121 protein-coding genes, 1 tRNA gene and 1 other RNA gene (1 of these 123 cut by a window edge) are annotated in these 109,474 nt (G+C 63.3%); 58 read left to right on the top strand and 65 right to left on the bottom strand.

Going from position 1 to position 109,474, the window contains the following annotated elements; all coding sequences use genetic code 11:
* The 4 genes from ENE74_RS00595 to ENE74_RS00580 form a co-directional block, all read right to left on the bottom strand.
* A protein-coding gene (locus ENE74_RS00595; protein ID WP_127688709.1) for a DUF6481 family protein crosses the window boundary here: on the bottom strand, window positions 1-156 show its 5' end (the start). It extends 189 nt beyond the left edge of the window; only the first 156 of its 345 coding nucleotides appear in the window; its start codon is at window positions 154-156; its stop codon lies off the left edge, out of view.
* Between the two features lie 77 nt (window positions 157-233).
* On the bottom strand, window positions 234-1,505 hold the full coding sequence (locus ENE74_RS00590) for a dipeptidase (RefSeq protein ID WP_127688708.1): 1,272 nt from the start codon (window positions 1,503-1,505) through the stop codon (window positions 234-236).
* Between the two features lie 52 nt (window positions 1,506-1,557).
* Window positions 1,558-2,289 (bottom strand): metallophosphoesterase family protein, encoded by a 732-nt coding sequence (locus ENE74_RS00585; protein WP_127688707.1) that lies wholly within the window; start codon window positions 2,287-2,289, stop codon window positions 1,558-1,560.
* 9 nt (window positions 2,290-2,298) lie between these two features.
* On the bottom strand, window positions 2,299-3,123 hold the full coding sequence (locus tag ENE74_RS00580; RefSeq protein ID WP_164847337.1) for a diacylglycerol/lipid kinase family protein: 825 nt from the start codon (window positions 3,121-3,123) through the stop codon (window positions 2,299-2,301).
* 58 nt (window positions 3,124-3,181) lie between these two features.
* Between ENE74_RS00580 and mobA the strand changes: the two genes are divergently transcribed.
* A complete protein-coding gene (gene mobA / locus ENE74_RS00575) occupies window positions 3,182-4,000 on the top strand; it encodes a molybdenum cofactor guanylyltransferase (protein WP_241241761.1) in 819 nt (272 codons plus the stop codon).
* On the opposite strand, the gene ENE74_RS00570 is transcribed toward mobA, so the two are convergent.
* Complete coding sequence (locus ENE74_RS00570; protein ID WP_420902549.1) at window positions 3,997-5,346, bottom strand: lipopolysaccharide biosynthesis protein; 1,350 nt, start codon at window positions 5,344-5,346, stop codon at window positions 3,997-3,999. The two genes, mobA and ENE74_RS00570, sit on opposite strands and share 4 nt — an antisense overlap.
* Before the next feature lie 88 nt (window positions 5,347-5,434).
* Here ENE74_RS00570 and ENE74_RS00565 point away from each other — a divergent pair, with 88 nt between their 5' ends.
* A complete protein-coding gene (locus ENE74_RS00565) occupies window positions 5,435-6,196 on the top strand; it encodes a phosphocholine cytidylyltransferase family protein (RefSeq protein ID WP_127688704.1) in 762 nt (253 codons plus the stop codon).
* 30 nt (window positions 6,197-6,226) lie between these two features.
* Here the strand turns inward: ENE74_RS00565 and otsA are convergent, their stop codons facing one another.
* From otsA to ENE74_RS18095, 4 genes are all read right to left on the bottom strand, one after another.
* The gene (otsA, locus tag ENE74_RS00560; protein ID WP_127688703.1) at window positions 6,227-7,618 is read right to left on the bottom strand and encodes an alpha,alpha-trehalose-phosphate synthase (UDP-forming); all 1,392 of its coding nucleotides are present in this window, start codon (window positions 7,616-7,618) and stop codon (window positions 6,227-6,229) included.
* Complete coding sequence (locus ENE74_RS00555) at window positions 7,615-9,429, bottom strand: glycoside hydrolase family 15 protein (RefSeq protein ID WP_127688702.1); 1,815 nt, start codon at window positions 9,427-9,429, stop codon at window positions 7,615-7,617. Before ENE74_RS00555 ends, otsA begins: the two co-directional genes overlap by 4 nt.
* 64 nt (window positions 9,430-9,493) lie before the next feature.
* Complete coding sequence (otsB, locus tag ENE74_RS00550; protein ID WP_127688701.1) at window positions 9,494-10,255, bottom strand: trehalose-phosphatase; 762 nt, start codon at window positions 10,253-10,255, stop codon at window positions 9,494-9,496.
* A gap of 60 nt (window positions 10,256-10,315) precedes the next feature.
* A complete protein-coding gene (locus ENE74_RS18095; RefSeq protein ID WP_164847336.1) occupies window positions 10,316-10,465 on the bottom strand; it encodes a hypothetical protein in 150 nt (49 codons plus the stop codon).
* Window positions 10,466-10,572: 107 nt separating this feature from the next.
* Between ENE74_RS18095 and ENE74_RS00545 the strand changes: the two genes are divergently transcribed.
* On the top strand, window positions 10,573-11,478 hold the full coding sequence (locus ENE74_RS00545; RefSeq protein ID WP_127688700.1) for a LysR substrate-binding domain-containing protein: 906 nt from the start codon (window positions 10,573-10,575) through the stop codon (window positions 11,476-11,478).
* 50 nt (window positions 11,479-11,528) lie between these two features.
* On the top strand, window positions 11,529-12,845 hold the full coding sequence (locus ENE74_RS00540; protein ID WP_127688699.1) for an amidohydrolase: 1,317 nt from the start codon (window positions 11,529-11,531) through the stop codon (window positions 12,843-12,845).
* A gap of 61 nt (window positions 12,846-12,906) precedes the next feature.
* Here the strand turns inward: ENE74_RS00540 and ENE74_RS00535 are convergent, their stop codons facing one another.
* Both ENE74_RS00535 and ENE74_RS18090 read right to left on the bottom strand, forming a co-directional pair.
* On the bottom strand, window positions 12,907-13,269 hold the full coding sequence (locus ENE74_RS00535) for a hypothetical protein (RefSeq protein WP_127688698.1): 363 nt from the start codon (window positions 13,267-13,269) through the stop codon (window positions 12,907-12,909).
* 163 nt (window positions 13,270-13,432) lie between these two features.
* On the bottom strand, window positions 13,433-13,585 hold the full coding sequence (locus tag ENE74_RS18090; protein WP_164847335.1) for a hypothetical protein: 153 nt from the start codon (window positions 13,583-13,585) through the stop codon (window positions 13,433-13,435).
* A 176-nt stretch (window positions 13,586-13,761) separates the two neighbouring features.
* On the opposite strand from ENE74_RS18090, the gene ENE74_RS00530 reads away from it, so the two are divergent.
* The 7 genes from ENE74_RS00530 (at window position 13,762) to ENE74_RS00500 (ending at window position 24,301) form a co-directional block, all read left to right on the top strand.
* The gene (locus ENE74_RS00530; protein WP_127688697.1) at window positions 13,762-15,153 is read left to right on the top strand and encodes a helix-turn-helix domain-containing protein; all 1,392 of its coding nucleotides are present in this window, start codon (window positions 13,762-13,764) and stop codon (window positions 15,151-15,153) included.
* A gap of 212 nt (window positions 15,154-15,365) precedes the next feature.
* Window positions 15,366-15,450: transfer RNA gene (locus ENE74_RS00525), tRNA-Leu, on the top strand.
* 66 nt (window positions 15,451-15,516) lie between these two features.
* Window positions 15,517-17,103, top strand: coding sequence for a trigger factor (gene tig / locus ENE74_RS00520; protein WP_127688696.1), 1,587 nt, complete (start codon window positions 15,517-15,519; stop codon window positions 17,101-17,103).
* Between the two features lie 197 nt (window positions 17,104-17,300).
* Window positions 17,301-18,260, top strand: a complete 960-nt coding sequence (locus tag ENE74_RS00515) for a glycosyltransferase family 2 protein (RefSeq protein WP_127688695.1) — start codon at window positions 17,301-17,303, stop codon at window positions 18,258-18,260.
* Window positions 18,261-18,361: 101 nt separating this feature from the next.
* Window positions 18,362-18,994, top strand: coding sequence for an ATP-dependent Clp endopeptidase proteolytic subunit ClpP (gene clpP, locus ENE74_RS00510; RefSeq protein WP_127688694.1), 633 nt, complete (start codon window positions 18,362-18,364; stop codon window positions 18,992-18,994).
* Window positions 18,995-19,165: 171 nt separating this feature from the next.
* Window positions 19,166-20,437 (top strand): ATP-dependent Clp protease ATP-binding subunit ClpX, encoded by a 1,272-nt coding sequence (gene clpX, locus ENE74_RS00505; RefSeq protein WP_127688693.1) that lies wholly within the window; start codon window positions 19,166-19,168, stop codon window positions 20,435-20,437.
* A gap of 543 nt (window positions 20,438-20,980) precedes the next feature.
* Window positions 20,981-24,301, top strand: coding sequence for a TonB-dependent receptor (locus ENE74_RS00500; protein WP_127688692.1), 3,321 nt, complete (start codon window positions 20,981-20,983; stop codon window positions 24,299-24,301).
* Between the two features lie 137 nt (window positions 24,302-24,438).
* Here the strand turns inward: ENE74_RS00500 and mtgA are convergent, their stop codons facing one another.
* The 4 genes from mtgA to ENE74_RS00480 form a co-directional block, all read right to left on the bottom strand.
* Window positions 24,439-25,161, bottom strand: a complete 723-nt coding sequence (gene mtgA, locus ENE74_RS00495) for a monofunctional biosynthetic peptidoglycan transglycosylase (protein ID WP_127688691.1) — start codon at window positions 25,159-25,161, stop codon at window positions 24,439-24,441.
* A gap of 55 nt (window positions 25,162-25,216) precedes the next feature.
* Window positions 25,217-26,521 carry an MFS transporter gene (locus ENE74_RS00490; protein WP_127689494.1) on the bottom strand — a complete coding sequence of 435 codons (1,305 nt, stop codon included), beginning with the start codon at window positions 26,519-26,521 and terminating at the stop codon, window positions 25,217-25,219.
* A 139-nt stretch (window positions 26,522-26,660) separates the two neighbouring features.
* The gene (rpoH, locus tag ENE74_RS00485) at window positions 26,661-27,566 is read right to left on the bottom strand and encodes an RNA polymerase sigma factor RpoH (protein ID WP_127688690.1); all 906 of its coding nucleotides are present in this window, start codon (window positions 27,564-27,566) and stop codon (window positions 26,661-26,663) included.
* A 68-nt stretch (window positions 27,567-27,634) separates the two neighbouring features.
* Entirely contained in the window at window positions 27,635-28,594 is a 960-nt protein-coding gene (locus ENE74_RS00480) for an RluA family pseudouridine synthase (RefSeq protein ID WP_127688689.1), read from the bottom strand.
* A 17-nt stretch (window positions 28,595-28,611) separates the two neighbouring features.
* On the opposite strand from ENE74_RS00480, the gene ENE74_RS00475 reads away from it, so the two are divergent.
* The 12 genes from ENE74_RS00475 (at window position 28,612) to ENE74_RS00420 (ending at window position 38,205) form a co-directional block, all read left to right on the top strand.
* Window positions 28,612-29,031 (top strand): M67 family metallopeptidase, encoded by a 420-nt coding sequence (locus tag ENE74_RS00475; RefSeq protein ID WP_127688688.1) that lies wholly within the window; start codon window positions 28,612-28,614, stop codon window positions 29,029-29,031.
* 96 nt (window positions 29,032-29,127) lie between these two features.
* Entirely contained in the window at window positions 29,128-29,781 is a 654-nt protein-coding gene (locus ENE74_RS00470) for a histidine phosphotransferase family protein (RefSeq protein WP_127688687.1), read from the top strand.
* A 98-nt stretch (window positions 29,782-29,879) separates the two neighbouring features.
* Entirely contained in the window at window positions 29,880-32,252 is a 2,373-nt protein-coding gene (locus tag ENE74_RS00465; protein WP_127688686.1) for a chemotaxis protein CheA, read from the top strand.
* The gene (locus ENE74_RS00460; protein WP_127688685.1) at window positions 32,249-32,689 is read left to right on the top strand and encodes a chemotaxis protein CheW; all 441 of its coding nucleotides are present in this window, start codon (window positions 32,249-32,251) and stop codon (window positions 32,687-32,689) included. The genes ENE74_RS00465 and ENE74_RS00460 overlap by 4 nt, the downstream gene beginning before the upstream one ends.
* Before the next feature lie 89 nt (window positions 32,690-32,778).
* Window positions 32,779-33,144 carry a response regulator gene (locus tag ENE74_RS00455; protein WP_127688684.1) on the top strand — a complete coding sequence of 122 codons (366 nt, stop codon included), beginning with the start codon at window positions 32,779-32,781 and terminating at the stop codon, window positions 33,142-33,144.
* A 69-nt stretch (window positions 33,145-33,213) separates the two neighbouring features.
* Window positions 33,214-34,290 (top strand): chemotaxis protein CheB, encoded by a 1,077-nt coding sequence (locus ENE74_RS00450; protein WP_127688683.1) that lies wholly within the window; start codon window positions 33,214-33,216, stop codon window positions 34,288-34,290.
* Window positions 34,287-35,186: a CheR family methyltransferase gene (locus tag ENE74_RS00445; protein WP_127688682.1), complete on the top strand. Its 900-nt coding sequence runs from the start codon at window positions 34,287-34,289 to the stop codon at window positions 35,184-35,186. The genes ENE74_RS00450 and ENE74_RS00445 overlap by 4 nt, the downstream gene beginning before the upstream one ends.
* Window positions 35,187-35,320: 134 nt before the next feature.
* Window positions 35,321-36,166 (top strand): DMT family transporter, encoded by an 846-nt coding sequence (locus tag ENE74_RS00440; RefSeq protein ID WP_241241760.1) that lies wholly within the window; start codon window positions 35,321-35,323, stop codon window positions 36,164-36,166.
* Complete coding sequence (locus ENE74_RS00435; protein ID WP_127688680.1) at window positions 36,166-36,861, top strand: N-acetylmuramoyl-L-alanine amidase; 696 nt, start codon at window positions 36,166-36,168, stop codon at window positions 36,859-36,861. Before ENE74_RS00440 ends, ENE74_RS00435 begins: the two co-directional genes overlap by 1 nt.
* Before the next feature lie 28 nt (window positions 36,862-36,889).
* Window positions 36,890-37,285, top strand: an RNA gene (gene rnpB / locus ENE74_RS00430) — RNase P RNA component class A.
* Window positions 37,286-37,342: 57 nt separating this feature from the next.
* Window positions 37,343-37,900 (top strand): J domain-containing protein, encoded by a 558-nt coding sequence (locus ENE74_RS00425; protein ID WP_127688679.1) that lies wholly within the window; start codon window positions 37,343-37,345, stop codon window positions 37,898-37,900.
* Window positions 37,897-38,205, top strand: coding sequence for a (2Fe-2S) ferredoxin domain-containing protein (locus ENE74_RS00420; RefSeq protein WP_127688678.1), 309 nt, complete (start codon window positions 37,897-37,899; stop codon window positions 38,203-38,205). Before ENE74_RS00425 ends, ENE74_RS00420 begins: the two co-directional genes overlap by 4 nt.
* Before the next feature lie 3 nt (window positions 38,206-38,208).
* Here ENE74_RS00420 and ENE74_RS00415 read toward each other — a convergent pair whose 3' ends face one another.
* From ENE74_RS00415 to ENE74_RS00390, 6 genes are all read right to left on the bottom strand, one after another.
* Entirely contained in the window at window positions 38,209-39,051 is an 843-nt protein-coding gene (locus ENE74_RS00415) for an AAA family ATPase (protein ID WP_127688677.1), read from the bottom strand.
* Window positions 39,052-39,132: 81 nt separating this feature from the next.
* Complete coding sequence (locus tag ENE74_RS00410) at window positions 39,133-39,801, bottom strand: DUF6975 family protein (protein WP_127688676.1); 669 nt, start codon at window positions 39,799-39,801, stop codon at window positions 39,133-39,135.
* Window positions 39,802-39,964: 163 nt separating this feature from the next.
* Complete coding sequence (rpoD, locus tag ENE74_RS00405) at window positions 39,965-42,013, bottom strand: RNA polymerase sigma factor RpoD (protein WP_127688675.1); 2,049 nt, start codon at window positions 42,011-42,013, stop codon at window positions 39,965-39,967.
* 34 nt (window positions 42,014-42,047) lie between these two features.
* On the bottom strand, window positions 42,048-43,949 hold the full coding sequence (gene dnaG / locus ENE74_RS00400) for a DNA primase (protein ID WP_127688674.1): 1,902 nt from the start codon (window positions 43,947-43,949) through the stop codon (window positions 42,048-42,050).
* Window positions 43,940-44,299, bottom strand: a complete 360-nt coding sequence (locus tag ENE74_RS00395; RefSeq protein ID WP_127688673.1) for a GIY-YIG nuclease family protein — start codon at window positions 44,297-44,299, stop codon at window positions 43,940-43,942. Before ENE74_RS00395 ends, dnaG begins: the two co-directional genes overlap by 10 nt.
* Window positions 44,300-44,403: 104 nt before the next feature.
* Window positions 44,404-44,856, bottom strand: a complete 453-nt coding sequence (locus tag ENE74_RS00390) for a GatB/YqeY domain-containing protein (protein ID WP_127688672.1) — start codon at window positions 44,854-44,856, stop codon at window positions 44,404-44,406.
* Window positions 44,857-45,014: 158 nt separating this feature from the next.
* On the opposite strand from ENE74_RS00390, the gene carA reads away from it, so the two are divergent.
* The 6 genes from carA (at window position 45,015) to ENE74_RS00360 (ending at window position 51,582) form a co-directional block, all read left to right on the top strand.
* Window positions 45,015-46,205, top strand: a complete 1,191-nt coding sequence (gene carA, locus ENE74_RS00385; protein WP_127688671.1) for a glutamine-hydrolyzing carbamoyl-phosphate synthase small subunit — start codon at window positions 45,015-45,017, stop codon at window positions 46,203-46,205.
* Window positions 46,202-46,573, top strand: coding sequence for a ribonuclease E inhibitor RraB (locus ENE74_RS00380; protein ID WP_127688670.1), 372 nt, complete (start codon window positions 46,202-46,204; stop codon window positions 46,571-46,573). The genes carA and ENE74_RS00380 overlap by 4 nt, the downstream gene beginning before the upstream one ends.
* Before the next feature lie 32 nt (window positions 46,574-46,605).
* On the top strand, window positions 46,606-46,959 hold the full coding sequence (locus ENE74_RS00375; RefSeq protein WP_164847334.1) for a hypothetical protein: 354 nt from the start codon (window positions 46,606-46,608) through the stop codon (window positions 46,957-46,959).
* Window positions 46,959-50,297: a carbamoyl-phosphate synthase large subunit gene (carB, locus tag ENE74_RS00370; RefSeq protein WP_127688668.1), complete on the top strand. Its 3,339-nt coding sequence runs from the start codon at window positions 46,959-46,961 to the stop codon at window positions 50,295-50,297. Before ENE74_RS00375 ends, carB begins: the two co-directional genes overlap by 1 nt.
* A 79-nt stretch (window positions 50,298-50,376) precedes the next feature.
* The gene (greA, locus tag ENE74_RS00365) at window positions 50,377-50,853 is read left to right on the top strand and encodes a transcription elongation factor GreA (RefSeq protein ID WP_127688667.1); all 477 of its coding nucleotides are present in this window, start codon (window positions 50,377-50,379) and stop codon (window positions 50,851-50,853) included.
* A gap of 48 nt (window positions 50,854-50,901) precedes the next feature.
* Window positions 50,902-51,582 carry a rhomboid family intramembrane serine protease gene (locus ENE74_RS00360; RefSeq protein WP_127688666.1) on the top strand — a complete coding sequence of 227 codons (681 nt, stop codon included), beginning with the start codon at window positions 50,902-50,904 and terminating at the stop codon, window positions 51,580-51,582.
* 34 nt (window positions 51,583-51,616) lie between these two features.
* Here ENE74_RS00360 and ENE74_RS00355 read toward each other — a convergent pair whose 3' ends face one another.
* The 5 genes from ENE74_RS00355 to ENE74_RS00340 form a co-directional block, all read right to left on the bottom strand.
* Window positions 51,617-51,835 (bottom strand): DUF4170 domain-containing protein, encoded by a 219-nt coding sequence (locus ENE74_RS00355; RefSeq protein WP_127688665.1) that lies wholly within the window; start codon window positions 51,833-51,835, stop codon window positions 51,617-51,619.
* Between the two features lie 134 nt (window positions 51,836-51,969).
* On the bottom strand, window positions 51,970-52,527 hold the full coding sequence (locus ENE74_RS18085) for a DUF883 family protein (protein ID WP_164847333.1): 558 nt from the start codon (window positions 52,525-52,527) through the stop codon (window positions 51,970-51,972).
* Complete coding sequence (locus tag ENE74_RS18080; RefSeq protein WP_164847332.1) at window positions 52,517-52,957, bottom strand: hypothetical protein; 441 nt, start codon at window positions 52,955-52,957, stop codon at window positions 52,517-52,519. Before ENE74_RS18080 ends, ENE74_RS18085 begins: the two co-directional genes overlap by 11 nt.
* Window positions 52,954-53,376, bottom strand: a complete 423-nt coding sequence (locus tag ENE74_RS00345) for a hypothetical protein (protein WP_127688663.1) — start codon at window positions 53,374-53,376, stop codon at window positions 52,954-52,956. Before ENE74_RS00345 ends, ENE74_RS18080 begins: the two co-directional genes overlap by 4 nt.
* Window positions 53,377-53,438: 62 nt before the next feature.
* Window positions 53,439-54,041: a hypothetical protein gene (locus ENE74_RS00340; protein ID WP_127688662.1), complete on the bottom strand. Its 603-nt coding sequence runs from the start codon at window positions 54,039-54,041 to the stop codon at window positions 53,439-53,441.
* 264 nt (window positions 54,042-54,305) lie between these two features.
* On the opposite strand from ENE74_RS00340, the gene eno reads away from it, so the two are divergent.
* From eno to ENE74_RS00320, 4 genes are all read left to right on the top strand, one after another.
* A complete protein-coding gene (eno, locus tag ENE74_RS00335; RefSeq protein WP_127688661.1) occupies window positions 54,306-55,580 on the top strand; it encodes a phosphopyruvate hydratase in 1,275 nt (424 codons plus the stop codon).
* Window positions 55,581-55,668: 88 nt separating this feature from the next.
* On the top strand, window positions 55,669-55,980 hold the full coding sequence (locus tag ENE74_RS00330) for an FtsB family cell division protein (protein WP_127688660.1): 312 nt from the start codon (window positions 55,669-55,671) through the stop codon (window positions 55,978-55,980).
* 151 nt (window positions 55,981-56,131) lie between these two features.
* Entirely contained in the window at window positions 56,132-57,199 is a 1,068-nt protein-coding gene (pdhA, locus tag ENE74_RS00325) for a pyruvate dehydrogenase (acetyl-transferring) E1 component subunit alpha (protein ID WP_127688659.1), read from the top strand.
* Complete coding sequence (locus ENE74_RS00320; protein WP_127688658.1) at window positions 57,199-58,578, top strand: pyruvate dehydrogenase complex E1 component subunit beta; 1,380 nt, start codon at window positions 57,199-57,201, stop codon at window positions 58,576-58,578. The genes pdhA and ENE74_RS00320 overlap by 1 nt, the downstream gene beginning before the upstream one ends.
* Before the next feature lie 39 nt (window positions 58,579-58,617).
* Here ENE74_RS00320 and ENE74_RS00315 read toward each other — a convergent pair whose 3' ends face one another.
* From ENE74_RS00315 to ENE74_RS00305, 3 genes are read right to left on the bottom strand one after another with little or no spacing between them, the layout of a single operon-like run.
* Window positions 58,618-59,313 (bottom strand): TadE/TadG family type IV pilus assembly protein, encoded by a 696-nt coding sequence (locus tag ENE74_RS00315; RefSeq protein ID WP_127688657.1) that lies wholly within the window; start codon window positions 59,311-59,313, stop codon window positions 58,618-58,620.
* On the bottom strand, window positions 59,310-59,936 hold the full coding sequence (locus tag ENE74_RS00310; protein ID WP_127688656.1) for a TadE/TadG family type IV pilus assembly protein: 627 nt from the start codon (window positions 59,934-59,936) through the stop codon (window positions 59,310-59,312). The genes ENE74_RS00315 and ENE74_RS00310 overlap by 4 nt, the downstream gene beginning before the upstream one ends.
* Complete coding sequence (locus ENE74_RS00305) at window positions 59,936-61,957, bottom strand: Tad domain-containing protein (RefSeq protein WP_127688655.1); 2,022 nt, start codon at window positions 61,955-61,957, stop codon at window positions 59,936-59,938. Before ENE74_RS00305 ends, ENE74_RS00310 begins: the two co-directional genes overlap by 1 nt.
* Window positions 61,958-62,049: 92 nt before the next feature.
* Here ENE74_RS00305 and ENE74_RS00300 point away from each other — a divergent pair, with 92 nt between their 5' ends.
* Together ENE74_RS00300 and ENE74_RS00295 are read left to right on the top strand one after the other, a co-directional pair.
* Window positions 62,050-62,685 carry a squalene/phytoene synthase family protein gene (locus ENE74_RS00300; RefSeq protein ID WP_127688654.1) on the top strand — a complete coding sequence of 212 codons (636 nt, stop codon included), beginning with the start codon at window positions 62,050-62,052 and terminating at the stop codon, window positions 62,683-62,685.
* Window positions 62,686-62,727: 42 nt separating this feature from the next.
* Window positions 62,728-63,195, top strand: coding sequence for an EF-hand domain-containing protein (locus tag ENE74_RS00295; protein ID WP_127688653.1), 468 nt, complete (start codon window positions 62,728-62,730; stop codon window positions 63,193-63,195).
* Window positions 63,196-63,244: 49 nt separating this feature from the next.
* On the opposite strand, the gene trmFO is transcribed toward ENE74_RS00295, so the two are convergent.
* The 8 genes from trmFO to ENE74_RS00255 all read right to left on the bottom strand — a co-directional run bounded on the left by trmFO (window position 63,245) and on the right by ENE74_RS00255 (window position 69,957).
* On the bottom strand, window positions 63,245-64,606 hold the full coding sequence (gene trmFO, locus ENE74_RS00290) for a methylenetetrahydrofolate--tRNA-(uracil(54)-C(5))-methyltransferase (FADH(2)-oxidizing) TrmFO (protein WP_127688652.1): 1,362 nt from the start codon (window positions 64,604-64,606) through the stop codon (window positions 63,245-63,247).
* 179 nt (window positions 64,607-64,785) lie between these two features.
* Window positions 64,786-65,133: a DUF952 domain-containing protein gene (locus tag ENE74_RS00285; protein WP_127688651.1), complete on the bottom strand. Its 348-nt coding sequence runs from the start codon at window positions 65,131-65,133 to the stop codon at window positions 64,786-64,788.
* A gap of 99 nt (window positions 65,134-65,232) precedes the next feature.
* Window positions 65,233-66,051, bottom strand: coding sequence for an arginyltransferase (locus ENE74_RS00280; RefSeq protein WP_127688650.1), 819 nt, complete (start codon window positions 66,049-66,051; stop codon window positions 65,233-65,235).
* Between the two features lie 156 nt (window positions 66,052-66,207).
* Window positions 66,208-66,567 carry a hypothetical protein gene (locus ENE74_RS00275; protein WP_164847331.1) on the bottom strand — a complete coding sequence of 120 codons (360 nt, stop codon included), beginning with the start codon at window positions 66,565-66,567 and terminating at the stop codon, window positions 66,208-66,210.
* A gap of 139 nt (window positions 66,568-66,706) precedes the next feature.
* Window positions 66,707-67,777 (bottom strand): RcnB family protein, encoded by a 1,071-nt coding sequence (locus tag ENE74_RS00270; protein WP_127688648.1) that lies wholly within the window; start codon window positions 67,775-67,777, stop codon window positions 66,707-66,709.
* 201 nt (window positions 67,778-67,978) lie between these two features.
* Window positions 67,979-68,464 (bottom strand): GAF domain-containing protein, encoded by a 486-nt coding sequence (locus tag ENE74_RS00265; RefSeq protein WP_127688647.1) that lies wholly within the window; start codon window positions 68,462-68,464, stop codon window positions 67,979-67,981.
* A gap of 400 nt (window positions 68,465-68,864) precedes the next feature.
* Window positions 68,865-69,272, bottom strand: a complete 408-nt coding sequence (gene arfB, locus ENE74_RS00260) for an alternative ribosome rescue aminoacyl-tRNA hydrolase ArfB (RefSeq protein WP_127688646.1) — start codon at window positions 69,270-69,272, stop codon at window positions 68,865-68,867.
* A gap of 1 nt (window position 69,273) precedes the next feature.
* Window positions 69,274-69,957 (bottom strand): RluA family pseudouridine synthase, encoded by a 684-nt coding sequence (locus tag ENE74_RS00255; protein ID WP_127688645.1) that lies wholly within the window; start codon window positions 69,955-69,957, stop codon window positions 69,274-69,276.
* A 67-nt stretch (window positions 69,958-70,024) separates the two neighbouring features.
* Between ENE74_RS00255 and ENE74_RS00250 the strand changes: the two genes are divergently transcribed.
* Window positions 70,025-71,011 carry an acyltransferase family protein gene (locus tag ENE74_RS00250; protein ID WP_127688644.1) on the top strand — a complete coding sequence of 329 codons (987 nt, stop codon included), beginning with the start codon at window positions 70,025-70,027 and terminating at the stop codon, window positions 71,009-71,011.
* A gap of 77 nt (window positions 71,012-71,088) precedes the next feature.
* On the opposite strand, the gene wrbA is transcribed toward ENE74_RS00250, so the two are convergent.
* Both wrbA and ENE74_RS00240 read right to left on the bottom strand, forming a co-directional pair.
* Complete coding sequence (gene wrbA, locus ENE74_RS00245) at window positions 71,089-71,688, bottom strand: NAD(P)H:quinone oxidoreductase (RefSeq protein ID WP_127688643.1); 600 nt, start codon at window positions 71,686-71,688, stop codon at window positions 71,089-71,091.
* 110 nt (window positions 71,689-71,798) lie between these two features.
* Window positions 71,799-72,542 (bottom strand): pirin family protein, encoded by a 744-nt coding sequence (locus tag ENE74_RS00240; RefSeq protein WP_127688642.1) that lies wholly within the window; start codon window positions 72,540-72,542, stop codon window positions 71,799-71,801.
* 87 nt (window positions 72,543-72,629) lie between these two features.
* Here ENE74_RS00240 and ENE74_RS00235 point away from each other — a divergent pair, with 87 nt between their 5' ends.
* The 3 genes from ENE74_RS00235 to ENE74_RS00225 all read left to right on the top strand — a co-directional run bounded on the left by ENE74_RS00235 (window position 72,630) and on the right by ENE74_RS00225 (window position 75,161).
* Window positions 72,630-73,523 carry a LysR family transcriptional regulator gene (locus ENE74_RS00235; RefSeq protein WP_127689493.1) on the top strand — a complete coding sequence of 298 codons (894 nt, stop codon included), beginning with the start codon at window positions 72,630-72,632 and terminating at the stop codon, window positions 73,521-73,523.
* Between the two features lie 155 nt (window positions 73,524-73,678).
* The gene (gene ctrA, locus ENE74_RS00230; protein WP_127688641.1) at window positions 73,679-74,386 is read left to right on the top strand and encodes a response regulator transcription factor CtrA; all 708 of its coding nucleotides are present in this window, start codon (window positions 73,679-73,681) and stop codon (window positions 74,384-74,386) included.
* Between the two features lie 139 nt (window positions 74,387-74,525).
* A complete protein-coding gene (locus tag ENE74_RS00225) occupies window positions 74,526-75,161 on the top strand; it encodes a peptidylprolyl isomerase (protein ID WP_127688640.1) in 636 nt (211 codons plus the stop codon).
* Here the strand turns inward: ENE74_RS00225 and ENE74_RS00220 are convergent.
* From ENE74_RS00220 to tyrS, 3 genes are all read right to left on the bottom strand, one after another.
* A complete protein-coding gene (locus ENE74_RS00220; RefSeq protein WP_127688639.1) occupies window positions 75,158-75,505 on the bottom strand; it encodes a hypothetical protein in 348 nt (115 codons plus the stop codon). The two genes, ENE74_RS00225 and ENE74_RS00220, sit on opposite strands and share 4 nt — an antisense overlap.
* A gap of 60 nt (window positions 75,506-75,565) precedes the next feature.
* The gene (locus ENE74_RS00215; protein WP_127688638.1) at window positions 75,566-75,904 is read right to left on the bottom strand and encodes a PilZ domain-containing protein; all 339 of its coding nucleotides are present in this window, start codon (window positions 75,902-75,904) and stop codon (window positions 75,566-75,568) included.
* Window positions 75,905-76,026: 122 nt separating this feature from the next.
* Window positions 76,027-77,244: a tyrosine--tRNA ligase gene (tyrS, locus tag ENE74_RS00210; protein WP_127688637.1), complete on the bottom strand. Its 1,218-nt coding sequence runs from the start codon at window positions 77,242-77,244 to the stop codon at window positions 76,027-76,029.
* 40 nt (window positions 77,245-77,284) lie between these two features.
* On the opposite strand from tyrS, the gene ENE74_RS00205 reads away from it, so the two are divergent.
* A complete protein-coding gene (locus tag ENE74_RS00205) occupies window positions 77,285-78,373 on the top strand; it encodes an anhydro-N-acetylmuramic acid kinase (protein WP_127689492.1) in 1,089 nt (362 codons plus the stop codon).
* Here ENE74_RS00205 and ENE74_RS00200 read toward each other — a convergent pair.
* The 13 genes from ENE74_RS00200 to ENE74_RS18075 form a co-directional block, all read right to left on the bottom strand.
* Entirely contained in the window at window positions 78,306-78,695 is a 390-nt protein-coding gene (locus ENE74_RS00200) for a hypothetical protein (RefSeq protein ID WP_127688636.1), read from the bottom strand. The two genes, ENE74_RS00205 and ENE74_RS00200, sit on opposite strands and share 68 nt — an antisense overlap.
* A gap of 97 nt (window positions 78,696-78,792) precedes the next feature.
* Window positions 78,793-79,971 carry a vWA domain-containing protein gene (locus tag ENE74_RS00195; RefSeq protein ID WP_127688635.1) on the bottom strand — a complete coding sequence of 393 codons (1,179 nt, stop codon included), beginning with the start codon at window positions 79,969-79,971 and terminating at the stop codon, window positions 78,793-78,795.
* The gene (locus ENE74_RS00190) at window positions 79,971-80,849 is read right to left on the bottom strand and encodes a DUF817 domain-containing protein (protein WP_127689491.1); all 879 of its coding nucleotides are present in this window, start codon (window positions 80,847-80,849) and stop codon (window positions 79,971-79,973) included. Before ENE74_RS00190 ends, ENE74_RS00195 begins: the two co-directional genes overlap by 1 nt.
* A gap of 128 nt (window positions 80,850-80,977) precedes the next feature.
* A complete protein-coding gene (locus ENE74_RS00185) occupies window positions 80,978-81,916 on the bottom strand; it encodes a hypothetical protein (protein ID WP_127688634.1) in 939 nt (312 codons plus the stop codon).
* 120 nt (window positions 81,917-82,036) lie between these two features.
* Window positions 82,037-82,459 carry a SufE family protein gene (locus tag ENE74_RS00180; RefSeq protein WP_127688633.1) on the bottom strand — a complete coding sequence of 141 codons (423 nt, stop codon included), beginning with the start codon at window positions 82,457-82,459 and terminating at the stop codon, window positions 82,037-82,039.
* A gap of 63 nt (window positions 82,460-82,522) precedes the next feature.
* Complete coding sequence (locus tag ENE74_RS00175; protein ID WP_127688632.1) at window positions 82,523-82,756, bottom strand: hypothetical protein; 234 nt, start codon at window positions 82,754-82,756, stop codon at window positions 82,523-82,525.
* Between the two features lie 72 nt (window positions 82,757-82,828).
* The gene (locus tag ENE74_RS00170; protein WP_127688631.1) at window positions 82,829-83,080 is read right to left on the bottom strand and encodes a hypothetical protein; all 252 of its coding nucleotides are present in this window, start codon (window positions 83,078-83,080) and stop codon (window positions 82,829-82,831) included.
* Between the two features lie 30 nt (window positions 83,081-83,110).
* The gene (locus ENE74_RS00165) at window positions 83,111-83,422 is read right to left on the bottom strand and encodes a hypothetical protein (RefSeq protein ID WP_127688630.1); all 312 of its coding nucleotides are present in this window, start codon (window positions 83,420-83,422) and stop codon (window positions 83,111-83,113) included.
* 23 nt (window positions 83,423-83,445) lie between these two features.
* Window positions 83,446-83,703, bottom strand: a complete 258-nt coding sequence (locus ENE74_RS00160) for a hypothetical protein (RefSeq protein WP_241241759.1) — start codon at window positions 83,701-83,703, stop codon at window positions 83,446-83,448.
* A 61-nt stretch (window positions 83,704-83,764) separates the two neighbouring features.
* The gene (gene pspC, locus ENE74_RS00155; protein ID WP_127688628.1) at window positions 83,765-84,145 is read right to left on the bottom strand and encodes an envelope stress response membrane protein PspC; all 381 of its coding nucleotides are present in this window, start codon (window positions 84,143-84,145) and stop codon (window positions 83,765-83,767) included.
* A 1-nt stretch (window position 84,146) separates the two neighbouring features.
* Entirely contained in the window at window positions 84,147-84,416 is a 270-nt protein-coding gene (pspB, locus tag ENE74_RS00150) for an envelope stress response membrane protein PspB (RefSeq protein WP_127688627.1), read from the bottom strand.
* Between the two features lie 4 nt (window positions 84,417-84,420).
* Entirely contained in the window at window positions 84,421-85,092 is a 672-nt protein-coding gene (gene pspA, locus ENE74_RS00145) for a phage shock protein PspA (protein WP_127688626.1), read from the bottom strand.
* An 85-nt stretch (window positions 85,093-85,177) separates the two neighbouring features.
* The gene (locus tag ENE74_RS18075; RefSeq protein WP_164847330.1) at window positions 85,178-85,351 is read right to left on the bottom strand and encodes a hypothetical protein; all 174 of its coding nucleotides are present in this window, start codon (window positions 85,349-85,351) and stop codon (window positions 85,178-85,180) included.
* A 188-nt stretch (window positions 85,352-85,539) separates the two neighbouring features.
* Here ENE74_RS18075 and pspF point away from each other — a divergent pair, with 188 nt between their 5' ends.
* From pspF to ENE74_RS00130, 3 genes are all read left to right on the top strand, one after another.
* The gene (gene pspF, locus ENE74_RS00140; protein WP_127688625.1) at window positions 85,540-86,601 is read left to right on the top strand and encodes a phage shock protein operon transcriptional activator; all 1,062 of its coding nucleotides are present in this window, start codon (window positions 85,540-85,542) and stop codon (window positions 86,599-86,601) included.
* A 174-nt stretch (window positions 86,602-86,775) separates the two neighbouring features.
* Window positions 86,776-87,387 carry a superoxide dismutase gene (locus ENE74_RS00135; protein WP_127688624.1) on the top strand — a complete coding sequence of 204 codons (612 nt, stop codon included), beginning with the start codon at window positions 86,776-86,778 and terminating at the stop codon, window positions 87,385-87,387.
* 142 nt (window positions 87,388-87,529) lie between these two features.
* Window positions 87,530-87,973 carry a hemerythrin domain-containing protein gene (locus ENE74_RS00130; RefSeq protein WP_127688623.1) on the top strand — a complete coding sequence of 148 codons (444 nt, stop codon included), beginning with the start codon at window positions 87,530-87,532 and terminating at the stop codon, window positions 87,971-87,973.
* Between the two features lie 15 nt (window positions 87,974-87,988).
* Here ENE74_RS00130 and ispZ read toward each other — a convergent pair whose 3' ends face one another.
* The 5 genes from ispZ to ENE74_RS00105 form a co-directional block, all read right to left on the bottom strand.
* The gene (gene ispZ, locus ENE74_RS00125; RefSeq protein WP_127688622.1) at window positions 87,989-88,663 is read right to left on the bottom strand and encodes a septation protein IspZ; all 675 of its coding nucleotides are present in this window, start codon (window positions 88,661-88,663) and stop codon (window positions 87,989-87,991) included.
* 128 nt (window positions 88,664-88,791) lie between these two features.
* Window positions 88,792-89,724, bottom strand: coding sequence for a signal recognition particle-docking protein FtsY (gene ftsY / locus ENE74_RS00120; protein ID WP_127688621.1), 933 nt, complete (start codon window positions 89,722-89,724; stop codon window positions 88,792-88,794).
* On the bottom strand, window positions 89,717-91,075 hold the full coding sequence (gene mtaB, locus ENE74_RS00115; protein ID WP_127688620.1) for a tRNA (N(6)-L-threonylcarbamoyladenosine(37)-C(2))-methylthiotransferase MtaB: 1,359 nt from the start codon (window positions 91,073-91,075) through the stop codon (window positions 89,717-89,719). The genes ftsY and mtaB overlap by 8 nt, the downstream gene beginning before the upstream one ends.
* A gap of 11 nt (window positions 91,076-91,086) precedes the next feature.
* Window positions 91,087-91,890, bottom strand: a complete 804-nt coding sequence (gene dapF / locus ENE74_RS00110; RefSeq protein WP_127688619.1) for a diaminopimelate epimerase — start codon at window positions 91,888-91,890, stop codon at window positions 91,087-91,089.
* Between the two features lie 70 nt (window positions 91,891-91,960).
* The gene (locus tag ENE74_RS00105; protein WP_127688618.1) at window positions 91,961-93,634 is read right to left on the bottom strand and encodes a putative bifunctional diguanylate cyclase/phosphodiesterase; all 1,674 of its coding nucleotides are present in this window, start codon (window positions 93,632-93,634) and stop codon (window positions 91,961-91,963) included.
* Window positions 93,635-93,888: 254 nt separating this feature from the next.
* Between ENE74_RS00105 and ffh the strand changes: the two genes are divergently transcribed.
* The 9 genes from ffh (at window position 93,889) to ENE74_RS00060 (ending at window position 99,309) form a co-directional block, all read left to right on the top strand.
* Window positions 93,889-95,364, top strand: a complete 1,476-nt coding sequence (gene ffh, locus ENE74_RS00100; RefSeq protein WP_127688617.1) for a signal recognition particle protein — start codon at window positions 93,889-93,891, stop codon at window positions 95,362-95,364.
* A gap of 44 nt (window positions 95,365-95,408) precedes the next feature.
* Window positions 95,409-95,900 (top strand): 30S ribosomal protein S16, encoded by a 492-nt coding sequence (gene rpsP, locus ENE74_RS00095; protein ID WP_127688616.1) that lies wholly within the window; start codon window positions 95,409-95,411, stop codon window positions 95,898-95,900.
* Between the two features lie 3 nt (window positions 95,901-95,903).
* A complete protein-coding gene (gene rimM, locus ENE74_RS00090; protein ID WP_127688615.1) occupies window positions 95,904-96,401 on the top strand; it encodes a ribosome maturation factor RimM in 498 nt (165 codons plus the stop codon).
* 30 nt (window positions 96,402-96,431) lie between these two features.
* Window positions 96,432-96,728: an antitoxin gene (locus ENE74_RS00085; protein WP_241241758.1), complete on the top strand. Its 297-nt coding sequence runs from the start codon at window positions 96,432-96,434 to the stop codon at window positions 96,726-96,728.
* Between the two features lie 3 nt (window positions 96,729-96,731).
* On the top strand, window positions 96,732-97,121 hold the full coding sequence (locus ENE74_RS00080) for a type II toxin-antitoxin system VapC family toxin (RefSeq protein ID WP_127688614.1): 390 nt from the start codon (window positions 96,732-96,734) through the stop codon (window positions 97,119-97,121).
* On the top strand, window positions 97,118-97,405 hold the full coding sequence (locus tag ENE74_RS00075; RefSeq protein WP_127688613.1) for a hypothetical protein: 288 nt from the start codon (window positions 97,118-97,120) through the stop codon (window positions 97,403-97,405). The genes ENE74_RS00080 and ENE74_RS00075 overlap by 4 nt, the downstream gene beginning before the upstream one ends.
* Window positions 97,402-98,148 carry a tRNA (guanosine(37)-N1)-methyltransferase TrmD gene (gene trmD, locus ENE74_RS00070; RefSeq protein WP_127689489.1) on the top strand — a complete coding sequence of 249 codons (747 nt, stop codon included), beginning with the start codon at window positions 97,402-97,404 and terminating at the stop codon, window positions 98,146-98,148. The genes ENE74_RS00075 and trmD overlap by 4 nt, the downstream gene beginning before the upstream one ends.
* Entirely contained in the window at window positions 98,145-98,513 is a 369-nt protein-coding gene (gene rplS, locus ENE74_RS00065; protein WP_127688612.1) for a 50S ribosomal protein L19, read from the top strand. The genes trmD and rplS overlap by 4 nt, the downstream gene beginning before the upstream one ends.
* A gap of 130 nt (window positions 98,514-98,643) precedes the next feature.
* Window positions 98,644-99,309, top strand: coding sequence for an MBL fold metallo-hydrolase (locus ENE74_RS00060; protein WP_127688611.1), 666 nt, complete (start codon window positions 98,644-98,646; stop codon window positions 99,307-99,309).
* Window positions 99,310-99,371: 62 nt separating this feature from the next.
* Here the strand turns inward: ENE74_RS00060 and ENE74_RS00055 are convergent, their stop codons facing one another.
* Window positions 99,372-99,794: an MAPEG family protein gene (locus tag ENE74_RS00055; protein ID WP_127688610.1), complete on the bottom strand. Its 423-nt coding sequence runs from the start codon at window positions 99,792-99,794 to the stop codon at window positions 99,372-99,374.
* A 232-nt stretch (window positions 99,795-100,026) separates the two neighbouring features.
* On the opposite strand from ENE74_RS00055, the gene rpmF reads away from it, so the two are divergent.
* The 5 genes from rpmF to ENE74_RS00030 all read left to right on the top strand — a co-directional run bounded on the left by rpmF (window position 100,027) and on the right by ENE74_RS00030 (window position 103,165).
* Window positions 100,027-100,206, top strand: coding sequence for a 50S ribosomal protein L32 (gene rpmF, locus ENE74_RS00050; protein ID WP_127688609.1), 180 nt, complete (start codon window positions 100,027-100,029; stop codon window positions 100,204-100,206).
* A gap of 33 nt (window positions 100,207-100,239) precedes the next feature.
* Window positions 100,240-101,325: a phosphate acyltransferase PlsX gene (plsX, locus tag ENE74_RS00045; protein ID WP_127688608.1), complete on the top strand. Its 1,086-nt coding sequence runs from the start codon at window positions 100,240-100,242 to the stop codon at window positions 101,323-101,325.
* Window positions 101,322-102,290 (top strand): beta-ketoacyl-ACP synthase III, encoded by a 969-nt coding sequence (locus tag ENE74_RS00040; protein ID WP_127688607.1) that lies wholly within the window; start codon window positions 101,322-101,324, stop codon window positions 102,288-102,290. The genes plsX and ENE74_RS00040 overlap by 4 nt, the downstream gene beginning before the upstream one ends.
* Window positions 102,291-102,449: 159 nt before the next feature.
* A complete protein-coding gene (locus tag ENE74_RS00035) occupies window positions 102,450-102,746 on the top strand; it encodes an integration host factor subunit alpha (RefSeq protein ID WP_127688606.1) in 297 nt (98 codons plus the stop codon).
* A 56-nt stretch (window positions 102,747-102,802) separates the two neighbouring features.
* Window positions 102,803-103,165 (top strand): MerR family transcriptional regulator, encoded by a 363-nt coding sequence (locus ENE74_RS00030; protein WP_127688605.1) that lies wholly within the window; start codon window positions 102,803-102,805, stop codon window positions 103,163-103,165.
* 96 nt (window positions 103,166-103,261) lie between these two features.
* Here ENE74_RS00030 and ENE74_RS00025 read toward each other — a convergent pair whose 3' ends face one another.
* From ENE74_RS00025 to ENE74_RS00010, 4 genes are all read right to left on the bottom strand, one after another.
* Complete coding sequence (locus tag ENE74_RS00025) at window positions 103,262-103,804, bottom strand: SixA phosphatase family protein (protein ID WP_127688604.1); 543 nt, start codon at window positions 103,802-103,804, stop codon at window positions 103,262-103,264.
* A 17-nt stretch (window positions 103,805-103,821) separates the two neighbouring features.
* The gene (locus ENE74_RS00020) at window positions 103,822-106,587 is read right to left on the bottom strand and encodes an ATP-dependent DNA helicase (RefSeq protein ID WP_241241757.1); all 2,766 of its coding nucleotides are present in this window, start codon (window positions 106,585-106,587) and stop codon (window positions 103,822-103,824) included.
* Between the two features lie 93 nt (window positions 106,588-106,680).
* Window positions 106,681-107,040 (bottom strand): PilZ domain-containing protein, encoded by a 360-nt coding sequence (locus tag ENE74_RS00015; protein ID WP_164847329.1) that lies wholly within the window; start codon window positions 107,038-107,040, stop codon window positions 106,681-106,683.
* Between the two features lie 73 nt (window positions 107,041-107,113).
* On the bottom strand, window positions 107,114-107,695 hold the full coding sequence (locus tag ENE74_RS00010; protein WP_127688602.1) for a hypothetical protein: 582 nt from the start codon (window positions 107,693-107,695) through the stop codon (window positions 107,114-107,116).
* An 84-nt stretch (window positions 107,696-107,779) separates the two neighbouring features.
* On the opposite strand from ENE74_RS00010, the gene ENE74_RS00005 reads away from it, so the two are divergent.
* Window positions 107,780-109,393, top strand: coding sequence for a lysine--tRNA ligase (locus ENE74_RS00005; RefSeq protein WP_127688601.1), 1,614 nt, complete (start codon window positions 107,780-107,782; stop codon window positions 109,391-109,393).
* Window positions 109,394-109,474: the final 81 nt, after the last annotated feature.

Genomic DNA, 109,474 nt, shown 5'->3' with positions numbered 1-109,474 from the left:
TTGCGCCGCGGCCTTGGCTTCGGCGGCGGCCTTGCGCTCGGCAAGCACTGCGGGATCGACAGGCGCCTTGGCCTTCAGCTTGTCGAGTGCCTTCTGCTTCGCCTGCGCGGCCAGCGCCAGCCGGTCCTGAAAAGCGGGGTCTCGATAGGTCGCCATGAGTCTGAATGCCTGTCCTGTGCGATGGGGGAGGGCAGCGCCTGCGCGCATTTCCCCGATCTTGCAAGACCAAAGGCCTATTTTTTGACGTCGATCGTAGCGATTGTGCCGCTGGCAGGGGGCTGATCCGCCATCGTGACCGCGACTTTTTCGGCGGCTTCCATCACGCGCAGGATGTTGCCGCCCGCCAGCTTGGCGACATCCGCATCCGACCAGCCGCGGCGCATTAATTCCGCCAGCAGCCGGGGATAGCTTTCCACCCCGTCCATATCCTTGGGCAGCGCGGGCAGGCCGTCATAATCGCCACCCAGCCCGACATGATCGACGCCTGCAACCTTGGCGATATGCTCGATATGATCGGCGACCTGCGCAATGGTGACGACCGGTTCGGGATTGGCCTTGTCCCAGTCCGCCAGCGCCGCTTTCGCCTTGTCAGGCTGGCCGATGTAGAGACCACCGAACGGCGGCGCATTATAGCGTGCCTGTTCCGCGCCGCGCGCCGCGCCCCACACCCTGCGCTCTTCCGAAATATAGTTTGGCGCGAACGCGACCATCACGATGCCGCCATTAGCCGCAACCTGTTTCAACACGGCGTCCGAAACGTTGCGCGGATGGTCGCACAGTGCCCGCGCGCTGGAATGGGAGAAGATGACCGGTGCCTTCGTCACGCGCAGCGCATCCAGCATCGTATCCTCGCTCACATGGCTGAGATCGACAAGCATGCCGAGGCGATTAAGCTCGCCCACAACAGCCTCTCCGAACGGCGTCAGGCCGCCATGCTGCGGATTGTCGGTCGCGCTGTCGGCCCAGGCGATAGTGCGCGAATGAGTAAGCGTCAGATAGCCCGCGCCAAGGCTCTTGTACGTGCGCAGCACGGCAAAGCTGCCGTCGATCTGTCCGCCGCCCTCGACCCCGATCATCGATGCGATGCGGCCTGCCTTGAATGCCGCGCGCGCCTGTGCCGCCGTCGTCGCCAGCCGGAAGGTGTCGGGATAGCGTTCGGCAAAATGGTGCACCATCGCAATCTGCGCGAGCGTCGCCTTCACTTGCTCCAATTCCGGCAGATTGGCGGAGACATAGACCGACCAGAATTGTCCGCCGACCTTCCCCTGCCGCAACCGCTCGATATCGGTATCGTAGTTTTTCACAGGCAGGCGATTGAGGTCCATCGTCCAGCGGCTTTCGCCCGCATTGTCGAGCAGCGCCTCCGGCCAGTCGTTATGGCCGTCGATAAGCGGCGTTTGCGCCAGCACTTTGGCGATCCGCGCCGCATAGGGATCGGCGGGGGACGTCGCGGCGAGGGCCGGGGTGGAAAGGAGCGCGAGCGAGAGGGCGAGGTGATGCTTCATGTTGCGTCAGCGTAAGGACCGCTGGCGTCGTGTCAATCGGCGCGCGTGACAATCAGGACAGCGTGACCGGGTCCACTGTCATCGCCTGCGTGACGGGATCGATATGGATGGCGTTATATCCGGGGCGGCTGTCGCGCAACCGCTCGGACAAGGTGCCAGCCCCGATCAGCCTTATGGCGCGGCCGTCGATCATCTCAACATGGTCGAACGGATCGTGGACATGGCCGGAAAGTACGGCGGTCGCGCCACGGGTCGCCAGCGCCCGCAGCGCCCGCCGCCCGCCCCGCGTCGCGGCGGTGCCGCTGGTTCCCGCCTCAATCAGCGGATGATGGCAGGCAATCAGCCGGTGCGGCGTCTGCGCGCCGGCCAGCACGTCCAGCGTTTCCGCCAGTCGATCGGCAGTGACAATGCCTTTCGACCAGTTGAGCCGCCATTGCGCGCGCGCCGTGGTGCGCAGCGGCACAATGCTGACATGGCGCAGCGCGAGTGGGCGCTCGATCATCCGCTCCAGCTGGTCATAACGTTTGTAGGGGCGAAAGAAGCGGGCGAGCAGATCGAAGTAGGGCAGGTCATGGTTGCCGACTTCAACGGATACGGGGGCAGGCAGCCGCTCCAGCCAGCGGCATGCCGCGCGGAACTCGCTGTGGCGCGCGCGCATCGTCAGGTCGCCGGTAATGACGATCGCATCGGGGCGCGCCCGTTCCGCTTCGCTCACGAACCAGGCCAGTGCGGCGCCGTCCTCCCGCCCGAAATGCAGGTCGCTGGCGTGGAACAGCAGCGTCATGGATGCGCGTCAGCCCGGCAGCGTCTTGATGAAGCGCAGGCGGCTCTTGCCCGCTTCGAACGTGCAGGGATGTGCGCCTTCGCGCTTTTCGCCGTCGACCAGCAGCCCGATGTCGCTGTCGCATTCGACCGTCACCACCGGACCGGTGGCGAGCACTTCGGCCGGACCCTTGCGAAAATCCCCGGAAAGCCAGGCGATGCCATGCTGCACCAGCTCCGCCGCATTCTGCGCGCGAATGCCGATCGCTTCGAGCATGTCGCCGACCGGCTGGATGTAGATCGCCTGATAGTCTTCGCTCTGTCCGGCCAGCCGCACCATATCGCCCCGGAATGTCTGGGCAATGGCGCCGGGTACGGTCGCGGCCAGGCTGAAAATGTCGAGCGCGCGCATGTCCTCGCGCACATCGACCCAAGCGGCGGTCGGGCCGGCGATCACGCCGACCAGCGCGCGATGGCCGCAGCCTTCGACGACCGGCAGCGCCGTGTCATGCGCGTGGTTGTTCAGCGTGCGTTCGACGATCAGCGGCGCTACTTCATCGCCGTGCAGCGCCTTGGACAGCAGGTTCATGGTGCCGCCGGGCAGGATGAGTACCTGCCCGCCCCAGCCTTCCAGCCGGTTCACCATCGCGTTGATCGTCCCGTCGCCGGTCAGGATCGCCAATATGTCCACGCCTGCCGCCTCGATCTCCGCCCGGTCGGGTAGGTCGTCGTCAGGCAGGGTGATGCTGCGGTCGAATGCCGCGCCATTGGCCGCAACGGTATCGCCAATGCGCGCACATAACGCCGCATCATAGCTGCCGCTGTTGCTGTTCGAGAGGAGCCAGAGCTTTTTCATTACGCCTCCGAACGCGCCGAATCGCATTTCTTTCCCTGCCCATATGGGCGCGCGGCGAATGTTTCGCTACAGGCGCGCCATGTTCGACGCGCAAAGCCCCCCCGGGGTGACGGCCATCATCCTGGCGGGCAGCCGCCCCGGCCCCGATCCGCTGCTGGATGGCAGCGGTGTTTCGACCAAGGCGTTGCTGCCAGTCGGCGGGCGTCCGATGCTCGCGCATGTGCTGGACACGCTCTCGCGCCACGCCGCTATCGGTGCCATCGTCATACTGGCGCAGAACGTCGCCGGGCTGAGGGCGGACCCGGAGCTTGCGGTGTGGATCGACGATCCGGCGATCCGGTTCATGGAAAGCGGCGCAGGCATCAGCCGCTCGGTCCTCGCCGCGATCGATGGCCCGGCGGCGTTGCCGGTGCTGCTGACGACGGCGGATAATGTGCTGCTGTCCGCCGCGATGATCGACAGCATGATTGCGGGAGCGGCTGGTTGTGACATCGCCGTTGCCATGGTGGAACGGCGGATATTGCTCGCCCGCTATCCGCAAAGCCGCCGCACCTGGCTCAAGTTCCGCAACGGCTGGTGGTCGGGGGCCAATCTTTTCTGGATCGGCAGCGATCGCGCACGGCCGATGCTGGAGCGGTGGCAATCGGTCGAGCAGGACCGCAAGAAAGGCATGAAGATCGTCGGTGCCTTCGGCCCGTGGCTGCTCGGCGGGGCGCTGTTGCGCATCCTGACGATCCAGGGGGCGGCCGCGCGCCTCGGCAAGAGGTTCGGCGCGCAGGCGCGCATCGTGGCGATGCCGCAGGCTGAAGCCTGCATCGACGTGGACAAGCCCGAGGATCTCGTGCTGGTCGAGCAGATATTGGCGATGCGCGCCTAGCGTCTGATCGCCGCGCGGCTGGCCCAGCCCAGCAGCGCAAGGCCGACGATCGCCGCCAGGACGTTGGCATAGGCGGCACCGATCGGGCCGTGTATCGGCAACAACAGGGTTTGCGCGGTCAGGAGCAGAGCAGTGGTGGCGAGGCTGATCTGGAGCGCGCGGCTCGTCCGGCCGGTCGCCATGAGAAGGGGGCCAAAGCCCAGGCCGACGACCTCTATGGCTGCTGCAATGCCGAGCACCAGCAGGATGGGATAGGCCCCATCGAAAGAGGGGCCCGCAATCAGCCGCAGCAACGGTTGCCCCGTCAGCAGTACCAGCACCACGATTGCTGCGCCTGATACCAGCGCCAGCCGGTTCGTCCGGCGCAGCAGCGCGCGCAGATCATCCATATTGTTGCACGCGCTGGCCCGCGATAGTTCGGCGAACACGGTGCGGGATAGCAGTTGCGAGATTTTCGCCAATGCCTGGTTGAGCTGATAGGCCAGACGATAAAGACCCGCGCCGACCGGCCCGGTAAACAGGCCGACGATCAGCACCGCGACCTGCTTGCCCGCCGACGAAAAGGTGGTCGACAGGTTGGTCGCTGTCAGAAATCCGACGAGACCGGGGTTTTCGTCCCGCGCCGCCCATATCTGCCCCGATCGCCACGACCCGATCCGCCCGCGCACGGTACGCAGCGCCAGCACCCAGTAGGCCCCGGCGCACAGCAGTTCCGCCGCGCCCCAGACCATCAGGAAGCGCGTCACTGAAGGACCGGACGCAAGCACGACCAGTGCGCCCACCATTCGCACGACCGGCACCACCGTTTCAGCCAGGGTGCCGGTGTCGAAGCGGTCGAACAGCCGCAGCATGCCCATCGGCGTCGATCGGATGCCGATCAGCATGACCGCGCAGAACAGCAGCGCATGCGCCGACAGATCGTCCGACAGACCCAGCCACGGCCCGAGCAGAATGACGATGCCCGCCGCGATCGCGCATCCCGCCAGCGCGGACGCCATGTCGATCAATATGCAGAACCGGATCAGACGGTTGAGCGCATGCGGCGCGCCGCCTTGCAGATGGGTCTGGCCGAAGCGCACCACTATCTGCCAGGATTCGAAAGTCACAAGAACGCTGATCGCCTGCGCCGTGCTGGTGATGAGCGCAAAGCGGCCGAAGTCGGCCACGCCCAGCGTGCGGGTGATGATGGCGAGATAGAACAGGCTCAGCACTGCGCCGACGCCCTTGCCCCCCAGCAACCAGGCCGTGTTGGCAAGGATGCGGCCGAAGGCAGCGTCGCTGCCGTCCGCCGCGCGCCCGGCACTAGCCTCGCGCTTGCGCCATCCCCTTATCTTGAAGCCCGCCAATGGATCAGAACCTGCTTTCCCGTTGCCCCGCATCTACGGCGTGTGCCGGTCATTGTCGATGGCGGGGGAATTGGCTAGGGCAGGGCGCATGAGCATCACCAAAGCCATCATATTGTCCGCCGGGCAAGGTTCCCGCCTGTTGCCGCTGACCCGCGACGTGCCCAAATGCATGATCGACTTCAACGGCCGCAGCCTGATCGGCTGGCAGGTTGCGGCGCTCGTCGCCAATGGCGTGACCGACATCGTGGTCGTCACCGGCTTTCGCACCGAACGGGTCGAGGATCATGCGCTGCAACTCTATCGCGACACCGGCGCGCGGATCAGGACTTTGTTCAATCCCTTTTTTCAGGTTGCCGACAATCTGGGCACTTGCTGGATCGCGCGCGAGGAAATGGACCGCGATTTCATCATCCTGAATGGCGATACCATCGTCTCGCCGGAGATCGTCGCCAGGCTGATTGCCGGGGCCAGCGCGCCCATTACCGTCACCGTCGATGTCAAGGCGGACTATGACGATGATGACATGAAAGTGAACCGGGATGCGACCGGACGCCTCCACGCCATCGGCAAGCGCCTTTTGCCGCCGGATACCAATGCCGAGTCGATCGGTATGCTGGCCTTTCGCGGCGAAGGTCCGGCGATTTTCCGCAATCAGGTGGACCAGATGATGCGAACGCCCGAAGGCGTCGAACGCTGGTATCTGCGCGCCATCGACATCATTGCGAAGGGGCATGCCGTCGGCACTGTCTCGATCGAGGGACTGCCCTGGCAGGAAGTCGATTTCCCCCAGGATGTCGAGGCCGCCACGGTGCTGACGGCGCAATGGGTGGAGGCGGCGAACAAGGTCTAGCGTCACCGCTACGGCCCGATCGCGACTCCGTCAGGCTTCCTGCGGCTCTCTCACCTTGTGCGCGTCCTCCAGTCGCATCGCGAAGGCCGATCGCCACCAGGACACGTCCTGTTCCTCGATAATCTGCATCATCGCCTGCCAGCGCCGCTTGCGCTCCTCCAGCGGCATGCGCAGCGCCTTGCCGATGGCATCGGACATTTCCTCGGGGCTGTAGGGATTGATGAGCAGCGCATCCTTGAGCTGCGTCGCGGCGCCTGCGAAGCGGGAGAGGATGAGGACGCCGGGGTCTTCGGGGTCCTGCGCGGCGACATATTCCTTGGCGACCAGGTTCATCCCGTCGCGCAGCGGCGTCACCAGACCGATCCGCGCCGCGCGATAGATGCCCGCGAGCTGGTCGCGCGGATAGCCCTGATTGACGTAGCGGATGGGTGTCCAGTCGACATCGCTATATTCGCCGTTGATCCGCCCTGCCAGTGCGTCCAGCGTAGCGCGGATTTCCTGATAGCTTTCCACTTCGCCGCGTGAAGGCGGCGCAATCTGCACCAGCACCACTTGGCGATGGATATCGGGATTGTCCTTCAGAAAGCGGGCATAGCCGTTGAACCGTTCCTCCAGCCCCTTGCTGTAATCGAGCCGATCAACCCCGACGATCATCGCCCGGTCCTGTAGCGACTTGCGCACCTGCTCCTGCATTTTGGCCGCTGCTTCGCCCTTGCTGGCAGCGATGAACTCGGGCGCGTCGATGCCGATCGGGCAGGCGATTGCCTGGATCGTGCGGCCGCCCAGCGTCACATGGTCGCCATCCACGCTGCCGCCCATTTCCTTCTCGACATAATGGCGGAAGGATTCGAGCCATTCCTCGGTATGGAATCCCACGACATCGTAGGCGAACAGCGTTTCCACCAGCTTGCTGTGATGGGGCAGCGATACCAGCAGACGTGTGGGCGGCCAGGGAATGTGCAGGAAAAAGCCTATGCGGTTGCGATGCCCTTTCCTGCGGAGCATCTGGCCCAGCGGGATCATGTGATAATCATGCACCCACAGCACATCGTCCGGCTCCACCAGGGGGCTTACGGTATCGGCGAAACGCTGGTTCACACGGTTGTAGCCGCCTTCGAAGTCCCGCGCATATTCGGCAATGTCTATGCGAAAATGGAACAGCGGCCACAGCGTCTTGTTGGCATAGCCGTTATAATATTCATCGACGTCCTGTTCCTCCAGGTCGATCGTCGCGGTCTTTACGCCGTCGTCCTCATTGAACGCGATCTGCCCGGTGAACTTTTCGGTCACGTTGCCCGACCAGCCGACCCATATGCCCCGGCTCTGACGCAGCGCCGCGGCGAGCGCCACGGCCAGGCCGCCCTGTTCGCCGCCCTTGCTCGGGCGGCTGACCCGGTTGGAAATCACGATCAGGCGGCTCATCGGCACTCACTCCAGGGTTTGCTGAGCAACACGGCACAGTTGATGATTCCCACCAGCGAATAGGTTTGCGGATAATTGCCCCACAGCTCGCCGCTTTCCGGGTCGATATCTTCCGACAGCAGGCCCGCGGGCGTGCAGCGGGTCAGCATCTCCTCGAACAGCGCGCGGGCCTCCTCGCGCCGCCCGGTGCGGTGCAGCGCCTCGATCAGCCAGAATGTGCAGACGTTGAACGCCGTCACCGGCGCGCCGAAATCGTCGGGCGCGCTGTAGCGCAGCATGTTCGAGCCGCGCCGGAGATCGGTTTCGAGCGCCGCCAGCGTGCCAAGAAATTGCGGATCGTCGGCCGCGAGAAAGCGCAGGTCCAGCAGTTGCAGCAGCGATGCGTCGCGCGCGTCATCCTCGAAATTGGCGGACAGAGCGTTGCTCTCAGGGCGCCACGCGGATTGCAGAATGTCCTTGCGCATGGCCGTTGCACGCTCTGTCCAATAGGCTTCGCGGGCCGCCAGACCCAAGGCACCGGCGGCATGCGCGAGCCGATCGCAGGCCGCCCAGCACATGACGGCGCTGTAGCTGTGAACATGGGTCCGGTTGCGCAATTCCCAAAGGCCCGCGTCAGGCTTGTCATGCACGGCCCAGGCGCGTTCGCCGACGGCCTCCAGCGCCTCGAAATCCGCCTGACCCGCCATGCGGAGCAGCCGGTGGTCGATGAACCCCTGCACGGAGGACAATACGATCTGGCCGTAGGCGTCATGCTGCACCTGTTCATAGGCCGCATTGCCGACACGCACCGGCCCCATGCCGCGATAGCCGGGCAGCGCTTCTGCTTCCCATTCGTCCAGCCGTGCATTGCCGCGCACATCATAGAGCGGCTGAATATGCCCACCCTTGGCACCATCCACGATGTTGCGCAGATAGACCAGATAGCTTTCCAGCACGTCGAGCGCGCCCAGGCGGTTCAGCGCCTCGACCGTGTAATAGGCGTCGCGCACCCAGCAATAGCGATAGTCCCAGTTTCGCCCGCTGTCGGCATGTTCGGGAATGGATGTCGTCAGCGCCGCGACGATCGCCCCGGTCTCCTCATGCTGGCACAGCTTGAGCGTGATGGCCGACCGGATGACCGCTTCCTGCCATTCGGGCGGTATCGCGAGACCGCGCACCCACAAACGCCATTCCAGGATGGTGTCGTCCATCATGCGCTGGACCGCCGGACGTAGCGCATCGGAAAAGCTCTCGTCCGGCCCCAGAAAGAAATGGGCGTCCTGTTCCAGGCGGAACCAGCTTTCCTGGTTGATGAGGCCGATCGGCGCGTCGGTCGTCAGCCGCATCGCCATGTAGGACAGGACCATGCGGATATGGTTCGACCCGTAGCTGACCGGCACTGCCTCGCTGTTCCATGCGGTCGTCGGGCGCAGGCGCACGCGGATGCGCGGACTGCCAGAGACCGGCCGGACGACGCGCGCAAACGCGACCGGGCGATACATCCGGCCCTTGTGCCGAAAACGTGGACAGAAATCATAGGTTTCGATGGCGTTGCCTGCTGCGTCGCTCTGCCGCGTCAGCAGGATGGGCGTATTGCGCAGATAGCGTTGCTCGACGGTGGTGCAGCCTTCCAGCTCTATCACCCAGAAGCCTGTCGCCTCCGGCGCGTCCCAAGCCGCGTCGTCGAGCAGGGCGGAAAAAACGGGATCGCCGTCCACACGCGGAACACAGGCCCAGACGAACCGCCCGGCACTGTCGATCAGGGCCGACGCCTGACAATTGCCGATCGGCCAGAGATTGAGGTCGCGTGAATTGCGGTCGTGATCGTGCATGGTTCCCCTGACATCGGGAAAGCGCCGCACAGGTCGCGCCGGAACGGCACGTGTGGAAAAGCCCCTAACTGCTGAGGTAGGCGACGCTCTCGGTGAGATAATGCTTGACCGCGCCAACATGTTCCAATCGCCACTGCGCAAAAGTGGCGCGTGGCGGCCCGACCAATATGCCCTGGCCGCCCAGCGCGATCGCCTCGGCAAAGCCGTCTTCGTCGGTTACATCGTCGCCGATAAACAGCGGCTTTCCAATGTTCAAAGGGCTTTGGCCCATCATCGCGCGGATCGCGCTGCCTTTGTCCGCGCCGCCGGGCCGCAGTTCGAAAAGCATCTTGCCGGTCTGGAGGAACAGCCCCGTTTCCGCGACGATCCGTTCGACGAGCGTCCGGCAGGCCGCTTCCTGATCGGGCGCCAGCCGGAAATGCAGTGCGACGCTCAGCGTCTTGCGCTCGACCAGCAAGCCTGGCCTGTCCGCTACGAAGGCTTCAAGCGCCGCCTGCGCAGCATCGACAGCCGCCAGTCGTGCAGGCGCGCGGGGGGCCTGCCCCGGATCGGCAAGCTCCAGACCATGGCTGCCCGCCAGCCGAAACCCGCCCAGACCGAACAGGTCGCGCAGCACTGCAATCGATCGTCCGCTCACGATCGCCAGCCGTCCCTCGAGCACCCGATGCAATTGTTCAAGCAGCGCGAGCAGCGCGGGGTCAACCGTCACACCCTCGGGCACGTCGGTCAGCGGGACCAGCGTGCCATCGAAATCGAGGAACAGGCTGGCGCGGTCCATCAACGCCGGTGACGGGGCGGGCAGGGGGGGCATGTCTATGTCGGCCATCGCCCCATAATGGGGCGCGCTTCGCCCGACGCAACCCCGCAACTGCCCGCTTCCGCACAATCAGCATCGTCCGTTGCGCCACGGCGCGGACCATTCGATGCGGTGGAGCACTTCGAATGCCTGCATGATCCGGCCGATCAGCGCATCGATGGCATCGCCTATAGCTGCCCGATGCGCCTCCAGCATCCGCATATCATTTTCATCGCGCATAACGTCCTCCTGTGTCGTCGCTTTGCCTCTCTCCATTGCCCGGAAACCTAAGGGAAAGGCCAACAAAAGGATGGACGGCTATATCAGCACAGCTTATGTATTGCGTCATGCAGACACTCCCCCCGCTTGCCGCCGTCCGCGTGTTCGAGGCCGCCGCCCGGCTCGAAAACTTCACGGCCGCCGCGCAGGAACTTGGCATGACGCAGGCCGCGGTCAGCTATCAGATCAAGGCGCTGGAAGACCGGCTGGGGGTGTCGCTTTTCCAGCGGACGGGTCGCCGCATCGCCCTCACCGACAAGGGGCAGGCGCTGTCCCCCGTCATCAGCCGTGCTTTTGACGATATGCGCAGCGGCTTTGCCGCGCTCGCGGGGGAGGACGCCTCTGTCCTGACGATCAGCACGACCAACAGCTTTGCAACCCTGTGGCTTGCTCCGCGGATTGGCGCTTTCCAGATGCGTCATCCCGATCTGGCGGTGCGCCTGCATATGTCGGACAGCTGGGTGGATTTCGCCCGCGACGGTGTCGATATCGCCATTCGCGGGGGCCGGGCAGGAAGCTGGCCGGACCTCGACTGCCGGGAGATCATGGTCAACCGGATCGCCCCGATGTGCAGCCCCGCCTTTCTGGCGCAGCACGGCCCGTTCAGCAGCGCGGCGGAACTCCATCATCAGCCGCGCATGACGCCCGACGACATATGGTGGCACGACTGGTTCACGCAGATGGGTGCGCCGCTGTCGGGCGATGTGCCGCGCGGGGGCATTTCCCTTGATTCGCAAGCGATGGAAGGGCGGCTCGCGATCGCGGGACAGGGGATCGCGATCCTGAGCGTGCGCCTGTGGCAGGCGGAGATACGGGCCGGGCTGCTGGTGGAGGCCATGCCTTCGCAGGTCCTCCACCCGATGCGCTACTGGATCGTCCATCCCCCGCACAACCGCAACGTGCCGAAGGTCAAGGCCTTCAGGGACTGGCTCGCGACCACCTTCGCCAGCGAAGAGGCCGCACACGCCCTCTAGTCGCGCCTGATTTTCCGCTTATGCTGCCACCCAGCAAGGGAGAACCATCGATGCGCATCACACCGGCCGTTCTGGCCGCAATCCCGCTTATCCTCGCCACGCCCGCCGTCGCGCAGGACATATCCGCCACGATCAAGGCGGATACCCCCGCAATGATGGCGCTCTATCGTGACCTTCATGCCAGCCCCGAACTGTCGGGCCAGGAAGTGCAGACCGCCGCCAAGCTCGCCGCGCGCGTCAAGGCGATGGGTTTTACGGTGACCGAGAAAGTCGGCGGCACCGGCGTGGTCGCGGTGATGAAGAACGGCCCCGGTCCGGTGCTGATGATCCGTGCCGACATGGATGGCCTGCCGGTGGTCGAGCAGACCGGCCTGGCTTTCGCATCGAAAGTGCGGGCGACGACCGGCGACGGCATCGAAAGCGGCGTCATGCACGCCTGCGGACATGATACGCATATGGCCGCCTGGGTCGAAACCGCCAAGCTGCTGTCGGCGAACAAGACCGGCTGGTCTGGAACGCTCGTCATGATCCTTCAGCCTGCCGAGGAAACGGGGAAGGGCGCGCGGATGATGCTGGAGGATGGCCTCTACACCCGCTTCCCCAAACCGACCCATGCCATAGCCTTTCACGATGCCGCCAATTTCGCGGCCGGGCAGATCGCCTGGACGCCGGGTTTCGCACTGGCCAATGTCGATAGTGTGGACATCGTCGTGAAGGGGGTCGGCGGCCATGGTGCCTATCCGCAAACAACGCGCGACCCGATCGTACTGGGCGCGAAAATCGTCACATCGCTGCAAACGCTGATCAGCCGCGAACGATCGCCGCAGGACCCCGCCGTCGTTACCGTCGGCAGCTTCCGTGCCGGTGCCAAGCACAACATCATCCCGGACGAGGCGACTCTGCTGCTCACCGTGCGTAGCTATTCGGATGAAACCCGCGCCGCATTGATCGAGGGCATCAAGCGGATCGCCCGGGGGGAAGCGATCGCCTCCGGCCTGCCTGAGGACAAGATGCCGGTGGTGGAGGTGAAGGATGAGTTCACCCCCGCAGCCTATAATCCGCCGGCTTTTGCGGAAAAAATGGCGGCGCTGTTTGCGGCGCATTTTGGCAAGGATCGCGTCGTTCAGGCGCCTGCCGCGATGGGCGGCGAAGATTTCAGCCGCTTCTATCGCGCGGACAAGTCGATCAACAGCTTCATTTTCTGGGTCGGCGGCGTTCCGGCGGCGCAAATGGCCAAGTCGGCGAAAGGCGAGGTAAACCTGCCGTCGCTGCACAGCCCCTTCTGGGCACCCGACGCGGAAAAGGTCGTACCGACGGCCGCCGAAGCCCTCACCGTCGCCGCGCTCGACATTCTGAAGAAGGGCTAGGCTCAGGAAGGGCCAGGCTGACGCAAGGCTGGCCGTCCGCTTCCCTGGCTGAGGTGCGGCATTAAGGTCGGTCGTCGTCCGCGCTCATGTCCGCGCCTGGCGGAGGGGGCACGAAGGCCTCGCCTAGCGGCACGGCCGACGTTGCCGGTTCAGGAACGGATTGTGGCGCGGAGCCGGGGTCCAGCATCGGCGCGGGCGCGATACCCGTGGGATCGAGTGCGGGAACACCGGCCACCGATGGTGCTGCGCTGGCGACGAAAGGTGCGGAGGGCGCTGCTCTCGATGTCGATCCGGCCTCGCCTTTGTCGGCAAAGCCACGGCTGTCTACCTGCGCCACAACCGGCTTTTTGGGCAGCAGATTGTCGATCACCGTCACCAGTACAGGTGCACCCAGCAACACGACGAGGGCGAAAATCTTGTACATCGGCTTGGGCCATCATCCTGAACAAGAAGGTTGCCCAAGCCCTAGCACGACAAGGGTGAACAAAATCTCACCGCGGACGACGCCCCGCAGACGAGCGAAACCCGCCACGATGTCTTGCGCATCGTGACGGGCTTCGCCTTCCTCCCCAGGAAGTCTGTATCGTTCAGCCCAGGCGGCCGAGGCGATGGTAAAGGTTGCTGAACTTGGAAGACTTCGGCTCGTCGGCGATCTTCTTGATGTAGTCGGCGATCGCTTCCTTCATCAGCGAGAAATCTTCCGTCGAAAAGACGGCGCGGGAACGGGTGGGTTCGGTCATCTTGCGTCTCCTAGGGCATATCGTGTCAGGTCAGCCCCTCGCAGCGGGGCGTTGCCTGAGGATTTACCCGCGGCCGACCGGATGAGCCACGATATTTGTAAATAATTGCGGTGTACAGGTCGCAATAATCGCAAATCACCTTGTTGTTTTGTAAATAATGTGACAATGTAGCGAATATGGCGGAGAAACTTCTGGCGGGACATGCGGTGCGACGGCTGCGGCGCGGGGCGGGGCTGACTCAGGTCGCGCTGGCCGCGGCGCTCGATATTTCGCCCAGCTACCTCAACCTGATCGAGCGCAACCAGCGCCCGCTGTCCGCCGCGTTGATGCTCCGCCTCGCCGACCGGTTCGATTTTGATCCGCGCGCACTGGGGGCCGACGAGCCGGGCGGTGGGATGGATGGCCTGCGCCGCCGCCTCGCCGATCCGATGTTCGCGGACATCGGCATCGACCGGACGGAAATCGAGGAATGGCTCGCCGCAGCGCCCAATGGTGCCGAGGCCTTCGCCCGCGCGTTCGACCGGGCCGTCGAAGGCGGCACCCGCGCCTCGACCGAGGAAGCCGTGCCGATCGCGCTGGTCCGGCGCGAAATCGAACGCTGGCGTAACCATTTCGCCGATCTGGATGCGCAGGCCGAGACGCTGGCCGACGAACTGCGCCTCAGCTCCGGCGATCTTTATGGCGCGATTGCCGAGCGACTGCGGGTGAAGCATCAATTCGCGATCCGCATCCTGCCGGCCGATGTCATGCCCGATACGGTGCGCAGGCTCGATCTGCACGCCCGCCAGCTCCAGATTTCCGAGATGCTTGACGGGCCGTCGCGCTGTTTTCAGCTTGCCTATCTGCTCGCCGATCTGGAGGCGCTGGCGGAAATCAACGCCTTGGTCTCCGGCGCGGCGCTGGCCGATCGCACGGCGCAGCGACTGTTCCGGCGTCACCTCACAGGCTATTTTGCTGCGGCGCTGATGATGCCTTATGCCCGTTTCCTGCGCGCATGCGAAAGCAGCGGCTATGACCTGCTGCTGCTCCAGCGGCGCTTCAATGCCGGGTTCGAACAGGTCGCGCATCGCCTGACGACGCTTCAGCGCGTCGGGGCGCGGGGCCTGCCTTTCTTCATGCTGCGGCTCGATCGCGCCGGCCAGGTGTCGAAACGCTATGCGGGGGCCAGCGCCTCGCTGCTGGTCGAGGCGGATGGGCGCTGCCCGCTGTGGGACATCCACGCCGCGTTTGCCCGGCCCGGAGAGATCGTGCGGCAGTTGGTGGCGCTGGAAGATGGCGAACGCTGGTTCACCCTTGCCCGCACCGTGCAGGCACAGGGCGCTGCGTTGCAGACCGGCGTCAGCGCGATGTTCGGCATTGCGCTTGGCTTGAAAGCGGAGTTTGCAGCCCCGCTGATCGCCGCGCGCGGTCTCAATCTGGTGGATGCCGAGGCGCAGCCGGTCGGTCCGGGTTGCCCTGCCTGCACCCGCACGCTGTGCGCCCAGCGGAGCGCGCCGCCGCGCGGCAGAACCTTGCGTTTCAGCGATCGCGAACGCGGGCTGTCGCCATTTTCGTTCGCGAATGACTGACCCGATGTTCCTCCCCTGGCAGGGGAGGGGGAGCGCCGCGAAGCGGTGGTGGAGGGGTGTTACCCTGGCGCGAGAGTGATACCCCTCCGTCAGGCTTCGCCTGCTACCTGCCCTTCTAGGGGAGGATTGGGCACGCCCCATCTTACCCCCCGCATCCTTGTCGCTTGCCCTTCGCGCAGCCTTGTTCTATGGCCCGCCGACCGGCGACCGATGCGGGCGTGGCGAAACTGGTAGACGCGCCAGATTTAGGTTCTGGTATCGCAAGATGTGGGGGTTCGAGTCCCTTCGCCCGCACCAGCCACGCCGTGCCCTTCTCGGCTTTGCGCCACGAAGTTTCAGCTTACAGAAAGCGTTGATGGAAAAATGCAGATTGTCGAGACGTTGAACGAAGGCCTCAAGCGCGCCTATACCCTGACCATCACGTCGGCTGACATCGACGCGCGCGTCGATCAGGAAGTGAAGACCATGGCGCCGCAGGTGCGCATGCCCGGCTTCCGCCCCGGCAAGGTACCCGCCAATCTGGTACGCAAGATGCACGGCGAGGCGCTCCAGCGCGAGGCGCTCAACAGCGCCATCCAGGATGGCGTGCAGAAGCTGCTCGCCGACAACAAGTTGCGCCCCGCGATGCAGCCTTCCGTAGAACTGGACGAAGGCTTCGACTTCGGCAAGGATGCCGAAATCAAGGTTGCGCTTGAAGTGCTGCCCGAAGTGGCCACGCCGAATATCGACGGACTGAAACTGGAACGTCTGACGGTCGAAGTGACCGACGCCGAAGTCGCCGAGGCGGCCGGCAAGATCGCCGCGCAGCAGGGCGCGTTCGAGGAATATCCGGCCGGGCACAAGGCGAAGACCGGCGACACCGTGGTCATCGACTTCGTGGGCAAGGTCGATGGCGTCGCGTTCGATGGCGGCACCGGCGAAGGCATGAAGGTCGAGATCGGATCGGGCAATCTGATCCCCGGCTTCGAGGATCAGCTGATCGGCGTGAAGGCCGGGGACGAGAAGGTGCTCAACGTCACGTTCCCCGAAGATTACAATGCCGAAAATCTCAAGGGCAAGGCCGCGACCTTCGATATCGTCGTCAAGGCGATCCTCCATTCGTCGAAGCCCCGGCTGGACGACGACTTCGCCAAGGGCCTCGGTCTGGAAGGTCTCGAAAAGCTGAACGAACTGCTCAAGGGGCAGATCGAGCAGGAGCATAACGGCCTCACCCGCACCCACATGAAGCGCAAGCTGCTCGATCAGCTTGCCGCTGCCCATGACTTCGACGTGCCGCCGAGCATGGTCGAGGCCGAGTTCCAGCAGATCTGGGCGCAGCTGGAGCATGAAGCCGGGCACGATGAAAATCCCGAATCCGCGCTCGCGGAAATGGAAAAGGACAAGGACGATTATCGCGCGATCGCGGTGCGCCGCGTCCGCCTTGGCCTGCTTCTCTCCGAAATCGGGCAGGCGAACGGGGTGCAGGTCAGCGATGCGGAAATGAACCGCCTCATCATGCAGGCCGCTCAGCAATATGGCCCGCAGGATCGTGAGCGTTTCATTCAATATGTGCGCCAGGAACCGATGGCAGCAGCGCAGCTTCGCGCCCCGCTTTATGAGGACAAGGTCGTCGACTTCCTGTTCGACAAGGCTGAAATCACCGATCGCAGCGTGACCCTGGCTGATCTGGAAGCGGCGATCGAGGAAGAGGATGGCGACATCAAGCCGCATGTCCATGGCCCGGATTGCGGCCACGATCACGACCATGACGGAAAACCCAAGAAGGCGTCTAAAAAGGCCGCGGCCAAGGACGAAGCCGAAACGGTAGAAGCCGAAGCGAAGCCTGCCGCAAAGAAGGCTCCGGCGAAGAAGGCGGCTGCGGCGAAGACGGAAGTGGCTGAACCCGCCGCAGAAGAAAAGAAGGCGCCGGCCAAGAAGGCCGCACCGAAGGCGAAAAAGGCCGACGCCTGATACTCGACGTACGCTATTTGATTTTTACAGCGTCATGCTGAACTCGTTTCAGCATCCATTGGCCCTATGTTTGCGCTATGTCTCCAAACAAGAGCCAATGGATCCTGACTTTCGTCAGGATGACGGTGTAAGTTTCGCTGGAGCGCAGCAGGCCCGACGGCTTGCTGCGCAAAGGCGTCGGCAGTAGAGGCAGGGCCATGACTGCGTCCGAAACCATCCCCCAGCCGCGCGTCGCCGTCATCCTGCCCTGTTACAATGAGGCGGGGGCGATCGCGCAGACGGTGCGGGATTTCGCGGCGGCCCTGCCGGACGCCACCATCTATGTGTACGACAACAACAGCACCGATGACAGCCGGGCGCTGGCCGCCGCCGCCGGGGCCGTGGTGCGGGCGGTGCGGCAACAGGGCAAGGGCCATGTCGTGCGCCGCATGTTCGCCGATGTCGATGCCGACATTTATGTCATGGCCGATGGCGACGCGACTTACGAAGCTGCCGCCGCCCCGCGCATGATCGCTGCGATGCTCGCCGACAATCTCGACATGGTCGTCGGCGCGCGCAGGTCGGAGGTGGAGGCCGCCTATCGCCGTGGGCACCGGCTGGGCAATCTGCTGCTCACCGGCTTGCTCCGTCGCCTGTTCGGGCGCAGTTTTACGGATATTCTGTCGGGCTATCGCATCTTTTCCCGCCGGTTCGTGAAAAGCTTTCCGGTACTGTCGGCGGGGTTCGAGATAGAGACGGAAATGAGCGTGCATGCGCTCGAACTGGCGATGCCCGTGTCCGAACAGATCACCGCTTATGCCGCGCGCCCGGAAGGATCGGTCAGCAAGCTCAGCACCTGGCGTGACGGCTGGCGCATCCTGCGTACGATCATCCAGTTGTACCGGATCGAGCGGCCCGTCTGGTTCTTTGGCGGGGTTGGCGCACTGTTTGCGCTCACCGCGCTTGTCCTGGCAGTCCCGCTGATCCTCACCTTTGTCGAAACCGGGCTGGTGCCGCGCTTCCCCACCGCTATTCTCGTCACCGGCCTCATGATTATCGCCGTCCTCAACGGCATGTGCGGCCTTATCCTCGATACGGTGGTGCGCGGACGACGCGAGATGCGGCGGCTGGCCTATCTTGGCCATCGCGCGCCTGCGGACTTCGCCCGCGACCGGTAGCGTTTTGGCAGGGCGCCTCTTGCGCAACGGTTAATCCCCTTGAACCCGTCCCCCTTTGCCCCGATGTAGGGCACGGCAAAAGCACAAAGCGAAAGAGCATCATGAGAGACATATTGTCAGATCCTTTGCAGGCACTGGTTCCGATCGTCATCGAACAGTCGAACCGGGGCGAGCGCAGCTTCGACATCTTCTCGCGCCTGCTGCGCGAACGGATCATTTTCGTGACGGGGCAGGTGGAAGACCAAATGGCCTCGCTCATCGTCGCGCAACTGCTGTTCCTGGAATCGGAAAATCCGAAGAAGGACATTTATATGTACATTAACTCGCCGGGCGGGGTCGTCACGGCGGGCATGGCGATCCACGATACGATGCAGTACATCCGGCCCAAGGTCGGCACCGTGTGCATCGGCCAGGCCGCGTCCATGGGCAGCTTCCTGCTGGCCGCGGGTGAACCGGGCATGCGAGTCGCATTGAGCCAGGCGCGGATCATGGTGCATCAGCCTTCCGGCGGGGCACAGGGCATGGCATCGGATATCGAGATTCAGGCCAAGGAAATCCTGCGCATCCGTGCGCGGCTCAACAGCCTCTATGCCAAATATACCGGCAAGCCGATCGAAGAGATCGAAAAGGCGATGGACCGCGATACCTTCATGGAAGCGGATGAGGCCAAGGCGTTCGGCATCGTCGATGAAGTGTTCGACAAGCGCCCGACCCCTGCCGAAACCAGCGAATAAAGAGCGAATGAACCCGGCGGAGGTACCCTCCGCCAACAGATTATTTACGCGGCTGTCACATAAACGTCTCTTGTGAAACGCGCGTCACGCGGTCTAGACTGGCCGTGGACAGGACAAGCCCGGTGGTCGGGGGCGGGTAATCCGCTTCCCGCCGGGTCAGGAAAGACCGTAATGACAAAGCTTCAAGGCTCCGATTCCAAGAGTACGCTCTACTGCTCCTTCTGCGGCAAGTCGCAGCATGAGGTGCGGAAGCTGATCGCGGGGCCGACCGTGTTCATCTGCGACGAGTGCGTGGAACTGTGCAACGACATCATCCGGGAGGAGACCAAGGGCGGTCTCGTCGGCAAGAAGGATGGCGGCGTTCCCACCCCGCAGGAAATCTGCGACGTCCTCGACGATTATGTGATCGGCCAGAGCCGGGCGAAGCGCGTGCTCTCCGTCGCGGTCCACAACCACTACAAGCGCCTCAATCACGGCGCGAAGACGGGCGAGGTCGAACTCGCCAAGTCGAACATCCTTCTCGTCGGGCCGACCGGCTGCGGCAAGACGCTGCTCGCGCAAACGCTGGCCAAAACCTTCGACGTGCCCTTCACCATGGCTGACGCCACGACCCTGACAGAGGCAGGCTATGTCGGGGAGGATGTCGAGAACATCATCCTCAAGTTGCTCCAGGCCAGTGACTATAATGTCGAAAAGGCCCAGCGCGGCATCGTCTACATCGACGAAATCGACAAGATCAGCCGCAAGGCGGAAAATCCCTCGATCACGCGCGACGTTTCGGGCGAAGGCGTGCAGCAGGCGTTGCTGAAGCTGATGGAAGGCACCACGGCATCGGTCCCCCCGCAGGGCGGGCGCAAGCATCCGCAGCAGGAGTTTCTGCAGGTCGATACGACCAATATCCTGTTCATCTGCGGCGGCGCGTTCGCAGGGCTGGAGAAGATCATCGGCGACCGGCTGGAGGCCAAGTCGATCGGCTTCGGCGCGCATGTCGCCGCGCCGGAGGAGCGCCGCACGGGTGAGCTGTTGCGCCAGAGCGAGCCGGAGGATTTGCTGAAGTTCGGCCTGATCCCCGAGTTTGTCGGCCGCCTTCCCGTCATCGCGACGCTGGAAGACCTGGATGTGACCGCGCTGGTCAAGATCCTGGGTGAGCCGAAAAATGCGCTGGTCAAGCAATATGGCAAGCTGTTCGAGATGGAGGATGTCGATCTGACGTTCACCGACGAGGCTCTGGTGGCGATCGCGAAGCGCGCGATCGAGCGCAAGACCGGCGCGCGCGGCTTGCGCTCCATCCTCGAATCGATCCTGCTCGACACCATGTTCGATCTGCCCTCGATGCAGGGTGTAGGCGAAGTGGTGATCGACCGTGACGTGGTCGACGGTCGCAAGGAACCGATCCGTGTGTTCACCGAAAGCGAAAAGCGCAAGGCGGGCGACGCCGCCTGATCATTGCGGCGCGACGCATAGCTCTGAAAAAGGCCGACGGGAAACTGTCGGCCTTTTTCATGGTGTCTGACACACAAAAGCCCGTCATCCTGACGAAAGTCAGGATCCATTAGCTCCGTCCTCGCGAAGGCGAACCATATCAGCAACAATGGATCCCGACTTCCGTCAGTATGACAACAGAAGTGACGCGGATCATTCCCGGCTGGCCCGCACCCGACATCCCCTTCCGCCGTCGCAAATAATCCTGCTGCGTTGCAAAATTGCCGCACCTCTCTGGCCAATTGTGACAGCCTGTTTAAATTTGCGTGATTTCCGGCATTTCGGGCGCTAGCGGCGCGTTGAGAGGATGTCTGCGAGTGGCCAACAGAGCCAGAGCCGCGACCAAGCGCATCATGGCGCAGCGCAGCATCGTCACAAAATTGCAATCACAGCATCACAGGGGCGACGTCATGGCCCCGTAATCGCAACGGGCGACTCACTAAGCGTCATTCAGGCGGCTGCCTCAATTGGGGGCGCAGCGGCCAAAGCCAAGGGAACAGGGACATGAGGGACCTCAAGATATTTCTCGCCGCCGGTGCGGCGTCGATCAGCATGGCAATGGCCATCGCGACCCCCGCCTTCGCGCAGGAAACGACGTCGTCGGTGCGCGGCACCGTCACGGCTGATGGTGCGCCAGTTGCCGGCGCAACGGTCGAGATCGTGAACGTCCCGTCAGGCACGACATCGCGCGCAACCACCGATGCCTCGGGTGCGTTCAACGCGTCCGGTCTGCGCGTCGGCGGTCCCTACAGCGTGACCGTCACGGCCGAAGGCTATGACAGTTTCCAGGTGACGGACATCTTCACTGTCGTGTCGCAGCCTTATGAAATCCCGGTCGCCTTGACGAGCGCAGGCGACGCAATCGTCGTGACGGCGTCGCGTGTTGTCGGTGCAGGCACTGTCAGTTCCGGTCCCGCGACCGTCCTGACTTCAGAGGACATCGCGGCCGTTGCATCGGTCAATCGCGATATTCGAGACCTCATGCGCCGCGATCCTTTCGCACGTCTCGATTATGCCGAAGGCTCCGGTCGTGCCGTCTCGTTCGCTGGACAGAACGCCCGTTTTAACCGTTTCTCGGTTGACGGTGTGCCCGTCACAGACAATTTCGGTCTCAACCCCGATGGCCTGCCAACGCGCCGGTCGCCAGTCCCGCTCGACGCGATCGCGCAATTCCAGACCAAGGTCGCGCCGTATGACGTGCGCGAAGGCAATTTTCAGGGCGGCGCCATCAACGCCATTTTGAAATCGGGTACCAACGAGTTTCACGGAACCGGCTTCTACGCCTACTCGTCGGACGAACTGACTGGCAAGGAAACAAAGGCAGGTCCGGGCGTCCCGACCGGCCGTGTAAACTTGCCCAACTTCAGATATGAAAACTATGGTGCGGAAATTTCCGGACCGATCATCAAGGATCGCCTGTTTTTCATGATTGCGGGCGAGCGTATTCGGGCAGGAACGCCGATCGCTGAAGGTACACCAAGCGACAACGCTGGTACGGTGATTCCGAACCTGACTGATGCTGCCGTTGCCCAGATTCAGCAGATTGCCCAGTCGCGCTACAATTACGATACCGGCGGCGTTCTCAACGATTCCGCCGACAGCGACGATCGCTTGGTTGCTCGTCTCGACGCCAACCTGTCAGACACGCAGCGTGCCTCGCTGACCTACATCTACACCAAAGACTCGATCCAGTTTAACCAGAACACCTTCGCCACGGGCTCGACCGGGCTGGGTCTGGAATCGAACGGCTATATTTCGTCGAACGAGCTGCATACTGGCGTTTTCCAGCTCAACTCCGAATGGAGCGACGATTTCTCGACCGAAGTGCGCGCCTTCTACAAGGACTACAAGCGCGGCCAGGATCCCATCCTGGGTCGTGGTTTTGCTCAGTTCCAGGTCTGCACCGCACCAACGTCTGACCGCACCAATCCCGGAGCGGCAGGTGACGGCGCTTCCACCGCTTGCGCACCGGGCTTCGCTTCGGTGACGTTCGGGCCGGATATCTCGCGTCAGTCGAACGCCCTGAACAGCCGCACTTACGGTGGTCTTGTGCAGGCGCGTCTGAACCGCGACGACCATGATCTGCGCATTTTCGCTGATTTCCAGGATACCAAGATTTTCAATCTGTTCCTTCAGCGTACGGCTGGCGACTATTACTTCGACTCGATCGCCGATTTCCAGGCGGGCAACGCCCAACGCCTGCGGTATCAAAATGCGGTGCCGTCGCTCGATCCGGCAGATGCCGCCGCACAGTTCAGCTATCAATCGTACAGCTTCGGCATACAGGATACTTGGCGCATCAGTGACATGCTCACCCTGTCTTATGGCGCGCGTTACGACATGTTTGGCGGCAGCAGCCGTCCTGCCCTCAACCAGGCCTTCACCAACCGTTACGGCTTCACCAATCAGGCCTACATCAACGGCCGCGGCGTGTTCCAGCCGCGTATCGGTTTCGATTTCAAGCCATCGAGCCAGCTGGTCATTCGTGGCGGGGTCGGTATCTTCTCCGGCGGGTCGCCGGACGTTTATGTCTCGAACAGCTTCTCCAATACGGGTTTCCTGTCAAACCTGATCGATATCCGGCGTAACAACAACGGAACGATTACCGGTACGACGGCTGCGAATGGCGATGCGATCCTGAACAATGTTAACGGCGCGACCATTCCTGCCGCCGCGAATTCCGTACTGACGAGCGTCGCGTCGTCTGCCACGGCGCCCACCAACGCGCTGGCGCCGAATTTCCGGGTTCCGTCGCAGTGGCGTGGCACCTTGTCGGCGGATTACACGCCGGATGCTGGCAGCTTCCTCGGCAGCGGCTGGCGCTTCGGGGCGGACCTTTTCTACTCGGCGGTCCGCAACCAAGTGTTCTTCACCGACCTGCGCGTCACCCCCACGTCGTCGCGTACGCCGGATGGTCGTGTACGCTATGCATCGCTAACAACCTTTGCCGACACCAACTCTGACCTGTTCCTGACCAACACGAAAAAGGGCCGCAGCTACATTGCAGTTGCCCGTGTCGATAAGTCGTTTGACTTTGGTCTTGACCTGAACGCCAGCTACACGTGGCAGGACATCAAGGATCAGGCACCTGCGACATCATCCACTGCGTCATCCAACTATGGTAACGGCGCCTTCCTCGATGCGAACGGTGCGGCCTATGGTACGTCGAACGATGAAGTTAAGCATAATTTCAAATATACAGTGACGTTCAAGCGGGCGTTTTTCGGCGACTACAATACGACGCTATCGCTGTTCGGTGAAACGCGGATCGGCCGTCCGTACAGCTATACGTTCCAGGACGTGTCGAACGCGCGCAGCGGCATATTCGGGACGATCGGCTCCAATTCGCGCTATCTGATGTATGTGCCGACATCGACCAACGATCCGCTTGTCTCCTATGATACGCCCGCCACGCAGGCCTATCTGGACAATCTCATCAATACGACGGGTCTGGGCAAGTTCCGCGGCAAGATTGCACCGCGCAACGCCTTCAACGCCAAGTGGTTCACGAAAATCGATTTGCACTTCGATCAGGAAATTCCGACCGGGCTCGGGGATTCGCGCATCACGGTGTTTGCGGATATCGAAAACTTCACGAACTTCCTCAACAAGAATTGGGGTCAGATTCGCGAATATGCGTTTCCCTACAATGTGATTGCTGTGCGCGCGCAATGTCTGCAGGCACCCGGCGGGGCAGCGGCCACCAGCACGGCGCAGCCTTGCGCGCAATATCGGTATTCGTCGCCAACCGCGACCCCGACCGACACCATCTATTCGCGTCAGTCGCTCTACACGATCCGGATTGGTGCGCGATTCAGCTTCTGATCCTGCGATCAGTCGGAAAAAAAGAAAGGGGGGTGCGCCTTGTCGGGCGCGCCCCCTTTCCTGTTGGATATGTTGGAAAGCCAGGATTTCTGCGGGTTTCAACGCCGCAACTTACGCAACTTATGCCTTGCCGCACCTCATCGCAGACAGGCGTCAAGCCCCTCGCGCTGCACCACGCCGATCCGCGCGGCGATGCTGTTGCCATAGCGGCGGGTGAAGCCCTTCGGGGCAATCGCGCCGCGCTTCTTGGGCAGCGGCAGGATGGCGGCGATCCGCGCCGCTTCCGTCCGCGTGAGGCGGCTGGCGTCATGCCCAAAATAGCGCATGGCCCCCGCATTGGCCCCATAAGTCCCGATGCCCGTCTCTGCGACGTTCAGATAGACTTCCATGATCCGCCGTTTGCCCCACAGCATCTCGATCAACACGGTGAACCACGCCTCCAGCCCCTTGCGGACGAACCCGCCGCCCTGCCACAGAAACACATTTTTGGCGGTCTGCTGGCTGATCGTCGATCCGCCTCTTATCTTGCCGCCGCTGGCGTTGTGACGCATCGCCTTGGCGATCGCCAGCGCGTCGAAGCCGTGATGCGAACAGAATTTGCCATCCTCCGCGGCGATGGCTGCCCGCGCCATATCCGGGTCGATCTCCGAAAGGCTCATCCAGTCCTTCGTCATCCCGCGACTGTCGAACAGCATCGTCAGCGTGACGGGCGGCGGCACGAAACGGAACAGCGCGACCGGCAACAGCGACAGCGCGATAAAGCCGATGCCGGTCTTCAGCAGGAGGCGACGCCAGCGGCGCGGATTGCGGGGCGCGGCGGCGGGCGGCGGCGGGGCCGGGCGTTGCACGGATGTGTCCATAGGGGGATGCTAACGCGCACCGTCGCGCCCGTCATCCCTCTAATCGGGCCTCTAATCAGGCGGGCATCGGTGCGCCGGTAACAGCCTTGGGGCGGACTGGCCCCGGCAATGACAGCACCGCCAGCGCCGCGATCCAGCACAGCAGCCCGGCGATGAAGAACGCGGGCAGATAGCTGGCGAGATAGGTGCGCGACAGTCCCCCGCCCCAGGCGGCCATAGCGGCGCCGATCTGATGGCCCGCGAATATCCATCCGAACACGATGTTCGCCCGCGCCGGCCCAAAGCGTTCCACCGTCAGCCGGATCGTGGGCGGCACCGTCGCCACCCAGTCCAGCCCATAGAAGATCGCGAACAGCGAAAGCGCATACCAGGAAAAGCCGGTAAACGGCAGGATCACCAGCGACAGACCGCGCAGCGCATAATAAGCGAACAGCAGCCGCCGGTTGTCGAACCGGTCCGAAAGCCAGCCCGAACCGACCGTGCCGATGAAGTCGAACAGGCCCATCATCGCCAGCATCCCGGCCGCCATCGTCGCGGCAAGGCCATAGTCGCCGCACATGGCGATGAAATGGGTCTGGATGAGGCCATTGGTGCTCGCCCCGCATACGAAGAAGGTGCCGAACAGCACCCAGAAAGCGCGCGTCGCGGCCGCTTCCCGCAGAGCGACCAGCGGCGCCAGCATCGCCGTGCCCAGGCTGCTGCTGTCCACCGGCGCAGGCACCACCGCGTCACCGCCATAGGGGGGCAGCGCCATATCGGCAGGTCGGTCGCGCATCAGCAGCATCACCGCGCCCGCCGCCAATGCCAGAACCCCACAGACAAGGCCCAGCGCCATCCGCCAGCCATAGCTGTCCGTCAGGGCCGCCAGCAGCGGCATGAACACAAGCTGCCCCGTCGCCGTGCTGGCGGAGAGCAGGCCGACCACCAGCCCGCGGCGCTTGTCGAACCAGCGTGTCGAGACCGTGGCACTCAGCACGACTGCGGTCATCCCCGTGCCCAGCCCCACGACCACGCCCCACAGCATCACCAGATGCCACAGGTCCGTCATGCCGAGCGACAGCAGCAGCCCGCCGGTCACGATGCCCAGCGCGATCAGCATGATCCGGCGGACGCCATAGCGGTTCATCATCGCTGCCGCGAAAGGCCCCATCAGGCCGAACAGGGCAAAGCGGATCGCCAGCGCCCCGGATATGTCCGCCGCGCTCCAGCCATATTCGCGTTGCAGCGGCACGATGAACACGCCCGGCGCACCGACGGCTCCGGCCATCACCAGCATCGTCAGAAAGGTGACGCTGGCGACCACCCAGCCATAATGGATGCCGCGCGGCGCAAGGCGGCGGGAGAGGGCGGTGGACAGCATGAAGCCTTCATCGCCCATCGATGGCGGTTCGCCAAGGGCCAGTTGCAGGCAACTGGCCGCCGCTGCCATTGCCCGAAGCACGAAAAAGGGTGCCGACCAAAGTCGGCACCCTCCGTAAGTTCATGCGTATCGCTACGGCTCAGATCGCGGCGAGCCGCAGCCTGTCTCCGGCAATCCGCATCATCGCCTTTTGCAGCTTCTCGAACGCGCGCACTTCGATCTGGCGCACCCGCTCGCGCGAAACGCCATAGACCTGGCTCAAGTCTTCCAGGGTCTTCGGCTCTTCGGCCAGACGGCGTTCGGCCAGAATGTGTTTTTCGCGATCGTTGAGATCACGCATCGCCTCGATCAGCATCGCATGACGCATGTCGCGCTCCTGCGCATCGGCGACGCGCTCGTCCTGCAACGGGTCGCTATCCTGCAACCAGTCCTGCCACTGGCCTTCGCCGTCCTCACGCAGCGGCACGTTGAGCGACGTGTCCCCGCCCATCGCCATGCGACGGTTCATGCTGACGACATCCTCTTCGGACACGCCGAGCTTGGTGGCGATGTGCGTCACATCCTCGGGGCGCAGATCGCCGTCCTCGAACGCCTCGATGTTGTTCTTCATCCGGCGCAGGTTGAAGAACAGCTTTTTCTGCGACGCCGTGGTCCCCATCTTCACCAGGCTCCACGAGCGCAGGATGAACTCCTGGATCGACGCGCGAATCCACCACATGGCATATGTCGCGAGCCGGAAACCACGCTCCGGCTCGAACTTCTTCACGCCCTGCATCAGGCCGATGTTGCCTTCGGAAATCAGCTCGCTGACGGGCAGGCCATAGCCGCGATAGCCCATCGCGATCTTCGCCACGAGGCGCAGATGCGATGTGACGAGTTGCGCCGCGGCCTCGGGGTCCTGATGCTCGGCATAGCGTTTCGCCAGCATATATTCCTGTTCGGGTGCCAGGATCGGAAACTTCCGGATTTCGCTGAGATAGCGATTGAGGCTGGCATCACCGCCCAGCGCCGGAATCGTCGCGGGAACATTGCTTCCCTTTGGCATGACAATATCCTTCCTTTCCGTATCGCGGACCCTCCAGAGGCATCCGGGACACTGTTGCACATTGGAACCTAGATTACGCGAAGCTGGCTTAACAGTTCCTGCATGTCAGCCGGGATTCGGCTTTCAAAGGCCAAAGCATTTCTGCTTACGGGATGGATAAACCCCAGCGTGCGCGCGTGCAATGCCTGACGATTGAAACCCAGCGTTTCGAGTATCGATTTGAAATGTTTTTTCGACTTACTGTAAACGGGATCGCCGATCAGCGGATGACCGATATGGGCCATATGCACGCGCACCTGATGCGTCCGGCCCGTTTCCAGCCGACATTCAACCAGTGCCGAATCGCGCAGTTTCTCCAGCATGCGGTAATGCGTCACCGCATGCTTCCCGCGTCCTTCGGGCTGCACCGCCATCTTCTTGCGATCGCTGTCGGACCGGCCAATCCACTGATCGACCGTGCCCGCCGGGGGAACGGGGCGACCGCTGACGATCGCGGCATAGCGGCGCGCGATGCTGTGGTCCTTGAACTGCCGGGCCAGCCCCTCATGGGCGATGTCATTCTTGGCCGCGACGATCAGGCCGGACGTGTCCTTGTCGATACGGTGGACGATGCCGGGGCGCGCCACCCCTCCGATGCCGGACAATTGCCCCGCGCAATGATGCAGCAGCGCGTTGACAAGCGTACCATCGGCGTTGCCAGCCGCGGGATGGACGACCATGCCTGCGGGCTTGTCGATGACGATCAGGTCAGCGTCTTCATAGACGACGTTGAGGGCGATTGCCTGCGGTCGTGCCGTCGCCTCGGCGGGAGGCGGCACATGCAGCGCGAACCGATCGCCGCCCGCTACCTTCAGCGCAGGATCGGTCATCGCACGACCATCGGGGGTCATCACCTGGCCTTCCAGAATCAGCGCCTTGATGCGCTCGCGCGAAAGGTCGGGCACCACGGCGGACAGCGCCTTGTCCAGCCGTGCGCCGGAAAGGGCGTCGGCGATGGTGGCGTTGATGGTGGAAAGCCCCGGCAGCATGGACTAGCAATGTGGGGATGAGCGTGCGTTTATCAAGTTTGCTGCATGATCGCCTGATCGCCAGCGCGCGCGCCGCAGCGGGCGAGGAAATATGCGGCCTGCTGCTCGGCACGCGGGATGCGATCGCCGATATCGTCCCGGCCGCCAATGTCGCGCGCGACCGCGCGCGCCGGTTCGAGATCGATCCCGCAACGCTGCTCGCCGCGCACCGTTCGGCACGGCAGGGCGGACGGGCCGTGATCGGCCATTATCATTCGCATCCGCAAGGCAATCCGGTGCCGTCGCCGACAGACGCGGCGCAGGCCTTGCCGGACGGTCAGTTCTGGCTCGTGATCGCAAGCGGCGGCATGCGCCTTTGGCAGGCGGGGGAGGGCGGTCTGCACGATCGCTTCGTGGAGCGACAGCTGATCGTGGAGGGACAGGCGCTCGACGCGTGACGTCACATCATCGCTTGCATCGCCGTACGCGGGGCGGCAAGAGGCAGGGCTGTTTCGTCCCTTCGTACTTTGTCGGTTACGCCGGAAAGCCCTTGCATGACTGATCTGCCCAACGACCAGAGCCTAGAGTTTGCGGCGCTGCTGTGTTCGCGCCTGTGCCATGATTTGCTCAGCCCCGTCGGCGCGCTAAACAACGGGCTGGAACTGATGGCGGACGAGACTGACCCGGAAATGCGCCAGCGCTGTCTGGAATTGCTGGCTGACAGCGCCCGGACATCCGCCAACAAGCTCAAATTCTTCCGCCTCGCCTTCGGTTCGGCCGGGGGCTATGGCGACAGCGTGCCTGCCAGCGAGACCTTGACGGCGATCGAGGGCATGTTCGCCGCCAACGGGCGAGTCAAGATCGGCTGGATGGTTGCCGACGACAGCCTGCCCAAGCCGGCCGCCAAGATATTGCTCAACCTTGCGCTCATCGCCGGGGATGCACTGGTGCGGGGCGGTCAACTTGACATCGGGGCGGAACGCCGGGCTGATGTGACCGAATTGGTCGTTCGCGCTGAAGGGCCGAAAGTCATTCTCGATCCCGAGCTGCGCGGGGCGCTCGGCGGCACACTTGCGGCCGACGCCCTGTCGGCGCGCACGGCGGCGGCCTGGATGATCCGTACCCTCGTCGTACGCGCTGGCGGCGACATCATGCTGTCCCAGCCGGGCGATCCGGTCCTGCTGTTCGGCGCCAGTCTTCCGGGCTGAGGGCTGCTGGCCAAATGGCTGAAAGTCCGCAGTTTTAACGCGGTCTTAACCATCCCTGCCCGATGATGCGCGCCACGTGCTGGCATCGGACGGGGCAAATGGACGAACTACTGGGCGAATTCATTTCCGAAACGCAGGAAACGCTTGAGGCGCTCGCCGGTGTCGTCGTCGCGTGGGAAGCCGATCCGTCCGATCGCGATCGTCTCGATGCGATTTTTCGGTTCTTCCATACCGTCAAGGGAAGCTGCGGGTTCCTCAATCTGCCGCGGTTCGAACGGCTCAGCCACGCCGCCGAAGATGTGCTGTCGGATGTTCGCGCCGATCGTCGCACGGCCGATCCGGCGACCGTGAGTGCCGTTCTGGCGGTTATGGATCGTATCGGCGAACTGGCGGAAGCCGTGGCCTCGGGTGCCTCGCTTGCGAACGAGGATGACGATATGTTGATCGCGGCGCTGCGGGCCGTGGACGCACCGCCCGTCGTCGAAACGCCCGTCGCCGCAGCAGCGCCGCAGCGTCGCGAAAATGCGGCTGGCGGCATGCGTACCATACGCTTGCCTCTCACGCTGATCGATCAGCTGATGAACGGCGTGTCGGACATGGTTCTTGCCCGCAACGAGCTTTCGCGCAAGCTGCGCGAGCGGACATCGGACCCGGAACTGGACAGCGCGTTCGAGCGGCTGTCTGCCTGCGTTGCGGACATGCGCGACGTCATTTCCAAGACCCGGATGCAGCGTGTTGACCGCTTGTTCGCCGCTGTCCCGCGCATGGTTCGCGACCTGTGCCGGGATCTCGGCAAACGCATTGAGCTGGATATGGAAGGCGGCGATGTCGAGATGGACCGCGAGATGGTCGAGATGGTGGTCGATCCGCTGACACATATCGTGCGCAACAGCATCGATCACGGCATCGAGACTCCGGCCGAACGGGTGCAGGCAGGTAAGCCGGAGGCGGGTCTGCTGCGCCTCGTCGCCCGTCAGTCGGGCAATCAGATCGTCATAGAGATCAGCGACGACGGGCGGGGTATCGATACCGCCCGGCTGGTCCGCAAGGCGCTTGAAAGCGGCGCGATCACGGCCGATGTCGCCGCGCGCATGACCGAAGAGGAACGGCTGGACCTGATCTTCCATCCCGGCCTGTCGACCGCGCGCGAAGTGTCGGCAATTTCGGGGCGCGGGGTCGGCATGGACATCGTGCGGGCCAATGTAGAACGGATCGGCGGCGTGATCGCCATCGACAATCGCCCCGGACAGGGTTTGAGCATCATCCTGCGCGTCCCACTCACGTTGACCATCATTCCCGGCTTGATCGTGCGTGCTGGCGGGCAGCAATTTGCCATTCCGCGTGCCGCGATTGTCGAGATTCTGCACGAAAACAATGAAATGCTGTCGATCACCCGGGTTGGCGGCGCATGTATCGCGACCATCCGCAACATCCGCCACGCGATGATCGAACTGGAGGACGTCCTCGGCCTGCCGCGCGCCGAAATGCACGGTCCGCGGACGATCATGGTGGTCCGTTCTTCGTCCGGGATACCCTTTGCCATGGCCGTCGGCAGTGTGGACAATCATGAGGAGCTGGTTATCCGGCCCGCCTCACCCGTCGTCATGATGGCGGGAGTCTATGCGGGCATGACCCTGCCGGACAATGGTCGGCCGATGCTGCTGCTCGATGCCGCTGGCCTCGCCAATGCCGCCGGTTTGTCGCTTGCGGCCGACAATGGCGGATTGGCCGCGCCGGACCATGATCGACAAGCGGAAGCCGGCCCAGAGATGATCCGTGCTTTGCGGTTTCGGGAGCTTGGCGGCGAGGAGCGGCTGCTCCGCCTGTCGCTTGTCGAGCGAGTCGAAGACATCGATGCAGCCCGCTTCGGCATGTCTGCGGGCCGCGCGTTCGTGCGGGTGGACGATCGCCTTCTGTGGGTCGCGAACGGCCATCACCGGTTCGATACCGATCGCGTCACGGCCCTGCGATTGCGCGACGGTGACCGGGAAATATGCTATCCCGTAGGCCGCGTGATCGACATCGTAGAAATGCCCACTGTCCCGGACATGCGCCTGTCCGACGGGCCGATCAGCGGGGTCACCGTGATCGATGGCATCCACCTCGAAATCCTCGATCCCTTCGTTCTGTTCGCGGCGATGCCACATGATCCGGTGAGGGATGACGCACCGCCCCGCTGTGTTCTGGCGGAAGGGGACGACCCTTGGGCGCGGGAGATGCTTGCACCGCTTTTGCAGCAGGCGGGATATGATGTCGTTATCGGCCTGCCTGAGGATGCACCGCTAAGGCCCGATGATGTCGTGGTCAGCGTGGGTTCGGGCGCCACCGATTGCCTTCCGCAAAGCCATCCGGTGGTCAGGCTGCGCTCTGCGCCACGGCCTTCTGGCGTCAACGATCCGACCATCTATCGTTATGACAGCGCCGCTCTGATGGCGGCGATCGAAACCATCCGCAAGGACCGTGCCGCATGACTGATCCCCTCTATCTGTTCGCGCGCGTCGCCGGAACCCCGATCGCGGTGCGGTCGGAAGACGTCGAAGCGGTCGTGCGCTTCGCCGACATTTCACCCGTGCCGGGCATGCCGCGTCATATTGCCGGGCTTTCCGCATTGCGCAGCCGCGTTCTGACCATGATCGACATCGCCGCGCTGATCGACGACCGGTCGGCGTCGCGCCTGCAAGGCCAGCTTGCCATCGTCGCCGACATCAGCGGCCACAGCTACGGCCTCATCGTCGAATCCGTCAGCGATATCTGCGCGGTGCAGCAGGCCCCGCTGCCTCTCCACAGTCCGTTGTCGCCAGCCTGGGCGCCGTTCGTCCAGGCCATTGTGGAAAATGAAGGCACGGCGCATCTGCTGGTATCTCTGGCCAGTTTCATAGACCCTGCGTTGACGGCACAGGCCGCGTAAATCTTTTTCAATCAGCCATTTACCAATCGCTCAGCTTTAGGCGCTAAGGCATTGCTGCGTGGGAAGCGCCGGAAAAGGGTCCTAAACTGATGAAAAACTGCCTCGTCGTCGATGACTCGAAAGTCATTCGCAAGGTCGCTCGGCACATATTGGAGTCGCTCGACATCCACGTGACGGAGGCTTGTGACGGCCGCGACGCCCTTACGCAGTGCGAAGCGTCGCTGCCCGATGTCGTTCTTCTCGACTGGAACATGCCCGTGATGAGCGGGATGGAATTCCTCCAGGAACTGTCCAAGACGAAGCTCGACGCGCGACCGAAAGTCATTTTCTGCACGACGGAAAATGGCTTGGGACATATCAAGGCGGCGGTTGAGGCCGGTGCCGACGAATATGTGATGAAACCGTTCGATCGTGACACGCTCGAAAGCAAGCTCCAGATCGTGGGAGTCATCTGACCTTTTCCTCATGCGCACAGGAGGCGTCGTCTCCTCAACTTGTCACGTTCGCCTGAAGGTTTTTTGCAGATGTTCGCTCGCAGTGAGGCTACCGTCAGATCAGGGAAGGAAGGGCGTCAGCATCGTGTGCTGATCGTCGATGATTCCGTGGTCGCGCGTACCGTGCTCGAACGTATCCTGGCCGCGCACGAGGATTTCGTCGTCGTCGGAAAGACCAGCAACGCGCAGCAAGCGTTGACCGTTCTGGCGCAGGTCAGTGTCGATCTTGTCCTGCTCGATGTCGAGATGCCGGGGCAAAGCGGCATCGTTGCCCTGCCTTCGATCCTGTCAGCGGGCAATGGTGCAAAGGTCATCATCCTGTCCGGCGCGTGCGAGGAAGGCAGCGCCGTCGCCGTCGAAGCCCTTGCGATCGGCGCGAGCGACATTCTTTCGAAGCCGACCCACGGATCTTTCGGCGACCAGTTTGCCCGTGCGCTGCTGGGGCGGATCGCGCGTATCGTGGGCGTCGAAAATGAAGATGGCACGGAGCAGACCATTCAGTTGCGCGATGCGACCGGGCGTCGGCGCCTCTCCTGTCTGGGCGTTGGTGCATCGACCGGCGGCATTCATGCGCTTGGCCAATTGTTTGCGGGCATGACGGAAACCGTCGGCGTTCCGATCCTGCTGACGCAGCATCTTCCGGCCAGCTTCATTTCCTATTTCGCGGCGCAGCTTGGTCGCATGACGTCGCTGCCGGTCAAGGTCGCCGAAGAGGGCGAGATATTGCGCCCCGATCATGTTTACGTCGCGCCGGGCGAAGCCAATCTGGGGTGCCGCCGCAACTGGGGTGGGCAGATCGCCGTCGCCCTGTCGCCCGACCGCACGCCGCTCAGCGCATTGCCGGCCGTCGATCCGATGTTCATGAGCATCGCCCGCTGTTACGGCGATGGTGCCGCGGGCATCGTGCTCACGGGCATGGGGCGTGACGGTTCGCTTGGCGCCGCACATATCGTCGATGGCGGTGGCATTGTCATCGCCCAGGATGAAGCCAGCAGCGTCGTGTGGGGCATGCCCGGATCGGTGGCCCGGTCGGGCCTCGCCGCCGCATTATTGCCGCCGGAGAAGATCATGCCCTATCTCAGTCATCAGATTGCCCCCGTGGCATGAGCGATGGGGTAGCACGGGCGGCGGTGGCCGAGACCAGCCGTACCAGCTTCACCAGCGCGATGCGGGTGTTGGCGGGCCTCCTCGAATCGCGCACGGGCCAGATTCTCGCCGAAAACCGGATATGGCGCATCGAAACCGCGCTCAAGCCGGTCCTGCGGGCCAATGCCTTGCCTGATCTTGAAGCATTGGTCGCGCGGTTGCTGTCGGGAACCGAACGGCAATTGAGCGACGACGTCGTCAACGCGCTTCTCAACAACGAAAGCAGCTTCTTTCGCGATCTCCAGACGTTCGACATGATCGCGCGGGAATTGCTGCCCCATATGCAACAGACTCGCAGCGAGCGGGTGTTGCGTATCTGGTGTGCCGGTTGCTCGACCGGACAGGAAGCCTATTCGCTGGCGATGCAGTTCCGCAAGGATCAGGATCGCTGGCAGGGCTGGCGTATCAGCATATTGGCGACCGACATTTCCACCGCCGCGGTCGCGCGCGCCAAATCCGGCATTTTCTCGCAGATCGATGTTCAGCGTGGCCTCGCGATCACCGACCTGCTGCGATTTTTCGAACCTGTCGGCGATGATTGGAAAGCCAATGACGACCTGCGGCGGATGATCGATTTCCGGGTCGACAATCTGTTCGACCCGCAAGTGCCGGGTGGCCATTACGACCTGATCCTGTGCCGTAACGTCCTTCTCTATTTCTCGCTGGACATGCGGCGGAAGGCATTTCAGCGCCTCGCGCAATATAGCCGGTCCGGCGGCTATCTTCTGCTGGGTGCCGGCGAAACGGTGATCGGCCAGACAGAGGAGTTCGCGTCCAGCCGGGATTTCCGCGGCAGCTATGAGCGCCGTGGCGGTCCGGGTGAAATAGCCGAACAGCCGATCCGTCGCGCGCGCTGATAGTCGCTGCGTTACCGACGATTATGCGTTAGGGCGAAGCTATGCCTTCGCCTGCCTCCCCCAATATACCGCCTGCACCACCCGTACATGTCGAGCGGCCGTTCGACCTGCGGGATTGGGTCCTTATCGCCCTGATGACTGTGACATGGGGGCTGAACGTGATTGCGGTGAAGCTGGCCCTGCAACTCACCTCGCCGCTGACGGCCGCCTTTCTGCGGCAGGCGATCGTGGCGGTGTTATGCCTGCCGTTCCTGCGCTTCGTGCCGGGGCGGATGCGCGTCATTCCACTCTATGCCGTGCTGGCGGGTGCGTTATTCTACATACCGATCAACATGGCGCTCGCCATTTCGGACAATGTCGGCGCGCTCGTCATCGCGGGGCAGATGGGCGCGCCGTTTGCGGTGCTCCTTTCGGTGCTGTTCCTGGGCGAAAAAATCCGGCTGCCGCGTGTCATGGGGCTGTTCCTGGCTTTTACCGGGGTCATGCTCGTCGGGTTCGATCCCGCTGCCATCCACGAACTCCCCGGCCTTGCATTGATGGCCGGTTCGTCCCTGATCTGGGCGGTGGGCTCATTGATGACGCGCCAGATGGCTGACGTGCGCGTGGCGACGCTGTTCGCGTGGCTCGGTCTGGCTGGGGTGATGATTCTGGGGCCGCTCGCGCTGATATTCGAGCGTGAGGCCATGGCCGGAATCGTCGCAATGCCTGCGCTGGCCTGGCTGTGGATCGGCTTCTCCGCCATCGGTTCGACAATCATCGGGCATGGCGGCCTGTCGATCCTGGTGCAGCGGCATCCGATCGGGGCCGTCATGCCCTACACCTTGATTGCGCCGATACTCTCCGTCATTGTCTCCTACGTCATATTTGACACGCCGATCACGGGAATGATGATGCTGGGTGGAGTGTTCGTGCTTGTGGGCGTAGCGGTCATCACGATCCGTACCGCGAAACGGGGCCAGATGATCGAGACACCGTCGTGATGTACAGCGGCATCATCGAAACGCCTTCTCCCAATTTCGATGACCGCAAGGCGCCGGTTTCGATGCTGGTCCTGCATTATACCGGGATGCCTGATGCAGCGAGCGCGATCAACTGGCTCGCCAATCCGGAATCGAAAGTGTCGGCCCATTATGTCGTGACGGAGGACGGGCAGGTGATCCGCATGGTCGCCGAGGAGAAGCGCGCCTGGCACGCCGGCAAGTCGCACTGGCGCGGCATATCCGACGTCAATTCCGCCAGCATCGGGATAGAGATCGTCAATCCGGGCCATGAATGGGGCTATCGCCCTTTTCCTGAGGTGCAGATGCAAGCGCTAGTTCCGCTGGTGAATGATATTGTGCAGCGATATCGCATCACCCGCGGCAATGTCGTGGGTCACAGCGACATCGCACCGGCGCGCAAGCAGGACCCTGGCGAGCTTTTTCCCTGGCACACATTGGCCCGGCTTCGGCTGGCCCTTCCGCGCCCGACCAAGAACCTCATGGACCCGCACTGGACCGATAGCGGCTTTATGCTCGCGCTCGAACGCTTCGGTTATGACATTACCGATCAGGAGGCGGCCGTCGTTGCCTTCCAGCGCCGCTTTCGCCCGGAAATGATCGACGGGATCATCGACGGCGAATGTCGCGCCATTCTGCTGGCGCTGCTTTTGCCGAAGCCGCGGGGGGATGACTAGCCGGGAAATTGCCGCTAAGGCCGCAATGCCAGGAGGCTGGGCGACCGCGGCATAGCGATATGGCGAGGAAAGTCCGGGCTCCACGAAAAGACGGTGCCAGCTAACGGCTGGCGGAGGCAACTCCAGGGAAAGTGCAACAGAGAGCAGGTCGCGTTTGTCTTAGGACTTGAGGCTTCGGCCGCGTGACAGTGAAAGGGTGCGGTAAGAGCGCACCGCGTCCCCGGCAACGGGCGACGGCATGGTAAACCCCACCGGGAGCAAGACCGAATAGGGACGGCACGGAGCGCAAGTTCCAGGGCATTTTTCGGCTCGATCGTCCGGGTTGGTTGCTTGAGGCCATGAGCGATCATGGTCCTAGATGAATGGTCGCCCAGTTCCGGCTTGCCGGGATGGACAGAACCCGGCTTACAGGCCTCCTGGCATTTGTTTTTCTTTGCCCTGCTTCCTTTCTTTGGCGCGGGGCAACCGCTACATTGGTGCGATGTCCAAAGCCAGACGATCAAATGACTGGGGTTTTCCACGATGGCGCGGCTATGGTTCCGCCCGGGATGCACAGCAGGTGCGCCTGTGCGACCGGCACGGCTGCGAAAAACCTGGGGACTGCCCCGCCCCCAAATCGCCCAACAGCCCGGAACGCTGGTATTTCTGCTCCGAGCATGCCGGGGAGTATAACCGGAACTGGGACTATTTTCAGGGCCTCGACGCCGAAGAGCGTGCCGCACGCGAACAGGCGGAACAGCGCGACGCGGACGGATTCAAGGGCAGCGCCTTTTATGGCTGGGGCGGTCCCGGTGATGGCAGCCGATCGCGTGATGAAATGCGCGCGCTCGCGGTGCTCGAACTGGAAAGCGACGCGGATTTCGAGGCCGTGCGCAAGAGCTGGCGGCGGCTTGCGAAGGAAAATCACCCGGACATCCGGCCCGGAGATGCCGACGCTGCGGCGCGGTTTCAGGCCATCCAGGCGGCCTATGATGTCCTGCGCGTCGCCGAGGAACGACGGACGTGGAAGCCCGACGTCGCGGCAGGGCGTGGCGGGTGAAGAGCCGCGTCCGGTCGAACTGGCAGACCGCCATTCTCGTCTGTCGGAAATGCTCGAAGAAAGTGGATGGCGGCTTCGGCGAGAAGGGTAGGCAGCCGCTTGCCAAGGCGCTCAAGAAGCATCTGGCGCTCAAGAAGGGGCGCAAGGGGCAGGCGGGTATTGTCGAAGTCAGTTGCCTTGGCATCTGCCCCAAGGGCGCAGTGACCGTCGTGAACGGCGCTGCGAGCCGCGACTGGTTACTGGTGAAGCCAGGCGCTGATCTCGATGCATTGACGGAAGAGCTGGGGCTAGTTGCGCCCTCGTGAAGCCTATCCCTTGCGCCGCGCCATGAAGGCGAGGCGTTCGAACATCATCACATCCTGTTCGTTCTTCAACAACGCACCATGCAGCGGCGGAATGGCCTTGCTCGCATCCCGCGATTGCAGGACGTCGAGCGGCAGATCCTCCGCCAGCAGAAGCTTCAGCCAGTCGAGAAGCTCCGACGTCGATGGCTTTTTCTTCAGGCCCGGCACCTCACGGATGTCGTAAAATATGTCCATCGCCTTGTTGACCAAGATTTTCTGGATGCCGGGGAAATGGACATCGATGATCGCCTGCATCGTCTCGCGATCGGGAAAACTGATGTAGTGGAAGAAGCAGCGGCGCAGGAATGCGTCCGGCAATTCCTTTTCGTTGTTCGATGTGATGATGACGATCGGCCGTTCGCGCGCGGCGATGGTCTCGCCGGTCTCGTAGACGTGGAAGGCCATCCGGTCGAGTTCCTGCAACAGGTCGTTGGGAAACTCGATGTCGGCCTTGTCGATCTCGTCGATCAGCAGCACGGGCAATGTGGGTGAGGTGAAGGCCTCCCACAGCTTGCCTTTGCGGATGTAGTTTGCAATGTCGTGGACGCGCGCGTCGCCCAGTTGCCCGTCGCGCAGGCGGGCGACCGCGTCATATTCGTACAGGCCCTGATGCGCCTTGGTCGTCGATTTGATGTTCCATTCGATCAGCGGCGCGCTCATCGCCTTGGCGATTTCCTGGGCCAGCACGGTCTTGCCCGTTCCCGGCTCCCCCTTCACCAGCAAGGGGCGGCGCAGCAACATGGCGGCATTGACCGCGACTTTCAGATCCTGCGTCGCGACATAATCGCGGGTGCCTTCAAAACGCATGGGATGATGTGCTCCGCTATCCTGTAACGGGGACTAGGGAGCGTGCGGGAGTGTGGCAACCCCCTCAGTGGCATTTGCGGATCAGGCGTGGGCGCGGATGCTGGCGCGCGCGGAGAGCAGGTCCCACAGACCGCGATGCTGGCCAAGCAACTGCCGCGCGCCGAATTGCAGCGCGCGGGCGCTGGCCTCGTCGCTGCCGAGGGCATCGGCGACGGACAAGGTCACCGCGTGGGTCGGCAGCATCGAGGGGCGTGGCTCCAGCCCGACCCGTAGTGCCGCCGTTTCGAGGATTTTGCGCACAGCACCCCAATCGATGACCAGCGCGATCGCCGCACCCATGGCACAGCCGCGGCGATCGGACTGTGCCAGCATGTCGAGCGCATGGCGCTGTTGCAGCACGGTCGCGTCGCACTGATCCTGCCCCGCCGTGCTGGGCAAGGGGCCGACGGCGACGGCGACCTGCGTCAGCAAGCTGCGTTCGGCGGTAAAGGCGTCGGCCGCCTGGAGGAGCCAGCTACGGGCGGCATTATCTGCGGTACGGGTCGCGGCATGATCGATTACGCCGGGATGGCGGCCATGCAGCATGCACAGATAATGGGCCGCATCGGCGAGGTTCGCCAGCGATGCGTTGAGCAGCGATCGGCCTGACGGATCGGCGTAAAGATGGGCTGCGGTGCCGTCGGCCGCGACAAGCGCGGCGATGACGTCGCCGACATTGCCTTCTCCATCGCGCGGAACCGCAGACTGCATTGCTTACCCCTGATTGCCCCGTGCCTGCGCCATCGTCTCGGTAGACGCGGCCGCGCGATGCATGTTCGACCGACTGTTACGCAGCCGGGGTAAAGACAGGGTTAAGCCGTCGACATGAAATGGAGGCGCGGCGCACGTCTCGTCGCTGCCACTGCCTACGGCATCACTGGTCGAGGAAGCTGCGCATCTTGCGGCTGCGGCTGGGGTGCTTGAGCTTGCGCAGCGCCTTCGCCTCGATCTGGCGAATGCGTTCGCGCGTCACGCTGAACTGTTGCCCAACTTCCTCCAGCGTATGATCGGTGTTCATGCCGATGCCGAAGCGCATGCGCAGCACACGCTCCTCACGCGGGGTGAGGGACGCCAGCACCCGTGTCACCGTTTCCTTGAGGTTGGCCTGGATCGCCGCATCGACCGGGATGATCGCGTTCTTGTCCTCGATGAAATCGCCCAGATGCGAATCCTCCTCGTCGCCGATCGGCGTTTCGAGGCTGATCGGCTCCTTGGCGATCTTCATCACCTTGCGGACCTTTTCGAGCGGCATGGAAAGGCGTTCGGCCATTTCCTCGGGCGTCGGCTCGCGGCCCTGTTCGTGCAGGAACTGGCGGCTGGTCCGCACCAGCTTGTTGATCGTCTCGATCATGTGCACCGGGATACGAATGGTCCGCGCCTGATCGGCGATCGATCGGGTGATCGCCTGGCGGATCCACCATGTCGCATAGGTCGAGAACTTGTAACCGCGGCGATATTCGAACTTGTCGACGGCCTTCATCAGGCCGATATTGCCTTCCTGAATAAGATCAAGGAATTGCAGGCCGCGGTTGGTATATTTCTTGGCAATGGAAATGACGAGGCGCAGGTTCGCCTCGACCATTTCCTTCTTGGCGATCCGCGCTTCGCGCTCGCCTTTCTGCACCATGTTCACGATGCGACGGAACTCGCTCAATGACATGCCGGTCGCCTGCGCGATTTCGGCGACTTCGACGCGAATGCGATCGACGGCGCGCGTTTCCGCTGCAACGAAGGCTGCCCATTTCTTGTCCAGATTGGCGACGCTCGCCAGCCAGCCGTCGTCCAGCTCGTGGTTCACATAGCGGTCGAGGAAATCCTTGCGCGGCACCTTGTGGCGCTCGGCCAGACGCAGCATCTGCCCGCCCAGCGCCGTCAGGCGGCGGTTATAGGCATAAAGCTGGTCGACCAGATATTCGATCTTCTGCTGGTGGAACTGCACGCTCTCGACTTGCGCGGTCAGGTCCTCGCGCAACTGCTGATATTTTGCTTCCTGTTTCGCCGAATAGCTGTCGCCATTCGCCATGGCATTCAGGCGCTGCGCCTGTTCCTTCGAAAAGGCACGGAAAATCTCGGTGATGGTGGCGAACTTCTCCAGCGCCATCGGCTTGAGCTGCTCTTCCATCTGCGCCAGGCTGAGGGTGTTGTCTTCCTCGTCTTCCTCTTCGACGCGCGGAGCGCGCCGTTCGGTCATCGACTCTTCATCCTCATCCGCATCGGCAGAGGCTTCTTCCGGCTCTTCCTCTTCCTTGAACGTCGGTCCGGCAGTCTTGGCGCTGATTTCGCCGTCATCGTCCTCCGCGCCGTCCTCCAGGCTTTCGGGCGCCGGGTCTTTCGACAGCATGGCGTCGAGATCCAGGATTTCGCGCAACTGCATTTCGCCGTTGTTGAGCGCGGTCGACCATTCGATGATCGCGTTGAATGTCGTCGGGCTTTCGCACAGGCCCAGGATCATGGTGTCCCGCCCGGCCTCGATTCGCTTGGCGATGGCGATTTCGCCTTCGCGGCTCAGCAGTTCGACCGCACCCATTTCGCGCAGGTACATGCGCACGGGATCGTCGGTACGATCGACCGTTTCCTTCTTCTTTTCCGCCACGCGCGACGGCGCGCCGTCCTCGTCCTCGTCCTCTGCCGAATCGACGGTATCGACGTCATCGTCGCGCGCGTCGTCGCCGTCTTCGCTGGCTTCCTCATTCTCGACGATGTTGACGCCCATGTCATTAAGCGCGGACATCACATCCTCGATCTGCTCGGAGGACATCTGGTCCTGCGGCAGGGCATTGTTCAGCTCGTCATAGGTGATGTAGCCGCGCTTCTTGGCGCGCGAGAGCAGCTTCTTGACGGACGCTTCGTTGAGGTCGAGCAGCGGCGCATCGCCGGATTCGGTATCTTCGGTCGGGGTGCCCTTGTTCGCCTTGCTCGCCATGTAATCGCCTTGCTCGTGGGTCCGTTGAGGACCGTCAAATTATGTCTTCGGGCTGCATCAGATCGGCCAGCCGCTGCTGGTGATCCGCTTGCAGTTTCAGCAAGTCCTGCTGCTGTTGCAGGCTTGCCTCGTCCAGTGTTTCCATCGCGCGCCGCGTGGCTTCCGCCAGCGCCGCCTCGATCTCCGGTCCGGCTGCGATCACCCGGATTGCCTCGTCCAGATCGCGGCGTGCGCGAGTCGCGTCGGCGTCTTTTCGGGTAAAGGTGAATGTCAGCGCGTCGGCCCGGAGCAGCCCCTTCGCCCTATTATACAATTCACCTGTCCCCAATATGGTAAGCAGGCCCTCTGTTTCAACACTTTCTTCGCGCCAGACACCCGCCAGCAGCTTTTCCATGATCGCGGCAAGCTGGCGATCGGCAATTCGCAGGGCGGAGAGCACCTCCAGATGCGCGCGTATGCGGTCGGGATACCGCAGCAGGCCGCAGATCATCCCCGCCAGCAGCACGCCTTCGGTGCCCACGGCCCTGATGACCCGCGCCTCGCCAGAAGGCGGTGCGATCGGCGGCTTCCACTGGCCTTTGCTCCATTGTCCCCTTCGGCCGCCCGCGTCCCGCGAATCGCGCCGGGGCAGCGCCTGCCGGGCGCTGCGGGTGAAAAACAGGGCATCGTGCCGCTCGCGAAATGCCTGCACATAATGCGCACGGACATCATTATGCGTCATCGCATCGGTATATTCGGACAGGCGCTGCTTCAACGCCGCGCGCTGTTCGGGCGTTTCGAGCGGACCGGCGGCGACGGCATGGTTCCAAAGGCGATCGACCAGCGGTTCGGCCTGCGTCAGCACAGCCTCGAATGCCGATGCGCCAGCGGTGCGCACCAGATCGTCAGGGTCCTGCCCTTGCGGCAAAGTGGCAAAGGCAAGGCTGTGGCCCGGCCGTAGCAGGGGTAGGGCGCGCATGGCCGCACGGATCGCCGCCTTTTGCCCCGCGGCATCGCCATCGAAGCACAGGATCGGCACTTCGACCATCTTCCACAGCCGTTCGATTTGATGTTCGGTCAGGGCCGTGCCCAGCGGCGCGACGCATTCGCCAAAGCCCGCCTGCGCCAGCGCGACAACGTCCATATAGCCCTCGACCACGATCACCCGGCCCGTCTGGCGGGCGGCGGGGGACGCACGATCGATGTTGTAGAGCGTGCGCCCTTTGTCAAAAAGCGGCGTGTCGGGCGAATTGAGATATTTCGGCTCGCCCGCGCCCAATATGCGTCCGCCAAAGGCAATCACGCGGCCGCGCGGATCGCGAATCGGGATCATCAGGCGGCCCCGGAAGCGATCGTAGCTGTCGCGTTTCCTGGTCTTTTCGCCTTCCGGCTCCGAAGCATCGGGGTCGATCAGCAATCCCGCCTCGATCAGCATCGGATCGCCGAAATCGCGCAACGCGGTTTTCAATCTGGTCCGCGAGTCGGGGGAATAGCCAAAGCCGAAGGCGCGGCGGGTCGCGTCGCTGATCCCGCGCTTGAGCAGATAGGCACGGGCGTCCGCGCCGTCGATGCCGCCAAGCTGCTCCTCGAAAAAGCCCTGCGCAGCCGCCATCACATCGTGCAGTCCCTTGGCCTGTTCCGCGCGCTTGGCGGCGCGGGGATCGGCGGCGGGGATGTCCATGCCTGCGACCGCCGCCAGTTCCTTCACCGCATCCATGAAGGGCAGGCCGCGCTGTTCGGTCATCCACCGGATCGCATCGCCATGCGCGCCGCAGCCGAAACAGTGGTAGAAGCCTTTTTCGTCATTGATCGTGAAACTGGGCGTCTTTTCGTTATGAAAAGGGCAGCACGCCTTATATTCGCGCCCGGCCTTCTGCACCTTGATGCTCTTGCCGATCAGCGTCGACAGCGTGGTACGGGCACGCAGTTCGTCCAGCCATTGCGGGGTCAGGGACATGGTGTGTCGGCAACAACATGAAGGTGAGAGCCACTCTCTCCGTTCGTCCCGAGCGAAGTCGAGGGACGTTCGCGCGGTGGCCGGGCATAATGTGATAAGGCGGCCCAATCCTCACGGATCAAAGCGTCTTTTTTTGCGCGAGACCATGGCTTTATTCGCCGTTCGGTTTCCAGCGCCTCGATGCGACTGGCGAAAGGCTGACACCACATCAAAGTGACCGGACGCCGCTTGCTGGTGTATGCGCAATGACCGCCTGTCTGATGTTCGCCGAAGCGTCGTTCCAGGTCATCGGTATGACCCGTGTAGTAGCGCCCGTCTGCGCATCGGAGGATGTACACCCAAAACGTCATCTGTCGATTATGCCGTAACCTTTGCGGCTGTCGAGCGCGATGCACGAAGTCCCTCGACTTCGCTCGGGACGAACGGGCTTTGGGCGTGACGCGCGACGGACCTGTTACGACAAAGCCGCCTTTACCAGCCCGCTTGCCTTGCTCATGTCGATCACCGTGCCGTGGCGTTCCTTCAGGACCGCCATCACCTTGCCCATGTCCTTGGGTGTCGTCGCGCCCACTTCCGCCTTGATCGCCTCGATCGCGGCCCGCGTGTCCGCCTCGCTCATCTGCGCGGGCAGAAAGCTTTCGATCACCGCCAGCTCGGCCTGCTCCTTCGCGGCAAGTTCCGTGCGGCCGCCGTCGGTAAACATCGTGATCGATTCGCGGCGCTGCTTCGCCATCTTCTGCAACACATCGACGACGATCGCGTCGTCGTCCGGCATCTGCGCGGCGGTGCGCAGTTCGATGTCACGGTCCTTCAACTTGGCGGAAATCAGGCGCACGGCGGCAAGGCGGTCTTTGTCGCCGGCCTTCATCGCATCGATCTGGGCGGCTTTGATGGCGTCACGAATCATCGCAAAAAATCGGTCCTGTCTGGCGGAAAGAAACAGCTATAACGGAAAAAGAGATTTTTAACAGGAGTTGACCCTGCCGCCCCGCAGGCATAGTGACCCGGCCGTTTAACCCGCTTCAGACGGGCCGTCATCAGAACCAAAAATAAGGACCATAAGCGATGGCAGATGCCAAGACCCTCACCGTGCCCAAAGGAGCCAGCGGGGTATTGGTATTGGCGGACGGGACCTGCGTGTTCGGCCGCGGTTTCGGCGCCGTCGGCGATGCGGTGGGCGAAGTCTGCTTCAACACCGCGATGACGGGTTATCAGGAAGTCATGACCGACCCGAGCTATGCCGGTCAGATCGTCACCTTCACCTTTCCCCATATCGGCAATGTCGGTACGAACCTGGACGATGTGGAGGCCGACCAGCCGTTCGCGCTGGGCTGCGTGGTGCGGCAGGATGTGACCGAGCCGAGCAACTTCCGTAACGTCGCGCCGTTCGATCAGTGGATGAAAGCCAATGGCCGCATCGGCATCTCGGGCGTCGATACCCGCGCGCTGACACGGATGATCCGCGAAAAAGGCGCGCCCAATGCGGTGATCGCGCATGATCCCAAAGGCGCATTCGATCTGCCTGCCCTGATCGCCAAGGCGCGCGAATGGCCGGGGCTGGAGGGGATGGACCTTGCCATCGCCGTGACAGGCAAGGAAAGCCGCGCCTGGACCGGCGGCGCATGGACGCTGGGGCAGGGTTATGGCGACAGCAAAGCCGACGGCCAAAACACACTTCGCCCGCATGTCGTCGCGATCGATTATGGCGCGAAGAACAACATCTTCCGCAATCTGGTGAAGGCCGGGGCGCAGGTATCCGTTCTACCCGCGACCGCGTCATTCGCCGATGTGATGGCGCTGAAGCCCGACGGCGTGTTCCTGTCCAACGGGCCGGGCGATCCGGCGGCGACGGGAGCCTATGCGGTGCCGGTGATCCGGGCTCTGCTGGATGCGGACGTGCCGATCTTCGGCATCTGTCTGGGGCATCAGCTGCTGGCGATCGCGGCGGGTGGCAGGACGGTCAAGATGCATCAGGGGCATCGCGGCGCGAACCATCCCGTCAAGCGCCTGTCCGATGGCCTTGTCGAGATCACCAGCATGAACCACGGCTTTGCGGTCGATACCGACAGCTTGCCCGAGAATGTGAAGCCGACGCATGTCTCGCTGTTCGACGGCAGTAATTGCGGACTGGAACTGACCGACCGCAACGCCTTTTCCGTGCAATATCACCCCGAAGCCTCGCCGGGGCCACAGGACAGCTTCTACCTGTTCGAGCGGTTCGTGGCGGGCCTGACCAAGCAAGGCGCGGACGCATGAGCCTCAAGCTGCCCCCGGTCGATCCCGCCCGGCTGGAAGAGGAATGGGAAGCCGACAAGGGCGTCCTCGCCAGCCTCGCCGCCAATGGCGACAAGGCCCGCACCCCGCGCCCGGTGGACGTCAGCTTCCGGGGCAGCGAGAAGGATCTCGAACGGCTGCTGGAATACGCCAGCCAGTTCGGCTTCGTCGAGCTGGACCGCGAGGAGCCGGAGGACGGCGGCGACCCCTATCTCTTCCTCGAATGCGAACAGGCGGTCGACGAAGCCTCCATCCGCGCGCTGACGCTCAAATGCCTGCAAATCGAAATATTATTCGACGTCGAATATGACGGCTGGGGCTGCGAAGCGGTTACGGGAGCAGTGCATTGAGAAGGGCATGGTTTGTGCCATTCGCTGGCGGCGTGGCACTCTCCACTCTCGCATTTTTGGGTGGATGGATTGTTCAGCAGATGCGCGCTGAGAAGGCGGTTGTCACGTTGGAATATCGCCGCGCCACGGGCTGGTATCCAAAATGGGCCGATGGCAAGGCCGACCCCGCGCGCGATGCGGCAAGCGTTAGCGACTATGTTCTAAAGGCTGCGACCAAATGCGGGTTGCGATCCTGGCGGCTGGAAACCAACGACACCATGACAGATGTTGATGAAACCGCTTGGTTACGCACTGATGCCGGTACGCTGAACGATTCAAGTTTTAATTGCCTAACGTCCTTTGTCAGCCCTCCGTATGTTCGGCTGTTTCGTGAAAGCCTGGAATAATGCCCAAACGCACCGACATCCAATCCATCCTCATCATCGGCGCAGGCCCCATCATCATCGGGCAGGCGTGCGAGTTCGATTATTCGGGGACCCAGGCGTGCAAGGCGCTGAAGGAGGAAGGCTACCGGATCATTCTGGTCAATTCCAATCCCGCCACGATCATGACCGACCCGGAGATGGCGGACGCGACCTATGTCGAGCCGATCACGCCGGAGATCGTCGCGAAGATCATCGAGAAGGAGCGGCCCGACGCGATCCTGCCGACCATGGGCGGGCAGACGGCGCTCAACACCGCGTTGGCGCTGTTCAACGATGGCACCCTGGCGAAATATGGCGTGCAGATGATCGGCGCAGATGCCGAGGCGATCGACAAGGCGGAGGACCGCATCAAGTTCCGTAATGCGATGGATAAGATCGGCCTGGAAAGCGCCCGCTCGCGGATCGCACATACGCTGGAGGAGGCGCTCGACGCGCTGGAGTTCACCGGGCTTCCCTCCATCATCCGCCCCAGCTTCACCATGGGCGGCACCGGCGGCGGCATCGCCTACAACCGTGAGGAGTTCGTGCAGATCGTCACCGGCGGACTGGATGCCTCGCCGACCACCGAAGTGCTGATCGAGGAATCGCTGCTCGGCTGGAAAGAATATGAGATGGAAGTCGTGCGGGATCGCAACGACAACTGCATCATCATCTGCTCGATCGAAAATGTCGATCCGATGGGCGTCCACACCGGCGACAGCATCACCGTCGCCCCGGCGCTGACGCTGACGGACAAGGAATATCAGATCATGCGCAACGCCAGCATCGCGGTGCTGCGCGAGATCGGCGTGGAGACGGGCGGCTCCAATGTGCAGTTCGCCGTCAATCCGAAGGACGGCCGCCTGATCGTCATTGAGATGAACCCGCGCGTGTCGCGGTCGTCGGCTTTGGCGTCGAAGGCGACGGGCTTTCCGATCGCGAAGGTCGCGGCGAAGCTGGCGGTCGGCTACACGCTGGACGAGATCACCAACGACATTACCGGGGCAACCCCTGCGTCGTTCGAGCCGACGATCGATTATGTCGTGACAAAGATCCCGCGCTTCGCGTTCGAGAAGTTCAAGGGCGCCGAACCGCTGCTGGGCACCGCCATGAAATCCGTCGGCGAAGTGATGGCGATCGGCCGGTCGATCCATGAATCGATGCAGAAGGCGCTGCGGGGGCTGGAGACCGGGCTTTCGGGCTTCAATCAGGTCGATCATCTGGTCGGCGCGTCGAAAGACGATATCATCGCCGCCTTGTCCCAACCGACGCCGGACCGGCTGCTCGTCGCGGCGCAGGCCTTGCGCGAAGGCCTAACTGTCGCCGAAATCCACGCCATTGCGAAGTACGACCCTTGGTTCCTGGAGCGGATCAAGGAAATTGTGGAGGCCGAGCAGGAGGTGCTCGATGATGGCCTGCCGCAGGATGCGGACGGGATGCGGCGTTTGAAGTCCATGGGCTTTTCGGACAAGCGTTTGGCCTGGCTGGCGCTGCAATCGGCCAATTTGCGCCCCGGCATGCAGAGGGCGGTGGCGCGCGGGTCCGGCCTGATCCGGGAAGCCGTCGTTGCGATGACGGGCGGCATTACCGAGGATGAGGTGCGCGCGCTGCGCCATCGCCTGGGCGTCCGGCCGGTGTTCAAGCGTATCGACACCTGCGCGGCGGAGTTCGAGGCGAAAACGCCCTACATGTACTCGACCTATGAAGCGCCGAGCTTCGGCGAGCCTGCATGCGAATCTGCGCCATCCGACCGCAAGAAGATCGTCATTCTGGGCGGCGGGCCGAACCGGATCGGGCAAGGGATCGAATTCGACTATTGCTGCTGTCATGCCTGCTTTGCCCTGGGGGATGCAGGCTATGAAACCATCATGGTCAACTGCAATCCGGAAACCGTCTCCACCGATTACGACACATCCGATCGCCTCTATTTCGAGCCGCTGACGGCGGAGGACGTGCTGGAAATCCTGGATGTCGAAAAATCCACCGGAACGCTTGTCGGCGTCATCGTCCAGTTCGGCGGGCAGACTCCGCTGAAGCTGGCGCAGGCGCTGGAGGATGCGGGCATTCCCATCCTTGGCACGTCGCCCGATGCGATCGACCTGGCGGAGGATCGCGAGCGGTTCGCGGCGCTGATCGACCGGCTGAAACTGCGTCAGCCTGCCAACGGCATCGCCCGCAGCCGCGAAGAGGCGATCGCGGTCGCCAACCGCATCGGCTATCCGGTGCTGATGCGGCCAAGCTATGTTCTGGGTGGCCGGGCGATGGAGATCGTCGACGGGCAGGCGCAGCTTGAGGAATATATCGCGACGGCGGTGCAGGTGTCGGGGGATTCCCCGGTGCTGATCGACCAGTATCTGCGCGATGCGATCGAAGTGGATGTGGATGCATTGTGCGACGGCACCGATGTCGTGGTCGCGGGCGTGCTCCAGCATATCGAGGAAGCGGGCGTGCATTCCGGGGACAGCGCCTGCTCATTGCCGCCCTACAGCCTGTCGGCGGACATTATCGCGGAAATTGACCGGCAGGCCGATGTGCTGGCGCGGGCGCTGTCCGTCCGCGGCCTTATGAACATCCAGTTCGCGGTCAAGGATGGCGATGTCTATCTGATCGAAGTCAATCCGCGCGCCAGCCGCACGGTCCCCTTCGTCGCCAAGGCGATCGGCACGCCCATCGCCAAGATCGCCGCGCGGGTCATGGCGGGGGAGACATTGCGCGCGTTGCCGCAGATCGACCGTCACGCCATCAACCACATCGCCGTCAAGGAAGCGGTATTTCCCTTCGCGCGGTTCCCCGGTGTCGATCCGGTGCTGTCGCCGGAAATGAAATCCACCGGTGAAGTCATGGGGATAGACGCCGATTTTGCCATGGCCTTTGCAAAGGCGCAGATCGGGGCGGGCACGCTGCTGCCGCGCGGCGGCACCGTATTCATATCGGTGAAGGACAGCGACAAGGCGGTCATCCTGCCAGCCGCGCGCAAAATCGCGGAGCAGGGCTTTGCGATCGTGGCGACCGGCGGGACCGCGCGCTTTCTGGAAGACAGCGGAATCAAGGTGGAGATCGTCAACAAGGTCGCACAGGGCCGTCCGCATATCGTCGACCGGATCAGGGATGGCGGCATCGATCTTATCTTCAACACGACCGAAGGCTGGCAGTCCTTGAAAGACAGCCAGTCGATCCGGGCCAGTGCGCTGAAACAGAAGATACCGAGCTTCACGACGGCCGCTGCCAGTGTTGCCGCGGTCGATGCGATTGAGGCGCTGCGGGCGCGTCCTCTTGAAGTTCGGTCGTTGCAGTCCTATTATTCTGCGTCGCTGACCTGAACCCCTGCACTTCAGTAAAGCTGCAAACGGCCACTCGCAGGTGGGGCCGTTAGAGACTGTTTTTGACAAAGGAATGTCCATGGCGACCGCCGAAAAGATGCCGATGCTGATGATCGGCTATGAAAAGCTCACGGCGCAGTTGCGGGAACTGAAAGCCGAGCGTCCGCAGATCGTCGATGCCATCGAGGAAGCGCGGGCCCATGGCGATCTCTCTGAAAATGCCGAATATCATGCGGCGAAGGAACGTCAGGGTCAGGTCGAGGCGACGATTGCCGATCTGGAAGACAAGCTGTCGCGCGCGCAGATTATCGATCCGACCATGCTGTCGGGCGACAAGGTCGTGTTCGGCGCGACCGTCACGCTGCTGGATGAGGATGACAAGCCCGTCACCTATCAGATCGTGGGACAAGCGGAAGCGGATGCCAAATCGGGCATGATTTCCTACAACAGCCCGCTGGGACGCGCGCTGATCGGTCGGCAGGTCGGCGACGAAGTGGAAGTCACCGTGCCTTCGGGCGAGAAGTTCTATCTGGTCGACAAGATCGCGTTCATCTGATGCGTTTCTGTCCGACAACCGGGCGATGATCCCCCGCGCACCAGCCCGATGAAGATCCCCCGCGGTCAGATGACCAACTGGCTGGCGATCGTCACGCTTGCGCTGTTCGTTCTGACATGGGGGCTGGGGCAGATCGACTATGCCGCCATCGTCGGCGGCTTCATTCCCTTGCGGCTGAGCGAGCCGACCACCTTTGCCCATGCGATAGGCCCTTTTGCCGTGCCCGTGTGGCTGACGCCGCTGAGTGCGACGCTCATCCATGGCGGATGGGTGCACATTGGCTTCAACTTGCTGATGCTGATGTTCTGCGGTCGTCATGTCGAGCATGTGCTGGGCGCAAAGCTGCTGTTGCTGCTGTATGTGTTGGGCGCTTATGCGGCCGCGCTGGCCGAATGGGCGCTCGATCCCATGGCGGGCGGGCCGATGGTGGGTGCCAGCGGCGCCATTTCCGCGCTGATCGGGACCTATGCACTCATGTACAGCGCCCAGAAAGTCAGACGCATCGGCCCGTTTTCGGCCAACGTCGTCCGCATCGCCTGGCTGGCGGCGGGCTGGACCCTCATTCAGGTCATGATCGGTATCGCAACCCGCGGCGCCGGGCCGGACGAAGGCGTGGGGCAGATCGCGATCGGCGCGCATATCGGCGGTTTCGTGGCCGGACTGTTGCTGACCAGGCCACTGCTGCATCTGCGATTTCGCCAACGCCCGGCGGAACTGGAAACGCGCTGACAGTGGGCGTCCGTGCGGTTTAGCCGAGCGGGGCTTAGCTGTGCTGGTCAGGCTCCAGCAGGCGGTGAAGGTGGACCACCACATATTTCATTTCCGCATCGTCGACGGTCCGTTGTGCCGCCGCGCGCCAGGCTTTTTCCGCCGATGCATAGTCGGGAAACACGCCCACGAAATCGATGGCGCTCAAATCTTCGAAATCGAGGGTCTGCGGATCCTTGACGCGACCACCCATCACGAGATGCATCTTGCTCAATGCCGTTATCCTTGCTGGGGAACAAGGCCAAGGCGGTAGCAGCCCCCTGCGGCTTTTCCAAGGGGACGAGCCAAAGGAAAAGCCGGTTTTCCCGAGGAAAACCGGCTTTTCCCTAGCGCTGCGAAACGCGACGGTTACTTGCGCAACCGGTCGGATGCCTTCTCCACGGCGTTGCCGACGACCTTTTCTGCGGCATGGATCGCGTCGCGGGCAAGGCCGGCCGCTGCATCGGCTACATCCGATGCCTTGGCGCCCGCATGGCCAATCGCCGTGCGCGCTTCGGTCGCGGCATGCCCTGCGCCGGACCGGATGTCCTGCGCGCGATGTTCCAGCGCATCGACCGCCACACTGGCGATCTGCCCGGCTCGCGCGCCGACGGCAGACAACGCGCCCGGCACGGATCGCGCAAGGGCGCGCCCCTTGGGAAAGATGAGGGCGATCATCGCGCCTGCGGCCACCGCGGCGGCGGTCGCTGCAATCGGATGTTCCTGCACGAACGTGTTGGCGCGATCGGCCGCCCGATAGGATTTGTCGCGCGCATCATTGTAGACGATGGCCGCTTTTTCCCGCGATCGGGCGAGACTATCGGCGGTGCTGTCGCGCACGGTTTTCAAACGCTCCGCCGCGGCCTCCGCGGTTTCGCCGGCAATTTCCCGTACGCGGTCGAGCTGTTCGTGGATGTCATTCTTCATCGTCGGTCTCCGGTAGAGGCGGGGGTGCGGGCGTCGTGACGACAGCAGCGGGTGGCGGCGCGGGCGGCAAGTCGGGCGGCAGCGCCCCCACGTCATCGTCGCGAACGATCGGTTGGGGTTGAACGGGCGGCGGCGGCAGCGGTTCCGCTTGCGGTCGACGCAGTCGTCCGATGAGACGGCCAATCGGGCGACGAAACAGCCAAGCCAGCAGGCCCGCGCCGATCGCACCCGCAGCGACAGGATGGCTTCGCACCGTGGCCTTCGCCCGCGTTCCGGCATCCGATACCGCTGTGCGTATCTGTTCCCGCACATCCGCCTTCAGCCGCTCCGGCGCGATGCGCGCACCAAAGGCGCGAGCGTCGGCGATCAATCGGGCGCGCTGTTCCTCAGCCCGCCGGATGGCGGCACGGTAATCCGGTTCGCCCATCATGGTTTCAGTGCCTCTTTGAGCGCGACGATCTTCGCCTTGGCAACGAGGATCAGCCCGACGGCGATCAGTAACGCGCCGACGATGACAATGACTGTCGCGACACCGGGACCGCCGACGACATCCTGCAACGCCAGGATCAGCCCGACCATCAGGGCCAAGGTGGTCGCAAACGTAAGCATCGCGGCCATGCCGATCAGGATCGCCACTTGCCGGATCGCGACGGCGACAAGGCCGGCTCGCACCTTCTGGCGATCCAGTTCGGCATCGGCGTAGCTGCGGGCGCTGTCGACCAGACGGCTGAGCCGACCGCCGATGCTGTCATCGGAAACGTCGTCAGCGATGCCCGCCGTGCCGGTCACCGGCCGGTCATCGGCTGGGGGATTTTCCTCAATCACCAGATACGCTCCGCCCCATGGCATATGTCAGCACAGACTGTGTCAGCACCGGCTGATGGCCGCCCGCACAGGTAAGGCCGCGCAGATCAGGCTTCGTCCGAGCCTGAACCCTTTGCCAGGCGCATAAGCACATAACCGACCACCGCCGCCGCGCCGATCGCGACGGCCGGGCTTTTGCGCACGAAATCGCGGGCATCGCCGACCAGCTGATCGACATCCTTGGCGTCGAGGGATTTGGCCGCGCCTGCGACGGCTTCCGCCGCGTAGCGCGCATAATCGCCATATTGCGGCCCGAGCTTCGCATCAACCGTGCCCGCCGTATCGGCGATCAGCTTGGACAGGCTGTGCATCGCACCGCCCGTGGTTTCCTTGGCGGCACCGGCAGCGGCGCGGGCCGTCTTCGTCGCCTGTTCCTTGATCTGGTCGCCCTGTGCTTTCCAATCGACATTTTCCGTCGCCTTCAGCGCCGCGGCTTTGACTGTCGCAGCGCCTTCCCGCACGGTGTCCTTGACCGACTTCTTGCCGACTGCGGCGGTCTTCAGATCTGCCTTGACCCTGGTCGCGGAGGTGCTCGCCTGCGCCTTCACCTTGCGCGCTGTCGTTTCGCCGCTGGCTACCGTCTTGCGCACGGCACGCTTCGCCGTGGTCTTTGCCTTGGTGCCGTTGGTCTCGTTCAGCGTATCCGCCATGGTTATCCTCCTCGCGATGGTGCGGCGCTCCGGGTGGAGCATCTTCTTTCGGTCAATGCTCGCCGACCGCAACGGTTCCGAAACCGTTATCAGATTTGGGCGAGCAGTGCGATTTTCATATCGATGCCGTTACGGATATCGCGTGGCGCGGCATAAGTGCAACAGTCCGATTGTCGGGCGGCGGCGATGATGGCGGATTGCCATGCAGGCCCGGCATGGCTAAGCGACCGCCTATTGCTGCCTTTCATCCTCAAGGGGACAGACATGACTGCCATTCTCGACATTCACGCGCGCCAGATACTCGACAGCCGGGGCAATCCCACTGTCGAGGTGGACGTGATGCTGGAAGACGGCAGTTTTGGCCGTGCCGCCGTTCCGTCGGGCGCCTCCACCGGCGCTTATGAAGCAGTCGAAAAGCGCGACGGCGACAAGAGCAAATATCTCGGCAAGGGCGTGTTGCAGGCGATCGAGGCGGTGAACACCGAAATCGCCGAAGCCATCACGGGCCTCGACGCTGAGGATCAAGGCGAAATCGATGCCGCCATGATCGCCCTGGACGGCACCGAGAACAAGTCGCGCCTGGGCGCCAATGCGATTTTGGGGGTCAGCCTCGCGACGGCCAAGGCCGCTGCCGATGCTCGCGGCCTGCCGCTCTATCGCTATGTCGGCGGCGTTTCCGCCCATGTGCTGCCCGTGCCGATGATGAACATCATCAACGGCGGCGAACATGCGGACAATCCCATCGACTTTCAGGAGTTCATGGTGATGCCCGTCGGTGCCGAGAATCTGGCGGATGCGGTGCGGATCGGGGCGGAAATCTTCCACACGCTCAAGAAGGGCCTGCATGAAAAGGGTCTCGCGACGGCGGTGGGCGACGAAGGCGGCTTTGCGCCCAATCTCGCCTCGACCACCGATGCGCTGGATTTCATCATGGCGAGCATCGAAAAGGCCGGATACACGCCGGGCGACGACGTGGTGCTGGCACTCGATTGTGCCGCGACCGAGTTTTTCAAGAACGGCAAATACGAGATGGTCGGCGAAGGCAAGTCGCTGACGCCGCATGAAATGGCCGATTATCTTGCTGATCTGACGCGGCACTACCCGATCAAGTCGATCGAAGACGGCATGAGCGAGGATGATTTCGACGGCTGGAAGGCGCTGACGGATGCGATCGGCGACACGGTGCAACTGGTCGGCGACGATCTGTTCGTGACCAATCCCAAGCGCCTTTCGATGGGCATCGACAAGGGCCTCGCCAATTCGCTGCTGGTAAAGGTTAACCAGATCGGCACGCTTACGGAAACGCTCGCGGCGGTATCGATGGCGCAGCGCGCGGGTTACACCGCCGTCATGTCGCATCGTTCGGGCGAAACCGAGGATGCGACGATTGCCGACCTCGCCGTCGCCACCAACTGCGGGCAGATCAAGACCGGCTCGCTCGCCCGGTCCGACCGGCTGGCAAAATATAATCAGCTCATCCGGATAGAGGAAGAACTGGGCGACATCGCCGTTTACGCGGGCCGTTCGATCTTTCGCTGAACGACGGGGGCTAAGCATCTGAAACGGTTGAGCGCGGATTAACCATTTTTCCATTGCAACCGCGATTCGTCTGTGATTCAAGACAAAGATGGTCCATCTCGCGAAGTTACGAATGCTGTTGCTGTCCGCGCTCGGACCGGCGCTTGCCCTCTTCCTGCTGCTGCTGTTCGCCGCTTATGCCGTGTTCGGTTCCAGCGGCATATTGGCTTGGGGCGACTATGCCCGGCAGCTTCAGGACAGTCGTGCCGAGCTGGCAACGGTGCAGGCACAGCGGGACCGGCTCAAGAACCGGGTTGCGCTTCTCGATCCGCGGCGTGCCGACCCCGATATGGTCGATGAACTGGTCCGGCGGGAGCTTAATGTGGGCCACCCCGACGAGGTGATCGTGCCACTGAAGTAACGCGCGTTACCAGTCCGCCGATGGTGCGGCATTTTCATGCGGTATCCGGGCAGATTGGTCGCTGTACCACGGTTGCAGCCGTTGCATTATACCTCCGACTGGCTCTATATCGACGCCTCCCTCCCCGGAACGACAAAGAAGGGTTCCTCCTTTGGCCAAATCAGCATCGCCGCGCTCTGCCCCTGCAAAGGCGGGTGCGCCTGCACCGGCAGACCATAATCGTGAACGCCCCGACACGCCTTCGGACTATAAGGCGAGCAAGGAAGAGCTGCTGGAGTTTTATCGGCAGATGGTCCTCATCCGCCGCTTCGAGGAAAAGGCCGGCCAGCTTTACGGCCTGGGTCTCATCGGCGGCTTCTGCCATCTCTATATCGGTCAGGAAGCGGTGGCTGTCGGCATCCAGTCGGCGCTGACGCCCGGCAAGGACAGCGTCATCACCGGCTATCGCGATCATGGCCACATGCTCGCTTATGGCATCGATCCCAATGTCATCATGGCGGAACTCACCGGGCGCGGTGCGGGCATTTCGCGCGGCAAGGGCGGGTCGATGCATATGTTCAGCGTGGAGCACAAGTTTTACGGCGGTCACGGCATCGTCGGTGCGCAGGTATCGCTGGGCGCGGGCCTGGGCTTTGCGCACAAGTACAACAACGATGGCGGCGTGTGCGTCGCGTATTTCGGCGACGGGGCTTCCAATCAGGGTCAGGTCTACGAATCGTTCAACATGGCGGAGCTGTGGAAGCTGCCGATCATCTTCGTCATCGAAAACAACCAATATGCCATGGGCACCTCGGTCAACCGATCGTCGGCGGAAGACCAGCTTTATCGCCGCGGCGAAAGCTTCCGCATTCCGGGCATTCAGGTGAACGGCATGGACGTGCTCGCGGTGCGCGGCGCGACCGAAGAGGCGCTCAAATGGGTGCAGTCGGGCAAGGGGCCGATCCTGCTGGAAATGAAGACCTATCGCTATCGCGGCCATTCCATGTCCGACCCGGCGAAATATCGCTCGCGCGAGGAAGTGCAGGAAATGCGCGACAAGTCCGACCCGATCGAAGGCGTGAAAGCCTATCTGACAAAGGCAGGCGTCTCGGAGGAGGAAATCAAGAAGATCGACCAGGATATCCGCAGGCAAGTCAGCGAAGCGGCCGATTTCGCCGAATCCTCGCCGGAGCCTGACGCGGCCGAACTGTATACCGACGTGCTGGTGGAGCAATATTGATGGGTATCGAAATCAAGATGCCGGCGCTGTCGCCCACAATGGAGGAAGGCACGCTGGCCAAATGGCTGGTGAAGGAAGGCGACGAAGTGAAGTCGGGCGACATCCTTGCCGAAATCGAGACGGACAAGGCGACTATGGAGTTCGAGGCCGTCGATGAAGGCATCGTCGGCAAGATTCTGGTCGCCGAAGGTACAGATGGCGTGAAAGTCGGTACTGTTATCGCAACGATGGCCGGCGAGGATGGCGCGGAGGAAGCACCTGCACCGGCTGCGGCCCCTGCACCTCCTGCGGCGGAGCCTGCCACGGAAGCGCCGAAGAAGGCGGAAAGTGGCACGTCGAAGCTGGCCACCGAAGCCAGGGCGCAGGTGGCCGATCCGGCCATCCCCGAAGGCACCGAATATGCGAAGATCACGGTGCGCGAGGCGCTGCGCGATGCGATGGCCGAGGAAATGCGCGCCGACGATCGCGTGTTCGTGATGGGTGAGGAAGTCGCCGAATATCAGGGCGCGTACAAGGTGACGCAGGGCCTGCTCGCCGAGTTCGGTCCGCGCCGGGTGATCGACACGCCGATTACCGAATATGGCTTTGCCGGGGTCGGGACCGGCGCGGCCATGGGGGGCCTGCGGCCGGTCATCGAGTTCATGACCTTCAACTTCGCCATGCAGGCGATCGACCACATCATCAATTCGGCGGCAAAGACCAATTACATGTCGGGCGGGCAGATGCGCTGCCCCATCGTATTCCGTGGTCCCAATGGCGCGGCCAGCCGTGTCGGTGCGCAGCACAGCCAGAATTATGCGCCGTGGTATGCCAGCGTGCCGGGCCTCATCGTCATCGCGCCTTATGATGCGGCGGATTCCAAGGGCCTGCTGAAGGCCGCGATCCGCTGCCAGGATCCGGTCGTCTTCCTTGAAAACGAGCTGCTTTACGGCCGCACTTTCGACATTCCGAAGCTCGACGATTATGTGCTGCCGATCGGCAAGGCACGGATCATGCGGGCGGGCAAGGATGTAACGCTGGTCAGCTACTCGATCGGCGTCGGCCTGGCGCTCGAAGCGGCGGAGACGCTGGCGGGCGAGGGGATCGAGGCCGAAGTGATCGACTTGCGGACCCTGCGTCCGCTCGACACCGCCACGGTTCTGGAAAGCCTGAAGAAGACCAACCGCATCGTGGTCGTGGAGGAAGGCTGGCCGGCCTGCTCGATCGCCAGCGAAATCGCCGCCGTGGTGATGGAACAGGGCTTCGACGATCTGGATGCGCCGGTGCTGCGCGTCACGAACGAGGATGTGCCGCTGCCTTATGCGGCCAATCTGGAAAAGGCGGCACTGATCGATGCGTCACGCGTGGTCACGGCCGCGAAGAAAGTCTGCTATCGGTAATCCCGACCGACGCGGGGGCGGCTCGGCTGCCCCCGCCGATTAGCAGGTCGATACAGTCACGCCCTCGGTATTGTAGATGCCGACACCGCCGCTCGGCCCGGTCATGTCGCGCGGATCGCGCACGGTCATGGCGCCGAACTCCAGGATTTCGCTCTTGAGGGCGAAGGCCTGCGTAATCAGCGGGCGGTAGGTATAGGAAAGCTGGACGACCATGACGGCACCGCCGTTGGGCGCCTTGATCGTCTGCGTCGTGCCGACCGGCGGCGTGTAGACGAAGCCCGTCAGGTTGGTCTGACCCTGCGTGTAGCTGCCTGCATAAGTCGTCTTGGCACCGCGGCAGCGTTTCCACCGGATCGTGTAGCGGTCTGTCGTATTGGGGTTGGCGACCGGCTCCAGGCTGTAGAGGATCACCCGGCCACGACCGTAGAGGTCGAGGGCATCGGCCTGGAGCCCGGCACCCGTCAAAAGGTCGTTGATCTGCGCCTCGCTGATCTGCTTGGACGAGACGACGCTGCCCGTGCCGATACGCGAGGCGTTGTCGGCGACCTGCAGCGCGATCTGGCTCATCCGCATCTTGGTCGTGGTGAAGTTGGTCAGCTCAACGCCGCCCATGGTGAAGGCCACGAAGAAGGGCAGACACAGCGCGAACTCGACCACCGCCATGCCACTGCGATCATCGCGCAGCAGGCGCAGGAACGGCGTGTTGCCTGTGCGAGGGACGGCAGGCGCGGTCATGTGCAGTTCCTTGTCGTCGGCGCGCCATATTGCGCCTGTTCGCCATAGGGCTGGTTGGCCAGCACGGTCGTCGCGCGCATGTTCACCGTCGCGGGCAGGCCCACCATCTTGTACATCGGGAACAGCCGGGGGTAGCTGATGTCCGCGGTGTAGATCACCGTGTCCTTCGCGCCGCCCTGGCCACTGTCGCCACCGTCGGCATCGCGCACATTGTTGTTGTTCGTGTCCTGATAGGCTTCGCCTGCGTCGCACACGCCATTGGCATTGCCGTCGAAGAATGTTTCGCCGACGGCCTGCGCAGCCTTCGTGAAGTCCTTGAAATAGCGCCGCGTCACCGTGACGTTGGCGGCCCGTGCCAGTTCCTTGACACGCGCCGTGACCAGCGCGTCGATCTGCGCCTGGCGCGCCGTTTCGGTGCCCGTCTCCAGGCTGGCGTCGCGGCCGGCCTTTTGCAATATGCCCTCCAGCACGCTGTTCATGTAGAGGCTGTGCGCCATGTCCGCCCCGCCCAGCAGAAGGCTGAGGAACACCGGCGAGATGAGGGCGAACTCAACCGCCGAAAGCCCGCGCTCGTCGCGCAAAATCGCGGTCCGTTTGCGGCGCAGGGGAAACGGGCGGCGCATCAGTTGGTCAGCCTCAGTTGCGAGATATTGTCGGCGATCTGCCGGAACTGGTCGATCAGCTGGGCGCTGTCCGCCGCGCTGTAGAAGCGGCCGGGCGAGGCACAATTCTGCAATGCGGTCTGCGCCGCGTTCGATACGCCGCTACCGAAGGAAATGACCCAAAGTGTGATGTTCCGGTTCTTCACATTGGTGCACAGCGCCTGCATCCGCGCATTGACGTTGCTCGTCAGCAGTGCGTTCGACGGTGCAGATGCGGAGTTCGACTGGCGCCGATCCCACCACGCGATCCCATAGGGCGAGACATTGCGATTGTCGGTGACGGTATCGCCATCGGTCATGAAGATCAGATGCCGCTGGATTTCGCCGCCTTCGGGCGTGGTGGCATTGTCCGCCGCGAAGAGGCCGGTGGGCGACAGCAGTCGCGCGCCCCAGATCAGGCCGATGTCATGATAGGTATTGCCCGCCGGCGTCATGCTGTCGACATAGTCTTCATAATCCGTCGCCGAGAGATATTCCTGCAACCGCCGGGCCGCGACTGGGCAATTAGGCCCGGTGTAATTGCGGGCGAGATTGCCGGCCGTGTCGACATTTGCGACAGTGTTCCCACTGCCATCGAATCGACCCCATTGCACGTCTTGAAGCTGAGGCTTCCACTGCGTCGCAGGATCGCTCGTCGGTATCATGTCGATATCCATGTCGAACGCGGTCGCAGGGATGGGGTTGTAGTCGTTCGACGGATCGCTGTCCGCCACATGCGCCTGTCGTTCTTCGATGCAGCCGGTCCACGTGGTCGATGCGTAAACACCACGCGTGTCGCGGGGCAGGCTGATCGAATTGGCCCAGGTCGACCCACCCGTTTTCAGCGCCGAAACATTCAATGTGACGGGGCGGTAGGTGTAATAATCGAAATAGGTATAGGTGCGCCGCTGCGTGAAGTTGCGCGTACGCGATTCCACCACGCAGGTGTCCGTGCTGCTGCTGTAGCTTTGACGCTTGGCGTCGCGCTGCCGCATCGGCATGTTCACGTCGAAATCGACCAAGGTATCGGTCGGAAAGGCATCGCTCCGTCCGGTGTATTTCTGGTTGAACGGTGCCCCCTCGGTGCCGTTGTCCAGATTGGCGTCGAACGAGTTTGCCAGATCGTCGCAGTCGTCCTGTGAATCCACGTCGGTGTAGGTGCCGTAAGTCGTGTAGCCGCTCCACGACCCGTAGCTGCCGTTCGATGTGGCCACCAAACTCGCCGTTGCCTTCAGCACCGGCACGCGGGACTGATACAGATGCTCATCCACCATCCAGTTGTTCTGAAGCAGGCGTCCGACATTCACGTTGACTGCATAAGGCACGAAGCCGAAGCGCAACTGCACGTCGCTGCCGTTGGCCGTCGTCGGCACGGAACCGCAATCCTCGTCGGTATCGATCTTCGCCAGCGCCTCGTAGAAGCATTTGACCGCCGCGCGCAGGCCGACGATCTTGGTGTCCGACCCGCAACTGTTGCCGCTGGCGCATTGTGCCATCGATCCGGTGTTATCCAGCACGAACATCACGTCCGAATTGGGGATGCGCATTTCCGCCTGGCAGGTCACGGTAAGCTGACGGCTGGTGACGCCGAACAGCTTCATCAGCGCCATCGGCACGGTCACGCTGGTCGTGCCGGTCACGGTGCCCGCATTTTCGGTGAAGGTGCGCGTGCGGCCGGTGGTGCCATAGGCACCGTCCACGAAATTGGCGTCGAACATGGCGCGCGCGGCCGTGTTGGCGGCATTGCTGTTCGCGGTCCACGATCCGCCCGCCATCATCTTGCGCCCGGCCAGGGCACCAGCGTCGCAGGCCTGTTGCAGGCGCGATTTGGTGAGGTAGATGCGGCTCATGTCGACACCGCCGCCGATCAGGCCCAGCATGGGGAACATGCCCGCCGCGACCATCGGCAGCACATTGCCGCGCGTGTTCCGAAGCAGACTGCCCAGAACACCGCCCGGCGTATCGCGCCGAAAATCCGTTGTATTGCCCCGCGACTTGCCCATAAATCCGTCACATCCGCATGGCCCGGTTCCCCGCCGGGTTTGAGTCCAATATGCGCCATGCGCTTGCGCTGGTTAGGATTTCGTGAAGCGCCATGATTAACGGCGACAAAAGCCTGGCCCCGCTCGCGCGGCTGCTGGTCGGCCACGCAGGTGGGCAGGCGGACCGCCATGCCCTGTTGTGGGCCTATGATGCGCGGCTGGCTGATATTGTGCGGACAACGCGCGAACCGATGGTCGGCCAGATGCGCCTGACCTGGTGGCATGAGGTGCTGAGCGACGACGGCGCGACGAAGGGGCGCGGCGACCCGCTGGTCGATGCGCTGCGGGCAGACCGTGACGTCATGGCGGCGCGCGATCCGATGCTGCGGATGATCGACGGGTGGGAGGCGCTGCTGGACCTGCTGCCGCTTGATGATGCGGCCTTGCGCGCGTTTGCCGAGGGGCGTGGCGGTGGCTTGTTCCGGGCACTCGATCGCGCGGCGGACGAAAGGGCCGGGGCGCTATGGGCCTTGTGGGATCTCTCGGGCCATATCGGCGACGCCGTGACGGCGCAGCGGGCGGTATCGCTGGCGCAGGATTATCTTGCCGCGCGTCTCGCCGGTGCCAAGCCGTTGCGGATGCTCACACGGCTGGCACGGCATGACATAGGTCGCGGACAGCCAGGCCCGGCAACGATGACGCCCCGCCTCTATGCGCGCCTGTTGCGGATGGCGTTGCCGGGGCGCTGAGGCTAGGATCGCTGGGCAAGGGCAGCAGAGAGGGATGGCGCGATGGGACGATATCTGGCGGGCGTCGTGGCCGCCATGTTGCTGACGGCGGCGGGGCTGTTCTGGTGGCAAAGCCGCAGCCAGGCGGCCGCGGAGGAAAGGCCGCCGGCAAGCCCCGTGTCGGCGACGGCGGCAATCGAGATACCGCCCGACGGCGAAGCCGACGCCATGGGGGATGCGCCCCCGATGCCGCCCGGTGCCACGCCGCAGAGCCGTGAACAGCGCCGCTTTGCCCGCTATGACCGCAATCGGGACGGCATCATCACGCGGATCGAAATGCTGTCCACGCGGACCAATGCCTTCAGGGCGCTCGATACCGATGGCAACAATCTTCTCTCGTTCGAGGAATGGGCAGTGGCGACGGGCGACCGTTTTGCCGCCGCCGATGCCAACCGCGATGGCAAGGTGACGCCGCCGGAGTTCGCGGCCACCGCGCCGAAGGAAAAGCCCAAGGCGAAGTGCCGGTGCTGAAGAATGGATCATCCGCGCGGTACGAACGGAACGGGTAGTGCGGCGCGGCTTACGCCGTCTCCAGCATATCCAGCCCCTGCATCCAGTCTCCCAGCGCCGCCCGCGCGCGCGCGGTCATCGCTTCCTTGCGCTGCTTCTTATGGGCGTCGGCCATCGGCGGGAAGAGGCCGAAATTGATATTCATCGGCTGATAGCCCGCGGCATCCGCGCCGCCGGTGATGTGGCCCAGAAGCGCGCCCAGTGCCGTTTCGGGCGGCGGCGGGGCGATCGGCCGGCCGGAGATCTCCGCCGCTGCGAACAGGCCCGCCAGCAAGCCGATGGCGCTGCTTTCGACATAGCCTTCGCAACCGGTGATCTGCCCGGCAAAGCGAATGTGCGGCGCGGCCTTCAGGCGCAACTCCCCGTCGAGCAATTCCGGGCTGCGGATGAAGGTGTTGCGATGCAGACCGCCGAGCCGTGCGAACTCCGCCTTTTCCAGGCCCGGGATGGTGCGGAACAACGCGACTTGCGCGGCATGCTTCATCTTGGTCTGAAAACCGACCATGTTCCACAACGTGCCCAGCGCATTGTCCTGCCGCAACTGCACCACCGCATAGGGCCAGCGGCCGGTGCGCGGATCGTCCAGACCCTTGCCCTTCATCGGGCCGTAGCGCAGCGTTTCGGGGCCGCGTTCCGCCATCACTTCGATCGGCATGCAGCCTTCGAAATAGGGCGTGTCCTTTTCCCACTGCTTGAAATCGGTCTTTTCCGCGTCGATCAGGCCCTGAACGAAGGCCAGATACTGGTCCCGGTCCATCGGACAATTGATGTAATCGCGCCCGTCCCATTCGGGATTGTCGGGGTCCACGGTGCCCTTGTCCCAGCGGCTCGCCATCCAGCAGACATCCATGTCGATGCTGTCGCGGTGGACGATCGGCGCGATCGCATCGAAGAAGGCAAGGGCCTCCATGCCGGTCGCTGCGCCGATGCTCTGCGCCAGCGTCATCGCGGTCAGCGGGCCCGTGGCGACGATGGTGAGGCCGCTGTCGGGCAGCACGTCGATGCGTTCGCGTACGATCTCGACATTGGGATGATCGCCCAGGGCGCGGGTAACCCCATCGGAAAAGACATCCCGGTCCACGGCCAGCGCCGATCCCGCCGGGACTTTCGCCCGGTCCGCCTGCGCCATGATCAGCGACCCCATGCGTCGCATTTCCTGATGCAGCAGGCCGACGGCATTCTTGTCCGGGTCGTCGGACCGGAAACTGTTGGAACATACCATTTCGGCAAGCCCGTCGGTCTGATGCGCCGGCGTCATATCGCCCGCGCCGCGCATTTCGGACAGGCGGACCTTCACCCCCGCCTGCGCCAGTTGCCAGGCCGCTTCGGACCCCGCAAGCCCGCCGCCGATGATGTGAACCTGATGCGTCATTTTTCCAAACTGCCTTGACTGCGCGCATGACGCAAGAAAGCTGAGGCCTTTAACGGGTTAGCGTCCGCCAGGACAGGGGGAAGCCCACCGTTCTCCTGCGAACGCAGCAGTCCAGGGTTGCGTGGTGTGATCCTTCCCGCCCTGGATTCCTGCTTTCGCAGGAAAACGGGAGAGGGGCGTCAAAACCCCGCCGGAAACTGATGTTGCCCGTCGCTATCGAGGCGCAGCACGACATGCTTCGTCAAAGCACCCAGCGGCAGCGGTGCGTAAAGATGGGGGAAAAGCTGGCCGCCGCGCGATGGCTCCCACTTCACCTGATCGCCCAGCGGCACGAGATCGACCATCGCGAGAACGAGATTGTCCTGCCCGGCGAAGTGCTTCGCTGCCGTTTCCGCCGCCTGCGCCTGCGTCGACAGATGGATATAACCATCGGCAAGATCGACGGCCGACCCGGCAAAATGGCCGTCGCTGCGCAATTGCGCGAACTCCTGCGCGGTCAGGATCTTGTAGGCGAACAGGTCCGGCATGGGGCGATCCTCAATGCGAAACGCTGGTTGTACAGTCACGAAGTTGCGGCGTAGACCCTGTATCAGACAATATCGCAATAACGACGTGCAAGCTATTGATTATTTACGAAATATGCCCTGCACTTCCACCGGAAGCGGCGGCTCGTCGCGATTGGCGGCTTCGCGGATGGCCCCGCTCTGCTCGTCGGGATCGAAGCGGACCCAGCCGGTGCGGCCCAGCCGTTCGAGCGGGCGATAGCGCACCTTATACTGCATCCGCTGCGATCCGGCGACCCAATAGCCCAGATAGACATAGGGCAGACCGGCGCGGCGTGCGCGCATGATATGATCCATGATGATGACATTGCCCAGGCTGGGGCGATGCGCGATCGTCGGGTCGAAGAAGCTGTAGATCATCGACAGCCCGTCGGCCTGCCGGTCGGTCAGGCAGGCACCGACCAGACGACCGGGGCGGCCATCTTCCCCCGGCTCGCGATATTCGATGACATGGCTGTTGACGGGCGTCTGCTCGACCATGTCGGCATAATCCATCTCGTCCATTTCGGTCATGCCGCCGCCGGGATGGCGCGTCTGCAGATAATGCTGAAGCAGGGCATATTGCTCTTCGGTCGACCATGGCTTGCAGGCGGTGACGACCAGATCCTCGTTGCGGCGCAACAGCTTGCGCTGCGTCGCATTGGGCCGGAACGCGTCGGTCACGACGCGGACCGATACGCAGGCGGAACAATCGGCGCAGCTCGGGCGATAGGCGACATTCTGGCTGCGGCGAAAGCCGATGCGACCCAGAGCGTCGTTCAGTTCCGAGGCATGTTCGCCCGAAAGCTCGGTGAACACCTTTCGCTCATGCTTGCCCGGAAGATAGGGACAAGGGCTGGGATTGGTGACGAAAAAGCGGGGAAACCGAAAAGGCGCGCTCACGTCATCTCCCGTCCTGTTGAAAGCCTATTGAATCGTTGCCCTGTTATGACGCGCCGAGCTTCGGATTAAAAGCCCGTTTACTACGAAATCCGGGGCCAATCTGAAGATTATTGCATAGCGATGACAAAGACGGCGATCCTCGCGCACACTGCGCCGTCAGACCGGTTTCCAGTGCCACAGGTCGCGCTGGCGGCCCCAGCGCAATAGCGTCTCGGCATCGATTTCGAGCGACCATAGCCATTGCGGGTTTTCCGCGATCAGGAAGGCGGCGACGGCATCGATCGTCTCGCGATTCTCGGCGATCAGCGCGGCGGCATCGTCCGGGCCGCCGAAATGCCGCTGCAACAGGGCAATCGCCGCCCCGCGCAGCACGATCGGTACGGCGCGGCCCTGCGTTTCGTACATGATGTAGGTATCGGCAAAATCCATCGCGCCGCCGATAGGCGGTCGGCGGACGAAGGGAAACCGCAATTGCGCGGCAAATCCGCTGAGTCCCCCTTTTTCGGCGACAATCAACGCCTTCGCGGCACCGCCCGCCCGCCGCTTGTCTATGCAACGCCCAGGCGATTATCCGCTTCGAGCATCTATGCCGTGTTCCCCTGCTTTTGCGGGGGAACGGTACCTTACTGGCTGGAAAGCTATGGCTGCCAAACGCTCACATGCGAATGGTCTTGCTGCCCCTGGCCCGGCCGGGGCGGTGATGCCGCACGGGTCGCCGCTCCGTCACATAAGTTGTCGTTTCGGTGTAGCAGGGTTCCGCAGGCGTGATTGTGATCGTCGTGATGGTCGGCGCGGGGTAATAATAGCCGTTTGCATAATAGCCGCCCGGTCCGGTCGTCGTCGTGACATGCGGCGCCGGACCGTGGCTGGTGGTGACGTGCACCGTCGGTCCCTGGCCCCAATGCGCCGGGGGCGGCCCTGCATGATAGGTGCCGGGGCGGCCTTCCACATCCCCTTCGAAGCGGCCGTCATAGGCCCCGGTGTAGGTGCTGCCGTCCTCCCGTGTCCAGGTGCCTTCCCAATGGCCATCATAGCGATATTCGCCTGCCGGACCGCGCGACCATGCGCCTTCATGGCGAGGCGGCGGTGGCGGGGCGGCGCGCGTGCCGCGTCCGGCATCCTCCGCCTTGTCGATCACGGCGCCGGCAACGGCACCGGCGACCGCGCCGATGACCGTTCCGGCGGTGCGATTGCCGCGCCCGGCGATGACATTGCCCGCCACGCCGCCCGCGACCGCGCCGATCGCCGCACCACCCAGCCCATTGTCCGGCCGTGCGTCGGGATAGGCATCGGCATAGCCGCCTTCATAGCCATCCCAGCCGATGTCGCTCCGGCTGTCGTAGACGCGGCCATAGGCATCGGTCAGCACTGCATCATCATAATAGCGCGACCAGCCATAGCCCTGGGGCGGCGGCGGCAGACGATAGGCCTGATAGTTCGCGATGTAGAAACCCGGCTGAATCCAGTAGCGCGGCAGAACGAACCCGCGCACCGGGCGGCGATAGGCCCCATAGCCGCCGGGCGCCCGCACACCGCCGTGCCAGCGGCCATCGATCCGCTGGCCCCAGCGCGGGCCGACGGGCGTCGCGACCTGAGGGGCGGCGGGCGGCATCACTGGCTGCTGCATCGTGCCGGTGGGGTAGGTCACGCCCGGCCGGACCTGTTCCGCCAGCGCAGGGCCGCTTGCGCCACCCAGCATCACCGTTGCGATCAAAACGCTCCGCATCGTCAACACTCCCTGTTCCGTCTGCCCCGGTTCCGTCAACGCGTCACACCGGGCGCAGCATGCGTACTGTTAACGCGATATTTAGCATCGCGATCCGCCAAACACCAAATGTCGCGGGCGGCGCGCTGTGCCGAAACGGGGCAATGAAGTGCGGGAAATCAGTGTCTTGCGCGGCGTTCCGCAAGGAAGATGGTTAACGGGTCAGGCGATGCGCCCGGCGACGCGCGCGACCAGCGTCTCAAGCCCCGCGACATCCGCCGAGTCGAACCGGCCGGGCAGCGGACTGTCGAGATCAAGCACCGCAATCACCAGATCTCCATAGATCACTGGCACCACCAGTTCGGACCGGGATGCCGCATCGCAGGCGATATGGCCGGGAAAGGCGTGGACGTCGGCGACGCACTGGGTGGCGCGGGTGGCCGCAGCCGTCCCGCATACACCCTTGCCCAGCGGAATGCGGATGCACGCGGCCTTCCCCTGAAACGGCCCGAGCACCAGTTCGTTGCCGACCATCCGATAGAATCCCGCCCAATTGAGATCGGGCAGATATTGCCAGAGCAGCGCGGCCAGATTGGCCATGTTGGCAACCGCATCCCGCTCATCCGCGGTCAGCGCGTCGGCAGCGGCGAGCAAGTCGGCGTAAAGGGCCGGCTTGTCGGCGGCGTCGGGGGTTTTGAGGTCGAACATGGGGAGAGATGTAGGGCGGGGGAAAGGGGGAGTCCATGTTCTACCAAACCTTCTCCCTTGAAGGGAGAAGGATACGCAGCCTTGGCAAGGAACGAGCCTAGGCGTAGCTGGATGAGGGTGAGCGGGCCTTTGGTCCGCGCGGTTCCGAAGGAACCGCATACCCCTCACCCAGCTACGCCCCGGACCTGATCCGGGGCTGCGCAACCCTCTCCCTCAAGCGGAGAGGGGGAGTCTTCGCCTCGCGCGTTTTTGGAGGATTTGATCTTGCTTAAATCCTCCCCTGGAAGGGGAGGTGGCAGGCGCAGCCTGACGGAGGGGTGTGACCCTATCGAGAGCGTAACACCCCTCCACCACCGCTTTGCGGCGGTCCCCCTCCCCTGAAAGGGGAGGATTGATACGCTCAATCCTCCCTGACTTTCCCGCGCCCCTGTTTTACTCCGCTGCGGACCTTTTTCGCGTCGACGCGGCGGGCCTTGGCCGCGCGGCTGGGCTTCGTCGCGATGCGGCGGGGGTCGCGCTTCATCGCTTCGGCAAGCATCTCGGCCAGGCGCGCGCGGGCGTCGGCGCGGTTCGCCTCCTGCGTGCGGAAACGCTGCGCCTGGATCACGACAACGCCAGCCGCCGTCATCCGCGATCCCGCCAGTGTCTTGAACTTGCGCCAGGCATAAGGCGGCAGGCCGAGGCGGAAGCTGTCCACGCGCAACTGGACGGCGGTCGCCACCTTGTTCACATTCTGCCCGCCTGGCCCCCCGGCGGTGATGAACCGCTCCTCCAGCGCATCTTCGGGCACGGGGAACGGCGTGTCCATGTCAGGCGACCGGTGCCGGATCGAGCATGTCGGCGGTGAAGCCCGCTTCGGTGAAATGCGGCGGCAGCGGTGCCGTCGCTTCGACTGGCGGCTTGTTGGCGCGGGGCAGCGAGAGGAAATGACCGTGCAGCAGCATCTTGCCGTCGTCCGGCCTGCCATAGACCGGATCGCCGACGATGCCGTGGCCAAGGCCATGCAGCGCATGCGCGCGGATCTGATGCGTGCGCCCTGTGGCGGGCGAGAAGCGAACAAGCGCCTTGCCGCCCTGCGTCGCAAGCAAGGTCCAGCGCGTGACGGCGGGCTTGCCCTTCGCATCGGGCACCATGCGCCAGCCGTCTGCCGCGCTGCTGACTTTCAGAAGGGGCAGAGATATTTCACCGCTGGTTTCGGCGGGCACGCCATCGAGCACCGCGAGATAGATTTTGGTGACGCCGCCGCTCTCGAACGCCTGGCCGAACCTTTTGTGCGCCTTGGGATTGCGGGCCAGCAGCAGGCAACCGGACGTATCGCGATCCAGCCGGTGAACGGCGAGCGGCCACCGCTGGAACCCGAACTTCAGCGACTCCAGATGATTTTCCAGACTGAGCGCGCCGTCACGCGGGGGATCGACCGGCAGGCCCGCCGGTTTGTCGACGATGATCGCTTCGCCGTCGATGAAGAGGACGCGGTCGGCAAGCAGGGTCACGGCGGGTTCCGATAAGGTAAGAGCGATGGGCAATTGACGGCGGTGGAGGTTGCTATAGGCATTTGCCATGAGCGGGGGAAGAGCGGCGCCGGATGCGTCGGGAATAGCGTCGGCACAAGCGTCCGCCGCGCGGCTGGACTGGATCGACGTGGCGCGGGGGATCGGCATTATCGCCGTGGTCGTCGGCCATGTGTGGACGCGCGGCGCAGTGCGCGAATTCCTCTATACCTTTCATATGCCGCTGTTTTTCCTGCTGTCGGGTTATCTGATGCAGCCGCGCCCCGCATGGCGCTTCGCGCGCCGGCAGGTGGCGACGCAGGGGCTGTCCTATGTCGCCTGGCTGATAGTGCTTTTGGCCGTCGACTTCGCCGTCGAGGGGTTGAAAGGGCAACGGCCGATTTTCCACAACTGGCCCGATGATCTGGGGCGTGTCGCATTTGGCGGATCGGAACTGCGCGGGCCGTTTACGGTGTTCTGGTTCGTGCCGTGCCTGATCGTCGCGCGGATCATCGCCAACGCACTGGCCTGCCGATGGGGCGACCCGCGCGGGTACGCTTGGTGGGGCATAGCGGCAGGGGCGGCGCTACTCGCTTATGTATCGGGCGGGATGACGGATGTGTCGCCCCTGGGCCTGCTGACCGTGCCGATGGCGCTGGTGCTGCTGTGGATCGGATGGCTGTGGCGCGATATGGCCTGGCGGCCATGGATGAGGGCTGTCCTTGCGGCCGTCGGCTTCGGGATCGTCCTTGTCGCGCCACCGCTCAACATGAAAGCGGGGGACTATGGCTGGCCGGTGCTGTCCATCACGGCTGCGGTGGCAATATCGCTGCTGGTTTTCCGGGTTGCGCAAGCCGCGCTGCCGGGGCGGAGGATGCTGCGCGCGCTGGGCAGTGCGGCGCTCACGATCGTGTATCTGCACGTCGCGATCATCCATTATCTGACGCCCTATCTCGGCAAATGGATGCTGCTGGCGCTGGCATTGGGGGTGCCGATGGGGATGCACTGGCTGCTCAAACGCAACCGGCTGACAGCGCGGCTGCTGTTGGGGGTGTAAGACATTTGCGCGTGGTCGTCATCCCCGCTTTCGCCGGGATGACGACCTGGAGACGAGGATGACGGAGGAGGACAGTGTCAGCCGTGCAGCTTCATCGCCACTTCGGCGATGCGGCGGCCCTGATAGCGGGCACCATCCAGATCGATCGTGCTCGGCTGACGGCTGCCGTCGCCGCCCGCGATCGTGGTCGCGCCATAAGGTGCGCCGCCGACGATCTCGTCATTGTTCATCTGGCCTGCATAACCATAATCGAGGCCAACGACCGTCATGCCGAAATGCAGCAGGTTGGTGATGATGGAGAACAGGGTGGTTTCCTGGCCGCCATGCTGTGTCGCGGTGGAGACGAACGCGCCGCCGACCTTGCCGTTCAGCGCGCCCCGCGCCCACAGGCCACCGCCCTGGTCCAGGAACGCCGCCATCTGGCTCGACATGCGACCAAAGCGGGTGCCGGTGCCGATGATGATGGCGTCATAATCTGCCAGCTCGTTGATGGTCGCGACGGGCGCGTCCTGATCGAGCTTGAAGTGATTGTTGCGCGCAATTTCTTCGGGAACGGTTTCGGGAACGCGCTTGACGTCAACGGTCGCGCCTGCCGCGCGGGCGCCTTCGGCAACCGCCTGCGCCATCGTTTCGATGTGGCCATAGGTCGAATAATAAAGAACGAGGACTTTTGCCATGGGATGCTCCTTTCGGGATCTGAGGGGCCAAGAGTGAGGGGGCTGGGAAAAGCGATGCCGTCCGCGTCAAGGGTGGGGGCAGGATGACGCGGACGGCGGAGGCAGCGGCGTTACCGGCTATCGACCAGCACGATTTCGCTGTCCTCCAGAGCGTGAACGACGACCGTGCCGCCGCCGCGGATGGCGGCACCATCGCGCGCGGCGAAGGTTTCGCCGTTGATTTCGACGCGGCCGGTGGCGGGGACGAGATAGGCATGGTTTCCTTCGTCCACGTCGTAGGTCAGCGTTTCGCCTGCGCTGACGGTCGCGCCCAGCAGGCGGGCGTCGGCGCGGATGCGCAAGGCATCGCCATCGGTGTCATACCCGCTCGCCAGCACCGCGAACCGGCCGGACCGATCGCCTTTTGGGAAGGGCTTTGCGCCCCAGCTCGGCGCGCCTCCGGCAGACCGGGGCAACACCCATATCTGGAACAGCGTCGTCGTTTCATCTTCCAGATTATACTCCGCGTGGCGCACACCCGTGCCCGCGCTCATCACCTGGACATCGCCTGCCGCCGTCCGGCCCTCATTGCCCATGCTGTCCTTGTGCGTGATGGCGCCGGTACGCACATAGGTCATGATTTCCATATCGCGGTGGGGGTGCGGCGGAAATCCGCTGTGCGGGCCGATTTCGTCATCGTTCCACACCCGGATGCGGCCCCAGCCCATGCGGGCGGGATCATGATAGTCGGCAAAGGAAAAATGATGCCGCGCATTCAGCCAGCCATGATCGGCATGGCCAAGCGAGGAAAAGGGACGACGCTCAACGGTCGCGAGCCTCGTGTCGGTGCGGTCTTCGGTGAAGATGTCAGTCATGGTCGAACATCCTTTCAAACTTGATTTTCTGCAATATAGCGATCAGGATCGTTTCATAAACGAGCGGTTATGAAACGGATTGTTTCCATGCGATTGCCGGATTTTGAAGCCTGGGCGATGTTTTCGGCGGTGGTCGAGCATCGCAGCTTTACCGACGCGGCGCGCGCGCTGTCGGTATCCAAAGCCACCGTGTCCAAGGCGATTACCCGGCTGGAACAGCATCTGGACACGAGCCTGTTCAGCCGGACGAGCCGCCGACTGGCGCTGACCGAAAGCGGACGCAGGCTGGCCGATCATGCCGCGCGGATCATGGCGGAGGGGCTTGCGGCGGAAGAGGCGGCGCGCGAGGACACAGCCGAGCTGGCGGGCATCGTTCGGCTGGGCGCGCCGATGAGCTTTGGCCTCAAACGTGTCGCGCCGTTGCTCGCCGAGTTCATGATGCTGCATCCCGGCATCCTCGTCGATCTGCATCTGTCGGACGCGCGGATCGACATCGTGGAGCTTGGCCTGGATGCCACGCTGCGGATCGCCATGATGCCCGACAGCTCGCTGCGGGCGCGCCGTCTGTGCGACGTACAACTGCATTTCATCGCTGCGCCGGCCTATCTCGATCGCCGGGGGCGTCCAACCCATCCATCCGATCTCGCCGACCATGATTCCCTGCTCTACACCAATGTCGCCAATCCGGAGACGTGGCGCTTTGCCAGAGCCGGTGGCGAAACCGTGTCGGTTCAGCCACGCCCGCGCATGCTCACGAACAGCGGTGATGCAATGCTGGAGGCCTTGCGCGCCGGTGTCGGCATTGCCTTTCTGCCGGATTTCATCGCGGGCGACGATATCGCCAGCGGCGCTCTGGAAATCGTCCTGCCGGACTGGACGCCGCCCGTCACCGGACTGCATCTGGTGACACCACCATCGCGATTGCGCCCGGCGCGCGTCGAAGCCTGCCTCGATTATCTGACCCAGAAACTTGGCCGTTGAGCCGCATAAGCGCGACTCGTTTCGGCCGCGACTCGTGGATTCAGGCCGCTTAGGCAAAAATTAACCTTTTACGTTCAGAAAGATTTTGGTTAATGGATTGCCTTGGCTGCCGTTCTTGCAGGGAGAACGGAAACCACGAGTAAAGGGGCTGCATAATGCGCGTGCTGCTGATTGAAGACGAGCCGACGACCGCACGGGCGATCGAGCTTATGCTGACGACCGAAGGGTTCAACGTGTACACGACCGATCTGGGCGAGGAAGGCCTCGATCTGGGCAAGCTGTATGATTACGACATCATCTGCCTCGATCTCAATCTGCCGGACATGCATGGCTATGACGTGCTCAAGAAGCTGCGCAGTGCCAAGGTGCAGACGCCGGTGCTGATCCTGTCGGGGGTCAGCGAGATGGACAGCAAGGTGCGCAGCTTCGGCTTTGGGGCCGACGATTATGTGACCAAGCCTTTCCACCGCGATGAACTGGTCGCCCGCATCCACGCCGTCGTGCGTCGATCGAAGGGGCACAGCCAGTCGGTCATCCGCACCGGCAAGCTGGCCGTCAATCTGGATGCCAAGACCGTGGAAGTGGACAGCAACCGCGTCCACCTGACGGGCAAGGAATATGCAATGCTGGAGCTGCTGTCGCTCCGCAAGGGCACCACGCTCACCAAGGAAATGTTCCTCAACCATCTTTACGGTGGCATGGACGAGCCTGAACTCAAGATCATCGACGTCTTCATCTGCAAGCTGCGCAAGAAACTCGCGCTGGCCTGCAACGGCGAAAATTATATCGAGACCGTCTGGGGCCGCGGCTATGTGCTGCGCGATCCCGAAGAAATTGCGGAGCCTGAAGCACGGGTCGCCTGAAAAGGCTGACCAGTCGAAGCCAACGGCTCCGTTGGGGCGAAAGGTCCGGCGATCTGGGGGGATCGCCGGGCCTTTTTCATGGCGACTAAACCGGGAAATTGCCTATGCTGCCGTGGATGGCGCAGCATATGGAGGCACTATGCGGTTGGTGATGATGGTTCTGGCGGCACTCATCCTGTTGCCTCAAGCGTTGGCCCAGACCGCCGCACCTCAGCCGACCACGGCCCCACCGGAAACTGTGACCGTGCGGATGGAAACCAGTGCCGGGCCGATCGTCCTTGCGCTGGACGCAACACGCGCGCCGCGCACCACCGCCAATTTCCTGCGCTATGTCGATCAGAAACGCTTCGACGGCACGGCCTTCTATCGGGCGCTGAAGGTCGCCGGATCGCCCGATCTGGGGTTCATTCAGGGCGGGACACGCAATGATCCCAAGCGTATTCTGCCGCCGGTGGTGCATGAGCCGACGACGCAGACGGGGCTGTCGCATCAGGCCGGGACGATTTCCATGGCGCGCTATGAGCCGGGCAGCGCCAACGGCGATTTCTTCATCACGCTCGGTGCCATGCCGTCGATGGATGCGCAGACCAGCGGCGAGGGCGACATCGCGGGTTTCGCCGCCTTCGGGCAAGTTGTCGAGGGCATGGACGTGGTCCGCCGCATTCTCGCCGCGCCGACATCCCCGACCGAAGGCGAAGGCGTGATGAAGGGGCAGATGCTCAGCCCCGTCGTCACGATCCTGACGGCGCGGCGGCTGAATGCTCCGCTTGACTAATCTTGCGTCTGAATTGCCAATCGCGCGAGCCAGGCCTGCGCCTGCTTGGGTTCGCCGACGGCATCGGATCGCACGGGGCCGCGGGCAGCCATGAAATCCCGGTGTAGGGCAAAGGGTGCCATGGCGAGTTGCGCCCGCATCGAATCGACCGACTGGCCGATTTCGTCGAGCGTTTCGATCACATCGGCATAGGCTGCGATGCCGTGCCTGTCCTGACGATGACCGAAGAGTCCCCATACGCCCGATGCGACCCGCTCCAGCGCGCCGATCAGCGTTTCGCGATATTCGCTTTCGAGTACGATGCGACGGCTGTCGAGACGTTCCAGACGATCGGCTTTGGCCATGGCGCGCTTGTACGCCCATGGCCCGGCGCGTCAATGGTAGGCTGCCTTTACAGGCCCTCCCTACCAGCTTGTTTGCCGCTGCGGCATGAAGGTGAGCATCATCGCATAGTGATCCGCGTCGATCCCCCGCGCGAACTCGACCCCGATACGACCGTCCTCTGCCCAGCGGACCACGGATTCGATGCTGCGAACATGCGGCAATTCGATCAGCAGATGATCGCCTGCGGACAGCGGCGACTCTACACGCGCCATCAAGCCAAGCGGCGATATATTGACGATCTGGAGACCATAAGTGCCGCCGCGACTTGTGGCACGCGCCTTGAAATCGACCAGATCGCGCGTCACCCGCCGCTGGGTTGATGGCGCGGACCGGCCTGTCTCTTTTTTCGCAGGTTTCACATACGCCCCTTTTTTCAAGTCCTTGGCTAAGGAATAGCGGCGCGAATGCGAAAAGGGCGTCAATGGTTTTGGTTAATGCGGCAAGAAGCGCGACGAACTGCCATGCGCGCTCGCCCGGATGATCAGGCGACGACGATGCCGTGCTTCTTCGCGCCGAAACTGATCTTGTCACCGGGCCGGAGCGGATGGGCCGGGTCCGAAACCACAGTGCCGTTTACGCGGATCGCGCCTTCGGACAGCTTGCGCCGCGCTTCCTTGTTCGACGGCGCAAAGCCCAATGCAACATTGGCCTGTACCACGGTCAGCCCTTCGATACCCAGGCTGACCGTCGGCAGATTGGCGTCGCCTGCGCCTTCCTCGAACGTCCGCCGAGCGGTTTCGGCGGCGGCCGTGGCGGCGTCCGCACCATGGGCCATGGCCGTAGCGGCATCCGCCAGAACCTTTTTCGCGTCGTTGATTTCCGCCCCTTGCAGCGTTTCGAGGCGCGCGATCTCGTCCAGCGGCAGGTCCGTGAACAGCGCCAGGAAGCGGCCGACATCGGCATCCTGCGTGTTGCGCCAGAATTGCCAATAGTCATAGGGCGACAGTGCATCGGCATTCAGCCAGATCGCGCCGTTCATCGTCTTGCCCATCTTGCCGCCGTCCGCTGTCGTGATCAGCGGCGTGGTGATGCCATAGACCTGCGTACCATCGACCCGGCGCGACAATTCTATGCCGTTGACGATATTGCCCCATTGGTCCGATCCGCCCATCTGGAGACGGCAGCCGGAGCGGCGCGACAGCTCCAGAAAATCATAGGCCTGGAGGATCATGTAATTGAACTCGAGGAAGGACAGCGACTGCTCCCGATCGAGCCGCAGCTTCACCGAGTCAAAGCTGAGCATCCGGTTGATTGAGAAATGCTGGCCGATATCGCGCAGAAACGGAATATACTCGAGAGCGTCGAGCCATTCCGCATTGTCGAGCATTATGGCGTCGGTGGGGCCGTCGCCAAAGGTCAGGAACCGCTCGAACACGCGCTTGATACTGGCGACATTCGCGGCGATCGTCTCGGTCGTCAGCAGCTTGCGCGCTTCGTCCTTGAAGCTGGGATCACCGATCTTGCCGGTGCCGCCGCCCATCAGCACAATCGGCTTGTGCCCGGCCTGCTGCAGGCGACGCAGCAGCATGATCTGCACAAGGCTGCCGACATGGAGCGACGGCGCGGTCGGATCGAACCCGATATAGCCCGGCACGATCTCCTTGCCCGCGAGCGCGTCGAGGCCCGCTGCGTCGGTTAGCTGGTGGATGTATCCGCGGCTGTCGAGTAAGCGGAGAAGATCGGATGTGTACTGGCTCATAGCGCGCGGCGCTTAGCATGGAGATTGTCGCTTGGGTAGCATGGTTGCAATCGGGCTGATGTCCGGCACGTCGCGCGACGGGATCGACGCGGCGCTGATCCGTACCGATGGTGAGGGACAGGTCGAACGGATCGGCTTTCATTCCACGCCATATGACGCGGGCTTCCGTACGCGGCTGACCGAAGCCTGCGCGCGGGCGATGGCAATGGCTGCTCCCGGTTTCGAGCCGCTGATCGATGCGGTGGAAACCGAGTTGACGCAGGCGCATGTGGAGGCGGTGGCCGACCTGATGGGCCGCGCCGGGTGGCAGGCGCAGGACATCGACGTGATCGGCTTTCACGGCCACACCGTGGCGCACAAGCCGGACCAGGGCTGGACATGGCAGATCGGCGATGCCGACGGGCTGGCCGGGGCCTTCGGCATTCCTGTCGTGGCCGATTTGCGCAGCGCGGATGTGGAGGCAGGCGGGCAGGGCGCACCACTGCTGCCGGTTTATCACCGCGCGCTGGCCGCAGACTTGCCCCGACCGCTGGCGGTGCTCAATCTGGGCGGCGTTGCCAACATCACGTACATCGGCGCCGACGACGCTTTGACCGCATTTGATACGGGCATGGCGAGCGGCCTGATCGATAACTGGATGCAGGTCGAGGGCGGCGTCGGTTTCGACGACGGCGGCGCGGTTGCAGCCACAGGGCGGATCGACGAAAGCGTCCTGACAGGGATGCTCGATCACCCCTTTTTCGACATGCCCCCGCCCAAGAGCATAGACCGGGAGGATTTCACGCTTCAGCCGGTGCGCGGGCTTTCACTGGCGGATGGCGCCGCGACGCTGACGGCCTTCACCGCGCAGTCGGTGGAACTGGCGCTGCGCCATCTGCCCGCGCGGCCGACGGCATTGTATGTGGCGGGGGGCGGTCGGCATAATGGAACGCTGATGCGGATGATCGGCGCGGCGACCGGCATTCCGGTTCACGCGGTCGATACGCTGGGGTGGAATGGGGACAGCGTCGAGGCGGAAGGGTTTGCCTATATGGCCGTGCGCAGTCTGAAAGCGCTGCCGATCAGCTTTCCGGGAACGACCGGCGTGCCGCGGGCGATGACCGGCGGGGCATTGTTCGACGCGGAGTAACGGGAGGGGGGCCGGACCTTGTCGGCCCCCTCCCGTCGATCAGCGGCGATACTGACGGTCGTTTTTCTGGACCATCACGCGCCGACAGGCCGTTGGAACGCCGATAGTTCGCTTCGAGCCTTGCCAGATCGCGGAACTCGGTACGCAGGCGTTGTGCCTCCGCCCGGTTCAGCGCCCCGCTGCGGACGCCCTGGTCGATCCGGCGGTCGAGATTGGCCTGACGCTGATTGATGCTCTGCCAGGGCGCGGCGCTAGCGGCCATGGGCGTGGCGATCGCGGCGGTGGCGATCAGGGCGGCGAGAATGGTCTTCACGGGGGTCATCGACAGTCTCCTTTCATGCGATGGGTCAATGCCCAACATGTCGGAAAGGTCCGTCGCAAGACTATGCCAACCCACGGATTTTATGTCGCAAAGTGTATCAGCGTTTCCGCGTCAACTCACGCATGGCATCCTCAAGACCGGCCAGCGTCAGCGGATACATGCGCTGCGCGAACAGTTCCCTGATGATCTGCGTCGACTGGCTATATCCCCAATAATCCTCTGCGGTGGGGTTGATCCAGACGCTGGCGGGATAGGTGGTTGTCACGCGTTGCAGCCAGGCGGCACCCGCTTCCGCATTGAAATGCTCGACGCTGCCGCCGGGATGCGTGATCTCATAGGGGCTCATCGCCGCGTCGCCGACGAACACGACTTTATAGTCATGGCCGAACTTGTGGAGGATGTCCCAGGTCGGTGTGCGCTCGGCGAAGCGGCGGCGATTGTCCTTCCACACGCCTTCATACAGGCAGTTGTGGAAATAGAAGAATTCCAGATTCTTGAACTCCGCGGTGGCGGCGGAAAACAGCTCTTCGACCAGGCTGATGAACGGGTCCATCGAACCGCCGACGTCCAGGAACAGCAGCAGCTTGACGGCATTGCGCCGCTCGGCGCGCATGCGGATGTCCAGCCAGCCCTGCCGTGCGGTCCCGGCGATGGTTGCGTCCAGATCAAGCTCCTCCGCCGCGCCTTCGCGCGCGAAGCGTCGCAGGCGGCGCAACGCGACCTTGATATTGCGTGTGCCCAGTTCCTTGCTGTTGTCGAGGTTGCGGAAAGCCCGCTGCTCCCAGACCTTGACGGCGCGCTTGTGCCGGCTTTCCCCGCCGATCCGTACGCCTTCGGGATTGTACCCGCCATTGCCAAAGGGGGATGTGCCGCCGGTGCCGATCCACTTGCTGCCCCCTTCATGGCGACCATGCTGCTCTTCCAGCCGCTTTTTGAGGGTGTCCATGATCGCGTCCCAGTCGCCCAGCGCCTTGATCTTCTCCATTTCCTCCGGGCTGAGATATTTTTCCGCCACGGCGCGCAGCCATTCCTCGGGTATCGCCGCACCGCCGACGCCATAGTCGCTTTCCAGTCCGTTGAAGACACGCGCGAACACCTGGTCGAAACGGTCGTACAGCGCCTCGTCCTTCACGAAGGTCGCGCGGGCGAGATAGTAGAAATCCTCCGGCCGCCGGGCAATGACGTCGCGCTGCAAGGCGTCGAGCAGCACCAGATGTTCCTTGACGCCCGCCGATATGCCTGCGGACCGCAATTCGTCGAGGAAGGAAAAGAACATCAGGCAGGCTCCGGCACGGTATCGGACCGCACAGCCGTGCGATGGAGCATCGATACCAGAACGAAGGAAATAATCATCAGCAGATACCAGCTGCCCAGCTTGGCGAGCGATACCATGTGCCAGCCGGTGCGCTGGCTGGGATAGGCCCATGCGTTTGCGAACGTGCCGATATTTTCGGCGAACCAGATGAACAGGGCGACAAGGAAGAAGCCGACGAGCAGCGGCATCCTGCGCGGTGTGCGCCACGGGGTGAAGACAACCCATGTCCTGGCAAAAAGCAGCAGCGCGGCAAGGAAAAGAGCGAGCCTGATATCCGGCAGCCAGTGATGCGCGAAGAAATTGCCGTAGATCGCCGTCGCCAGCAGGATCGTCGCCCATTGCGGCGGATAGCCGGGAAAGTGAAAATCGAAGATGCGCCAGATGCGCGCGATGTAGCTGCCAACGGCGGCATACATGAAGCCGGAAAACAGCGGGACGGCACCAATGTGCAGCACGCTGCCTTCGGGATAAATCCATGACCCCACCGCGGTTTTGAACAACTCCATGATGGTGCCCACTATGTGGAAGGCGCCGATGACGACGGCTTCGCGCGGTGTTTCCAGCCGCAGGGCCAGCATCGCAATCTGAATCGCGACCGCGCCGACCGTAAGGAAATCATAACGATGGAACGGAGCATCGGCCGGGTAGAGGAAATGCGTGCCCAGCAGCAATGCGAGCATCAGGCCGCCGAACAGACAGGCCCATGCCTGCTTGAAACCGAACAGCAGAAACTCGTAGCAATAGCCTGCGAGCCTGCCGCGGACCGATGCAGCCTCCAGTGCGGCACGGACAGACGCGAAGCGCGTGGCCATCGCGGCGCGATCAGGGTAGGGACGCATCGTCACGGGTCATAACCCCATGGGCCGAGTTTAATCCACAGCATCCTTGCCGGACAAAAACGGAGGCGGGGCAGGAACCGGCCGTTCCTCACAAACCTTGCTTTGTGCCGTCGCCGAATGCCCAGAAGCTATTGCGCCACGCGATTGCGCAACACGGTCTTGTTGTCACTAATAGCTGCGCGGGATGTAAGCGCCGTCGCGTCCTTGCCATCGATCAGGGCGGCAATCTGTCCGGCGGAGGGCAGGGCGGCGAAATCACCTGCGACCACGCCTCCCCCGATCCCGTACCGGGTGAGGCGATAGCCGCCTGTTCCCGCCAGCGGGTCAAATCGCAGAACGCCGGCCGCATCATCGATCGGCATGAAGATTGCGCCTTGCGCGCCCGCCTGTGCCGATTGCAGCATGTCGAAGCGCGCTTCGCCGACGGCGATAACATCGCGGCGGCACCATTGTGCGCTGGTGTCGCGCGCTGTGCATTCCGCTATCGCCAGTGTCTGCACAGGTTTGAGCGTCGCGGGTGCATCGAAAACAAGACCGGCGAGCAGCGCATCGACTGCCGCCTTCACATCGGCCGCGCGATCGCGCGTGGCCGTCACGCGCAGCTTAACCATCCAGGGGCCTGCCTGCACGAAGGCTGCGGCAAGGGTCAGTTCTCCGCCCGCCGCGCCGTCATAAAGGATGCGCAACGCTGTGCCGGGGGTGTTGCCCGCGCCGACAACATGTTCACCGACACGGCGTGTGCCGGGGCCGAAACGTTCCATCAGCGCCCGTTCGGTGCCCAGCGCAGCCAGCGTGATGTCGGCATGGCCGGGGCGATAGATGAAGATGCTGGCCTGCACCACATCATCGCCGGACACATAATTTGCATAGCTGTGCATGCCGGTGCCGGGATCGGAGATTTCTCCGGTCCGTATCAGCGCGACCGGCCCCGCCTGTTGCGGCAAGCCGATACCCGCCGCCGTCGCACGAACCCGATCGCCGGTCGTGACCCAGCTATCCGTTACGCCTACCTGCGCAAGGGCGGGCGCGGCGCAGCATAAGGCAAGGGCGAGTAAAGCAAGACGCATCGGCACATCCTCATCCACACAGCCTTCTTGTCGAGGCCTTGGGGCAAAGGATCACATGGGCGACGCGCAGGCGCAAGCCCCATATGGTCGGCGAAACGCAGAAATGGCCGCTATCGTCTGCTATGCCTCGGCATAACGCGCCGCAGTATCGTGGATGAGGGCGATCATGTTGGGAATGCCCTGCGTCCGGTTGGAGCTGAGCTGATTGCGCAGGTCAAAAGGGGCAAGTGCGTGGGCGATGTCGGTCTGGGCAATCTCGGCGGCCGGGCGATCCTGCACCGTGGTCAGCACCAATGCGATGATCCCCTTGGTGATTGCGGCATTGCTGTCCGCCAGAAAGTGCAGCGTCCCGTCATCCTGGCGTAGCGGATAGACCCACACGGCTGCGGAACAGCCCCGCACCAGCGTCGCGTCCGTCTTGAGCGGATCGGGCATCGGTTCGAGCTGCTTGCCAAGGTCGATGAGCAGGCGATAGCGATCGTCCGCATCGAGAAACGCATATTCATCCTGGAGGTCGGCAAGCGGCGGGAGCGTTTGTGTCATGCGCCCCGATATAGGGATAAATCGTCAGGAGGAAAGCCGCCGCGCGGGAAGGGGCGGCGGCCGCTACAGATCCACCCCGGCGGCGATCGCTTCCAGCTTGCGGATGCGTTCCTTCAGGTCGGCAACTTCGATGCGGTTACTCACCGAAGGCGCGCCGGCGTCGCTGCCTTGACGCATCAGTTCGGCGCGTTTGAGGTCGAGCCAGCCATTCCATCCGCGCAATGCGGTGACGGCGACGATCGCGATCGCGGACAAGCCCGCCATGGCCATCGTCAGGTAGAAAACGGGGTCCTGCATGATGCTTTTCCCTTTGTCTTGCCGGTCCGCCAATGTGCAGGGGCAAACCGGCGCTGAATGTGTGCGCGACACTCAGTTCAGCGGCGTATCGCGCAGTTTTTCGATTTCGTCGGACAGGTCGACGCCCTTGTCGGTGATGATCCGTTCCAGCACACGCACCCGCTGTTCCAGCCGTTCGGTCTGGGCTGCATATTGGGCGGTCTTTTCCGCTGTTTCGTGGCTCTGCATTGCAAGCTGCCGTTCCTTGAGATCCAGCCAGCTCTTGAAACCCTTTACGCCGATCGCGGCGAGCGGGATCAGAACCCATATCCATGTTGCGACCATATCCATTATCCTTGCATGGCAGGCAGCGGCTCAGTTGGCCGGGCCGCGCAGTTGTTCGATTTCGCGGGTCAGGCTGTGCGCACCGTCCGTGACGATCCGTTCCACCACCGCGAGGCGATCCTTGATCGAGCCGAGTTCGGCACGAAGTTGGGCGTTTTCCTGGCTCAGCAGCTTGATCCGCTCCATCGATTCGTCGCTCGATTTCGGGTAGACGGCCTGCCCCCAGGCCCCGTCGAGCGGATAGCCGTGGCGGACGCGTAGCCAGGTGGTGATGACCCAGCCGACCATGCCGAGTGTCCCGACGATCAGCGCCGCGGGGGCAAAGGCTTCAAATGGAAACATCGTCTTTCTCCCTTGCGTCGCTGTCAGCGCAGTTCTTCGATTTCGCGAGCGGTGCGGGCGGCGGGATCGGTGGCGATCCGTTCCAGCACGGCGATGCGTTCCTCGAGGCGGCCGATGCGACCATGCAGCTTTTCATTTTCGCCGGTCAGCAACGCGATTTTTCGATCAGCGTCGGGATCGGTTCGATAAACGGTTTCTCCGTCATCATTCTCGATCGGGTAGCCATGCTTTACGCGGATCCATGTGCTGAGCAGGCTGCTAACGCCGATCACGATACACATGAGGAGTGCAGCTAAATACCAAGAAAATTGCATGATACGTATTCCCCGTTAGTGCCCCGGCTCAGCGCAGGCTTTCGATCTCGTCCGAAAGGCGCTGGTTGCGGCTGGTGTAATAGACTTCGATGTCGGCCAGACGGCGATCGATGTCGCGGAACTTGGATCGGACGTCGCGGGTGCTGCGCGCCGGATTGCTGCGTACGCCCTGCCAGAACTTGGCGTCTTCCTTGTCCTGATACAGGCCGTGCGGCTTGGTATCGGCCAGCCAGACGGCGACGCCATAGGCGATCAGCGTCCAGGGGAAGGCACCCATCAGCGTGACGAGCACGGCCCCGATGCGAACCCAGATAACGTCGATGCCGGTATAGTCGGCGATCCCCGCGCAGACGCCGCTCCATTTGGCGTTCTGCTTGTCGAGGTAAAACTTGGTGCGGCGGGCAGTCATGTCAGTTCCTCCGGTCGAAGCTGTAGTCGTCGTCGGCGGTCGCGGAGCGGGCCGGACGGAAATCGGGATTGTCTGCGGCGATGATCCGTTCGATGGTCGCAAGCCGTTCGTCGAGCCGACGGGCGGTTTCGTGCATCTGGTCCAGCATTGCCTCATCCTCGTTGGTGAGCGTCGCGGATGTCTTCCACTTCGTAATGTAGTGGAAGATCACCCACGGCAGCCCGAGGAAGAGGATTCCGACCACCACGATGGGGACGAGAATGTCTTCCATCGGATCAGCCTTCCTTCTGCTGCTGCGCAGCCTTCATCGCCGCCAGTTCCGCCTCGACCTTGTCGTTGGCCTTGAGCGCGGCGATTTCCTCTTCCAGGCTCGGCGGGGTGCCGCCCAGGTTCATCGCATCGGCGCGCCCTTCGGCGAAATCGACGCGCTGTTCCAGGATGTCGAAGCGGGCAAAGGCATCCTGCACCTTTTCACCGGCATACATTTCGCGCACCTTCAGCCGGTTTTCCGCGCTTTCCATGCGGGTGACGAGGCTGTTCTGGCGGGCGCGCGCCTCGCGCAGCTTGGCTTGCAGCTTGGCGATATCTTCTTCCGACGCCTTCAGCGCATCGTCGAGCACGGTGATTTCGGACGTGAGTTGCCCGGCCATGTCGGCGGCTTTCTGCTTTTCGACCAGCGCGGCCTTGGCCAGATCCTCACGACCTTTCGACAGCGCGAGCTGCGCCTTTTCGGTCCAGCTTTCCTGCAACGCTTCCAGCTTGCTGATGTGGCGGCGCATTTCCTTCTGATCGGCAATGGTGCGCGCGGCGGAGGCGCGGACTTCGACCAGCGTTTCCTGCATTTCCATGATGATCATCCGGATCATCTTTGCGGGGTCTTCGGCCTTGTCGAGCAAGTCGGTGACGTTGGCGGCGATGATGTCGCGGGTTCGGGAAAAAATACCCATTTCGTTACTCCTGGTGGCTGGTCTTGAGAGGGTGCCGGGGCGGGTGAGGGGGGCTGATGCCCGCCCCGGCAGGGTCTGGAGCCGTTTACGCCAGATAGCGGACGGCTCCGGGGGTTGCTTCGGACGCCAGGCTGTGCGGCGCAGTGCCGGTTTCGTTTGCACGGGCCGGGCCTACGGCGCTCAGCACCATGGTGGACCCGAACAGCACCGCGCAGATCGCGACGGACAGATGCTGGCTAATTTGCTTGACAGTGAACATTCGAAATCTCCCTGGATTATGGCCTTCATGTGGGTCCGCCGGTTCGTGTCTGGCGGGGTTGCCAGTAACTCTGCAGGGGTCGTGCCAGTTTTCGGAAATGGCGGTTTTTCGCCATTTTTTAAGACAGCGTTGGGAAAGTTGGCGTATTTCACTTGCGAAATGTTGGGGTTTTTCGCCATAGTTTGGCCATGGAGAAAAACACTCAGTTCATCGGCCAGTCTTTCGCCTTTCTCGATGCGATGGAACTGGCCGAACGCGCGGCGGAATTGAACCGGCCGGTGCTGGTGATCGGTGAGCGCGGGACGGGCAAGGAACTGATCGCCGAGCGGCTGCATCGCCTGTCGCCTCGCTGGGGCGAGCCGCTGATCGTGATGAACTGCGCGGCGCTGCCCGAAACGCTGATCGAGGCCGAGCTGTTCGGGCATGAGGCCGGGGCGTTTACCGGCGCCACGCGGGCGCGCGCCGGGCGTTTCGAGGAAGCAGACGGCGGCACCCTGTTCCTCGATGAGCTGGGCACATTGTCGATGGCCGCGCAGGAGCGTTTGCTGCGTGTCGTGGAATATGGCGAGGTGTCGCGCATCGGCGCGTCGCGTCCGGTAACCGTCGACGTGCGGATCGTTGCGGCGACGAACGAGGATCTGCCGCTGGCGGCGGAGGAAGGGCGGTTTCGCGCCGACCTGCTCGATCGCCTGTCGTTTGAAGTCATCACTTTGCCGCCGTTGCGCGCACGCGAAGGGGACGTGCCGGTGCTGACCGATCATTTTGGGCGCAAGATGGCGGCCGAAATCGGCTGGCCGCAATGGCCCGGCTTTGCCGCAGGTGCGATGGCAGAGCTGGAGGCCTATCGCTGGCCGGGCAATGTGCGCGAATTGCGCAATGTCGTGGAGCGCGCCGTCTATCGCTGGGACGAGCCATCACGGCCGATCGACCGGATTACGTTCGATCCTTTCGGTTCGCCTTGGCGTCCGGTCACCATGCCCAATGCAGCGCGGCAATCGGTACGCCGCGAATCGACCGATGTCGCCCCACCGACCGCGCCGTCGCCGGTTGCCCCCTTCGCCGCCTATGAGGACATCAGCGACTTGCGCATGGCGATGGATGCGCACGAAGTGGCGATCCTCAAAAGTGCGCTGGCCCGCTACCGCTACAACCAGCGCGCGACAGCCAAGGGGCTGGGCCTCAGCTACGATCAGTTGCGGCATTGCCTGAAAAAACATGGGCTGCTGCAAGCGGGCGAATCGATCGGCTGATCTTCGCCGCGCCGATGTATCGTCGGCGCGGGGCGACAAAGATTTTCGATCGGCTTTGATCGAACATTCCCGCTTCCAAGCCCGGGTTTTTGACCCTAGAGCACGGGAGCTTATTGCGGGCGCGGCCGTTCTGTCCCTGTCCCGTACCGCCGCTTCACATGAGGAGAGTGAACCATGGCTTTCGTCCTTCCCGAACTGCCCTACGCCAAGGATGCCTTTGGCGATCTGATTTCCAGCGAAACGTTCGATTATCATCACGGCAAGCATCACAATGCCTATGTCGTGAAGGCGAACGAGCTGGTCGCCGCCGATCCTGCCTTGCAGGGCAAGTCGCTCGTGGAACTGATCAAGACATCGAAGGGCGGTCTGTTCAATCAGGTCGGCCAGATCTGGAACCACAGCTTCTACTGGCTGGGCCTCAGCCCGGAAAAGACCGAACCGAAGGGCGAACTGCTCGACCTCATCACCGAAGGCTTCGGTTCGGTCGATGCGCTGCTCGACAAGCTGAAGGCTGAAGCGGTCGGCCATTTCGCCAGCGGCTGGGCGGCGCTAAACCTGAAGGACGGCAAGCTCGAAGTCACATCCTATCATGATGCCGACACGCCGGTCGCCCATGGCGCGACGCCGCTCTTCATTCTCGATGTGTGGGAGCATGCCTATTACATCGATTATCGCAACGCGCGGCCCAATTACGCCGAAGCCATTCTGAAAAATGCCGTGAACTGGGATTTCGTGGCCCAGAATCTGGATGGCAAGGGCATCGAGCGGGCAGACCAGCAGGGCTGACACGCCGCTTTGTCGGCCTGACATGCAGAAGGGCGCTTCCGGTCCAATCCGGCGGCGCCCTTAAGCTTTTCTAAGGGCGCGCGCGCCTAAGCTCCGAGTTCGACTAATTCAGGAGCGGAACCTTAGCAGAAAGGCGCTGGGGGTGGATATCGACGAACTGCGGCGGCAACATGCCGATGTCATCGCGATTGCCGAGCAACTGGCCGAAGCCGTTGCGGACGACACACAGCCACGCAGCGTGAGCGCCCTTCGGTGGCGGCTGGCGCGTCTTCTGCTCGCACATCTCGCGATCGAGGACGATCATTTCTACCCGGCGATGCTCGCGCGTGGCAATGCCGCGGCGCGCGCGACTGCCAGCCGTTTTCAGTCCGAAATGGGTACACTTTCTGCTGCGTTCACGCGCTATATGGCAGCGTGGACCGACCCGGAGATTGCCGCGCAGTGGCCGCGCTTCTGCGTCGAGACGCGCGCCATACTGGCGGCGCTGGGTCGACGCGTCGAACAGGAAAACGTGCTGCTCTATCCCCTCGCACCGCCGGACTGGCATAGGCGTTCAAGGGTGCTGCCATCGCGCACATCGGCCTGACGCCTAAACCGGCGCTCAGCCCTGCGGCGGTGTCGTTTCGCCGATCTCTTCGCTGTCGATCTTCTCGCCGACCGACAGGCCGTGGCGCATCAGCATGGGGATGTTGGCGGCGGCGAACACGAACGAAATCAACGTCACGCCCCAGACTTTCACGGCCAGCCAGGTGTCGAACGTCAGAAAGGCACGTAGTGCCTCGTTCAGCAGCGCCATGAACAGGAAGAAAAACGCCCAGTTGCGCGACAGCTTGCGCCAACCTTCCTCCGACAGGCCATCATAGGCCGCCTGCAACAGATATTTGAGCAGCGGCTTGCCTCGGGCGAGACCCGCGAACAGCATCAGCGCGAAAAAGGTATAGATGATCGTCGGCTTGATCTGGATGAAGCTCTGGTCCTGGAAATAGATGGTCAGCGATCCGAAAAAGAGGACGAGGATCGCCGACAGCCACAGCATCGGCGAAACCTTGCCGAGTTTCACTTTCGAGACGATCACCGCAATCGCGATGGCGACCATGAACGCGCCGGTGCCGATTGTCATGGCGGTCACCGGGCTGCCCGGCCCCACCACCCAGCCGAAGCCTTTGTAGACGAGGAAGAAAACCAGCAGCGGCCCGAAATCGAGCAGCAGGCTGAGCGTGCCGTTGTGCGTCGGTTTGGACGAGGCCGGGCTTACAGATCCTGCGCTATCGGGCATTGCAATTTTTTCCTTCGTCATCCTGACGAAAGTCAGGATCCATTTGCTCGTTGTGTGTGACCAACACGCAGATCGCACCAATGGATGCTGAAACATGTTCAGCATGACGATTTTGTGAGAGTCTTTGGCTACCGCGCATAAGCGGTGCCTGCGATCGCGCGCGCCATGTCGGCGGGATCGAAGGGGCGCAGATCCTCAATCTTCTCGCCGATGCCAATGGCATGGATGGGCAGGCGATATTTCTCCGCCGCCGCGACCAGCATACCGCCGCGCGCAGTGCCGTCCAGCTTTGTCATGACAAGGCCGGTGACCGCCGCAACCTCCTGAAACACCTCGATCTGGCTAAGCGCATTCTGGCCAGTGGTGGCATCCAGAACCAGCACCACATCGTGCGGGGAAGCCGGATTGATGCGGCCCAGCACACGCCGGATCTTGGCCAGTTCATCCATCAATTCGCGCTTGTTCTGAAGGCGTCCGGCGGTGTCGACGATGAGCACGTCGATGCCGGTTTCGGTCGCCTGTTTCACGGCCTCGAACACGACACCGGCCGCGTCGCCGCCTTCTTTGCCCGATACGATCGGAATGCCCAGCCGGTCGGCCCAAACGCGCAACTGGCCGATGGCCGCCGCACGGAACGTGTCACCCGCCGCCAGCATCACGCCATAGTCCTGCTCAAGGAACAGATTGGCGAGTTTCGCGATCGTCGTTGTCTTGCCCGATCCGTTCACGCCGATAACCAGGATCACCTGCGGCCGGGGGAAAGCCTCGATCTCCAGCGGACGGGCGACCGGTGCCAGCACTTTCTCGATTTCCTCGGCAATGATTTCGCGCAGATAATCTTCGGTCAGTTCCCTGTTGAAACGCCCCTGCGAAAGACGTTCACGGATGCGTGACGCCATGGCCGGGCCAAGGTCGGAGAGGATCAGCGCCTCTTCGATTTCATCGAGCGTTTGCTCATCCAGCGCCGCGCGGCTGAACAGGCCGGTCAGATTGTCGCCCAGGCGATCGGATGTACGCTTGAGGCCGCCGAATAGGCGATCGCGCCAGCTTGGTTCAGTCATGCACTGCCTCTTGCGCGATCAGGCGGCCATTCTCAAGCGCCGTCACGCGCACGGCAAGGATTTCGCCTGGCGGCGCGGGTGTCCCCAGCGTGATCGGCGCGAAGTTTTCGGCATGGCCTGCCAGTCCGCTGCGCTCGACAAGGACCGCTTGCCGACTCCCAACCATACTGCGCAGCCAGGCGTCCCTTTGGATCGCGCAGGCGTCGCGCAGGCGCGCGGCGCGATCCTTGACAAGGGCCGGATCGACCTGCGGCATGCGCGCCGCAGGGGTTCCCTCGCGCGGCGAATAGGGAAAGATATGGCCGTGGACGATGGCGCAGTCGGCGACCAGTGCCAGGCTGTTCTGAAACATCGCTTCGGTTTCCGTGGGGAAACCCGCGATGATGTCCGCACCGATCGCCACATCCGGGCGGCGGGCACGGATGCGCGCCACCATGTCGAGCGCGTCCTTGCGGCTATGGCGGCGCTTCATGCGCTTCAGGATCATGTCGTCCCCCGCCTGAAGCGAAAGGTGGAGATGCGGCATCAGGCGCGGCTCTTCGGTCACCAGCGCGAACAGCCGGTCGTCAATCTCCACGCTGTCGAGCGATGACAGGCGCAGCCGGGGCAGGGCGGGCACGGCGTTCAATATGCGCTCGACCAGCAGGCCCAGGGTGGGCTGGCCGGGCAGGTCGGGACCGTAGCTGGTCACATCCACGCCGGTCAGCACGATCTCGCGGCAGCCGCCATCGACGAGCGCCCGCACGGCATCGATCACCGCCCCGGCCGGCACCGATCGGCTGTTCCCCCGCCCATAGGGAATGATGCAGAAAGTGCAGCGGTGATCGCAGCCATTCTGCACTTCCACAAAACCACGAACCCGGTCGGCAAAGGCGCTGACCAGATGCGGGGCAGTCTCGCGGACGGCCATGATGTCGGAGACACGGATTTTAGAGAATATTTCTTCCGTCACCCCAGCGAAAGCTGGGGTCTCGCTTACAGGACCCAATTCAGGCGAGAGAGATCCCAGCTTTCGCTGGGATGACGGGTGCGGGATGGCCCCTGCAACGCGAAAACTCCCCGCCGCCATTTTCTCCCGGTTGCCGATCACGCTGTCGACTTCGGGCATGGCGGCGAACATCGCGGGGTCGGTCTGTGCGGCGCAACCGGTCACGACGATGCGCGCGTCGGGCCGGTCGCGGCGGGCGCGGCGGATCGCTTGCCGCGTCTGGCGGACCGCTTCGTTCGTCACCGCGCAACTGTTGACGATCACCAGATCATCCTGCCCGGCGGCCAGCGCCCGCATCGTTTCGCTTTCGGCGATGTTGAGGCGGCAACCCATGGTGATGAGCTGCGGTCCGTTGGCGGCCATGGCCTGTCTGCTCAAAACCGTGTCCAGTCCGCCGTGCCGTCGAACACATGTGCGGCCGGGCCGGACATACGGATGGATGCGCCCGGCGACCAGTCGATCACAAGGTCGCCGCCAGGCAGGACGATCGTGACGGGCCCACGCGCCAGTCCCCGCCGGATCGCGGCCACCGCGGTCGCACAGGCACCAGTGCCGCATGCCCGTGTCAGCCCCACGCCGCGCTCCCATACGATCAGGCGGATGCGGTCCGCCCGCTCGACCTCGGCAAAGTTGACGTTGACGCGCGCCGGGAACAACGGATCGGTCTCGATCACGGGGCCGATGCGTGCTGCGTCATCCATCGTCATCCCGGGCTGGAAAAACACGACATGCGGGTTGCCGACATTGACGGCGGCGGGGTGATCGAGATGGTCCCAGCCGACCGGCATGTCTCGCGTGTCCATCGCATAGGCGAGCGGGATAGCGTCCCAATCGAACCGCGGCTGCCCCATGTCGACGGTTGCGCCGCCATCGGTCAACCGCGCCTCCAGCAGGCCGCCTGCCGTTTCGATCCGCACGTCGCGGCCCAGAAACAGCGGAACGCAGCGGGTGGCATTACCGCAGGCTTCCACCTCGCCGCCATCGGCATTGAATATGCGCATGCGCACATCGGCGACGTCCGATGGCTCGATCAGGATCAACTGGTCGCAGCCGATGCCGCTGTGCCGGTCCGCAATGGCGCGGGCGCGCGCCGTCGTCATCGCCAGCGGCGCATCGCGCGCGTCGATCACGACAAAGTCGTTGCCCAGACCCTGCATCTTGGAGAAGCGGCCGTTCATGCGGTGCGATGTAATGCGGCTGCCATGGCAAGTCCATGGCGCGGTTGCCGCTGGGGCGGCAGCGGCGGCGTCAGCCGAAGGAAAGCGTCTGACGCGGCGGCACGCCATTGTCGGTCGGCGCGACGGTCCGCTCGCGCGCGGGCAGCATGCCGCGATCGGCCAGCATGCGCCGGGTCTGTTCGATGGTCATGGGCTTGCCGAAATGCCAGCCCTGACCCTTGGCGAGGCCGATGCCGCGCAACTGGGTCTCGATCGCCAGCGTCTCGACGCCCTCTGCGGTCACCGGCAGGCCCAGGCTTTCGCCCAGCCGGGCAATTGCCGTGACGATCGCGGCATTCTCGCCATTGTCGCCCATGGCTGTCACGAAACTGCGGTCGATCTTGATCCGGTCGAACGGCAATGCGCGCAGATGCGCCAGCGAGCTGTAGCCGGTGCCGAAGTCATCGAGGGCGATGCGGATGCCCTGGTTCTTGAGGCTTTGGACGATCGTCTTGGCCAGTTCCAGATTTTCGAACAGGCAGGTTTCGGTGATTTCCACTTCCAGCCGATTGGCCGGATAGCCGGTTTCCAGCAGCAGTTTGAGCAATTTTTGGCTGAGCCAAGGGTCGCGCAGTTGCGACGGGGAGATATTGACCGACAGCGTAAGGGCGGGATCCCAGTTGCGCGCATCGCTGAACGCGCGGCGCATGACAGCGAAGGAAAGCTCGCCGATCATGCCGGTTTCCTCGGCGACATGGATGAACTGGTCCGGGCCAGTCAGCCCCAGCTCGGGGCTTTCCCAGCGCGCCAGCATTTCGAAACCGAGCAATTCGCCCGACAGCAGGTCCATCTGCGGCTCATAATAGGGCACGAACTCGCCTTGCGCGATGCCCCGGCGCATGGCCGCTTCGATCACGCTGCGGCGGTGCAATTCCTCCTCCATGGCGAAGGCGAACCAGGCATGGCGGTTGCGCCCGGCATTTTTCGCGGAATACATGGCGATGTCGGCACGACGGATCAGCACGTCGATCTGGTCGCCGTCGCAGTCCGACCGCGACAGGCCGAGCGATGTGCTGACGATCAGCTCGCTGCTGCCATAGGCGACGCCGTGGGAAAGCGCCGCAACCACGTCTTCCGCCACGCGCTCCACCGTTTCAGGATGGGCGGGGTCGAAAATGCAGGTGCAGGCGAACTCGTCACCGCCCAGCCGCGCCGCAAGGGCATGGGGCGGCATGACGCGGGCGATGCGTTCGGCCACCACCTTGAGGACATGGTCGCCCGCCTCATGACCGTGAATGTCGTTCACGGTCTTGAAATGGTCGAGGTCGAGCAGCAGAACCGCCACCGCGCGCCCGCGGCCGTGGGCGTCCGCGATCATCGCTGCGCCCTGCTCCAGTAGTGAGCGCCGGTTGTAGAAATCGGTCAGCGGATCGATCGCCGCCAGCGAACGCGCCCGTTCTTCCGCTGCGGCGCGATGCGCCACTTCCTGCTGCAGATCGCGATAGCGGCGATAGCCGAACAGGATCAGCGCGACATTCAGCAGCACCGCAATGGTCAGCACTTCCTCGACACCGGCGCCAAGGCCCGAAAGGGCATCGATGACCTGGCCCATCGCCGTACTGCCGTTGACGACGAACAATATGCTGGCGGCAAAGAGAATGGCACCGGTCAGCAGATCGCGCTGCGCCTTGTCTTGCGCGCTGAGACGCGGCCCGCCGTCTCCGGTGGGCGGCGGTGGCGCCTTGCGATCAACATTCCCCTGCATGCGCGCCGTTGTGGGCCAAAAGCATTGAGAAGGGGTAAATTGGCGTGCGGTTGCGCCGGGCGCTGCGCTGCGCTAAGAGCGCCGCCAGATCGACGGGCCTAGCCCGCCGGTGCCCTGACACATCCGATGCGCCATCAGGTCCCTTGGGGACGGCACGAAGGATAACGCTGGTTGGCGAGGTTTCGCCCACCGGCGTATTTGTCGTTTCAGGGAAGGCAAGGATTTTCAGGGGTTCGCGCCCCAGTGAGGTTGGCATGTTCGATTCATTGAGCGATCGCCTTGGTGGCGTGTTCGACAAGCTGAAGGGCCGTGGCGCGCTCAGCGAATCGGACGTGCGTGGGGCGATGCGCGAAGTGCGGATCGCGCTGCTCGAAGCCGACGTGGCGCTGCCGGTGGTGCGCGATTTCGTCGACAAGGTGACCGAAGAAGCCGTTGGCCAGAATGTCCTGCGGTCCGTCACCCCTGGGCAGCAGGTCGTCAAGATCGTGAGCGATGCGCTGACGGCCATGCTCGGCGCGGACAGTGTCGAACTCATGATCGACGTGACGCCGCCCGCCATCGTCATGATGGTCGGCCTGCAAGGCTCCGGCAAGACGACGACGACGGCGAAGCTGGCGAAGCGATTGAAGGAAAAGGACCGCAAGAAGGTCCTGATGGCCTCGCTCGACGTGCAGCGCCCGGCCGCGCAGGAGCAGCTGGCCGTGCTGGGCCGACAGTGCGATGTGGCGACCCTGCCGATCATCGCGGGCCAGTCGCCGGTCGAGATCGCCCGGCGAGCGTTGCAGGCGGGCAAGCTTCAGGGCTTCGACGTGGTGATGCTCGACACCGCAGGGCGGCTGCATGTCGATCAGGCGCTGATGGACGAGATGCGGGCGGTGTCGGACATTGCGACGCCGCATGAAATCCTGCTCGTGGTCGATTCGCTGACTGGCCAGGACGCGGTGAATGTCGCCAAGACCTTTACCGAGCAGGTGCCACTGACCGGCGTGGTGCTCACCCGGATGGACGGCGACGCCCGCGGCGGCGCGGCCCTCTCGATGCGGGCGGTGACCGGCCAGCCGATCAAGTTCGCCGGGGTCGGCGAAAAGCTCGACGCGATCGAAGTCTTCCATCCGGGCCGCGTCGCCAGCCGCATATTGGGCATGGGCGACGTCGTCAGTCTGGTGGAAAAAGCCGCCGAGAGCATCGATGCCGACGAGGCGGACAAGCTTGCCAAGAAAATGGCGAAGGGCCAGTTCGATCTGGACGATCTGCGCGCCCAGTTGGCGCAGATGCGGCGCATGGGTGGCCTGGGCGCGCTCGCAGGGATGATCCCCGGCCTCAAGAAGGCGCAGATGGCGATGGCGCAGAGCGGTGCCAGCGACAAGACGCTGGTCCATATGGACGCCATCCTCTCATCGATGACCCCCAAGGAGCGGTCGCGCCCTGCGTTGATCAACGCCAAGCGGAAGATCCGCATCGCCAAAGGGTCCGGCACAACGGTGCAGGAGGTCAACCGTGTCCTGAAAATGCACCAGGAAATGGAAACCGCGATGAAGAAGATCCGCAAGATGGGCGGGTTGAAGGGGCTGGGGAAGATGTTCGCCGGCGGCGGCATGGGCGGCTTGCTGGGCGGCGGCGGTGCCGGTGGCATGGGCGGTGCGGGCGGTGGCATGGGTGCGATGCCCGGTCTGCCCGGCGGCGATATGCCGAAGCTGCCGCCGGGTTTCGAAAAGTTTATGAAGAAATGATTTCAACACATTGATTATGTTTCAAGAAAGGTAAGGTTAGAGTTATGGCAACTGCAATTCGTCTGTCGCGTGGCGGCTCCAAGAAGCGGCCCTATTACCGGATCGTCGTGACCGACAGCCGGTCTTCGCGTGATGGCAAGTTCATCGAGCGGATCGGCAGCTACAATCCGCTGCTCGCCAAGGATGATGACAAGCGCGTCGTGCTCGACATCGATCGGGCCAAGCATTGGGTTTCGGTCGGCGCGCAGCCGAGCGATCGCGTCCTGCGTTTCCTGGATGCCGCCGGTGTGACGGAGCGTGCGCCGCGCAACAATCCGAACAAGGGCAAGCCGGGCGAGAAGGCGACCGAACGCGCCGAAGAACGCGCAGCCAAGCTGGCGGAAGCCGAAGAAGCCAAGAAGGCGGCCGAAGAAGCCGCCAAGGCACCTGTCGAAGAGCCTGCCGCCGAGGAACCGGCTGCGGAAGCTGCCGCTGATGAAGCGCCCGCCGCAGAAGCCCCCGCGGCTGAATCGGCCGAAGAAAAGGCGGAAGGCTAAGCCTTGTCGGATCGCCCCGTCACGCTGGCCGCCGTCATCGGCGCACATGGCGTGACGGGCGAGGTGCGTCTCAAGCTGTTCGCGCAGTCGCCGGACAGTCTGAGACAGTACAAGAGTTTTGCCGTGGGTGACCGGGTGCTGACGCTGAAAAGCATCCGCCCCGGTCCCAACGGTGCGGTCGCGCGCTTTGCCGAAATCGGCGATCGGACGGCGGCCGAAGCCTTGCGCGGAACGGCGCTCACCGTGCCGCGGTCCGCCCTGCCGCCATTACCCGAGGGCGAATATTATCATATCGACCTGATCGACTTGCCCTGCATATCGAGCGACGGCGCACCGCTGGGGCGGATCGTCGCGGTCGAAAACTTCGGCGCGGGTGACATTCTCGAAATCGAGCAGTCACGCCCGGACCAGGATAGCAAGCCTGCAAAACGTTTCATGGTGCCGATCAAGGCGGCGGAAATCGGCGATCCCGTCGTGATTGACGCGCTGTTCATCGTCTAGTATATACGGCATGTATATACGGAGATATTTGTGAACCAGCATAGCCGTCTGCGTTCGGTTGAAGGGGTGATCGCCCGCATCTTCAAATCGGGCAATTCTCTGGCGTTGCGCTTGCCCAAAGAGCTGGGGTTTCGACCCGGAGAGGAAATCATCGTCACCGATCATGGCGATGGCACTTTCTCGTTGCGTCGCGCCGATGACAAGGTGGCGAGCCTGGATGCGCTTTATGGCGCTTTCTCGACAGGGTTTATGGCAGACGGACGCGGAGATATCGAACAGGACGATCGGGACTGGGACCGCGCCACGCCAACGCACACGATCCGTTGAGCCGTGTTTTTGCTGGATACGAATATCTGCATCTATTTTGCGCAGGGACGGAGCGAATCGCTGAGGGTGCGTATGCGTCAGGCGATCGGGGATGGCTTGTGCATGTCCGCAATCACCTATGGGGAACTTGCCGTCGGCAGCCGTAATTCCTCCGATCCGGCCGGCGACAGGAAATTGTTGGATGCCCTTGTGCAGATAGTGACTGTTCAGCCTTTTGATCGTCTTGCCGCAGACACTTACGGGGCTTTGGCGCGCCTGAAGGGTGTGCAGCGCCGCAGCTTCGATCGCCTGATCGCAGCGCATGCGCTGTCGCTCGACCTTACGCTTATCACCAACAACCAAGCTGATTTCGCCGACATTCCCGGCCTGAGGACAGAGAACTGGACGCTATGACGACCTTCGGCCAGATCATGCCCTATGGCTACATGCTGCTGTTCATCGTCATCGGCTGGCGGCTGTATGTCCTCCGGTGGGACTGGCGTTGGAAGGCAGCGTCGGGCGCTGCCATGGTCATTGCGCCGCCTCTGCTGTTCCTGCTGCCTGCGCTGCGCAATCCACAGGGCAGTTTTGCCGGATGGCTGCTGGCGATGGGCATCGGCATGCTGGTGGCGGGCGCGCTGTGCCTGGGCGGTGGGGTACTGGCGGCGTGGCTGCGGGCGCGGCCGCGCACCCCATGAGCTTCGCGGCGCGGATACTGACGCTCTACCCGGAGATGTTTCCCGGGCCGCTGGGCGTTTCGCTGGCCGGGCGCGCGCTGGCGCAGGGGATATGGACGTGCGACCCCGTCCAGATCCGCGATTTCGCGACCGACAGGCACAAATCCGTGGACGATACGCCGGCGGGCGGCGGCGCGGGCATGGTGATGCGCGCGGATGTGCTGGCGCGGGCGGTGGACCATGCCTTGGCGGCCCAACCCGATGCCCCGCTTGTCGCCATGACGCCGCGCGGGGAACCACTGACGCAGATGCTGGTGCGGGAGATTGCGGCAGGGCCCGGCGTAACCATCCTGTGCGGCCGGTTCGAGGGGATCGACGAACGCCTGTTCGAGGCGCGACCGATCCGGCAGGTCTCGGTCGGCGACTATATATTGTCGGGCGGAGAGACGGCCGCAATCGTGCTGCTCGATGCTTGCATCCGCCTGCTTCCCGGTGTAATGGGCGCGGCTTCCAGTGGGGATGAGGAGAGCTTCGAAAGCGGCCTCCTCGAATATCCGCATTATACCCGGCCCAATGAATGGGAAGGGCGCATGATCCCGCAAGTGTTGCGATCGGGGGATCATGCGAAGATCGCGGCGTGGCGGCAAGCCATGGCGCAGGATCATACACGGTCACGGCGGCCGGACCTTTGGGAACGTCACAGGGACGTTCGGGACCAGTCGCCCTCTGATGCGCAACGCAAAATGAAGGACAAGAGGACATGAACCTCCTCCAGCAGATCGAGGCCGAGAATATCGCCGCCCTCGCCAAGGATATCCCGGATTTCCGCCCCGGTGACACGCTGCGTGTTGGCGTGAAGGTTGTCGAAGGCGAGCGCAGCCGTGTCCAGAACTATGAAGGCGTCTGCATCGCCCGCTCCAACAAGGGCATGGGGTCCAACTTCACCGTGCGCAAGATCAGTTTCGGCGAAGGCGTGGAGCGCGTCTTCCCGCTCTATTCGCCGAACATCGATTCGATCACCGTCGTCCGCCGTGGCGTCGTGCGTCGTGCGAAGCTCTACTATCTGCGCGGCCGCACCGGCAAGCGCGCCCGCATCGCCGAACGCCGCGACGTGCGCAGCGAAGGCTGAGGCTGACGGTACAGGCTTTGGAAAGGGCGCCGGAGGTAACTCCGGCGCCTTTTTTCATGGCGCGGCGGGGGAAGCACTGCGGCGTATCTATCCCTTGCGAAGCAGGGTTCCGTGCGCCACATCTGCCGCCATGACAATGCCTCCGCTCAAAGCCGTCCTCGTGCCCGTCACGCCGCTCCAGCAGAACTGCACGCTTCTGTGGTGCACCGCCACCAACAAGGCCGCATTCGTCGATCCCGGCGGCGACCTGCACAAGCTGAAAGCCGCCGCCGCACAGCAGGGAGTGACCATCGAAAAAATCCTTATCACCCATGGCCATATCGACCATTGCGGTGAAGCCGGTACGCTGGCGAAGGAACTGGGCGTGCCGATTGAAGGCCCCCATGAGGCGGACCGTTTCTGGATTTCGCGGCTGGACGAAGACGGGCGCCATTACGGCGTCAACGGAAAGCCGTTTGAGCCGGATCGCTGGCTGGTCAACGGTGACAGCGTGACGGTCGGCAATCTGGTGCTGGACGTCTACCACTGCCCCGGCCACACGCCGGGCCATGTCGTCTTCCACCACGCGCCTTCGAAACTGGCGATTGTCGGCGACGTGCTGTTTCAGGGGTCCATCGGCCGCACCGATTTTCCCATGGGCAACCATCAGGATCTGCTCGACGCGATTACCGGGCGATTATGGCCGCTTGGTGGTGAAACCGCCTTTGTGCCGGGCCATGGCGCGATGAGCACCTTTGCCCATGAACGGCGCTCCAACCCCTTCGTGGCGGATCGAATTACGGGCGTTACGGCCTGATTTTTCGTACCCGTTCGACACCAACGGATGCTGGTTCTGTGCTTCGCCGCAATCGTGGCAGCCTACACCATATCCACCGCCACCGCGCGCGTCAGCCCCGCATAGGCTGCATAGAGCGCCGCCACCGTCAGGACGATCGTGACCGTGAACGTCACCATGATGCCGATCATCCGGGTTTTCGCCGGCTGATCTGAATCCATGCCGAACGCATGGGCGATTCGCCCAAATATGTAGGCCGCGACCGCGATCCACAGCCACATTGTGCTGCCCAATGCCATTTCGACGACGCCAGCCAGCACCAGCAGGAACGGCGTATATTCCACAAAATTGGCCTGCGCCCGCATCCGCTTCATCAGCAGGCTGCTGCCGCCATCGCCGTGCAGCACCTGCTCGGCCATTCGCACCCGCGCGATGCGGATGCCAAGCCATAGGTTGAGCAGCGCGGCGGCGGCTGCGAAGACCAGCGTGACAGGCATGACGATCATGAACTTTGCTCCCCGTTGTTCGCGCTGACATTGCCGCCCGTGCGCCGTGTGGGCAAGACGGATTGCGTCGCATCCTGCGCAAGGAAATGGTTGCGCCGATCGCAAAAACCATTATAGGCGCAGGGCTTCGCGATACTCCGGGCCGCATGGGTCTGCGGCTGGACTGGCCGTCTGTACTTTTCATGCGTTTCGGCTATTCGCATCGTCTCAATTTACGGAAACAGGTGCCGACATGGCTGTCCCAAAGAGGAAAACATCTCCTTCCAAGCGTGGTATGCGTCGCAGCCACGATACGCTGAAGGTCCAGGCATTCCAGGAATGCTCGAACTGCGGTGAACTCAAGCGCCCGCACAATCTGTGCCCGGCCTGCGGCCATTACAACGGTCGCGAAATCGTCGCGGTCGGCGCCTAAGCACCCGCCTCTCTCCGTTCCAGGGGGATTATAGTGAGCCAGCAGCCGCGGATCGCCATTGATGCGATGGGCGGGGATGAAGGCGTTCGCGTGATGATCGCGGGCGCTGCGCTGGCGCGCCATCGGCATGAAGGGCTGCGGTTCTCCCTGTTCGGGGACGAGGCGCAGATCAAGGCGGCACTCGACAATCACCCCAATCTGCGCGCGGCGTCCGAAGTCGTCCACGCGCCCGATCTGGTGACCGGCACCGATAAACCTAGCCAGGCGATCCGCAAGAAGACCAGCTCGATGGCGCTGGCCATTCAGGCTGTGAAGGAAGGGCGTGCAGGGGCCGCCGTTTCTGCGGGCAATACCGGCGCGCTGATGGCAATGGCGAAGCTTGCCTTGCGGACCATGCCGGGTATCGATCGACCCGCGCTTTCGGCGCTGTTGCCCACGCTGGGCGACAATGACGTCGTGATGCTCGATCTGGGCGCGAACACCGAATGCGACGCGCGCAACCTCGTGCAGTTTGCCGTGATGGGCGCGGCCTATGCGCGCACCGTGCTTGATCTGGAGCGGCCGCGTGTCCGCCTGCTCAACATCGGCACAGAGGAAATGAAAGGCACGGACGAGATTCGCGACGCCGCTGCCCTGCTGCGCGCCGCCACCGCTTTGCCGATGCAGTTCGATGGGTTTATCGAAGGCGACAGGATCAGCACCGGGGACACCGATGTCGTCGTGACGGAAGGCTTTGCCGGCAATATCGCGCTCAAGACCGCGGAAGGCACAGCCCGCTTCGTGACGGACGTGCTGCGCAACGCCTTTACCAGCTCGCTGCGGTCCAAGATCGGCTTTCTGATCTCGAAGCCTGCGATGCATCTGCTCAAGCATCATCTGGATCCCAATAATCACAATGGCGCGGTGTTCCTGGGTCTCAACGGTGTCGTAGTGAAAAGCCATGGCGGCGCGAGTGTAAAGGGCGTCGCCAACGCGGTGCATGTCGCCGCCCGCTTGCTGGAAGAAGACATCACGCGCCGCATCGCCGAAGACCTGGCTAATATCGGGGCACTCGCCGAAACCCAGGCGAAAGCTGACGCGGCGCGAACCGCACAATCCACGGAGCAGCCTGCAAAATGATTCGCCGATCGGTTCTGCTGGGCACGGGGTCCGCCCTGCCGCCGCGCATGGTCAGCAATGCGGAACTGGCAGAGCAGGTCGACACGTCGGACGAATGGATCGTCGAACGCACCGGCATCCGCAACCGGCATATCGCAGCCGATGGCGAAACGACCGCTACGCTGGCGACGGAGGCGGCGCGCAAGGCGCTGGCTGCCGCCGGTGTCGATGCGGGGGAGATCGGCCTCATCATTCTCGCGACGGCGACGCCCGACCAGACCTTTCCTGCGTCCGCTACGCTGGTTCAGGCGGCGCTGGGCATCGACGACTGCATCGCGTTCGATGTGGCGGCCGTCTGCTCGGGCTTTCTCTACGCCATTACGGTCGCCGACAGCATGTTGCGCGGTGGCAGCGCGAGCAAGGCGCTGGTGATCGGATCGGAAACCTTCAGCCGCATTCTCGACTGGGAGGATCGCGCAACCTGCGTTCTGTTCGGCGACGGTGCGGGGGCAGTGGTGCTGGGTGTCGAGGACAGCGCGGAGGGCGCGCGCGGCATTCTGGCGACGCGCCTGCATGCCGACGGACGCCATAATGCCATGCTGTATGTCGATGGCGGCGTATCGACCACCGGCACCGTGGGCAAGCTGCGGATGCGCGGCAAGGAAGTGTTCCGCCACGCCGTCGTCAACCTGGCGGCGGTCATGGGCGAAACGCTGGAAGCTGCGGGCTTGACGGCGGCGGATGTCGACTGGGTGGTTCCGCATCAGGCCAATGCGCGGATACTCGACGCGACGGCGCGCAAGCTCCAGCTCGCACCGGAAAAGGTCGTCGTGACAGTGGATCGTCATGCCAACACTTCGGCGGCATCGGTGCCGCTGGCGCTCGATGTCGCAGTGCGGGATGGGCGGATCAGGCCGGGGCAGCTTGTCGTCCTGGAGGCGATGGGCGGGGGCTTCACCTGGGGTGCGTGCGTTCTGCGTGTCTAGCATCCGGCGGCAAAGTCGTAACGTGATCGAAACAGTGGCGCGATGCAACCTTGTTTTTCAAGCGTATAGCTTGCCAAAGCCCTGAAAATGGCGCACATCGCATGCAGCCGTCGCGACACACATCGCACGGTACATGCGTTTGCATCGGGTGGGGATTTGATGACGAACAACACGACTTTGACGCGTGCCGATCTGGCGGAATCGCTCAATCGGCATATTGGCCTGTCACGGGCCGAATCCGCCGCGATGGTGGAATCGATACTGGACAAAATGGGGGACGCGCTCGCCAAGGGTGAGAACGTCAAGATTTCCAGCTTTGGGACTTTCGTGCTGCGCGACAAGAACGAACGGGTCGGGCGCAATCCCAAGACGGGGATCGAAGTGCCGATCGCCCCGCGCCGGGTGCTCACCTTTCGTGCCAGCCAGACCATGCGGGAGCGGATCGCGCGCGCATAAGCGTCTGATAGGCCGTCCGATTTCGCAGTTGACGCTGCACCTGTGGCAGGTGCAACATGATTGTCATGAAATCGGACGGTGCATTTTTGACAATCGGCGAGCTATCGGCCGAGCTGGGCGTTCCGCAGCATATCCTGCGCTATTGGGAAAGCCGTTTCACGCAGTTGCGGCCGCTCCAGCGGTCCGGCAACCGGCGCTATTATCGCCCGGCCGATGTCGCGCTCGTCCGCCGCATCCACCAGCTGCTGAATGTTGAGGGGTTCACCGTGCGTGGCGCGCAGAAGGCGCTGGCCGGTGTTGAGGAGCCCGCGGCGGAGGCTGTAGTCGCGCCGTCCGTTTCTGCGCCTTCGCCTGCGGATGCCACATTGATCGTCCGGCTTCAGACCATTCGCGATACGCTGGCGGCTGCCTTGAGCTGACAATCCGAACGGCTGTTCCCCGGTGAAAGCCGGTGTCCAGCGCGGCACGAATTGTACTGTGTTACCCTGGACCCCGGCTTTCACCGGGGAACAGCATCAATAAGCCTCGGGGCCGAGCGCCGCATCCAGATCACGGGGCCGCGTGAAGGCGACGAGGCGTCCGCAACCGCTCGCCACATCCTTCCAGTGCGCCACATCCAGCGCGATCGTCGCGAGGCTTGCGGTCGGGAACTTGGTTTCCACTTCCGCGCGCAGAGCGTCGCCGTCGCTCTCCGGCACAAGCTCGAGGATCAGATCCTCCAGCCCGGGATTATGTCCCGCCATCAACAGATTGTCTGCACTCTCCGGCACCGCGTGCAGAACATCGAAAAGCGCAGCGGCGGAGGCAAGATAGATGCGCCGGTCCCATACCGTCTCGATCGGCTTGCCATAACTGTCCAGAAAATGATCGAGCGTTTCCACCACGCGCACCGCCGGAGATGCCACCAGCAGGTCGAACGCCATGCCGGAATCGAGCGCATATTGACCCATCAGCGTCGCGGCTTTTTCCCCCCGTCCGTTCAGCGGGCGGTCGAAATCCCGCTTGACCGGATCGTCCCAGCCCGATTTGGCGTGGCGCAACAGGGTCAGGCGTTTCATGCTCTCTCCACGGACGATCAGGATGCGCCGGTCGCTTTGTGATGCACGAAAGGATCGGTTTCGCCAAGGGCCTCCGGTACGGAAAGGCGGCTGACGGCAATGATTGCCTCATCCAGTGTCACGCGCTGGATGGCGACGCCTGGCGGAAAGGCAGACAGGAGGCGGCTTGGCATGGCGGCGGACAGGATGACGAAACAGCCACGGTCGCTCGCGCGACGAATCAGTCGGCCGAATGCCTGCGCAAGCCGCGCGCGGATCAGGGCGTCGTCATAGGCGCTGCCGGTGCCCATCGTCTGGGTCGCGGCCAGCCGTCGCGCGCTGTGCAACACCGTCGGCTTGGGCCATGGCACACCTTCCATCACCACCAGCCGCAGCGAATCGCCCGGCACGTCGACGCCATCGCGCAACGCATCGGTGCCGAGCAGCGAGGCATGCGGATCGTCACGAAAAATGTCGACCAGCGTACCAGTGTCCATCGGATCGACATGCTGCGCATAGAGCGGCAGGCCACCGCGCGCCAGCCGGTCGGCGATGCGGGCATGCACCGCGCGCAGGCGACGGATCGCGGTAAACAGACCCAGCGTGCCCCCCTGCGTTGCTTCGATCAGCCGGGCATAGGCGCCTGACAGGGCGGCAATGTCGCCACGCCGGATGTCGGTGACGATCAGCACCTGCGCCTGGGCCTGATAGTCGAATGGGCTGTCGACTTCGAACCGCGCGGCGGGGCGCGACAGATGCAAGGTGCCGCTGCGTGCTTCGGCCATGTCCCAACCCCCGCCGCCCTTCAACGTGGCGGATGTGACGATCACGCCATGTGCGGGTTTCAGCACGGCTTCCGCCAGCGGTTTGGTAGGGTCGAGCCAGCGGCGGTGGATGCCGATATCATATTCGCGGCCTTCGAACCGTTCGACCGCCAGCCAGTCGACATGGTCGGCATCCGCCGGGCCGCCTATCCGCGAAAGCAGCGCCAGCCAAGCCGCCACCAGGTCGCAGCGCCAGCCGAGCGAGGCAATCGCCCCGTCGATCCGTGCCCGTGCCTGCGCATCCAGCCAATCGGGCGCGTCCTCCAATAGCGTCTGCAACCGCTTGCCCAGATGGAGCAGCGGGCGCAGCAGTGTGTCGAGCGCGGTGACGGCCGCCTGCGCCGCATCGACCAGCGCGCCGTCCGGTTCGGCAAGTTCGGTTTCCAGCCCATAGCCGGCATCGGCATCCTTGCCGCTTTCCGCCGCGCGGGCATAAACCGTGCCGCGCACGGCGGCCAGCAGCACTTCGATCGGACCGAACGGATCGCCGCTCACCACGCGCTTGAGCCATTCGTCGCTTGGCAGCGCCTGCGCGGCATCGCGCGCGGCCTGGATCGCAAGCGCCCCTTCCGCATCATAGCTCGCCACGTCGGACAATCGCGCCGCCAGGCCCCGCCGCCGTCCACGCGACGTGCCTTCCGGGCCGATCACCCAGCGGCGCAGTTCGATCGCTTCCTGCCCCGAAAGCAGCGCGGCGAAGGTGGAATCGGCGGCATCGAACAGATGATGGCCTTCGTCGAACACGATCCGGGTCGGCTGGCTGGCCGCTTCCCTGCCGCGCGCGGCGTTGATCATCACCAGCGCATGGTTGGCGATGATGATGTCGGCCTGCGCCGACGCGCGGCTTGCCCGCTCGATGAAGCATTTGCGATAGTGCGGACAGCCGGCATAGATGCACTCGCCGCGCCGGTCGGTCAGCGCGGTCGATCCGTTGCGGCGGAACAAGGTCGGCAGCCAGCCGGGCAGGTCGCCGCCCACCATATCGCCATCCTTGCTGTACGCGGCCCAGCGCGCGACCAGTTGCGCGAGCACAGCGGCGCGCCCGGCAAAGCCGCCCTGTAATGCATCTTCCAGATTGAGCAGACAAAGGTAATTTTCCCGCCCCTTGCGGACGACCACGCGGCGTTTTCTCGTCTCCGCGTCGGGGAACAGGCGGATGGTCTCGCGGTCGAGCTGCCGCTGCAAGGCCTTGGTATAGGTCGAAATCCACACGGCCCCGCCGGCCTCCGCCGCCCATAGCGATGCGGGGGCCAGATAACCCAGTGTCTTGCCGATCCCCGTCCCTGCTTCGGCCAGCAGCATGTTGGGCTGATCGCGCGCGGCGCGCGGCGCAAAGCTGGCGGCGGCCTGTTCCGCATAGGCCCGCTGGCCGGGCCGCGCTTCCGCGCCCTGGCCCGTCAGCCTGTCGAGCTGCGCCAGCACGGCATCGCCATCCAGGCTGATCGTACGTGGGGCGGGCCGGGGGGCGACATCCTCCCATTCGGGCAGCTTGCTGAACAGCCAGCGTTCCGCCTGATCCGGCATGGCGATCCGCGGCGCGACGACCGGTGCCCAGGGCCAGCGCAGCCGGGCAAGCGATTGCGCCGCCGTCCATGCGCCTTCGCGCTCCGCCCAGACCGGCGCATCGAGCCGCGAGAGCAGCCGTTCGGCGATGGCGTGAATCAGTGCCGGAATGTCCGCCTCGGTGGCGGGCGCGTCGAGGCCCAGTGCCTCAGCCAGCCCTTTCGCCGTCGGCACGACGAAGCGCGCAGGGTGCACGAACGCCCACAGTTCCAGCAGATCGAGACCGTTGATGTCGGGATAGCCCAGCCTTTGCCCGGCCAGCGGGGCGTTGAGCATCAGCACCGGCGTTTCCGCCGCACGGCCCACGGCTTCCCCTTTCGCCAGCCCGCGTGTTTCCCCGCCTTCGCGCAGCCAGATGCCCGCATGGCTGGCATGCAGCGCCGGGAAGGACAGGGGGGAAAGGGGCGTCGGCTTCACGCTCTTCGTTTAGGAGAAACCGGAACAAAGGGGAAACTGATTTTCGCCGATGCGAAGGTTCTGGCACGCCTCGGCCATAGGCCGGACAGGATGCTAGCGCAGGTTCCGCCCGAAGTGCGCAAAGGTCGGCCGCCGTGCCGCCGCCAACGGCAGCGATCCGCGCAAGTCCCGCCCCGTCTGCTTGGCCTGCAACGCATCGTGCAGCGGCCCCTCGGTCAGGGCATAGGGAAAACGCACGCCCATCCGGTCATGCTCGACCCACATGACCTTTGCAAATGTCGTATGGCCTTCGCAGTCGAGCTGGAAGTCGGTGCCCTTGGGCAATATCGCGCCGGTCACCTGCGCGCCTGCCTCGCTGAGGTTGATAACGGTCGCCTCGATGGAATCGAGCACCGTTGTGATCGTTACGGGCACATCGACTGCCACCCGCACCCGGCCGCGCTTCGCCTGCATGACGTGCGACTCCTTTCCTGCCGGATTATGACCGACCATGGTTAAGAAACCGCGAAAACATATCGTTTGCGTATCAATTAACGCTGGCTGTTCGCTGTCTTTCGACGATCAGACGTTGCAGACGCGCCACATCGGGGACGGCTGCGACTTCGAAACGATCAGTGATGCGGTCGCCATCGCTATCGACATGGCTGCCAGTCTGGATGGTGAGCGTGCCCCAGCAATCCTTGCCGACCTTGGTTGAAATCGGACCCATCCGGTCGAGCGGCACGATGTCCGTCGTCCGCGTCTTGCCCGTTACGATGCGGATCAGGCGGCGGTCGGTCAGGCCGTAAATGGTGGATGCGGCATCGCGCCGGATCTGGATCGGCTTGTACAGCATCCACAGCCCGACCAGAATGAAGGGCGTGCCGAACAGCGGAAAGGCGATGCCGAATCCCCAGCCCATGGCGTCCTTCGGCGGACCGGCATGCCAGGGCAGCGTCGCGAGGGCTGTCCAGACCAGCGAAAACACCGTCCACGGCACCGCAAAGAACCATATGACAAATGCCGCCTTCATCCGCGCGGGATCGGGGGAGGCGCTCCACAGCAATTGTTCGCCGGGGGCTAGTTCGCTCCGCAACGCGGTATCGAGAGAAAAGGCAGCGCGATCCATGCACGCTGTCTCTAGGTCCAAAGACTGGAAAAAGCCTTAAAAGCCGCTAAGGGGAGCGTCCGTCCGTTGATCCATGGAACCTGTATGACCGAAACGCCCTCCTTGCGCGATGCCGCGCTGGCTTCGAAGGCCTGGCCCTATGAGGAGGCGCGCAAGCTTCTGAAGCGGTATCCCCATGGCGCGCCCGAGAAGGGCTATGTCCTGTTCGAGACCGGCTATGGCCCGTCGGGCCTGCCGCATATCGGTACGTTCAACGAAGTGCTGCGCACGACGATGGTCCGCAACGCCTTTCATGCGCTGTCGGATGTTCCCACCCGCCTGATTGCGTTCAGCGACGATATGGACGGGCTGCGCAAGGTGCCCGACAATGTGCCCAACGGCGCGATGCTGCGGGAGCATCTCGGCAAGCCGCTGACGCAGGTGCCCGATCCGTTCGGGAAGTTCGAAAGTTTCGCGCATCACAACAATGCCATGCTGCGCGACTTTCTGGACCGCTTCGGCTTCGACTACACGTTCGCCTCATCGACGGATTATTATCGTGGCGGGAAGTTTGACGATGCCCTGCGCAATGTGCTGCGGCATTATCAGGCAATCATGGACATCATGCTGCCGACGCTGCGCAAGGAACGGCAACTGAGCTATTCGCCGGTTCTGCCGATCAGCCCGAAAAGCGGTATCGTGTTGCAGGTGCCGGTCGAGGTGGTGGACGCCGATGCCGGGATCGTCCGGTTCGAGGATGAAGGCGAGACGATCGAGCAATCCATCCTGTCGGGCGGCGCGAAGCTGCAATGGAAGGTCGACTGGGCGATGCGCTGGGTCGCGCTGGGTGTCGATTATGAAATGGCCGGCAAGGATCTGATCGATTCGGTCACGCAAAGCTCCAAGATCGCCCGTGCGCTGGGCGCGCGGCCGCCCGAAGGGTTCAACTATGAAATGTTTCTCGACGAAAATGGCGAGAAGATTTCCAAGTCGAAGGGCAACGGTCTCAGCCTAGAACAATGGCTGACCTACGGGCCGCAGGAAAGCCTCGCTTTCTACGCCTATCGCGAGCCGAAAAAGGCGAAGTCGCTCCATATGGGTGTCATCCCCCGCGCCGTGGACGAATATTGGCAGTTCCGTGGCAATTACGCGGGGCAGGCGATCGAACAGCGGCTCGGCAATCCGGTGCATCATATTCATGACGGCCATGTTCCCGAAGGGGCGCTGCCCGTGACCTTCGGCCTGCTGCTGAACCTCGTCGGAGTCATGGGCGATGCGCAGCGGGAACAGGTCTGGGGCTATCTGCGCAATTATGTGCCGGATGCTACGCCGCAGACGCACCCCGATCTCGATGCCCTTATCGGCCATGCGCTGGCCTATCATCGGGATTTCGTCGCGCCGACCCTCCGCCGTCGCCCGCCGACGCCGCATGAGGCGGCCGCGCTGCGCAGGCTGGATGCGGAACTTGGCGTGCTGCCGGAAGGCGCGAGCGCGGAGGACATCCAGAACATCGTCTATGCCATCGGCAAGGACGAGGCGTTTGGTTTCACCGAATTGCGCGACTGGTTCAAGGCGCTTTACCAAACGTTGCTGGGGGCCGATCAGGGGCCGCGGATGGGCAGTTTCATCGCACTGTACGGGGTGGAGAACAGCCGGAAACTGATCGCAGAAGCCCTGTCCGTCGTCAGAACATTTGGCGCAACTCGCGGCGTAGATTAGCGGAGTGCGGGCCTCGTCTGGGGGTTGATGTTAGGCGGCGAGCTTGCGGTGAAGCAAGCGCCGATGTTCGATGGTCTGCCG

Origin of the sequence: Sphingobium algorifonticola, assembly GCF_004005485.1 — a bacterium.
GTDB lineage: Bacteria > Pseudomonadota > Alphaproteobacteria > Sphingomonadales > Sphingomonadaceae > Sphingobium > Sphingobium algorifonticola.
The sequence above is the reverse complement of the archived record's forward strand: the minus strand, read 5'-3'. Positions and strand labels throughout refer to the sequence as shown.

Excerpts from the sequence above, each read along its gene's own strand:
- trmD (WP_127689489.1), top strand. The coding sequence starts at position 97,402 with ATGAGCTTCGCGGCGCGGATACTGACGCTCTACCCGGAGATGTTTCCC.
- ENE74_RS00480 (WP_127688689.1), bottom strand. The coding sequence starts at position 28,594 with ATGCTGCCGGGGCTTTCCACCATCAACGCCACCATCGCCGACGCCCTT.
- ENE74_RS00270 (WP_127688648.1), bottom strand. The coding sequence starts at position 67,777 with ATGCGGAGCGTTTTGATCGCAACGGTGATGCTGGGTGGCGCAAGCGGC.
- ENE74_RS00415 (WP_127688677.1), bottom strand. The coding sequence starts at position 39,051 with ATGCGTTTTGAAGGCACCCGCGATTATGTCGCGACGCAGGATCTGAAA.
- ENE74_RS00345 (WP_127688663.1), bottom strand. The coding sequence starts at position 53,376 with ATGCCATGGGGCGGAGCGTATCTGGTGATTGAGGAAAATCCCCCAGCC.
- ENE74_RS00305 (WP_127688655.1), bottom strand. The coding sequence starts at position 61,957 with ATGGGCAAGTCGCGGGGCAATACAACGGATTTTCGGCGCGATACGCCG.
- ENE74_RS00180 (WP_127688633.1), bottom strand. The coding sequence starts at position 82,459 with ATGACACAAACGCTCCCGCCGCTTGCCGACCTCCAGGATGAATATGCG.
- rpsP (WP_127688616.1), top strand. The coding sequence starts at position 95,409 with ATGGCAACTGCAATTCGTCTGTCGCGTGGCGGCTCCAAGAAGCGGCCC.
- ENE74_RS00340 (WP_127688662.1), bottom strand. The coding sequence starts at position 54,041 with ATGGCGGATACGCTGAACGAGACCAACGGCACCAAGGCAAAGACCACG.
- ENE74_RS00445 (WP_127688682.1), top strand. The coding sequence starts at position 34,287 with ATGAGCGATGGGGTAGCACGGGCGGCGGTGGCCGAGACCAGCCGTACC.
- otsA (WP_127688703.1), bottom strand. The coding sequence starts at position 7,618 with ATGAGCCGCCTGATCGTGATTTCCAACCGGGTCAGCCGCCCGAGCAAG.
- ENE74_RS00410 (WP_127688676.1), bottom strand. The coding sequence starts at position 39,801 with ATGCAGTCTGCGGTTCCGCGCGATGGAGAAGGCAATGTCGGCGACGTC.
- mobA (WP_241241761.1), top strand. The coding sequence starts at position 3,182 with ATGTTTCGCTACAGGCGCGCCATGTTCGACGCGCAAAGCCCCCCCGGG.
- wrbA (WP_127688643.1), bottom strand. The coding sequence starts at position 71,688 with ATGGCAAAAGTCCTCGTTCTTTATTATTCGACCTATGGCCACATCGAA.
- ENE74_RS00320 (WP_127688658.1), top strand. The coding sequence starts at position 57,199 with ATGGGTATCGAAATCAAGATGCCGGCGCTGTCGCCCACAATGGAGGAA.
- ENE74_RS00580 (WP_164847337.1), bottom strand. The coding sequence starts at position 3,123 with ATGAAAAAGCTCTGGCTCCTCTCGAACAGCAACAGCGGCAGCTATGAT.
- ENE74_RS00545 (WP_127688700.1), top strand. The coding sequence starts at position 10,573 with ATGCAGACACTCCCCCCGCTTGCCGCCGTCCGCGTGTTCGAGGCCGCC.
- dnaG (WP_127688674.1), bottom strand. The coding sequence starts at position 43,949 with ATGTCCCTGACCCCGCAATGGCTGGACGAACTGCGTGCCCGTACCACG.
- ENE74_RS00250 (WP_127688644.1), top strand. The coding sequence starts at position 70,025 with ATGAGCGGGGGAAGAGCGGCGCCGGATGCGTCGGGAATAGCGTCGGCA.
- rpoD (WP_127688675.1), bottom strand. The coding sequence starts at position 42,013 with ATGGCGAGCAAGGCGAACAAGGGCACCCCGACCGAAGATACCGAATCC.
- ENE74_RS00075 (WP_127688613.1), top strand. The coding sequence starts at position 97,118 with ATGACGACCTTCGGCCAGATCATGCCCTATGGCTACATGCTGCTGTTC.
- ENE74_RS00360 (WP_127688666.1), top strand. The coding sequence starts at position 50,902 with ATGAAGATCCCCCGCGGTCAGATGACCAACTGGCTGGCGATCGTCACG.
- ENE74_RS18095 (WP_164847336.1), bottom strand. The coding sequence starts at position 10,465 with ATGCGCGATGAAAATGATATGCGGATGCTGGAGGCGCATCGGGCAGCT.
- ENE74_RS00040 (WP_127688607.1), top strand. The coding sequence starts at position 101,322 with ATGATTCGCCGATCGGTTCTGCTGGGCACGGGGTCCGCCCTGCCGCCG.
- ENE74_RS00300 (WP_127688654.1), top strand. The coding sequence starts at position 62,050 with ATGATTAACGGCGACAAAAGCCTGGCCCCGCTCGCGCGGCTGCTGGTC.
- ENE74_RS00585 (WP_127688707.1), bottom strand. The coding sequence starts at position 2,289 with ATGACGCTGCTGTTCCACGCCAGCGACCTGCATTTCGGGCGGGAGGAC.
- ENE74_RS00010 (WP_127688602.1), bottom strand. The coding sequence starts at position 107,695 with ATGGATCGCGCTGCCTTTTCTCTCGATACCGCGTTGCGGAGCGAACTA.
- ENE74_RS18075 (WP_164847330.1), bottom strand. The coding sequence starts at position 85,351 with ATGTTCACTGTCAAGCAAATTAGCCAGCATCTGTCCGTCGCGATCTGC.
- pspC (WP_127688628.1), bottom strand. The coding sequence starts at position 84,145 with ATGACTGCCCGCCGCACCAAGTTTTACCTCGACAAGCAGAACGCCAAA.
- rpmF (WP_127688609.1), top strand. The coding sequence starts at position 100,027 with ATGGCTGTCCCAAAGAGGAAAACATCTCCTTCCAAGCGTGGTATGCGT.
- ENE74_RS00555 (WP_127688702.1), bottom strand. The coding sequence starts at position 9,429 with ATGCACGATCACGACCGCAATTCACGCGACCTCAATCTCTGGCCGATC.
- ENE74_RS00205 (WP_127689492.1), top strand. The coding sequence starts at position 77,285 with ATGGTTGCAATCGGGCTGATGTCCGGCACGTCGCGCGACGGGATCGAC.
- ENE74_RS00310 (WP_127688656.1), bottom strand. The coding sequence starts at position 59,936 with ATGCGCCGCCCGTTTCCCCTGCGCCGCAAACGGACCGCGATTTTGCGC.
- ENE74_RS00285 (WP_127688651.1), bottom strand. The coding sequence starts at position 65,133 with ATGCCGGACCTGTTCGCCTACAAGATCCTGACCGCGCAGGAGTTCGCG.
- ENE74_RS00005 (WP_127688601.1), top strand. The coding sequence starts at position 107,780 with ATGACCGAAACGCCCTCCTTGCGCGATGCCGCGCTGGCTTCGAAGGCC.
- eno (WP_127688661.1), top strand. The coding sequence starts at position 54,306 with ATGACTGCCATTCTCGACATTCACGCGCGCCAGATACTCGACAGCCGG.
- otsB (WP_127688701.1), bottom strand. The coding sequence starts at position 10,255 with ATGGCCGACATAGACATGCCCCCCCTGCCCGCCCCGTCACCGGCGTTG.
- ENE74_RS00440 (WP_241241760.1), top strand. The coding sequence starts at position 35,321 with ATGACTGTGACATGGGGGCTGAACGTGATTGCGGTGAAGCTGGCCCTG.
- ENE74_RS00295 (WP_127688653.1), top strand. The coding sequence starts at position 62,728 with ATGGGACGATATCTGGCGGGCGTCGTGGCCGCCATGTTGCTGACGGCG.
- ENE74_RS00030 (WP_127688605.1), top strand. The coding sequence starts at position 102,803 with ATGATTGTCATGAAATCGGACGGTGCATTTTTGACAATCGGCGAGCTA.
- rplS (WP_127688612.1), top strand. The coding sequence starts at position 98,145 with ATGAACCTCCTCCAGCAGATCGAGGCCGAGAATATCGCCGCCCTCGCC.
- greA (WP_127688667.1), top strand. The coding sequence starts at position 50,377 with ATGGCGACCGCCGAAAAGATGCCGATGCTGATGATCGGCTATGAAAAG.
- ENE74_RS00225 (WP_127688640.1), top strand. The coding sequence starts at position 74,526 with ATGCGGTTGGTGATGATGGTTCTGGCGGCACTCATCCTGTTGCCTCAA.
- ENE74_RS00470 (WP_127688687.1), top strand. The coding sequence starts at position 29,128 with ATGACTGATCTGCCCAACGACCAGAGCCTAGAGTTTGCGGCGCTGCTG.
- ENE74_RS00175 (WP_127688632.1), bottom strand. The coding sequence starts at position 82,756 with ATGCAGGACCCCGTTTTCTACCTGACGATGGCCATGGCGGGCTTGTCC.
- ENE74_RS18090 (WP_164847335.1), bottom strand. The coding sequence starts at position 13,585 with ATGACCGAACCCACCCGTTCCCGCGCCGTCTTTTCGACGGAAGATTTC.
- dapF (WP_127688619.1), bottom strand. The coding sequence starts at position 91,890 with ATGAACGGCCGCTTCTCCAAGATGCAGGGTCTGGGCAACGACTTTGTC.
- ENE74_RS00060 (WP_127688611.1), top strand. The coding sequence starts at position 98,644 with ATGACAATGCCTCCGCTCAAAGCCGTCCTCGTGCCCGTCACGCCGCTC.
- ENE74_RS00535 (WP_127688698.1), bottom strand. The coding sequence starts at position 13,269 with ATGTACAAGATTTTCGCCCTCGTCGTGTTGCTGGGTGCACCTGTACTG.
- carB (WP_127688668.1), top strand. The coding sequence starts at position 46,959 with ATGCCCAAACGCACCGACATCCAATCCATCCTCATCATCGGCGCAGGC.
- ENE74_RS00195 (WP_127688635.1), bottom strand. The coding sequence starts at position 79,971 with ATGTTCTTTTCCTTCCTCGACGAATTGCGGTCCGCAGGCATATCGGCG.
- ffh (WP_127688617.1), top strand. The coding sequence starts at position 93,889 with ATGTTCGATTCATTGAGCGATCGCCTTGGTGGCGTGTTCGACAAGCTG.
- ENE74_RS18080 (WP_164847332.1), bottom strand. The coding sequence starts at position 52,957 with ATGATGGGCGAACCGGATTACCGTGCCGCCATCCGGCGGGCTGAGGAA.
- ENE74_RS00025 (WP_127688604.1), bottom strand. The coding sequence starts at position 103,804 with ATGAAACGCCTGACCCTGTTGCGCCACGCCAAATCGGGCTGGGACGAT.
- ENE74_RS00565 (WP_127688704.1), top strand. The coding sequence starts at position 5,435 with ATGAGCATCACCAAAGCCATCATATTGTCCGCCGGGCAAGGTTCCCGC.
- ENE74_RS00035 (WP_127688606.1), top strand. The coding sequence starts at position 102,450 with ATGACGAACAACACGACTTTGACGCGTGCCGATCTGGCGGAATCGCTC.
- ENE74_RS00265 (WP_127688647.1), bottom strand. The coding sequence starts at position 68,464 with ATGTTCGACCTCAAAACCCCCGACGCCGCCGACAAGCCGGCCCTTTAC.
- ENE74_RS00530 (WP_127688697.1), top strand. The coding sequence starts at position 13,762 with ATGGCGGAGAAACTTCTGGCGGGACATGCGGTGCGACGGCTGCGGCGC.
- arfB (WP_127688646.1), bottom strand. The coding sequence starts at position 69,272 with ATGGACACGCCGTTCCCCGTGCCCGAAGATGCGCTGGAGGAGCGGTTC.
- ENE74_RS00330 (WP_127688660.1), top strand. The coding sequence starts at position 55,669 with ATGGTCCATCTCGCGAAGTTACGAATGCTGTTGCTGTCCGCGCTCGGA.
- tig (WP_127688696.1), top strand. The coding sequence starts at position 15,517 with ATGCAGATTGTCGAGACGTTGAACGAAGGCCTCAAGCGCGCCTATACC.
- ENE74_RS00105 (WP_127688618.1), bottom strand. The coding sequence starts at position 93,634 with ATGCAGGGGAATGTTGATCGCAAGGCGCCACCGCCGCCCACCGGAGAC.
- mtaB (WP_127688620.1), bottom strand. The coding sequence starts at position 91,075 with ATGGCCGCCAACGGACCGCAGCTCATCACCATGGGTTGCCGCCTCAAC.
- ENE74_RS00515 (WP_127688695.1), top strand. The coding sequence starts at position 17,301 with ATGACTGCGTCCGAAACCATCCCCCAGCCGCGCGTCGCCGTCATCCTG.
- ENE74_RS00315 (WP_127688657.1), bottom strand. The coding sequence starts at position 59,313 with ATGACCGCGCCTGCCGTCCCTCGCACAGGCAACACGCCGTTCCTGCGC.
- ENE74_RS00490 (WP_127689494.1), bottom strand. The coding sequence starts at position 26,521 with ATGCTGTCCACCGCCCTCTCCCGCCGCCTTGCGCCGCGCGGCATCCAT.
- ENE74_RS00135 (WP_127688624.1), top strand. The coding sequence starts at position 86,776 with ATGGCTTTCGTCCTTCCCGAACTGCCCTACGCCAAGGATGCCTTTGGC.
- ENE74_RS00540 (WP_127688699.1), top strand. The coding sequence starts at position 11,529 with ATGCGCATCACACCGGCCGTTCTGGCCGCAATCCCGCTTATCCTCGCC.
- carA (WP_127688671.1), top strand. The coding sequence starts at position 45,015 with ATGGCAGATGCCAAGACCCTCACCGTGCCCAAAGGAGCCAGCGGGGTA.
- ENE74_RS00170 (WP_127688631.1), bottom strand. The coding sequence starts at position 83,080 with ATGGTCGCAACATGGATATGGGTTCTGATCCCGCTCGCCGCGATCGGC.
- ENE74_RS00590 (WP_127688708.1), bottom strand. The coding sequence starts at position 1,505 with ATGAAGCATCACCTCGCCCTCTCGCTCGCGCTCCTTTCCACCCCGGCC.
- ENE74_RS00190 (WP_127689491.1), bottom strand. The coding sequence starts at position 80,849 with ATGCGTCCCTACCCTGATCGCGCCGCGATGGCCACGCGCTTCGCGTCT.
- ispZ (WP_127688622.1), bottom strand. The coding sequence starts at position 88,663 with ATGCCCGATAGCGCAGGATCTGTAAGCCCGGCCTCGTCCAAACCGACG.
- clpX (WP_127688693.1), top strand. The coding sequence starts at position 19,166 with ATGACAAAGCTTCAAGGCTCCGATTCCAAGAGTACGCTCTACTGCTCC.
- ENE74_RS18085 (WP_164847333.1), bottom strand. The coding sequence starts at position 52,527 with ATGAAGAATGACATCCACGAACAGCTCGACCGCGTACGGGAAATTGCC.
- ENE74_RS00435 (WP_127688680.1), top strand. The coding sequence starts at position 36,166 with ATGTACAGCGGCATCATCGAAACGCCTTCTCCCAATTTCGATGACCGC.
- ENE74_RS00200 (WP_127688636.1), bottom strand. The coding sequence starts at position 78,695 with ATGACCCCCGTGAAGACCATTCTCGCCGCCCTGATCGCCACCGCCGCG.
- pspF (WP_127688625.1), top strand. The coding sequence starts at position 85,540 with ATGGAGAAAAACACTCAGTTCATCGGCCAGTCTTTCGCCTTTCTCGAT.
- ENE74_RS00395 (WP_127688673.1), bottom strand. The coding sequence starts at position 44,299 with ATGACGTTTTGGGTGTACATCCTCCGATGCGCAGACGGGCGCTACTAC.
- ENE74_RS00240 (WP_127688642.1), bottom strand. The coding sequence starts at position 72,542 with ATGACTGACATCTTCACCGAAGACCGCACCGACACGAGGCTCGCGACC.
- ENE74_RS00160 (WP_241241759.1), bottom strand. The coding sequence starts at position 83,703 with ATGTGTATCGTGATCGGCGTTAGCAGCCTGCTCAGCACATGGATCCGC.
- ENE74_RS00460 (WP_127688685.1), top strand. The coding sequence starts at position 32,249 with ATGACTGATCCCCTCTATCTGTTCGCGCGCGTCGCCGGAACCCCGATC.
- ftsY (WP_127688621.1), bottom strand. The coding sequence starts at position 89,724 with ATGACTGAACCAAGCTGGCGCGATCGCCTATTCGGCGGCCTCAAGCGT.
- ctrA (WP_127688641.1), top strand. The coding sequence starts at position 73,679 with ATGCGCGTGCTGCTGATTGAAGACGAGCCGACGACCGCACGGGCGATC.
- ENE74_RS00500 (WP_127688692.1), top strand. The coding sequence starts at position 20,981 with ATGAGGGACCTCAAGATATTTCTCGCCGCCGGTGCGGCGTCGATCAGC.
- clpP (WP_127688694.1), top strand. The coding sequence starts at position 18,362 with ATGAGAGACATATTGTCAGATCCTTTGCAGGCACTGGTTCCGATCGTC.
- ENE74_RS00450 (WP_127688683.1), top strand. The coding sequence starts at position 33,214 with ATGTTCGCTCGCAGTGAGGCTACCGTCAGATCAGGGAAGGAAGGGCGT.
- ENE74_RS00455 (WP_127688684.1), top strand. The coding sequence starts at position 32,779 with ATGAAAAACTGCCTCGTCGTCGATGACTCGAAAGTCATTCGCAAGGTC.
- pspA (WP_127688626.1), bottom strand. The coding sequence starts at position 85,092 with ATGGGTATTTTTTCCCGAACCCGCGACATCATCGCCGCCAACGTCACC.
- ENE74_RS00390 (WP_127688672.1), bottom strand. The coding sequence starts at position 44,856 with ATGATTCGTGACGCCATCAAAGCCGCCCAGATCGATGCGATGAAGGCC.
- mtgA (WP_127688691.1), bottom strand. The coding sequence starts at position 25,161 with ATGGACACATCCGTGCAACGCCCGGCCCCGCCGCCGCCCGCCGCCGCG.
- ENE74_RS00380 (WP_127688670.1), top strand. The coding sequence starts at position 46,202 with ATGAGCCTCAAGCTGCCCCCGGTCGATCCCGCCCGGCTGGAAGAGGAA.
- rpoH (WP_127688690.1), bottom strand. The coding sequence starts at position 27,566 with ATGCCAAAGGGAAGCAATGTTCCCGCGACGATTCCGGCGCTGGGCGGT.
- ENE74_RS00465 (WP_127688686.1), top strand. The coding sequence starts at position 29,880 with ATGGACGAACTACTGGGCGAATTCATTTCCGAAACGCAGGAAACGCTT.
- ENE74_RS00425 (WP_127688679.1), top strand. The coding sequence starts at position 37,343 with ATGTCCAAAGCCAGACGATCAAATGACTGGGGTTTTCCACGATGGCGC.
- ENE74_RS00165 (WP_127688630.1), bottom strand. The coding sequence starts at position 83,422 with ATGTTTCCATTTGAAGCCTTTGCCCCCGCGGCGCTGATCGTCGGGACA.
- ENE74_RS00185 (WP_127688634.1), bottom strand. The coding sequence starts at position 81,916 with ATGCGTCTTGCTTTACTCGCCCTTGCCTTATGCTGCGCCGCGCCCGCC.
- ENE74_RS00015 (WP_164847329.1), bottom strand. The coding sequence starts at position 107,040 with ATGCAGGCGAAGCGCGGCCGGGTGCGGGTGGCAGTCGATGTGCCCGTA.
- ENE74_RS00235 (WP_127689493.1), top strand. The coding sequence starts at position 72,630 with ATGCGATTGCCGGATTTTGAAGCCTGGGCGATGTTTTCGGCGGTGGTC.
- pspB (WP_127688627.1), bottom strand. The coding sequence starts at position 84,416 with ATGGAAGACATTCTCGTCCCCATCGTGGTGGTCGGAATCCTCTTCCTC.
- ENE74_RS00475 (WP_127688688.1), top strand. The coding sequence starts at position 28,612 with ATGAGCGTGCGTTTATCAAGTTTGCTGCATGATCGCCTGATCGCCAGC.
- tyrS (WP_127688637.1), bottom strand. The coding sequence starts at position 77,244 with ATGAGCCAGTACACATCCGATCTTCTCCGCTTACTCGACAGCCGCGGA.
- trmFO (WP_127688652.1), bottom strand. The coding sequence starts at position 64,606 with ATGACGCATCAGGTTCACATCATCGGCGGCGGGCTTGCGGGGTCCGAA.
- ENE74_RS00055 (WP_127688610.1), bottom strand. The coding sequence starts at position 99,794 with ATGATCGTCATGCCTGTCACGCTGGTCTTCGCAGCCGCCGCCGCGCTG.
- ENE74_RS00220 (WP_127688639.1), bottom strand. The coding sequence starts at position 75,505 with ATGGCCAAAGCCGATCGTCTGGAACGTCTCGACAGCCGTCGCATCGTA.